The sequence below is a fragment of the Curvibacter sp. EU05-FHT14A10 genome, from assembly GCF_058791075.1.
This window is the reverse complement of sequence record NZ_JBYTDE010000005.1, coordinates 226,516-339,444: the sequence shown is the minus strand read 5'-3', so window position 1 is coordinate 339,444 and position 112,929 is coordinate 226,516. Positions and strand designations below refer to the sequence as shown.

Sequence of the window (112,929 nt, the reverse complement as noted above, 5' to 3'; positions counted from 1 at the left end):
GTCTCCGCCCTGGCGGTCGCAGTGCCCGCGTGCAGGCGGCCGTGCACCAGGCCGTGCGCGATCTGATCGCCGAGCAAGGGCGATCGGCCCTGACCGTGCCCCTGATCGCAGCGCGCGCCGGCGTCACCCCCTCCACCCTCTATCGCCGCTGGGGCGAGCTGGGTGACTTGCTGGCGGATGTCGCGCTGGACCGTTGGCGCGCCGAGACCGAGCCCGCCGAAACCGGCAGCCTGTTGGGTGACCTGCTGGCCTGGGCCGAGCAGTACCTCGAAGAGATGAGTTCCGAGCCCGGTCGGGTCATGATGAGGGACGTACTGGCAGGCCCCTCGCGCGCGACCCCGGTCTCTTCCACCCCCTCCAGTCAATGCGCGGCTTACCTGCAAAGCCAGCTCGACTTGATTCTTCAGCGCTGGCCATCACCAGGCCAGGTGCTGCCCACCGCGCAAGCCCTGATGGACGGCGTGGTGGCGCCCATCATCTTTCGGGTCTTGTTCGGCCCCGAGCCACCCACCGCTGCGCAGTTGAGGGCCTGGGTGCAGGCCTGCCTGGACCACGCCCAGCGATGAGCACGGCGTCATCCGTCGTTGCCTCCGGGCTGGTCCGGCAGCAGCAGGGGGGGCTGCCCCTGGCCCAGGCACTACCATTGCGCCCATTCACCACGAACCGCCCGTGCACCATGCGTCTCCATGTCGATGAGGAAATCACCTTTCGCAAGCTCGAGGTGCTGTTGGCCTTCATGGAGACCGGCAACCTCACGCGTGCGGCCGAGTTGCTGGACGTCAGCACGGTCAGTGTGCACCGCGCGCTGCATTCGCTGGAGGAGGGGCTGCGCTGCAGCCTGTTCCGGCTGGAGGGCCGCAACCTGCACCCCACCGAGGCGGCCTACGCCCTGGCCGAGGTGGCGCGCGATGTGCTGCGGCGCATGAGCGAGGGCATCAACACCACCCGCAACGTGGCCGGCTACTCGGCCAGCCGCATCCGCATCGGCTCGCTTTACTCGCTCACCGTCAAGACCGTGCCCGAGGTGATCATCGCGCTCAAGGTGCGCAAGGCCGAGCTGATGGCGGAACTGGTGCTGGGCTCCAATGACGACCTGCTGCAGAAGCTGCGCGACGGCGCCATCGATGCCGCCTTGATGGCCCTGCCTCAGGCCGCGCCCGATATCGAGTCCGAGCCCTTGTTTGAAGATGACATCTATTTCGCAGCGCCGGTGGGTTCACGCTACGAATCCCTTGCCGAGGTGGACCTGAGCCAGTGTGCCGACGAACGCTTTGTCAGCCTGGGAGAGGGCTTTGCCACCTACAACGGCTTTCTGCAGTCGTTCAGCGTCGCTGGCTTCACGCCCCATGTGGTGATGCAGACCGGCGACATCTTCTCGCTCATGAACCTGGTCTGCGGCGGCCTGGGGTGCACGCTGCTGCCCGGCCGGGTGCGCGATGTGTTTCCTGACAAGGTGCGCTTCATTCCGCTGCAGCCCCGGTACCTGATGCGCCAGACCATCGCGCTCAACTTCCTGCGCACGCGTGAGCGCGACCCCAACCTGCTCGCCCTCTTGGCCGTCTGTCGCGGGGCCAAGGCCGCCCTGCGCTGAGCGCGCCGGCCCAGGCACCTCATCGCCCCATATCGCCCCTGAGCGGCCTCCCTGTGCCAGGGGCTGCGCCGTTCGTCATAACCGTTGCACGCCGTGAAAACGTTCGTGGCCGAGGTTAATTGATCCCACACGTCTGCCTTCCTACGATGCCAGTCCAGGGGATCACCCCGGCACATCACAACAACGGAGACAGACATGATCATTTTCGGAACCGCCTTGTTGGCGGCCTGCCACCTGCTCGGCATTTTCATCGGTGACCTGCTCGGGCAACTGCTCGGGGTCAAGACCAATGTCGGCGGGGTAGGCATCGCCATGCTGCTGCTGATGGCGGCCCGGCTTTACATGCTCAAGCACAACAAGCTGCCCAAGCTGACCGAACTGGGCGTGGAGTACTGGGGTGCCATGTACATCCCGGTGGTGGTGGCCATGGCGGCGCAGCAGGACATGGTCTCGGCCTTGCGCGGAGGCCCCGTGGCGGTGTTGTCGGCGATCGCGGCGGTGGCCGTGTGCGCGGTGGTGATCGCCCTGATCAACCGGGCCGAGGTGCTTGACCCGGAGGCGCCCGATGCGGCGCAGCTGCACAACCCGCTTGTGGCCGTCCAGGAGTGACACCATGCTCGACATTCTCGAAAAAGCCGCGCTTCACAATGGCCTGGTCACCGCCTTTGCGGTGGTGGGCCTGATCGTTCTGCTGGCCGGGCAGATCTCCAAACACCTGACTTTCGGCCGCGTGCACGGCTCGGCCATCGCCATCGTCATCGGCCTGGGCCTGGCCTACTGGGGCGGCACCCAGACCGGTGGGCACAAGGGGCTGGCCGACCTGTCCTTGTTCGGCGGCATCGGCCTCATGGGCGGCGCCATGCTGCGCGACTTCGCCATCGTGGCCACGGCCTTTGAAGTCCAGCCGCTGGAGGCGCGCAAGGCCGGCCTGATCGGGGTCGTGGCCCTGCTGCTGGGTACCGTGCTGCCCTTCATCGTGGGGGCCGCCATTGCCTGGGGCTTCGGTTACTCGGATGCCGTGAGCATGACCACCATCGGTGCGGGTGCCGTCACCTACATCGTGGGGCCGGTCACCGGGGCCGCCATCGGCGCCAGTCCCGATGTGATGGCCCTCAGCATTGCCACCGGCCTGGTGAAGGCCATCCTCGTGATGGTCGGCACGCCCATGGCGGCGCGCTTTCTGCGCCTCAAGACACCGCGATCCGCCATGGTCTTCGGTGGCCTGGCCGGCACGGTCAGCGGCGTGTCCGCCGGGCTGGCCGCCACCGACCGCAAGCTGGTGCCCTATGGCGCACTGGTGGCCACCTTTCACACCGGCCTGGGCTGTCTGCTCGGCCCCTCGCTGCTGTTTTTTGCCACCAAAGCCCTCGTGGGCTGAGCCCTTGCCATGGAACACAAACACTGGAACACCCAACAAAGCAACCGTCGGTTGCGGCAGACCCGAGCGGCCGAGGCGCTGGGCCCGCAACTGCAGGGCAAGACCGTGGCGGCCCCCGCCATCGGCACCCTGCTGCATGCGGTCATCGAACCCGGTGACCGGGTCTGCCTGGAAGGCAACAACCAGAAGCAGGCCGACTTTCTGGCCCGGGCGCTGACCCAGCTCGACCCGGCCCGGGTGCACGACCTGCACATGGTGCAATCGGTGCTGGCCTTGCCCGAGCACCTGGACCTGTTCGAGAACGGCATCGCTTCGCGGCTCGATTTCTCCTTTTCGGGGCAGCAGGCCGGGCGACTGGCCAAGATGGTGTCGGCGGGCCAGTTGCGCATCGGGGCCATCCACACCTACCTGGAGCTGTTTGCGCGCTACTTTGTCGACCTCACGCCACGGGTCTCGCTGGTCTGCGCCCAGTCGGCCGATGCCCAGGGCAACCTCTACACCGGCCCCAACACCGAAGACACGCCCGCCATCGTCGAAGCCACCGCCTTTCGCCGTGGCATCGTCATCGCCCAGGTCAATGAGCTGGTGGACGCCGTGCCCCGGGTGGACATCCCGGGCGACTGGGTCGACTACGTGGTGCTGGCGCCCAAGCCCAATTTCATCGAGCCCCTGTTCACCCGCGACCCGGCTCAGATCAGCGAGATCCAGGTGCTGATGGCCATGATGGCCATCAAGGGCCTGTACGCCGAGTACGGCGTGCAGCGCCTCAACCACGGCATCGGTTTTGACACCGCGGCGATTGAGCTGCTGCTGCCCACCTATGGCGAGTCGTTGGGCCTCAAGGGCAAGATCTGCAGCCACTGGGCGCTCAACCCCCACCCGGCCCTGATCCCGGCCATCGAAGCCGGCTGGGTCCAGAGCGTGCACTCGTTTGGTTCCGAACTGGGCATGGAAGACTACATCCGCGCCCGCTCCGATGTCTTCTTCACCGGGCCGGATGGCAGCATGCGCAGCAACCGGGCCTTCAGCCAGGCGGCCGGCCACTATGCCTGCGACATGTTCATCGGCAGCACGCTGCAGATCGACCTCAACGGCCACAGCTCCACCGCCACCCTGGGCCGCATCTCGGGCTTTGGCGGCGCCCCCAACATGGGCGCCGATGCGCGGGGCCGACGCCATGTGTCGCCGGCCTGGCTCAAGGCGGGTGCCCAGGCCCGGCAGGGGCGGGGCGGCGTGGCCGCCATGCCGCGCGGCCAGAAGCTGGTGGTGCAGATTGTCGAAACCTTTCGCGAACACATGCAGCCGGCCTTTGTGGATCGGCTCGACGCCTGGCAGCTGGCCGAGCAGGCCGGCATGGAGATCCCGCCCGTGATGATCTATGGCGACGACGTGACCCACATCCTCACCGAAGAGGGCATTGCCAACCTGCTGCTGTGCCGCAGCGACGAGGAGCGCGAGCAGGCCATCCGCGGCGTGGCGGGCTACACCCCCATCGGCCTGGGGCGGGACCGCCGCATGGTCGAGAACCTGCGCGACCGCGGCGTGATCCGGCGCGCCCAGGACCTGGGCATCGACCAGCGCGATGCCACGCGCAACCTGCTGGCGGCGCGCTCCATGCGCGACCTGGTGCGGGCCTCGGGCGGCCTCTACCAGCCACCCAAGCGCTTCCGCAACTGGTAATGCGAATCCCACTGCCAACAAGGTCAACACCATGAGCATTCCCCACGGGCTTGAAGCCCTCCATTTTTCGTTCACCGGCACGCAGCCCGCGGGCCGCTTTGCGCCCGTGCTGGTCGGCGTGGTCGGCTCGGGCAACCTCGAAGTGCTGATCGAGCCCCTGGCTGACGGCGACGGCGCGGCCCCTGGCGCTGCCGGCGAATGCCGCCTCGAGGTCAGCACCTCGGCTCGCGGCTTCGCCCCGATCTGGCGTGCCGTGGCCGAAGACTTCCATGCCCGCCACCCCCTGGGCGGCGTGCGCATTTCCATCAACGACATGGGGGCCACGCCTGCCGTGGTCAACCTGCGGCTGGACCAGGCCGTGGCCCAGATGCGGAGCGCCCAGCCATGAGCCTTGCCAACCCCCTGCAGGCGAGCTTCGCCGAATCCACCGCCCGCGAGCGCGTGCTGCAATTGCTGGATGCGGGCAGCTTCACCGAGATCCTCGGCCCCTCGGCCCGCGTCATGAGCCCCCACCTGGGTCAGTTGGGCGTGCCCTCGTCGTTTGACGATGGCGTGATCGTGGGCGAAGGCCGGCTGGGCGGCCAGCCCGTGCTGGTGGCCGCCCAGGAGGGCGAGTTCATGGGCGGCGGCGTGGGCGAGGTGCATGGCGCCAAGCTCGTGGGCCTGTTCCAGCGCGCGCTGCGCCAGCGACCCGCTGCCGTGCTGGTGCTGGCCGAGTCGGGCGGGGTGCGCCTGCACGAAGCCAATGCCGGCCTGATTGCCGTGTCCGAAGTCATGCGTGCCCTGCTGGCCACGCGCTCAGCCGGCATCCCCACGCTGATGTTGATCGGGGGCGCCAATGGTTGCTTTGGCGGCATGGGCCTGGTGGCCCGCTGCGCCGACCACGTGCTGATGAGCGATGCCGCCCGCCTGTCCATGTCAGGCCCCGAGGTCATCGAGTCGTCGCATGGCGTGGAAGAGTTCGACGCCAAGGACCGGGCCGGGGTGTGGCGCACCACCGGCGGCAAGCACCGCTACCTGACCGGCGATTGCGATGAGCTGGTGGACGACAACATCGGTGCCTTCCGCGAAGCTGCGCTGCACCGGCTGGGCCAGTCCCGCCCCGTGACGCTGGAGGCGCTGGAACAAGAACACGCCTTGCTGGCCGCCCGCCTGGCCGAGCACGGCGACTGCGCCGATGCGGTGGACATCTGGCGCCGCCTGGGCATCGCCGATGCGCCATCGGTGGTCAACCTCGATGCGGCCGAGCTGCGCGCCCTCAAACACCTTGCCCAAGAAGGAGCCCAGCCATGATCTGGACCGATCTGCTTCAAAGCCTGTTCGGTGCGCAGCACCAGGTGCGCCGCGAAGGCGAGCTGTTGCGCGGCACGGCCGAGCTCGACGGCCATACCCTGGCCGTGGTCGGTACCACCGACCATGCCGCCATCGGCGTCGAGCTGGCCCTGGCCCAGGCCCGTGCGGTGCTCGACACCGTGCGCGACCACCCTGGCCGCCCCATCCTGTTGCTGGTCGACACCCAGGGCCAGCGCCTGCGCCGGCGTGACGAGTTGCTGGGCATCAACCGCTACATGGCCCATCTGGGCCTGTGCATCGAGCTGGCCCGCCAGCGCGGCCACCGCGTGATCGGGCTGGTGTACGACCAGGCGCTGTCGGGCGGCTTCATCACCTCGGGCCTGATCGCCGACGCCTGCTATGCCCTGCCCGAGGCCGAGATCCGCGTCATGCGGCTGCCGGCCATGGCGCGGGTGACCAAGATCGACGAGTCGCGCCTGGCGGCGCTGGCCGAGTCCAATCCCGTGTTTGCCCCAGGGGTCGAAAACTACGTGGCCATGGGCGGCGTGCAGGCCTTGTGGCGCGGTGATCTGGCGGCGCAGCTGCGCGCTGCGCTGGTCCAGGCCCCGACCACGGATGAGCGCGCCCGCGATGGGGCGCAGCGCGGCGGCCGGCGGCTGGCCGCCGAGGTCGCCCGCCGCGTGGCGCAGGCCTGACCCCACGCAGGAGTCGGTCATGCTGCAAATCGAACGCAACAGCCTGGTCTGGCCCACGCCCGAGGGCTGGTCCACACTGCAGGCCCAGGCCTGCCCCGACCCGGTCGCCCAGGCGGTCGTCCAACACTGGCATGCGCAGCGCCTGCCCCTGGTGGTGGGGCGGCAGACCGGCCCGCTGTCCCAGGACGGGGTCACCCTGGGCCTGCCGGCGCCCGCCGAATGGGAGCGGCGCCGGCTCACCTTCACCTTGCCGGTCCGTCAACTGGCCTACAGCGGCCGGTTTCCGAGCCTGTCGGAGGCCACCTTGCGGCAACGCTGGCGACGCCGGGCGCAGGCCCTGGATCAGGCGCTGGGCCGCTGCCTGGATCACGCGGCGGGCGCGGTGCAGGTCTATGGCTCCTTTGGCTGGCAGAGCCTCACGGGCCTGCGCTACCTGCGCGAATCGTCCGACCTCGACCTGCGCCTGGCGGTGCCCGATCTCTCGGCCGCCGAGGCGGTGGTCCGCCTGCTGGCCACGGAGCGCCTGCCCTGCCGCATCGATGGCGAGCTGGTGTTTCCCAGCGGCTGGGCAGTGGCCTGGCGTGAGCTGGGCCAGTTGCTCGATGGCCAGGTACCCCAGGTGCTGGCCAAGCGGCTCGATGGCATTGCGTTGATCGGGCTCGACCCACTGCAGCTGCGGGCCGAGGCCCTGCCGGCCTGACGCCATGTCCTTGCTCGATTCTTCAAACCCATCGCTGGACGCTGCCGCCGCCCGGCTGGCCCGCGAGGCCGTGCGCGCCCTTTACGCCGAACTGGTGCTTGAGCCCAAGCCCGGCCTGGTCTCGCTGCGCGACAACGGCAGCCACCATGACATGGATGCCAGTCATTTTGTGCGCAGCCTGTTTGCTTTGCGCCACTACTTTGCCCACATGGTGCGCGCCGGCGCCCGCCACGCGGCCTTCGATGAACTGCAAGCCCTGGGCCTGCAGGCCGAGGCCCGCATGCTGCGCGCCACCGGCGGCGTCAACACCCACCGTGGGGCGGTGTTCTGCCTGGGCCTGCTGTGTGCCAGTGCGGGCTGGCGCGTGGCCCGGGGCCTGCCCCTCAGCAGCGAAGGCCTGCGAAGCACCCTGCGCCAGGCTTGGGGCACAGCCTTGCGTGAGCGCGCGGCCCAGGCGCGCCAGCGCCCCCCGGCCTCAAATGGCCAGCGTGCCGCCCGCGAGCACGGCCTGCGCAGCGCGGGCGACGAGGCCGCGCTGGGCTTTCCGGTGTTGTTCGAGCACAGCCTGCCGGCGCTGCGCCAGGCGTTGAACCTGGGCTGGCCAGATCGCCGGGCCCGGGTGCAGGCCTTGTTCACCACCCTGGCGGTGCTGGACGACACCAACCTGGTCCACCGCGGCGGCCTCGAGGGCTTGCACTTTGCGCGCCAGCAGGCCCGTCGCTTTCTGGCGCAAGGGGGGGCGCAGGGGGCCGACTGGACTGAGCGGGCGCGGGCCCTCCATGCCGAGTTCGTGGCGCGCCGCCTCTCGCCCGGCGGCGCCGCCGACCTGTTGGGCGCCGCCTGCTGGCTGCAGGCCGTGACCACCTCCTGCCCGGTGCCCGCGCCAGTGCCCCGGGCCGTGCTGGCGGGCCTGGCGGGCTTGGTATGAGCTACGCCGTGCTGTTCCCCGGTCAGGGCAGCCAGCACCCCGACATGCTGCCCTGGCTGGAGGCTGAGCCCGCTGCCGTCGAGCCCTTGCGGGCCCTGGCGCAGCACCTGGGCCCCGATTGGCGCGCCCGGCTGGGCCAGCCCGAAGAACTGTCGCGCAACCGCTTTGCGCAGGTGCTGGTCACCGGGGTGTCGCTGGCCGCCTGGTCGGCCGTGGCCACTCACCTGGCCGAGGGGCCGGCCATCGTGGCCGGCTACAGCGTGGGTGAGCTGGCGGCCGTGGCCTGTGCCGGGGCTTTCGATCCGCGCACCGCGATCGACCTGGCTGCTCAGCGGGCCCAGGCCATGGATGCTGCTGCCGGTAGCGTGTCGGGTGGGCTGTTGTCGGTGTCGGGCCTGCACCAGGACCGCATCGCCCTGCAGCTGGCGGGGCAGGGCCTGGAGGTGGCCATCCGCATCGCGCCGGACCACCTCATCCTGGCGGGCGAGACGGCGCGGCTGCAGCAGGCCGAGGGGCTGCTGACGGCGGCGGGCGGGCACTGCAAGCCGCTGCCCATCCGCATCGCCTCGCATTCGTCGGCCATGCGGGCCGCTGCCGGGGCTTTTGCCCAGACCCTGGGCGGCACCGCCTGGCAAGCCCTGCGCTGCCCGGTCGCGGCCAATGCCACGGGCACGGCCTTGCGCCGGGTCGAGCAGATGCGGCCCGCCTTGAGCCAGCAGATCGACCACCCGGTGCTGTGGTCCGCCTGCCTGGAAGCCATCGCCGAGCGCCGGGTCGAGCGCGTGATCGAGATCGGCCCCGGCCGGGCCTTGAGCGCCATGTGGTCGCGCCAGCACCCCGACGTACCCGTGCGGGCGCTGGAGGATTTCCGCTCGCCGCAAAGCGCTGCCGCGTGGTTGGGTGCCTGACGCCGCTGCTGGCACGGCGGCCCGCCCCAGCGTGTCATACTGCCGGCGCCGCGGCCTTGTGCCCTGGCGGCCCCTGGTTTTCTCTTCATTGCGCCGTCTTTGTTCATGTCGACCCCTACCCGGCCTTCGCACCCCCCTGGCTTCATGGTGCTGCACGGCAACCGCCTGGAAGACCTGCGCGATCTGCTGGTGCAGTTTCTGCGCACCCAGCCGCTGGCGCCGCTGGCGCCCGAGGTGCTGCTGGTGCAGAGCGCCGGCATGAAGCACTGGCTGGAGGTGTCGCTGGCCGACGACGCGGCCCTGGGCATTTTTGCCGCCACCCGCATGGAGCTGCCCAGCGGCTTTCTTTGGCAGGTTTACCGCCAGGTGCTGGGCGCCGACCAGGTGCCCACCCACATGCCCTTCGACAAGTCCAGCCTGGTGTGGCGCCTGATGCGCCTGCTGCCGGCGCTGATCGAGCAGCGCCCGGTGTACCAGCCGCTGCAGCGTTACCTCAGCGAGGCCCCGGACGGGCGCAAGCTTTACCAACTGGCCCTGCAACTGGCCGATGTGCTGGACGGCTACCAGAGCTACCGTGCCGACTGGCTGGCCGCCTGGGCCCAGGGCCGCGACGTGCTGACCCAGCCGCAGGGCCCCGATCTGCCGCTGGACCCGGCCCAGGCCTGGCAGCCGGCGCTGTGGCGCGACCTGCGCCGCGACGTGGGCGAAGCGCTGGCCGAGGCCTCGCGCGCGGCGGTGCACGCGTGTTTCATGGCGCGCCTGCAGCAACTGAGCCGCGGCGGCGAGCGCCCGGCCGGCCTGCCCGAGCGCATCGTGGTGTTCGGCATCTCGTCGCTGCCGCACCAGGCGGTCGAAGCCCTGGCCGCGCTGGGCCAACTGAGCCAGGTGCTGATGCTGGTGCACAACCCCAGCCAGTATTACTGGGGCGATCTGGTCGAGGGCCATGCCCAGCTGCGCCAGCAACTGCGGCGGCGCCAGCGCGTCAAGCCGGCCCAACTGGAGGCGGCCCAGGCCGCCCGTCCGGGGCACCCGCTGCTGGCCTCGTGGGGCAAGCAGGGGCGCGACTACCTGCACATGCTCGACGAGTTCGACAACGTCGAGGGCTATCGCCACCGCCTGGTGCGCGTCGAGGCCTTTGTCGATCCGCTCGACGACCTGGCCCAGCCCACCCAGCTGGCCCAGCTGCAGTCGGGCATGTTGAACTTGCAGACCCCGATCGAGCCCTGGGCGCTGCGGCCAGACGACCACTCGATCACCCTGGTCACCTGCCATTCGGCACAGCGCGAGGTCGAGGTCCTGCACGACCAGTTGCTGGCCTGGTTCGAGGCCGACCCGGCCTTGCGCCCGCGCGACGTGATGGTCATGGTGCCCGACATCGCCGTGTTCGCGCCCCACATCCAGGCCGTGTTCGGCCGCTTTGCGCCCGGCCAGCCGCGCCACATCCCGTACTCGGTGGCCGACCGCTCGCCGCGCCAGTCGCCCATCGTGCAGGCGTTGCAGGCGCTGCTGTCACTGCCGCAGTCGCGCGTCACCCTGTCGGACTGGCTGGGCCTGTTCGAGGTGCGGGCCTTGCGCCAGCGCTTTGGCCTGGGCGAGGTCGAGGTGGACGAACTGCACACCTGGCTGCAGCAGGCCGGTGTGCGCTGGGGCCTGGACGAGCCGCATCGCCGCCGCTTTGGCCTGCCGCCCGGGGTGGCGGGCGCCGGGCACAACACCTGGGCCTTTGGCCTGCGCCGGCTTCTGCTGGGCTATGCGCTGGGCGAGGGCCGCGGTGACAGCGGGCAGGTGTGGGCCGAGACCCTGGCCCAGCCCGCGCTCAGCGGGCTGGACGCGGCGGTGGCCGATGCCTTGCTCGATGGGGTGGACGCCATCACCGAGACCCTGGAGGCCCTGGCGCATGAGCGGCCCGCCGCCGAATGGGGGCAGGTGTTCCGCGGCGTGGTCGAGCGTTTCTTCGAGGCTGCTGACGAGGCCGAATCCCGCCAGATCGACGCCCTGCTGGCCCCGCTGGAGGCCTGGCTGGAGGCCTGCGACCAGGCCGGCCTGGACAGCCCGCTGTCGCTGGAGGTGGCGCGCGAGCATTGGTTGTCGCAATTGCAGGAGGGGGGCCTGCAGCAGCGCTTTCTGGGCGGTGGGGTGCAGTTCGGCACCCTGATGCCCATGCGCTCGATCCCTTTCCGGGTGGTGTGCCTGCTGGGCATGAACGATGGCGACTACCCGCGCCAGACGGCGCCGCGCGACTTCGACCTGATGGCCAGCAGTTGGCGCGCCGGGGATCGCTCGCGGCGTGAAGACGACCGCTACCTGTTCCTGGAAGCCTTGCTGTCGGCCCGCGACCGCCTCTACCTGAGCTGGCAGGGCCACCGCGCCACCGACAACGCCGAGCGACCGCCTTCGGTGCTGGTGGCGCAGTTGATCGAGCACCTGCACAGCGGCTGGCAGCCCGCGCGCGAGCCCCGGCAGCAGCCCTTGCAGCCGTTTTCCGAGGCGTACTTCCGGGCCGGCTCGGGCTTTCGCACCTATGACAGTGACTGGGCCCAGGCCCACCAGGTGAATGCGGGCGTGCCGGTGGCCGAGCACGCGTTGCCGCCTGAAGCCTGCGTTGTGCCCTTGCCTGACCCCTTGAGCCTGCACGCGCTGCGCCAGTTGCTGCGTCAGCCGGTCGAGGTGTTTTTCAAGGCCCGCCTGGGCGTGGTACTGGCCGAACTCGACGAGGCCGGCGAAGACACCGAGCCCTTTGCCCTCGATGGCCTGGACAAATACCTGGCAGGCCAGTCGGTGCTGGAGGCCGTCGACCCCGAGCAGGCGCTGGCCGAGCTGCCCCTGCGCGGCCTGCTGCCCCTGGCCGCCTTCGGGCAGCGCGACCTGCTTGAATTGCACGGCCGCGTCGCCGTGGTGCAGGAGCGCCTGGCCCCCTGGGCCGAGCGCTACCCCCAGCCCGTGCCCGCGCAGGCCATCGACCTGCTGGTGGACGGCCTGCGGCTGCAGGACCAGCTCAGCGGCCTGTTCGGCCCCGATGACGCATCAGCGCCCGCCGAAGGCCTCTGGCCCGGCCCTTGTCTGCAGCGGGTGCAGCGCCCAGGCGCGGTGCTGCAAGGCAAAGGCAAGGAGCAGGGCGCCCGGGTCGAGGTGCTGGCGGCGGTCTGGGTCAACCACCTGGCCGGCTGCGCCCAGGGCCTCGCGCTCACCAGCGCCGTGCTGGGCCTGGACGGGCAGATCGTGCTGCGTCCGCTGGCGCCCGCGCAGGCGCTGGCCATCCTGAGCGGCCTGGTGCAGGTCTACCGGGCCGCCTGGGCCCGGCCCCTGCCGGTGGCCTGCCTCAGCGCCTGGGCCTATGACCAGGCCTTGCGCCGGGGCAAGGACGAGGCCCAGGCCCATGAGCTGGCCCGCGCCGCCTACGAAGGCGACTACCAGCGCGAGGGCGAAGCCGCACGCTCGCCCTACCTGCAACGCTGCTTCCAGGGCTATGCCGAGCTGCAGGCCGAACTGCCGCACTGGGCCGAGGCCTTGTACGGCGAACTGGCCCGGCACCTGCACCTGGGCCCGCTGGGAGACCCCGCATGAGCACGCCCATCGATCTGAACCCAGGCCCCGCGCTGCAGCGCCTGGACCCCTTGAGCATGCCGCTGCAAGGCCTGCAGGTGATCGAGGCCTCGGCCGGCACCGGCAAGACCTGGACCGTGGCCGCCCTGTACGTGCGCCTGGTGCTGGGCCACACCGAGGCCGGGCTGAGCGCCGAGCGGGCGCTGTTCCCGCCGCAAATCCTGGTGATGACCTTCACCGACGCCGCCACCGCCGAGCTGCGGGGCCGGGTGCGCGAGCGCCTGGCCCAGGCCGCGCGCTGCTTTGCCGACACCGAAGCCGGGCGGGCCCAGGCCGACGACTTTCTGCTCAGCCTGCGCGAGCAGGTGCCCGAGGCGGAGTGGCCGGCCTGTGCCGCCCGGCTCGACATCGCGGCCCAGTGGATGGACGACGCCGCCATCTTCACCATCCACGGTTGGAGCAGCCGCATGCTGCGCCAGCACGCCTTTGACAGCGCCAGCCTGTTCGAGCAGGAGCGGGTGGAAGACGGCGATGCCCTGCGGCTGGCGGCCGCACAAGACTATTGGCGGCGCTGGTGCTACCCGCTGGCGCTGGCGCAGATCGGTGCCATCACCCCGCTGGGGGGCACGCCCCAGGCCCTGCTGGAACGCCTGCAGCCGCTGTGGGCCCTGGCCGAACGCGCCCCCGGCGGGGCCCCCTATGCCGGCCCTGAGCCCGATGCCCTGGTGGCCCGTTGGGCCGAGTGGCAGGCCCGGCGCGAACCCCTGGAGGCCCGGGCCCGCGCGGGCTGGACGCCCGAGCTGGTGCAGGCAGTGGGCGATGCGGCGGCGGCCAAGCAGCTCAAGAATTACCGCCCCGACTGGCTGGCCGGCTGGCTGGCCCAGATGGCGGCCTGGGTGCAGGGCGAGGGTATCAAGCTCGAGGTGCTGGAGCGCTTTGCGCTGCCACGCCTGGTCGAAAAAGGCTGGGCCCAGGCCGAGGCGCACGCGGCCCTGGCCGACATCGAGGCCTTGTGCCTGCACTTGCAGGCCGAGCCCGACATCGGCCCCGACTGGCTGGCCCACGCGGCACGTGAGATCGGCGCCGCCTACCAGGCGGCCAAGGCCCGGCAGGCGCAGTTCGATTTCTCCGACCTGCTGCAGCGCCTTTACCACGCGCTGCAGGCCCCCGATGGCCGCCTGGCGGCCGCCATCCGGCAGCAGTTCCCGGTGGCCCTGGTGGACGAGTTCCAGGACACCGACCCCTGGCAGTACGGCGCGCTGGCCCGCATCTACCAGGGCCCCGAGGCCCAGGCCCTGGGCACCGGCCTGGTCATGATCGGCGACCCCAAGCAGGCCATCTACAGCTTCCGCGGCGCGGATCTGGCCACCTACCTGCAGGCCCGGGCCCAGGCCCAGGCCATCCACACCCTGTCGGGCAATTTCCGCTCCACCCGGGGCGTGGTGGCCGCGGTCAACCACATCTTCTCGCGCCTGGAAGCCCCTTTTGGCGCGGTGCCCTTCGACCGCGTGGAAGCCCGCAACCCCAAGGTGCAGCCGCTGCAGTGCGCCGGGCAGGCCCAGCCGGCCCTCACCGTGTGGTGGCAGTCGCGGGCCGAGCCGGCCACCAAGTCGGCCCTGTTGAACGACATGGCCGCCCTGTTTGCCAGCCAGATGGTGCGCCTGTTGCAGCAGGGCGTGGCCCAGCCGGGCGACATGGCGGTGCTGGTGCGCAATGGCCACGAGGCCCAGGCCATCCGCGCCGAGCTGGCGCGCCGCGGGGTGCGCAGCGTCTACCTGTCTGACCGCGACAGCGTCTATGCCACCCCCGAGGCCCACGAGCTGTGGCGCATCCTGCGCGCCGTGGCCCAGCCGCGCTCCGTCAGCGCGGTCAAGGCCGCCTTGCTGACCCGGCTGTGGGGCCTGTCCTGGCCCGCCCTGGAGGCCTTGCTGCGTGACGAAGACGCCTGGGATGCCTTGATCGACCAACTGCACGCCTGGCAGAAGGTGTGGCAGCAGCAGGGCGTGCTGCCGCTGCTGCACCGCTGCCTGCATGAGCTGCAGGTGCCGCGCCGCCTCATGGACCCCAGCTTGGCCGCGGCCTCACCTGAAGGCCCGCAGGGCGAGCGTCGCCTCACCAACCTGCTGCACCTGGGCGACCTGCTGCAGCAGGCCAGCCAGGGCCTGCAGGGCGAGGGCGCCCTGATCCGCCACCTGGAGGCCCAACTGCGCGATCCGCGTGCCAGCGGTGAGGCCGCCCAGACCCGGCTCGAAAGCGATGCCCATCTGGTGCAGGTGGTCACCCTGCACAAGTCCAAGGGCCTGCAGTACCCGCTGGTGTTCCTGCCTTTTGCGGCGGGCTTTCGCGAGGACAGCAGTGGCGACGAAACGGCCGATGCCCTGCGCCTGGCCGAGGACGTGCGTCTGCTCTATGTGGCCCTGACCCGTGCCGAGCAGGCCCTGTGGCTGGGGGTGACCCCGGTGAAGGGCGACCTGGACGGCAAGAGCCCGCGGCTGCGCAGTGCCCTGTCGCGCCTGTTGGGGCGCCAGGGCCCGGGTGACATGGACGCCGCCCTGCAGGCCTGGGCCCAGTGCCCCGACATTGCTGTGCAGCCGGCCCCGGCGCCCGACGATCAGGCCTACACCCCGGCGGCCGCCGAGCCTGCCCACCAGCCCGCCCTTCAGGCCCGTCGGGCCCTGCGCAGCGGCTGGTGGACGGCCAGCTTCAGTGCCCTGACCCGCGAGCTGATCCCCTTCGGCGCTGAGTCGGCGCTGCCCCCGTCGGAGCGAGAGACCCGCCTGGAAGACGCCCAGGCCGACAGCCTGCCGCTGCTCAGCCCCGAACTGGCGGCCACCGACACCGGGCAGGTCAGCCTGCCCGGTGCCTGGGATGAGTTTCCGGCCGGCAGCCGCTACGGCACTTTGCTGCATGACCTGCTGGAGTGGCAGGCCCAGCGCGGCTGGCCGATCGCCAGGTCTGCAGAAGAGGGGGACGATGGGGCTGAACTTGAGCGTGAGTGGGCAGCCCTGCTGGCCCGCCAGGCCCCGGCCCTCAAACTCGACGAGACCCAGGCCGCCGCGCTGGCGCCCTGGGTGCAGCAACTGGTCCGCGCCGAGCTGCATTGGCCCGGCAACGCCCAGCCCCTGGTGCTGGGGGCCCTGGCGCCAGCACAGTACTGGGCCGAAATGGCCTTCAGCCTGCCGGTGCGCTCGCTGTCGGCGCAGGCGCTTGATGCCCTGATCCGCCAGCGCGTGCTGCCGGGCCAGCCCCGGCCTGCCCTGCAGCCGCGCCAACTCGAGGGCATGCTCACCGGCTTCATGGACCTGGTGGTCGAACACCAGGGCCGCTACCACGTGCTCGACTACAAATCGAACCGCCTGCCTGACTACGCCCCGCACACCCTGGCCCAGGCGGTGCTCGCGCACCGCTATGACATGCAGTACAGCCTGTACCTGCTGGCGCTGCACCGCCTGCTCAAGTGGCGCCTGCCCGGCTACAGCCCGCAGCGCCACCTGGGCGGGGCGATCTACCTGTTTGCGCGGGGCATCGACCAGCCCGGTCAGGGCGTGTTCTTCGAGCGCCCGCCGCACGAACTCATCGAATCGCTGGACCAGGCCTTCGCGGCGCCCGCGCTCGGCCCCCGCCAGCCGGAGCTGCCTGCATGACGACCTCACCCCTCGCCAGCCTGGCCCAGGCCACCCCCTTGAACCGGCTGGATCTGGCCCTGGCCGCCTTCTTGCAGCAGGCCCAGCCCAGCGAAGACCCGCGCCATTCCTGGCTGGCCGCGTTGGTCAGCCACCAATACGGCCGCGGCCATGCCTGCCTGGACCTGGCCGCCTTGCAGCGCGAGCCTGGCCCCACCCTGGGCTGGGAGGCGCAGGCCCTGCAGGCGCTGCCCGCCGAGCTGACCGACTGGGTTGCGGCCGCCGACAGCCTGCCCTGGGTGCACGGCCCTTGCAGCCCCCTGGTGCGTGAGGGACAACGCCTGTACCTGCGGCGCAACTGGGAGGCCGAGCAGGCCATCCGCCAGAGCATCGAGGCGCGCCTGGCCCTGCCGCCCAAGGCCCCGGTTGGCCTGGCCCAGGCCTTGGCCCAGCTGTTCCCGCCCGATGCGGCGGTGCCCGGGCCCGATTGGCAGAAGGTGGCTTGCGCCCTGGCCGCGCGCCAGCGCCTGACCCTGGTCACCGGCGGGCCCGGCACCGGCAAGACCACCACCGTGGTGCGCCTGCTGGCCTTGCTGCAGTCGCATGCGCGGGCCCAGCATGGGCGGCCCTTGCGTGTGGCCCTGGCCGCGCCCACGGGCAAGGCGGCGGCGCGCCTGGGCGAGTCGATCGCCTCGGCCATCGCTTCGCTGCCCGAGGCGCTGCGCGCCGACATCCCGGCCCAGGCCGCCACATTGCACAAGCTGCTGCAGGTGCGTCCGGGCGGCGGCACGGCGGCGCCGGTGCCCGCGCTGGCGCTGGACCTGGTGGTGGTGGACGAGGCCTCGATGATCGACCTGGAGATGATGGCCCGCCTGCTGCGCGCCGTGCCCCTGCACGCCAGCGTGATCCTGTTGGGTGACAAGGACCAGTTGGCCTCGGTCGAGGCCGGCGCGGTGATGGGACAGCTGTGCCACGGCGCCCAGGCGGGCCGCTACAGCGCGGCCACCGTGGCCTGGCTGGCCGAGGTGGCGGGCGTGGACCTGGGGCCCTGGCAGGGCGATGGCGGCGTGCTGGCCCAGCAGACAGTGATGCTGCGCCACAGCCGCCGCTTTGCCGGCGACAGCCCCATCGGGCAGTGGGCGCGGGCCGTGAATGCGGGCGATGTCGTCAAGGTGCGTCAGCTCTGGCAGCAGGCCCCGGTGGCGGGGCGCAGCAGCGACTCGGTGCAGCGCCTGCAGCCGCGACCGGGGGGCGACCCGGCCTTGGCCCCGCTGTGGCGCCAGGGCTGGCAGCCCTGGCTGGACGCCCTGGCGCCCATCGGCCCGGGCGGCAGCAGCGATGCCCAGGCCTTGCAGGCGTTGGCGGCGCTGGCCCGCTTCCAGGTGCTGTGCGCGGTGCGCGAAGGGGCCTGGGGCGTGCAGGCGCTGAACCGGCGCATTGCGCTGGCGCTGGGCTTTCCACCCGAGGGCTGGTACCCGGGCCGCCCGGTGATGGCCACCCGCAACGATTACGCACTCAAGCTCATGAACGGCGACATCGGCCTGTGCCTGCCCCATGCCAAGGGTTTGCGGGTGGCTTTCCCCGACGGGGCAGGGGGGGTGCACTGGGTGCAGCCCTCGCGCCTGGACGCGGTGGAGAGCGTGTTCGCCATGACGGTGCACAAGTCGCAGGGCTCGGAGTTCGAGCATGTCTGCCTGGTGCTGCCCGAACAGCCCGTGGCCGTGCTGACACGCGAGCTGCTCTACACCGGCATCACCCGTGCCAAGACCCGGCTGACCCTGGCGGTGCCGGCCGTGCCGGTGCTGATGCGGGCGGTGGAGCGCCAGATCGTGCGCAGCGGCGGCTTGGCGATGTAGTGCTTTTCAAGCAGGGGGGGTGAAGCGCTGCAGCAGCTCAGCCAGCGGCATGGGCCGCGCCAGCAGGTAGCCCTGCACGTACTGGCCACCACAGGCACGCACCCGCTTGAGCTGGGTGGCGGTTTCCACGCCCTCCACGATCACCCTCAGGCCCAGGTGCCGGCCCAGGTCCAGGATGGTCCGCACGATGGCTTCGTCGCTGCCTTGGCCACTCGGTCCGTTCGGGGGCTCGCCCAGGCCGCGCACAAAGCTGCGGTCGACCTTCAGGGTGCTCAGCGGCAGTTGCTTGAGCAGCGACAGCGCCGAATGGCCTTGGCCGAAGTCGTCCAGGCTGATCTCGAAGCCGGCGGCGCGCAAGCGCTCCATCACGGCCGTGACCTGGGCTGGTTGCTCCATCACCAGGGTCTCGGTCAGCTCCAGCGAGAGCTGGGCGGGCGCCAGGCCATGGCGGCGCGTGAGGGCCAGCAGCTCTTCGGGCAGGGCATTGCGGTGGAACTCGGGCGAGGCCATGTTCACGTGCACGCGCAGGCCTTTCAGCCCGGCGGCCTCGAGGGTGGCCAGGTCGGCGCAGGCCTGGGCGGCCACCCATTGGCCGATCTGCACGATCAGGTGCGCCTCTTCGGCCAAAGGGATGAACACATCGGGCGGCACCAACTGCCCATCGGCGCGGCGCCAGCGCACCAGGGCTTCGATGCCGTGCAAGCGCCCGCTGTCCTGGTCGAAGATGGGCTGGTGGTGCAGAAAGAGCTCCTGCTGCTGCAGGGCCAGGTGCAGGTCCTGCGCCATCTTCAGGCGTTGCATGAGCGTGCTTTGCTGTTCGGCCAGGGCATGCGGGTTGGTCTGCGAGAAAAAGTCGCTGCCATCGCGCCCGTTTTGCTTGATGCGGTACATGGCCGCGTCGGCGCTGCGCAGCAGCTCGGGGGGCGTGCGCCCGTTCTCCGGGAACAAGCTGATGCCTACGCTGGCGCTCAGGCTCAGCTCCACGCCCTCGTGCAACATGGGGCGCCGGGCGGCCTGGCGCACCCGCTCTGCCGCCTCGGCAAAGGCCTGCAGGTCGGCGCCGGGCAGCAGCAGGGCAAATTCATCGCCGCCCAGGCGGCCGGCCGTGGCCCCAACCGGCGCCAGCGCCTGCAGGCGCTGCGCGAATTCGCGCAAGACGGTGTTGCCGGCATCGTGTCCGAAGGCGTCGTTGATGGGTTTGAAGCGGTCCAGGTCGATGAACATCAGGCCGAAATGCTGGCCCAGGGCCTCGGCCTGGCGGCAGGTGGCACCCAGCACCTCGTAGAAGTGGCGCCGATTGGCCAGCCCGGTCAGGCCATCGACCTGGGACAGGTGCAGTACCGTGGCCTGTTGCTCCAGCTTCTGGGCGGTCTGGGCGAGCAGGGCGCCGATGGTGCCCGAGAGCTGGGGCAATTGGGCATCGGGCTGGCGCGCCAGGCTGCTGTAGAACTCCAGCACCCCGGGGCGATGGTCTGACCCATCGCCACTTTGAAAGGTAACCGGAAAGATGTAGCCCGAACGCAGGTGGCTGGCGCGGGCACTGGCGCGCCGCACGAAGTCGGGGTTGGTGCCCATGTTCTCGATCCAGGTGGGCTCGCCGCTTTGCCACACCCGGCCGACCAGCCCTTCGCCCGGGCGCAGCCGCAGCCGCTGGCTGGCCTGGCTGAAGTCGCTCATGTCGTGCTCGCTGGGGTGCCAGAACTGGTGGCAGGCCAGCTGGGGCTGGCCGGCCGGGTCGGTCTCCAGGGCCCAGTAGGCGCCCCAGTCCCAGCCCAGGCTGTTGCACACCCCCTGGATCACGTTGAGGATGGCGCTGCCCAGCGAGTGCGAGCCGACCAGGAACTCGGTCAACTCAAAGCCCAGGCGCTCGCGCATCTGGGCATGTTTGAGTTCGGTCACGTCCTGCACGATGCCTTGCTGCAGGTTGGGCTGGGCGGGGTCGGGAGGCAGGGCCGTCATGCGCAGCCAGCGCAGGCCCTGGGTGCGGCTGATCACGCGCAGGTCCAGCACCCAGGGGCGGGCGGCACCCGCCACGAGGTGGGGCAGCAGGCGCACCAGATCGTCCACCACCACATGGGTCAGGCCGTCATCGAGTGGGCCCTCAAGACAGCCCTTGGCGTCGAGAAATTCGGCGGCCTGCGGCGACAGGCTCAGCCAGCCTTCCGCATGGGCCCATTGCCCGAAGCCCGCGGTGGCTTCCAGCGTCGCCGGGATTCGCACGAAGGCGCGCGCCGAGGGGCGAACCAGGGGGCGCGAGAGGGTGGGGGGCGGCATCACCGGGTGGGCAAGGCGGCCGCTCTTTTGGATCGGGTCTGACATGGGGATGGAACTGCTGCAGGGCAGGGCACAGCAGGATCCGTGCCGTGACGCAGTTCGACCGCCCCAGGTGTGGGCATCGGCGCGCCTTTGGGTGGTGCGTTTTGGGGCTGATTTGCCCTTGATTGGTGCAGATGAATTTTTTGGAACCAGATTGGTGCGCTGTGGCGCCGCGTCACGGCGGATTCATGCGGGCGTCATGACTGCGTCATGGCGCCGTCATCGCCTCCGGTCCCAATGGCGTCTTCATCCCATCAGGCCGTCCGGACGGCCGTTCAGGCCCACGCGCATGCCCACCGGATTCTCTTTGTTGATCGCGGCCCAGTTCAGCTCCGCCCTGGCCGACAACGCCTTGCTGATCGTCACCATGGCCCTGCTGCAGGAGCAGGGCGTGCCAGGCTGGTGGGCCCCCTTGCTGAAGTTTGCTTTCACGCTGTCGTATGTGGTGCTGGCGCCGGTGGCGGGCCCGCTGGCAGACGCCATGCCCAAGGGCCGCCTGATGGCCTGGATGAACGCCATCAAGGTGCTGGGGGTGTTGGGCCTGTTGGTGGGGGTTCACCCGGTGCTGGCCTATGCCGTGGTCGGCCTGGGGGCCGCAGGGTACGCCCCGGCCAAGTATGGGCTGGTGACCGAGATGGTGCCCGCACGACAGTTGGTGGTGGCCAACAGCTGGATCGAGATCTCCATCGTTTGCGCCGCGCTGCTGGGGGCGGTCACCGGGGGCTTTCTGGTGAGTGCCCTGGTCGCCACATCGGCGGTGGCCACGCAGGCCCGCGAGGCCTTGCTGGCGCTGGGCCTGCCGCTGGATTCGGCCCTGGCAGGTTCGCTGGGGCTGCTGCTTTGTGTGTATGGCCTGGCTGCCGCGCTGCAACTGGGCGTGCCCGACAGTGGCGCCCGCTATGCGCGGCGCGAGATTCACCCCCTGGCCTTGTTGCGCGACTTTGCCGCCAGCAACCGCCTGCTGTGGCGCGACGCCGAGGGCGGCCTGTCGCTGGGGGTGACGACGCTGTTCTGGGGCGTGGGCGCCACGCTGCAGTTTGCGGTGCTGCGCTGGGCCCAGGAGTCACTGCGCCTGCCGCTGGACCAGGCCGCCTACCTGCAGGCCATGGTGGCCGTGGGGGTGGTGCTGGGCGCCGGTGTGGCGGGCCACCGGGTGGCTTTGCACCAGGCGGTGCGGGTGCTGCCAGCCGGGGTGCTGCTGGGGCTGCTGATCGCGGCGGTCTCGCTGACGCAACGTTTTTCCGTAGCCCTGCCCCTGCTGGCGTTGGTGGGGCTGGTGGGGGGGGTGCTGGTGGTGCCCATGAACGCACTGCTGCAGCACCGCGGGCATCAGTTGCTGACGGCCGGGCGCTCGATTGCCGTGCAGGGCTACAACGAGAACCTCAGCATCCTGGTGATGCTGGCGGGCTATGCCGGCCTGCTGGCGCTGGAGTTGCCCGTGGTGCCCTTGATGGGGGTGTTCGGTCTGCTGATCGCGGCTTGCATGGCGGTGCTGTGGTGGCGCTGCCGACGCCGCCCTTTGGCGCAGCCTGCTGGCTGAAGCCGGGCCGGGCAAGTGTTTAGAGCGCCAGGCGCGGGGTCGCTGAGGCCGTGCCCGGCTGGGCCAGGGGCCGCCCCTCGGTCAAGGCGTGGTAGAGGCCTTCGATGCGGCTGATGATGCGTTCCCAACTGGCCTGGCAGGCGGCCTCGCGGGCCAGCAGCCCCATCTCGCGCAGGGCCGCCGGATCGGCGGCCAGCTGGGCGGCCAGGCGCACGAATTCGCTCATGTTGCCAAAAGGGGCCAGTGCGCCGTGGCGCCCGGTCTGCACCAGTTGGCTGGCGGCGGCGTAGTCGTAGGCCAGCACCGGCAGGCCGCTGGCCAGCGCTTCGAGGGTGACGTTGCCAAAGGTTTCGGTGACGCTGGGGAACACAAACAGGTCGCCGCTGGCGTAATGGGCGGCCAGGTCGTCGCCATGCCGCATGCCGGCGAACACGGCATCGGGGCAGCGGGCCTGCAGTTCCTTGCGCGAGGGGCCGTCGCCCACCAGCACCAGGCGGGCACGGGGCTGCACCCGGCGAAGGGCCTCGAAGGCCATGGTCAGGGTGCCCAGGTTCTTTTCAGGCGCCAGGCGCCCCACGTGCAGCACCACCAGATCGTCGGGTCCGACGCCCCAGCTCTGGCGCAGGGCTGGGCTGCGCCGTGCCGGGTCGAACAGGCGGGTGTCCACGCCGCGCGACACCACTTCGACGTTGCGAAAGCCATAGTCGGTCAGCTCCTGGCGCAGCCCCTCATCGGGGGTCATGGTGCAGGCCGTGAGGTTATGGAACTTGCGCAGGTAGGCCATGATGGGCTTGTGCAGCCAGCCCATGCCGTAGTGCTTGCTGTAGGCATGGAAGTTGGTGCGAAAGTCGGAGCACACCGGCAGCTTGAGCTGCACCGCCGCCTGCAGGGCCGACCAGCCCATGGGGCCCTCGGTGGCAATGTGCACCACGTCGGGCCGGCGGCGCGCCCACAGGCTGACCAGCGTCTTCTTGGAGGTCAGGCCCATGCGCAGGTGCGGGTAGCGCGGGATGGGCAGGCCGCGCATCAGCACCTCGTGAAACAGCACGTCGTCGCTGGCCTGTTCGCCCCGGGTCTCGGCCTTGGACTGGTTGGGGCGGATCAGCTGGATCTCGTGGTTGCGCTCGCGCAGCCCCTCGACCACGCAGGCCAGGGTACGGGCCACCCCATTGACTTCGGGCGGATAGGTTTCGGTGACGATCGACACCCGCAGCGAGCGCCGCAGGGCAGGGAATTCGTCCACCACGATGGGGTGTTCAGCCGGGGCGTTCATGCGCTGATGGTGGGCCCCGATTGCAACCGTTGTGTGACAGCCCTGGGCTGTGGAGGCGCGTCACCGGACTTTCATATTCGCTGGTCACCATCCGGTCACGCGCCCGTCTGCGGGCCGTCACAAGAACCCACCCACCGGCCCAACGGGCCTGCTCACACGTCAAAGGATCGAAGGTGAAAGATTTTCTGAGTGCCTTGAAAACACAGCGCTGGGACGACCACCGCTACTACCACCACAGCCGCATCAACCAGACCCTGCACCTGATCAGCGCGCTGAGTTTCCTGGTGGCCTATGCCTTGCTGTTCAGCGACCCCGCCCTGGCCGCCTTGCTGGCCTGGGGCGTTTCGATGGTGTCGCGTCAGTCGGGCCATTTCTTTTTCGAGCCGCGCGGCTATGACGAAGTGAACCAGGCCACGCACGAGCACAAGGAAGAGATCAAGGTGGGCTACAACCTGCGCCGCAAGGTGGTGCTGATGGCCTTGTGGGTGGCGGCCCCCCTGGTGCTGTGGCTGAGCCCTGGCCTGGGCGGGCTGATCGCGCCGGCCGATTCGTTTTCGGCCTTCTGGCATCAGGTGGGCTGGGCCTGGCTGGTGGTGGGGGTGGGTGGCCTGGTTTTCCGCACCGTGCACCTGTTTTTCCTGAAGGATGTGCAGACCGGCCTGGTGTGGATGACCAAGATCATCACCGACCCCTTCCATGACGTGTTCCTGTACCACAAGGCGCCCCTGTACCTGCTGCGCGGCGAGCTGCTGGACCCGATGGCCCACGCCCGCAAGCAGCACTGAGGCCGCCGCCTCAGTGTGATCTGCCGTTTTGCCTCAGCCGCGACGATGCGCCAGCATCTCCCTGAAGATGCTGCGCTTGATCGACTTGTTGGTCTGCGCGGCATCCTGCCACCACCAGCCGCCGGCCTCCATGGCCTGGCAGGCGGCGACAAAGCGGCGGCACACCTCTTCGAAATCGGCGTCGGTGTAGTTCAGGCTGAAGATCAGCCGCCCGGTGCCGACCCAGCTCAGGGCCAGCCCCTGTTCACGCAGGTAGAACTGCAGCATCCAGTTGTAGCGCGAGGGCCGGGTGTAGCTCACGGTCCAGACCGAAGACATGTTGGCCACCTGCACCGGGGCCCCGATGGCCTGCAGGCGTTGGTTGAGCTGCGTGGCGCGGCGGTTCTGGGTGGCGTCCAGGTCCACATACATGAGCTGGGCCTCCGGGGTTTCCAGGTAATCCAGGAAGGCCGCCATGGCGCCCATCACATAGGGGTGCGAGTTGAAGGTGCCGCGGGCAAAGCACAGGTCGGCCGGCCGGTCTTCGCGGTAGCGCTTCATCAGCTCGCGCTTGCCGCAGACCACCCCCACGGGCAGGCCACCGCCCAGGGTCTTGCCGTAGGTGACCATGTCGGCCTTGACGCCGAAGTACGCCTGGGCACCGCCCGGGGCCAGACGGAAGCCCAGGAACACCTCGTCAAAGATCAGCACGATGCCGCGCTCGGTACAGACCTCGCGCAGTTGTTTCAGCCATTCGGTGTAGGCCGCACGGTCGTACGCCGCGCTGCGCGAGCTGTCCACCAGCGAAGAGTCGCCCGGCGCGGCCTTGTTGGGGTGCAAGGCCTGCAGCGGGTTGACCAGCACGCAGGCAATGTCGCGCCGCTTGCGCAGCACCTGCAGGCTGTTCTCGTGCATGTCGCGCAGGGTGTAGGTCTCGCGCGGGGGCAGGGGGTTGCCGGGGCCCGGTTGAACATCTTCCCACCAGCCGTGGTAGGCGCCGCAAAAGCGCACCAGGTGGCGGCGCCCCGTGTGGTAGCGGGCCAGTCGCACAGCTTGCATCACGGCTTCGGTGCCCGACATGTGGAAGGACACCTGGTCCAGGCCCGAGAGGCGTTGCAGGCGGGCCACGTTCGAGGCGACCACGGGGTGCAGGCTGCCCAGCACCGGGCCCAGGGCCTGGGCCCGGCGACTGCCCTCGGCGATGCACTGCCGGTAGGCATCCACACCGAACACGTTCACGCCGTACGAGCCGGTCAGGTCGTAGTAGCTGTTGCCATCCAGGTCGGTCAGGGTCACGCCTTCGGAGGCCTCCATGAAGGCGCCCACCTGCACGTGCTGGCGCAGCAGCGGGCTGTACTGGAAGGGCACCCGGTAGGCACCGGTGAACTGCAGATCGGGCAAGCCGTCGCGGGCGCTGGCGGTGAGGGCCAGCGTGCGGGGGCAGCGCGCCACCAGCGTGTGGCCCAGCTGCTGCAAGGCCTGGCGCCGTTGCGCGGCCACCTCGGCCGGTGCGCCATCAGAGTTGAAAAAGCGCTCTTCGCCGTAGGCGTAGCCGGGCAGCCACGAGGCCACGCGTTTGGCCATGCGCGAATGGCCGGTGAGCGAGGGGTGCTTGGCCCGCGACAGTTCCAGTCGGCGGATCAGCCGGGGCAGGGTGGCGGCGAAGGCCGCACCGCCCAATGCCCAGAAAGCCAGTGTTTCGTCCATTTGAAGAGGTCCGGATTTTTCCAATCGCGAAAGCGCGATGCCTCATCTGTAACTTGACTGATTGACACCTTGATGAAACTGAAAGCCTTGAGAGACCGCCTGCTGCAGCAGGAGGATTTGAATTTCCTGCTCACCAACCGGGTGCCGCGCATTGCGTTGACACGCTTCATGGGCTGGTTCAGCCAGATCCGTCAGCCGGTGGTGCGCGATGCCTCGATCGCGGTGTGGCGCCTGTTCACCGAGTTGGATCTGAGCGAGGCGCGCAAGCAGCGCTTTGACAGCCTGCACGACTGCTTCACCCGCGAACTCAAGTCGGGCGCCCGGCCTTTTGACCCGGACCCCGAGGTGTTGGCCAGCCCTTGTGACGGCATCGTGGGGGCCTGCGGTGAGGTGGCGGGGCTGCAGGTGTGGCAGGCCAAGGGCTTTCCGTACCGGCTGGAGGATTTGTTCGGCGACCCCGCGCGCGCGGAGGTCTTTCGCGATGGTTGCTACGTGACTTTGCGCCTGACCTCGGCCATGTACCACCGCTTTCATGCCCCTCATGATGCCCGCCTGCAGCATGTGACCCACCTGACGGGCGATACCTGGAACGTGAACCCGATCGCACTCCAACGGGTGGAGCGCCTGTTCTGCCGCAATGAGCGCGCCGCCCTGCATTTGCGGCTGGAGCGCGGCGGCCACCCGCTGGCCCTGGTGCCGGTGGCGGCCATCCTGGTGGCCAGCCTGCGCCTGCACGCGCTCGATCTGCTCCTGCATGGCCGCTACCCCGGCCCGCATGAGCTGCCCTGCGATGTGGCGGTGGGCAAGGGGCAGGAGCTGGGCTGGTTCCAGCATGGCTCGACCATCATCGTGTTCGCCCCCAAGGGCTTTCGCCTGGTCGACGGGGTGGCCACGGGCCTGCGGGTGCGGGCCGGACAGCCCTTGATGCAGCTGCCTGAAAGTCTGCTGCCTGCTGCGGCTCAGGGGGTGGGCAGCACGTCGTAGACCACCCAGGCAAACGCCATCGGGTGCGGGAAACGCCAGCCTGAGCGGGCGGCCGTCACCCACAGGGGGCGGATGGGGCGACCGGTCTTTTCCAGCCATTCCTGGACTTCGACCTCGCAATTGCTGGCCTCGTAGACCTGGGCCTTTTTGAGAGGGCCGCGCGGGCAGATCATCAGGCCGCCCTGGTGCTCCCAGCCTGGGTGGGGGGCCAGGGTGGTGGGCCACTCATCGGGCATGCCGGGCAGGGCGCGCACCTGATCGGACACAAAGAAGGCCACCATGGCGTTCTCGGCCCATTCGCCCCCGGTCCAGCCCAGGGGCAGGTCGGGGTGGCGCTGCTGCCAGCCTTGCATCATGACTTCGGCTGCGATCTCGTTGGCTTCGTAATAGCTGCGCTTGCCCTGGCGGGCCTGGGACACGGCCAGCACCACGCCGACCAGCACCACACCGATCAGCACCGGCCAGGCCGAACCCTGCAGGGCCTGCAGGCTGCGCGTAGTGGGGGTATTGGGGGGGCTGTTGTCCAGGGCCTGACCTGAGGTGGGGCCAGCGGTGGCCTGCTCCAGGTTGCGCAGCCACAGCAGCGGGAAGGCATAGATGATGGGGATGGCCCAGGGGCTGGAGAGCTCGGCCATGCCGGCCATACCGGCCAGCAGGGTCACGGCACCGGGCAGGGCGGCCAGCCAGAAGACGGTGTCCTGCCAGTGCAGGGGCAGCCAGCTGCGCCAGGCCAGGCGCGGGATCAGGCCCAGCAGGCTGCGCCAGCGCCCGGGGCCCGACGGGCTGGCCTGCCAGGCAAACACCAGCACACAGGGCACCCAGGCCAGCAGCACGAACAGCAGCGGGGTGAAGGCGAAATGCAGCAGGAAGTGCCACTCCACGTGGCCGCCACCCTGGTCGGCGGCGTAGCGCAGGGTGGGGTAGTCGTGGTGCCAGAGCCACCAGGCATGGGGCAGCAGGAACACCGCCAGGCTGAGCAGGGCCACGTAGGGCCGCGGGCTGCTGAACCAGCGGCGCATGTCGCGCCGCAGCAGGGCGGTGACGAACAGCGAGAACAGGAACACGCCGCTGTAGTACTTGCTGAGCATGCACACCGCACCCAGAAAACCCAGCCACACCGAGGCGGTCAGGCCCGGGCGGCCACTTTGGCGCAGGCTGGCCAGCCAGGCCACGGCGGTCCAGGGCCAGACCGACAGCAGAATGGCATTGGCGTTGAACTTGGCCGCCAGCGTGGTGTAGGGCAGAGTCCACATCAGCAGCAGCACGGCGCTGGGTGCGAAGCGGCGCAAGCCCAGCAGGCGCGCCAACTGCGCCACCCCCCACAGGCCGATGGCCACGTTCACATAGGACAGAAGCTTGTACGACAGCGCGCTGCGCGGCATGGCCGCAAACCAGAGTTCAACTGCCCAGACAAAGAAAGGCGGGTGCTTGAACGTGCCCCATTCGAAGGTTTGCCCCCAGGCAAAGTTCTCCAGCATGTCGTTGTAGGGGTCCAGGTTCGGGTAGGCGAACCAATGCACCAGGGCCCACACCAGGCAATAGGCGACGATGAGCAGCCGCGTGCTGTGCTGGCCGTTGGGCTGGGCTGAAAGTGGGGCGGCTGGCACGGCTGGAAAACAGGTTGGATGGGGCGGTCTGGGGGGCTGGCACCGTCGGCTGCGGCAGGCCGGGTCAGAGGGCGCGTTGGGCTCGGGGCCAGCCGGAGCTGGCCCGCGGCTCTGGCCAGGTCGGCAACAGCCGGCAGCTGCGCCAAAGCGGCCGGAATTGTCTCACGGTTGGCTTGCCGCGGGATACGTAGGGTTACGAATGAAGGGCGGCCCCGGATTGGGCTGTTGTGGTGCTCAGGGTCTTCACAGCGGCTGGGCGCTGTGGGGGCTGTGCCCCAAAACCGATGCCGCGCAGGCGCGCGGCGGGTTGATAGCCCGGCTGCCGCCCGCAGGGCGGCAGCTTTATGGCTTCGGCCCGGCGCTTCGCGCCTTCACGTCGGCAGAGCCGACATGAGCCTTCGCCGCAAGGCTGCAGATTCGCCTGTGGCGAATGCTGGCCTTACAGGCCAGCCGCTGCACGCAAAGTGCCTTGTGGCTTCGGCCCGGCGCTTCGCGCCTTCACGTCAGCAGAGCTGACATGAGCCTGCGCCGCAAGGCTGCAGATTCGCCTGCGGCGAATGCTGGCCTTACAGGCCAGCCGCTGCACGCAGCGCTGCAGCCTTGTCGGTTCGCTCCCAGGTGAACTCGGGTTCTTCTCGGCCGAAGTGGCCGTAGGCGGCGGTTTTTTCGTAGATGGGGCGCAGCAGGTCGAGCATCTGGATGATGCCCTTGGGGCGCAGGTCGAAGTGCTCTTGCACCAGGCGGGCGATCTGGTCGTCGGGGATGACGCCGGTGCCTTCGGTGTACACGGTCACGTTCATGGGGCGGGCCACGCCGATGGCGTAGGCGACCTGGATCTGGCACTGGCGGGCCAGGCCGGCGGCGACGATGTTCTTGGCCACATAGCGGGCGGCGTAGGCAGCCGAGCGGTCGACCTTGGTCGGGTCCTTGCCCGAGAAGGCGCCACCGCCGTGCGGGCAGGCGCCGCCGTAGGTGTCGACGATGATCTTGCGGCCAGTCAGGCCGCAGTCACCTTGCGGGCCGCCAATCACAAAGCGGCCAGTGGGGTTGATCAGGTACTTGGTGTCCTGCAGCCATTCCTTGGGCAGCACGGGCTTGATGATTTCTTCGATGATGGCTTCGGTGAAGCTGGCCTTCATCTTCTTGGCGGTTTCGCTCTGGTCGGGGCTGTGCTGGGTCGACAGCACCACGGTGTCGATGCTGTGCGGCTTGCCGTCCACGTAGCGCATCGTGACCTGGCTCTTGGCGTCGGGGCGCAGGAAAGGCAGGCGGCCGTCCTTGCGAAGTTGGGCCTGGCGCTCGACCAGGCGGTGGGCGTAGTAGATCGGCGCGGGCATCAGCTCGGGCGTTTCATCGCAGGCGTAGCCGAACATCAGGCCCTGATCGCCGGCACCGGTGTTCAGGTGGTCGTCGCTGGCCTGGTCCACGCCCTGGGCGATGTCGTTGCTCTGCTTGTCGTAGGCCACCAGCACGGCGCAGCCTTTGTAGTCGATGCCGTACTCGGTGTTGTCGTAGCCGATGCGCTTGATGGTGTCGCGGGCCACCTGGATGTAGTCGACGTGCGCGTTGGTGGTGATTTCGCCCGCCAGCACGACCAGACCGGTGTTGGTCAGGGTTTCGGCCGCCACGCGGCTGCGCGGGTCTTGCTTGAAGATGGCATCGAGGATCGCGTCGGAGATCTGGTCAGCCACCTTGTCGGGGTGGCCTTCAGAGACGGACTCGGAAGTAAAAAGAAAATCGTTCGCCATTTGAATAAACTCCACGTTTCAAGTTCTGGGGGCGTTGCCTCGGACTCGGGAGCTTTGGCGAACGCTTTAGCAGTTGTGTTTAACGTCGCCCTGCAAGTTGCTCATTTAACTCAGCGACCCGTTTATTCTACCCACCTCATGCTCTCGTTGTTCAGGGTCTTTGCCCTGTTTCCCCTGGGGTTGCTCCAGGTCATGGGTTGGCTGCTGGGTTGGCTGGCCTTCCTGGCCTCGCCGTCCTACCGCCGCCGTTTTCTGGCCAACGCCGACCTGGCGGGCGTGAGCCTGCGCGATCTGATCGCTGCTGTGGGCCATGGTGGGCGCATGGTGGCCGAGCTGCCGCGGCTCTGGCTGGGGCGGCCTCTGCCTTCGGTGTGGGCGGACCACGGCTGCATCGAGCGGGCGCTGGCTGCGGGGCGCGGGGTGGTGTTCCTCACCCCTCACATGGGTTGCTTCGAGTTGTCGCCCCAGGCCCTGGCACGCGACTATGCCGGGCGCTTTGGGCCGATGACCATCCTGTACCGCCCCGCCCGCCAGGCCTGGCTGGCACGCACCATGGCCTCGGTGCGCGAGCGTCCGGGCCTGCAGGCCGTGCCGACGACCCTGGCCGGGGTGCGCCAGTTGATCAAGGCGCTGCGCCAGGGGCGTGCGGTGGGGCTGCTGCCCGACCAGGTGCCACCCGAGGGCATGGGGGTGTGGGCACCGTTTTTCGGTCAACCGGCCTACACGATGACGCTGGCCGTGCGCCTGGTTCAGCAGACCGGGGCCACCGTGCTGCTGGCCTGGAGCGAGCGCCTGTCGTGGGGGCGGGGGGTGCGCATCCATGTGCGTGAGATGACGTCGCCCCTGGCCGAGGACATGACTCAGGCCGTCACCCAGATCAACGCCGAGATGGAGCAGATGATCCGGGCTTGCCCGGCCCAGTACCTTTGGGGTTATGCGCGCTACAAGCAGCCGCGCGGAGAGTTTTGAGCATGTGGAGTCGGTTCGGAATTGCGTTCATGCGGCTGATGGCCTACCTGCCCCTGTCCTGGGTGCGTGGCCTGGGGGTGGGTTTGGGCTGGGTGCTTTATGTGCTGGCCGTGCCGCGGCGCCATGTGGTGGCGGTGAACCTCAAATTGTGTTTCCCGGACGCGTCGGTGCCCCAGCGCAAGGCCTGGACGCGGCGGGCTTTCATCCACTTTGCCCAGTCCTGGCTGGACCGGGGCTGGCTTTGGCATGCCCCGCGAGAGGTGCTGGCGCGCCGCATCCGCTTGGTGGGCCCTTGGCAGGAGTTCGAGGGCGATACGCCGACGATCATTTTTTCGCCCCACTTCTTTGGTCTGGAGGCCGGTGGCATGGCGCTGTCCATGAACGTGGACCGGGTGTTCACCTCGATCTTCACGCCCCAGCCCAGCCCGGCGGTGGACGCCTGGATGAAGGCTGGGCGTTCGCGCTTTGGCGAGGTGACCATGCTGAGCCGCTTTGACGGCGTCAAGCCCATCATCAACACGCTGCGCAAGGGGGGCGCCCTGTACCTGCTGCCCGACATGAATTTCGGCCCCGAGGAGTCGATCTTCGTGCCCTTCTACGGGCACCTGGCGGCCACGGTGCCCAGCCTGTCGCGCTTTGCCCGGCTGGGGCGGGCCAAGGTGGTGCCGGTGGTGTCACGCATCACCGCCACGGGCTATGAGGTGGAGGTGATGCCGGCCTGGCAGAACTTTCCGACCGACGATGTCGAGGCCGACACGGCTCTGATGAACCAGCGCCTGCAGGGCTGGATCGACACCATGCCCGACCAGTATTACTGGGTTCACAAGCGCTTCAAGACCCGCCCGCCGGGTGAGCCCCCGGTCTACCGCTGAACCGCCTGGCCCAGAAAATCCTGGATCTGCTGCATGACCCAGATCGGGTCTTCGTGCACGATCCAGTGACTGGCGCTGTCATGCCGGCACACCTGCAGCCGAGGCACCCACTGCTCCAGGCCATCGAGCAGGCCGGGCAGCAGGGCATGGTCGCCCAGACCCCACAGCACCTGGGTGGGGCAATTCACCTGCAGCATGCTGTCGGGCAGGTCCAGCGTGGCCGCCCCGAGGTGTGTGGCGTCACCGGGGCGCAGCGGCGAGGCCCGGTAATAGTTGCAGCCCCCGCGCAGGCTGGTGCGCCACACCGCACGGTACTGATTTTTGACGCTTTCACTCAACCAAGCGGGCTCTCCCTGGCCGCCGAAGCGCTGGAAGAAGCCCCACAGGCGCGCGAAGTCGTCCTCGGCCAGGTACGTCTCGGCGTCCGGTTGGATCAGAAAGTTCATGTAGGCGCTGGCTGCCAGCTGGGCCGGGTTGTGGCGAAGCTCGCGCACAAACGCGCCGGGATGGGGCGAGTTGATGATCACCAGGCGCTGCATCAGCTCAGGGTGCTGGTTGGCCAGGCTCCAGGCCACGGCGCCGCCCCAGTCGTGGGCAACCAGGGCGCCGAGCGGCGCCTGCGGGGATTCCAGGGCGATCAGCGCCTTCAGGTCCTGCACCAGCAGCCGGGCCTTGTAGGCCTCGATCTCGGGTGGACGGCTGGACTGTTCGTAGCCACGCAGGTTGGGGGCCACGCAGCGCCAGCCTCCGTTTTCGGGGCGTGAGAAATGCAGCAGCAGCGGGTCCCAGACAAAAGCGGCTTCGGGGAAACCGTGCAGGAACAGCAGCACGGGTGCCCCGGCTGGGCCGGCGGCCCGGCAGCTCAGGGTGATGCCGTGCGGCAGGGCATGTTCAAAAGTGTCGATCATGGGCAAGGGCTCCTGGGGCAGTGAGGGCCCCCAGACCTGGCCCGGCGCTCAGTCGACTTCGGGCTCGGCGGGCGCGGTCTCGGCAGGGGGTGTGGCATCCGGAAGGTCGGCGGCTGCCACGGGTGGATGGGTCCACTGCCACAGCAGGTGCGCGGTGTCTTCGATGCCGATGCGCTTCAGCGCAGAGAAGAGTTTCACATCGCCGCCGCCAGCGTTCAGTCGCGCAATCGACAGCGCCTTGGCGCCCTCGGCGCGGGTCAGCTTGTCGGCCTTGGTCAGCAGCACCAGAAATTTGAGGCCTTCTTCGACGCGCGGGCGGATGACTTCAAGCAGGGTTTCGTCCAGCTCGGTCAGGCCCAGGCGCGGGTCGCACATCATCACGATGCCGGCGAGGTTCTCACGGCTGACCAGGTAATTGGCCATCACACGCTGCCAGCGGATCTTGTCGTCCTTGGGCACCGCGGCGTAGCCGTAGCCCGGCAAGTCGGCCAGCACGGCATCGGTTTCACCCTGGCGGCCCAGCGAGAACAGGTTGATGTGCTGGGTGCGTCCGGGCTTCTTGGAGGCGAAGGCCAGTTGCTTTTGCTGCGTCAAGGTGTTGATGCAGGTGGACTTGCCCGCATTGGAGCGGCCCACGAAAGCGATTTCAGGCACCTGCAGGGGGGGCAGGTGGTGCAGTTGGGCAGCGGTGGTCAGAAAGCGAGCCGTGTGCATCCAGCCCAGGGCCGCCTTGGCCTCGGTGGAGGGGGGCGGCGCAGGGCGACGGACGGCGCTGGCCGGGGCGGATGTGGAGCGGTTTGTCATCAATGTGGAAGTATTCCTGAAGCCTCATTGTAGAATCGAGTGGTTTTGCGCCCCTAACATCATTGAGCCACGATATGAAGTTGATCGCTACCTTGCTCAGCGCCGCCGTGCTGGCCGCCTCCGCTTTTTCGGCCTTTGCTGCTGAAGAAAAACCCGCTGCGGCGGCCAAGCCTGACCTGGTCAAAGGCGAGGCGAGCTTCGCCACCTGCGCCGCCTGCCACGGAGCTGACGGCAATTCGGGCACCCCGGCCTACCCCAAGCTGGCACAGCAGCACCCTGACTACCTGGTCAAGCAGCTGCGTGAATTCAAGTCGGGTCAGCGTGCCAACGCCGTCATGAGCGGCATGGCCGCCGCGCTCAGCGAAGACGACATGAAGAACATCGCCGCCTGGGTTGCCAAGAACAAGGCCAAGCCGGGCTTCGCCAAGGAAAAAGACCTGGTCACCCTGGGTGAGCGCATCTACCGCGGTGGCATTGCCGATCGTCAGATCGCTGCCTGCGCAGGCTGCCACAGCCCGAACGGTGCCGGCATCCCGGCCCAGTACCCGCGACTGGCAGGCCAGCAGGCCGAGTACACCGCGGCCCAGTTGACCGCCTTCCGCGACGGTGTGCGCAAGAACAGCATGCAGATGACGGGTGTGGCTGCCAAGCTCAACGACCGTGAAATCAAGGCCGTGGCCGACTACATTGCTGGCCTGCACTGATCTTCGGCCTGAAGTTCTTTGAACTTCAGGCCATTTTCTCTCCCTCAGCAGGGCGGGCCTCATCTGCGGCCCGCCCTTTTTGTTTGTATCAGGCCCTGGCGACACCATGTCTCTTCCCCTTGCTGAACCCGGCCCGCAGGCACAGCCCCAGCGCGGCAGCCCCGAGCGCCTCAAGGTGCTGGTGGACCTGCTGTCGTCGATGCGCTTTGCCATCTCGCTGCTGACCGTCATCTGCATCGCGTCGGTGATTGGCACCGTGTTGCAACAGAACCAGCCGGCGGTCAACTATGTGAACCAGTTCGGCCCCTTCTGGGCCCAATTGTTTGGGGAACTGCACCTTTATTCGGTTTACAGCGCCTGGTGGTTTTTGTTGATCCTGGGCTTCCTGGTGGTCAGCACCTCGCTGTGCATTGCCCGCAACACGCCCAAGATCCTGGTCGACCTGAAGACTTTCAAGGAAAACATCCGCGAACAGAGCCTGCGCGCCTTCGGGCAGCATGCCGAGGCTGACTTCTCCGAAGCCCCCGAGGGGGTGGCCCGGCGCCTGGGCGAGGGCTTGGTGCAGGGCGGCTGGAAAGTTCGGCTTCAGCAACGTGACACCGCTGCCGGCCCGGGTACGGGCTGGATGGTGGCGGCCAAGGCGGGGGCCGCCAACAAGCTGGGTTACATCGCCGCCCATTCGGCCATCGTGCTGATCTGCCTGGGCGGTTTGCTGGACGGCGACCTGATGGTGCGTGCACAGATGTGGTTCAACGGCAAGGTGCCTTACGCTGGTGCCGGCTTGATTGCCGATGTGCCGGCCCGCCACCGGCTGAGCGAGAACAACCCCACCTTCCGCGGCAACCTGATGGTGGCCGAGGGCACGCAGTCGAGCACGGCCATCCTCAATCAGTCCGACGGTGTGTTGCTGCAGGAGTTGCCGTTTGCGGTGGAGCTCAAGAAGTTCGTTGTCGAGCACTACTCCACCGGCATGCCCAAGCTGTTTGCCAGCGAGATCGTGATCCACGACAAGGCCACCGGCGCGCTGACCGAAGCGCGGGTGGAGGTGAACCACCCCGTCAACTACCACGGTGTCGAGATCTACCAGTCCAGCTTTGACGATGGCGGCTCCAAGGTGCGTTTGCAAGCCTTGCCGCTCGATTCGGATGGTGCCCGTTTCGAGGTCGACGGGGTGATTGGTGGCAGCACCGGTCTGACCCGCAGCCACACCGGAGAAAAGTTCAACCTGGAGTTCAGTGCGCTGCGTGTGATCAACGTGGAAAATTTCGCCGGCCAGGGCGGACCCTCGGGGTCGGGCGTGGATGTGCGCAAGGTCGATCTGCGCGACTCGGTCGAGGCCCGTCTGGGGGCGGCCAACAAGGTGATGACCAAGAAGGAGTTGCGCAACGTGGGCCCCAGCATCACCTACAAGCTGCGCGATGCGGCCGGCCAGGCCCGAGAGTTCCACAACTACATGCTGCCGGTGGACATGGAGGACGGCGGGGCGCCGGTGATGTTGCTGGGCATGCGTGAAACACCGGCCGAACCGTTCCGCTACCTGCGGGTGCCTGTGGACGATCAGGGCGGCATGGACAGTTTTCTGCGCCTTCGCAAGGCCCTTGGCCAGCCCAAGCTGCGCGAACAGGCTGTGGCCCGCTACGTGGCCTTGGCCATTGATTCCAGCAAACCGGAGTTGGCGCGCCAGTTGCAGGCCTCGGCCGGCCGGGCGCTGGACCTGTTCGCCGGCAATCCGGCGGCGGCCAAAGGCTCGGATCGCCCCACCGGTGGATTGCAGGCGGTGGCCGATTTCATCGAGGCCAATGTGCCTGAGGCCGAGCGCCCGCGTGCGGGCGAGGTGCTGATCCGGATCCTGAACGGGGTGCTGTTCCAACTGGAGCAACTGAGCCGCGAGCAGGCCGGGCTGAAGCCCTGGCCCAATGAAGCCAAGACCCAGGCCTTCATGACTCAGGCCGTGTTGTCGCTCAGCGATGTGCAGGCCTATCCGGTGCCGCTGACCTTTGTGCTGAAGGACTTCACCCAGGTGCAGGCCAGCGTGTTCCAGGTGGCGCGTGCCCCTGGCAAGACGGTGGTCTATCTGGGGTGTGCCTTGCTGATCCTGGGTGTCTTTGCCATGCTGTACGTGCGCGAACGCCGTGTCTGGATCTGGGTCCGCCCCGAGTCCACCGGCACCCGAGCCACGATGGCCCTGTCCAGCAATCGCAAGACTATGGATGGCGACCGCGAATTCGAGCACCTGAAAATCAAGCTGCTGAGCCTGGCGCCCGCGTCCCCCGACGCGGCCGACGGCCCTGTGGCCCCGAACTGAACACCGGAGTCGACCCCATGAACACCGCGACCCGTCCGACGACGAGCATCACCCTCAGCGAAGGGTTTTTTTCACGCCGGTCCTGGCTGGATTGGCTGTTTGCCGCCTTGGTGCTGGCCGCCGGGGGCGCCACCCTGTCCCTGTATGGGCAGGCCATGGACGTCTATGAAACCGGCATCCTGATCGCCGCCGTGCCGGCTGCGATCTGGCTGGGCTGGTTCTGGCGCCCGCTGGCGGTTTTGATGGTGGGCGTGGCAGGCCTCAGCCTGCTGGCCATCTCGTCCTACCACGCTTCGGGTGAGGCGCCCACGCTGGCGCGGGCGGACACGGTGTTCTGGCTCAAGTATTTCCTGTCCAGCCAGTCGGCCATCCTGTGGATGAGCATGCTGGTGTTCATGAGCACCATCTTCTATTGGCTGGGGCTGATCGGTGGCCAGCACGGGGCCACCATGGAGCTGACGGGCTCGCGCCTGGCCTGGGCCTCGGTGGTGATGGCCCTGACGGGCACCATGGTGCGCTGGTTTGAGAGCTACCTGCTGGGGGCCGACATCGGGCACATCCCGGTCAGCAACCTGTACGAGGTGTTCGTGCTGTTTTGCTGGATCACCACGGTGTTCTACCTCTATTTCGAGGCGCAGTACAAGACCCGTGCCCTGGGCGCTTTCGTGATGCTGGTGGTGAGCGCGGCCGTGGGTTTTCTGCTGTGGTACACGGTGGTGCGCGAGGCGCACGAGATCCAACCCCTGGTGCCGGCCCTGAAAAGCTGGTGGATGAAGCTCCATGTACCGGCCAACTTCATTGGCTATGGCACGTTTGCGCTCTCGGCCATGGTGGCTTTCGCCTACCTGATCAAGCAGCAGGCGGGCGAAAAGCGCTGGTACAAGCTCACCCCGCTGTGGTTGCTGGGGATCGTGCTGTGCTTCGAGCCCATGGTGTTCCGTCGCAGCACCAACGAGGCTGGGGGCAGCTATTGGGTGGTGTACTTTGCGATCTCGGCCCTGGTGGTGGCGGGCATATTGCTGGCCCGCGAGCGAATTGCGCGCCGCCTGCCGCCGCTGGAAGTGCTGGATGACGTGATGTACAAGGCGATTGCCGTGGGTTTCGCGTTCTTCACCATCGCCACCGTGCTGGGGGCCTTGTGGGCGGCCGAAGCCTGGGGCGGGTACTGGAGCTGGGACCCCAAGGAGACCTGGGCCTTGATCGTCTGGCTGAACTATGCGGCCTGGCTGCACATGCGGCTCATGAAGGGGCTGCGCGGCACGCTGTCCGCCTGGTGGGCCTTGGGCGGGCTGGTGGTGACCACCTTCGCCTTCCTGGGTGTCAACATGTTCCTCAGTGGCCTACACAGTTACGGGACATTGTGAACTTTCGGTGAATTTCGCGAATCCTTGAAAGAATGCGGGTCGTACTCCGACCAACGCATAACTTCAAGGAGCTTCCATGCTGATCCAGACGCGCGACGACGGTTTCCAACACCCGGTCGCCAGCGAAATCACCCCCGCTTCCGTGTATGCCGGTCGCCGCCAGTGGCTGCGGCAGTTGGCCCTGGCCGGGGCCGGCACGGCGTTGGGCAGTTGGGCCGCCCGTGACGCCTTGGCCCAGGCGGCACCCTATGCCCGTCCGGGCAAGCTGCCGGCGCTGGCGGCCGGCAAGTCGGCTGTGGCAGGTGCCCTGACGATGGACAAGGTGACCGATTACAAGGACGCCAGCGGCTACAACAACTACTACGAGTTCGGCACCGACAAGGCCGACCCGGCGCGCAACGCGCACACCCTGGTGACTTCGCCCTGGCGGGTCGAGATCGACGGTCTGGTGAAGAAGCCCGGGCCGATCAACCTGGAAGACCTGATCAAGCTCAGCGCCCAGGAAGAGCGCATCTACCGCCTGCGCTGCGTGGAAGGCTGGTCGATGGTGATTCCGTGGGTGGGCTATTCGCTGGCCGAGTTGATTCGCCGCGTGGAGCCCCTGAGCAGTGCCAAGTACGTGGAATTCCACACCTTGGCCGACCCCAAGACCATGCCGTTCGTGGGCTCGCGCATCCTCGACTGGCCCTATGTCGAGGGCTTGCGCATGGACGAGGCCATGCACCCGCTGACCCTGCTGTCGTTCGGCATGTATGGTGAGGTGCTGCCCAAGCAGAACGGAGCCCCGGTGCGCCTGGTGGTGCCCTGGAAATATGGCTTCAAAAGCGCCAAGAGTCTGGTGCGCATCCGCTTCACCGACAAGGAGCCGGGCACCGCCTGGAACAAGGCGGCGGCCAACGAGTACGGCTTTTATTCCAATGTGAATCCCGAGGTGGATCACCCGCGCTGGAGTCAGGCCACCGAGCGCCGCATCGGCGAGGACGGCTTGTTCGCCAAAAAGCGCAAAACCCTGAAGTTCAATGGCTACGAGGCCCAGGTGGCATCCCTGTATGCCGGCATGGACCTGAAGAAGTTCTACTGAGCGCCAGCCCCCCAATGCGTTCTGCTTCTTCTGCTTCTTCGCCTTCCATTGGCCGCACGGCCGGGCCAGTCGGTGTGCGATCACGCCTGTCGGCGGCCTTGCTCTCACCCTGGGCCAAGCCCGTGGCCTGGGTGTTGCTGTTGCTTCCCCTGGCCTGGCTGGTGGGGCTGACGGTCACCGAGGGCCTGGGGGCCAATCCGGCTGAGGCCCTGATCCGTGCCACGGGTGACTGGACCCTTCGCCTGTTGTGCGGGGTGTTGGCGGTGACACCCCTGCGGGTGATCGGGCGGCTGCCGGCCTTGGCCCGTTTTAGGCGTTTGCTGGGCCTGTTCGCCTTTTCTTATGCCTTGGTGCACCTGGCTTGCTACAGCCTGTTCGACATGGGGCTGGAGTGGGGTGACATCGGGCGAGACATCCTCAAGCGACCCTTCATTCTGGTGGGTTTCACGGCTTGCGTGCTGATGTTGCCCCTGGCTTTGAGTTCGTTCAATGCAGCCATCAAGGCGATGGGGGGGCGGCGTTGGCAGGCGCTGCACCGAGCGGTGTACGCCGTGGTGCTGCTGGGCCTGCTGCATTTCTTCTGGATGCGGGCCGGCAAGCACAACTTTGCCGAGGTGGCGGTCTACGCGGCGGTGATCTCGGTACTGCTGGGCTGGCGCCTGCAGCAGGCCTGGCGCAAGAGGCGCAGAGGCGCTGGCGAGTCCCGCGCCTGATCAATGGCCACCGACCGCGCGCAGGGCCGGCTGGGCGCCCCGCAGCGGGTCGATCTGCAGCGTGGGCAACTGGTAGGCGCGGTCGTCAAACAGGTCGATGCCGCACATCAGGTTTTCCAGCCAGTCAAAGAACTGGTTGATGGCCACCTGGCCCACGATGGGGGCGCCATGCTGGGGCACCAGCATGCTGATGTCGAGTTGGCGCGCCATGCGAACCCACAGTCGCAGGATCTTGTTGGAGACCATGTAGCGGCGGTGAAACCCCTCCATCAGCGGGATGTGGTCCGTCAGGTCGGTGACGAACTTCTGGGCCTGCTGGCCGGTGGTCAGTGACACGCCCAGATCGCCAGTGAACAGGATGCGGCTGACCGGATCGTAGAACTGGAAATTGCCCTCGGAATGCATGAAGTGCGCGGGCAGCAGCCACATCTCATGACGCCCGATGCGCAGCTTGCCGCCGCCATCGGGCACGCCGATCACGCGGTCTTCGGTCTTGCCGACCTTGGCAAAGTGGGGGGCGAAACGCTCCCAGATGCGTGAGATCACCAGCTTGGCGCGGGTGGAGGTCATCCAGCGGTCCAGCGAGGCGATGATGTCAGGGTCGGCGTGCGAGGCCAGCAGGTAGCTGAGCTTGCTGGGCGGAAAATGCTTGGACATGCCCAGGAACAGCTCATTGAAGGCGAGGTTGCCACCCGGGTCGATGATGGCGCCCGTGCCGTCGTCCACGATCAGGAACTGGTTCGCCTGCACCGCCTGGCCGCCTTCCTCGATGAGGTCGGTGAACATCAGGCAGGCGTGATCAGCGTCGCGGTAAAGTTCCAAAGGCATGCTTACTCCCTGCGGCCATCGACACGGCCGGAGCCTGCACTGTACGGAAATGGCATTTCTGTGACTTGATGCACATCAATGCCGTTGATCCGCACCAATCAGCCGTTGGGGAGCAGGTTTTCCAGGGCAAACGTGTCTGCTGCGGTCTCGCGGCGGCGGATCAGATGGGCCTGCTGGCCGTCCACCAGCACTTCGGCCAGGCGGCCGCGGCTGTTGTAGTTGCTCGACATGCTCATGCAGTAAGCCCCGGTTGACAGCACGGCCAGCAGGTCGCCCTGGTCGACTGCCAATGCGCGGTCCCGGCCCAGCCAGTCGCCGCTTTCGCACACCGGGCCGACCACGTCGTAGGGGGTGGTGGGGCGGCTGCTGTCGGCCTGCACTGGCACGATGGCGTGGTAGGCCTCATACATGGCCGGACGGGGCAGATCGTTCATGGCTGCGTCAACGATGCAGAAGTTCTTCTGCTCGCCGGGCTTCAGGTAGAGCACTTCGGTCAGGCACAGGCCGGCATTGCCCACCAGCGATCGGCCGGGCTCGATCATCAGCTGGCGCTGGCCAAAGCCACGTGCATCGAGCTTGGCCAGCAACTGCGCCCACAAGGCGTCGGCTTCGGGGGGCGTGTCACCGTTGTAGTTGATGCCCAGGCCGCCACCGAAGTCGATGTGGTGGATGGGGATGCCAGCCTGTTCGATCGCTTCGACCAGATCGAGCACGCGGTCCATGGCATCCAGATAGGGGTCGACCTGGGTGATTTGCGAGCCTATGTGGCAGTCGATGCCGACCACCTTCAGGCCGGGCAGGCTGGCAGCACGCTGGTAGGTGGCCAGGGCCCCGTCGTGTGCCACGCCGAACTTGTTGCCCTTCAGGCCGGTGGAGATGTAGGGGTGGGTCTTGGCATCGACGTTGGGGTTGACGCGGATGCTGACCGGGGCCGTGGTACCGAGTTCGAGTGCCACCGCATTCAGCACCTCGAGTTCGGCTTCGCTTTCGACGTTGAAGCAGCCGATGCCGGCCTGCAGGGCCTGGCGCATCTCGGCGCGGGTTTTGCCGACGCCCGAGAAGATCACTTTCGACACATCGGCGCCGGCGGCCTGCACGCGGGCCAGTTCGCCGCCCGAGACGATGTCGAAGCCGCACCCGGCCTGGGCGAAGACCTGCAGGATGGCCAGTGAAGAGTTGGCCTTCATGGCGTAGCAGATCTGGGCCTTGCGGCCGGCAAAACCGCGCTGGTAGGCGGCCAGTGCGGCCAGCATGGAGGCCTTGGAGTAGACGAACAGCGGGGTGCCGAAGCGTTGAGCGAGCTCGGGGCTGGCCACGCCTTCGATGGTCAGGACCTGGTCGCGATAAGAGATATGGGGCTGGCCGGGCAACGGGGCTTGGGTCATGGTGTGGTGGTGGTAGGCGTGAGGGGGGTGGCCGGAGGGGCGTCGTCGGACGGCTTGCGATCCGTCTGGGACCGCAACGAGTCGGGGGTCAGCACCTGAGGCAAGGTGGCACGCTGGGCTGCGGCCGGGTCTTGCGGCAGGTACAGCGGCCCGCGTTGGCCGCAGCCGAACAAGGCACCCGCAGCGACAAGGGCAATCAGCCTGACTAGAATTTGGATTCGACTCAACATCAGCGAATTGTAATGACCGACCTTGAATTCATGGACCGTGCCGAAACCCTGCTCAAGGCGGTGGAACTGCGCTGTGACGCCCTCAATGACGACACCGATGCCGATATCGACGCCCAGCGCAGCGGCGGCATGATCACCCTGGCCTTCCCCAACCGGAGCCAGATCGTGATCAACCTGCAAAAGCCCTTGCACGAGGTGTGGCTGGCCACGCGCAGCGGGGGCTATCACTACCGTTGGCTGGATGGACAGTGGCGCGACACCAAGGGCGCGAGCTCATTCTTTGAGCAACTGACCCAGGACGCCACCGTCCAGTCGGGCCTGAGCCTGCTGTTTGCTGCGCCCTGACGTCGCTCGGGAACCGCCCGGAACGCCCGGAAAAGGGCGGTTCCAGCACCGCTGAAGAGGGCCTCAGTTCCGGAAAAGATCCAGGATGCGCGAGCGCTCGTCTGCGGGGGCGGGCGCATGGGCTCCGCTGGTGGCCGCTGTAGGGGGGGCCACCCCGGCGCTGCCGCCCTTGTCGTCCAGTCCCAGGGTGCTCACGCTGTTGCCGCGGGCAAATTCCTCAAAATACCATTCACCGCCGACATTGACCACGCCCTCCGGGGCACTGGGCTCGGACACCGGCACGCCCTTGAGTGCGCGCTCCATGAAGGTGATCCACACGGGCAGACTCAGGCCCCCCCCGGTTTCGCGGTCACCCAGCTTGCGCGGGGTGTCATAGCCAATCCAGGTCACGGCCGCCAGCGTGGGTTGAAACCCCGCAAACCAGGCGTCCATGGAGTCGTTGGTGGTGCCGGTCTTGCCATAAATATCAGGCCGCTTGAGCGCGGCCTGGGCCTTGGCGGCCGTGCCTGAGCGGGCCACTTCCTGCAGCAGGCTGTCCATCATGAAGGCATTGCGCGGCGAGATGGCGCGGGGGTTTTCGTCCAGAGCGGGGGCCTTGCTCTGGACCAGCAGCTTGCCTTTCTGGTCGGTGATGTGATCGATCACCCAGGGGTTGAGCCGGTAGCCGCCATTGGCGAACACCGAGTAAGCCATCACCATCTGCATGGGTGTGACCGAGCCTGCGCCGAGCGCCATGGTCAGGTAGGGGGGGTGCTTTTCGGCCTCGAAGCCGAAGTGGGTGATCCAGTCCTGGGCGTAGCGCGCGCCGATCGATTGCAGCACCCGGATCGAAATCATGTTCTTGGACTTGGCCAGGCCGCGACGCAAGGTCATGGGGCCTTCGAAGGTGCCGTCGTAATTCTTCGGCTCCCAAGGTTGCCCACCGGTGGTGCCGGCATCAAAGAACAGGGGCGCATCGTTGACCACGGTGGCCGGGCCGAAGCCTTTTTCGAGTGCGGCCGAGTAGATGAAGGGCTTGAAGCTGGAGCCGGGCTGGCGCCAGGCCTGGGTCACGTGGTTGAACTTGTTCTTGTCGAAGTCGAAGCCGCCGACCAGGGCCTTGATGGCTCCGCTGCGGGGGTCCACCGCGACAAAAGCGCCCTCCACCTCGGGCAACTGGGTGATCTCCCAGCTGTCTTTGGGGGTTTTCACGACGCGGATCACCGCGCCGCGACGCAGTCGGATGTTGGGCGGCGCCTTGTCGGAAAGGCCGGATTGGGCTGGTTTCAGGCCGTCGCCGGTGATCTCGACGCTGTCGCCATTGGGGCGCACGGCGATGATCTTCTTGGGGCCGGCTTCCAGCACCACCGCGGCCATCACGTCGCCGTTGTCGGGGTGGTCGGAGAAGGCGTCATCGATGGCCTCGTCCTGCTCCCTGGGGTTGGTGGGCAAGTTGATGAAACGCTCGGGGCCTCGGTACACCTGGCGGCGTTCGTAGTCCATGATGCCCTTGCGCAGCGCGCGGTAGGCCGTGTCCTGGTCTGCGGCATTGATCGAGGTGTAGACGTTCAGGCCCCGGGTGTAGGCCTCGGATCCGTATTGGGTGAGCACCAGCTGGCGCACCGTTTCGGCCACGTATTCGGCATGGATGCGTGAGCTGTCGGGGCCGAATTTGATGCGCAAGGACTCGTTGCGGGCCTCATCGGCCTGGGCCTTGGTGATGAAGCCGTTTTCCTCCATGCGATCAATGATGTATTGCTGGCGGATGCGGGCCCGCTTGGGGTTGCTGATCGGGTTGTAGGCCGAAGGGGCCTTGGGCAGTCCGGCCAGCATGGCGGCCTCGGCCACTGAAATGTCCTTCAGGGGCTTGCCGAAATAGGTGTCGGCCGCTGCCGAGAAGCCGTAGGCACGGTTGCCCAGAAAGATCTGGTTCATGTAGATCTCGAGGATCTGGTCCTTGCTCAGCATGTGCTCAAGCTTGAAGGTCAGCAGAATCTCGTAGATCTTGCGGGTGAAGGTCTTCTCGGAGGACAGGTAGACGTTGCGCGCCACCTGCATCGTGATGGTCGAGGCCCCCTGGCTTTTGACGCGCCCCAGGTTGGCCAGTCCGGCTCGGAACATGCCGATGTAGTCGACGCCACCGTGCTGGTAGAAACGGGCGTCTTCAACCGCCAGCACGGCGTCTTTCATGACCTTGGGGATGTCCTTGATAGGCGTCAGGTTGCGGCGTTCCTCGCCAAACTCTCCGAGCAGCGCGCCGTCAGCCGAGTAGACCCGCAAGGGGAGCTTGGGCTGGTAGTCGGACAGGTCAGTGATGTCGGGCAGGTTGGGGTAGGCCACTGCCAGTGCCACGGCTACCAGCATCAGCACGCTCAGCAAACCGGCCAGGGCCAGCCCGGCCAGCCACAGCAGCGCCCGCACCGCCCAGTGAGTTCTCCCTGGCGAGCTGGTGCGAGGGGACTCCTGAGGGGTCTTGGGGGTGGAGCGTGCCATGGTCGAATGCAAAGTGAATTGCGAATTATAGAAATTGGGCATCCGCAGGAGGGCTTGCCTTGACTTGCCACCTCGGCGAGTTCCGTAACTTATTGCAAAATAGTCACAAATCGTCTGCTTTTGACAACGAGAGGTGAACGCTGCCGGGTGGAATTCCTTGGTCTGACAACACCCTTGCTGATAGCATTCAAGCAAAGTGTGAAGTAGAAGCGTCCGTCCGGGCGTGTTACGGGGGACCATCTTGATCTCTTTAGGATCATTGTTTGGCCGGCAGGTGGCGCCCCTGCTCGGCATTGATATCAGTTCGTCCAGCGTCAAGCTGGTCGAGCTGGGTCGCGAAAAGTCCGGAGGGTATGTTCTCGAGCGCTGCATGATGGAGCCGCTGGAGAAAGGCTGGATCATCGACGGCAACATCGAGAAGTTCGATGAAGTGGCTGATGCCGTCAAACGCCTGGTCAAGCGTTGCGGCAGTCGCACCAAGAATGTGGCCATGGCGCTGCCCGCTTCGGCCGTCATCACCAAGCGCATTGTTCTTCCAGGCGGCCTTTCGGATCAGGAGCTGGAAGTCCAGGTCGAATCCGAAGCCAATCAATACATCCCCTTCTCGCTTGAGGAGGTCAGCCTCGATTTCTGTGTCATCGGCCCCAGCCTCAGCTCGCAGGGCGACGTGGACGTCTTGATTGCGGCTTCGCGCAAGGAAAAGGTGCAGGATCGCCAGGGTTTGGCCGAGGCCGCTGGACTCAAGCCGATGGTGCTGGATGTCGAGTCTTTTGCCTCCCGCCTTGCTGCAGGGCGCTTGATCGAGCAGTTGCCCGGGCAGGGCGCCGGGCTCATGGTGGCCCTGTTCGAGGTGGGCTCGATGACCACCAGCCTGCAGGTGCTCAAGGATGGCGAGGTTCTCTACGAGCGTGATCAGGCTTTTGGCGGTGCCCAGTTGACTCAGTTGATCGTGCGCCAATATGGCTTTTCCCCTGAGGAGGCGGAATCGAAGAAGCGCTCTGGTGAGTTGCCTGACGATTACGCCTCTTCGGTGCTGCGGCCATTTGTCGAGAGCGTGGCACAGGAAATCGGTCGGGCGCTTCAGTTCTTCTTCACCAGCACACCGTTCAACCGCGTGGATCACATCATGCTGGCCGGCGGTTCCGCGGCCCTGCCGGGCCTGGCTGAGGCGGTCACGCAACAGACCTCGTTTGCCTGCAGTGTGGTGAATCCTTTCGAAGGCATGCAGGTTCAGGACTCGGTGCGGATGAAAAAGATGGCTCGTGAGGCGCCCGCCTACCTCACCGCGTGTGGCTTGGCCATGCGGAGGTTCCTGACATGATCCTGATCAACCTGCTACCCCATCGCGAAGAGGCTCGCCTCAAGCGCAAAGAGGCCTTCAAAGTGGCCGTGGTGGGGTCCATGATGCTCGGGGCCCTGGTTGTGGCTTTGGTGTACCTGGTGTACCAGTCCAGCCTGACCGACCAGCGCGAGCGCAACGAGACCCTGAAGGCCGAGATCAAGTCCCTTGAAGTGCAGATCAAGGAGATCTCGAACATCGAGGCCGAGATTGCTGCACTGAAGGCGCGTCAGAAAGCGGTGGAAGACCTGCAGTCCGATCGCAATGCGCAGACCTACCTCATGAATGAGTTGGTCAAACAATTGCCTGACGGGGTGTATGTGACCAGCATGCGGCAAGAGGGGCAGACCATTCTGATTCAAGGGGTGGCCCAGTCCAATCAGCGCGTGTCTGAAGTGCTGAAGAATTTTTCTTCGGGCTCGCCATGGTTTGCCCGCCCTGAATTGCTTGAAATTCAGGCTGGTACCGTGAACCTGAGCGCTCGGGATCAACGTCGGGTGGCCAATTTCGGCATGAGATTCCAATTGCTGCGCGCCTCGGAAGTCGAGAAGGCTGCTGAAGCAGCTGCGAAGAAGTGAGTCTCACGATGGCGATCAACACCAAATTCTCAATTGACTTGCCGGCTCTGTTCGAGCAGGCCAAATCCCAGTTTTCCGATCTCGATCCCAAAGACCCCTCGGCCTGGCCGGCGTTTCCGCGCTATCTGACCTTTGTGTGCGCCGCTGCTGCGGTGGTCATCGTGGCCTGGTTCGCCTGGCTCACCGATTTCCAGGCTGAGCTGGAACAGGAAGTGCTGACCGAAGAGAAGCTCAAGACGGATTTCAGTGCCAAGCTGACCAAGGCGGTGAATTTGGACGCACTGAAAAAGCAGCGCGAGCAGGTTCTGCAATATGTGAATCAATTGGAAAAGCAATTGCCAGGCAAGGCGGAAATGTCGGCCTTGCTGTCGGACATCAATCAGGCTGGTTTGGGGCGCAGTCTGCAGTTCGAACTGTTTCGCCCCGGTCAGATGGCGGTGAAAGAGTATTACGCCGAGTTGCCGATCTCGATCCGTGTCACCGGCAAATACCACGACATCGGGTTTTTCGCTTCCGATGTGGCCCATCTGTCCCGCATCGTGACCCTGAACAATCTGACACTGAGCCCGGGCAAGGATGGGGCGCTGGTGATGGATGCCACGGCCCGGACCTTCCGATACCTTGATCCCGATGAAGTGGCGAGCCAGCGCCAAGCCAAGGGGGGCAAATGAACAGGTCACTGCAATCCCTCTGGCCTTTGCTTGTGGTGGCCACGGCGACCTTGGCGGCGTGCAGCTCCAACGAGTCTGAGATCAGCACCTGGATGGCTGAGCAAAGGGCCCAGAGTCGGCCCAGGGTGGTGCCGATTTCCGAGCCGAAGAAGTTCATTCCCCAGGAATACCAGGGGGCAGATGCCATGGACCCCTTCAATGTCCAGAAACTCACCCAGGCGTTGAAGCGTGAGTCCGCTTCGCCGGGCAATATGGCCATCATTGCGCCGGAAATGGCCAGGCGCAAAGAGGCGCTGGAAATGATGCCGCTGGATTCGATGGCCATGGTGGGCAGCATGCAAAAAGGGGGTGTTCCCGTGGCGCTGCTGCGCATCGACAACCTCTTGTACCAGGTCAAGGTCGGCAATTATCTGGGGCAGAATTTTGGCCGAATCATGAAAATCACCGAGACCGAAGTCCAATTGCGCGAGGTGGTCCAGGACTCCTCGGGTGATTGGATCGAGCGACCGGCCTCTCTGCAATTGCAGGAGCGGGGAAAATGAAAATGAATCACTTTATAAAGTTGGCGCTGCGGCTGATTTTCTCGCTGGGCCTGATGGTTTCGGTCAGCGGTCTGAGGGCCCAGGAGACGCAGACACTGAAAGCCATCTCGGTCTCGTCCCATTCTGGTGCCGAAGTGGTCCGCTTCGATTTCTCTGAAGCCGTGAATTTCCGGCTGAACGGGTTTGGCATCCAGTCGCCGGCCCGCGTCGCACTCGACCTGCCCGTGGTCGGGAGTGCATTGCAGAAAAACGTGGTCGAGTTCACGCAGGGCAACGTCAAGTCCGTCAATGTGATCCAGGCCTCTGATCGCACCCGCATGGTCCTGAATCTGAAGCGCTACCAGGCCTACAGCACCCAGGTGGTGGGCAAGTCGGTTTTGGTGACCTTCGAGCCGGTGGTGGCCAGTGCCAACACCGGCACCACGGTCTCGTCGTCCTTTGCCGAGTCGCACAACGACGATGTGTTGCCACTCAAGGACATTGACTTCCGCCGTGGCAACGACAGCGCCGGTCGCGTGGTCGTCAGTCTGCCGAACAACCAGACGGGTGTGGACCTCAAGGTGCAAGGCCAGAGCCTGGTGGTCGAGTTCCAGAAGTCCTCGCTGCCGGAAGGCCTGCGTCGGCGCATTGACGTGTCAGACTTCGGTACGCCAGTCCAGTTGATCACCTCCACCCAGGTGGGTGACCGTGTGCGAGTGCTGATCGAGCCCAAGGGTGACTGGGAGCATTCGGCCTATCAGAGCGACGATCAGTTCGTGGTCGAGGTGCGTCTCAAGAAGGTCGACACCAGCAAGCTGCTGCAGGGGCCGACCTATTCGGGCGAGAAGCTGTCTCTGAACTTCCAGAGCATCGATGTCCGGTCGCTGCTGCAGGTGATTGCGGACTTCACCAACTTCAACATCGTCACTTCCGACACCGTCTCGGGCAACCTCACCCTGCGTCTCAAGGATGTGCCCTGGGACCAAGCCTTGCAGATCATCATGGACTCCAAGGGACTGGGCATGCGCAAGGCTGGCAACGTGCTGTGGATCGCCCCGCGCGATGAGCTGGATGCCCGCACCAAGAAAGACCTGGAGGCCTTGCAGGCCATCGAACGGCTGGAGCCGCTTCGCACACAGTCGTTCCAGCTCAACTACGCCCGAGCCACCGACATGGTCTTGCAATTGCGAGGTGCGGCTGTCGGGGTGGGGGTAGGAAGCGGCGCTGTGGGGGGGGTGACTCGTTTCCTGTCCGAGCGCGGCAGTGTGATTGCCGAGCCTCGTACCAACCAACTGTTTGTGACCGACACCGCCAAGAAGCTCAATGAGGTGCAGGAGTTGCTGACCAAGCTCGACATCCCGGTGCGGCAGGTCCTGATTGAGGCACGCATCGTCGAGGCGTCGGATACCTTCGGTCGCTCCCTGGGCGTGCGCCTGGGCGGCAGTGACTTGCGCGGCGTGCGCGGTGGCGATGCGGGGTATTCGATCGGCAACGGCAATCGGGTGGCCGTCGGGGGGTCCTATGACGCGGTGTCGTCCACCACCACGGAAAGTTCAAACGTCATGACCACGACCAACACCAGTTTTGTGAACTTGCCGGCCACCGGGCAGGGCGGGTACACGGCCTCTTCGTTTGCCTTGTCGATCTTCAACTCGGCCGCCAACCGCTTCCTGAACCTGGAAATCTCGGCCCTGGAGGCGGACGGCAAGGGCAAGGTGGTGTCCAGCCCGCGCGTCATCACGGCGGACCAGACCAAGGCGCTGATCGAGCAAGGTACGGAATTCCCCTATCAACAGGCCACGTCCAGCGGTGCCACTTCGGTGGCCTTCCGCAAGGCCAACCTGAAGCTCGAAGTGACCCCTCAGATCACGCCCGAAGGCAACATCATTCTCGAGCTGGACATCAACAAGGACAGCAAGGGCGAAACGACGGCTCAGGGTATTGCCATCAACACCAAGCACATCAAGACCCAGGTGCTGGTCGAGAATGGCGGCACCGTGGTCATTGGTGGGATTTTTGAACTGACGGAGTCAGACAGTGAGGCCAAGGTGCCCGTCCTCGGGGACATCCCGGTGATGGGCAATCTTTTCAAGACCAAGACCAAGTCGGTCAACAAGCAGGAAATGCTGGTGTTCATCACCCCGAAGATGGTGTCGGATCGTGCGACCAACCGTTGATTCGGGGATGGAGGTATGTTTGTGAAATATTTGAAATTTCTTTTTGTGCTGCTGATGGCCTCCTTGCTGGCGGCATGCGGTGGTGGCGGTGGCAGCTCGGGCACAGCCAGCAGCGGATCCTCGGGTTCGACGACCACGGCGACCCTGGTGGTCACGCTCACCGATTCGTCGGGGGCCGCACTGGCCACACCGCACACACTCAAGGCCGGGCTGTTCTACCTGGCTCAGGCCAAGGCACTCGACGCTTCGGGCAACCCGATTGCCAATCAGGTGATCACCTTCACCACTGACAGCACCCTGGTGACCCTGGCTGCGGCCACCGCGCTGACCGATTCGACTGGTGTGGCCAGTGTGAAGATGACGCCCCTGTCTGTTGCTGGGGCAGGGTCGGTCGGGGCCTCGATGTCCTACACCGCGTCAGGTGCCACCACAGCGACCACGATCACCGGTACGGCCGCCTCCTACCAGGTCACGCCTTCGGCGGCGACGGGGACGCCGACGCTGTCTCTGGCGTTGACGGACTCTTCCGGTGTGGCGCTGTCCACGCCGCGCACGTTCTTGACCGGTTCCAGCTACAAGGCCAAGGTAACGGTGCTGGATGCAACCAGTGCGCCCATCACCAATCTGGTGGTCACGTTTACCACGGACAACACGCTTGCCACGATCTCGCCGTCCAGCGCGCTGACCGATGCCAATGGCGTGGCGACCGTGCAGATCGTGCCGCTGACCCTCACCGGGGCGGGTAGTGTTCAGGCCGCTGCATCTGTGAACGGCACCTCCTACTCCTCGTCTGCGGTGTCCTATCAAGTCACCTCTGCCAGCGTGGCGGCTTCGCTGTCGTTCGTGTCGGCAACACCCACATCGATCGTGGTCAGCAATGCGAGCACGGGCACCAAATTGTCGACCGTGGTCTTCAAGCTGGCGAACGGCCAGGGTGTTGGCGTGTCAGGGCAATCGGTCAATTTGAGCCTGAACGCTCAATCGATCAGTGCTGGCGTGGCCTTTGTCGTCAATGGGACGAGCAGCACCGGCGTGCAGACCTTGGTCACGGATCAGAATGGCCTGGTTTCCATCAACGTCGCCTCTGGCACTTTGCCGACGCCTGTGTTGGTCACGGCGACCGCTGCCTCCAACAGCAGCCTCACGGCCACATCGGTGGGGCTGGCTGTGACCAATGGTCGGCCAACCCAGCTGCGTTCCTCCATTGCTGCGTCTCCTCTCAGCGTCGAGGCATCGCCGGGGGGGACGTCGATCATCCAGGGTGTTCAGGCCACCCTCACGGTGCTGTTGTCTGATCGCATGGGCAACCCTATCCCGGCGGGTACGGTTGTGAACTTGATTGCTTCGCATGGACAAATCTCGGGTACCTGCACGGTGGCAATCGTCAACAGTGCTTCTCAATGCACTGCGGTCTGGACATCGGCTGCTGCGCGCCCGAGCAATGGGTGGTTCACCGTGTTGGCCTATCTGGATGGTGAAGAAGATTTTGTGGACGCCAATGGCAACAACCAATACGACAGCGGGGAGCTGTTCTATGACGAAGGTCAGGCCTACCTGCCCAAAGACGCCAAGGCCTCGGCCTACAGCGCTGCGACAGATCAACCCATTGCAGGAGGCACCATTGGTACGGTGGCCTGTGCCGTGACCAATTCCACCGTCATTCCGTACATGATTCCCAACACCTGCGACAACGCCTGGACCAGTTCCATCCGGGTCCGCCTTGGGGTGACCATGAACTGGTCCGATTCTTATGCAACCCTGACGTCGTCCAATGCCTCCACATCGGGTATCACGATCCAGGTTGCAGACGACCTGGGCAATGCCATGCCCAGCAATAGCACCCTATCCGGCACCATGTCCTGCCCTTCGACGGTGACCACGACACCGAAAGTCACCCTGTCTAGAAGCAAGACTCCTGATTCGATTTACCCGGTCACCGTGGCGGTAACTTTTTCTGATTCCGCCACCTCTTGCACCTTGTCGTTCACGGTGACCACGCCCGCTGGGTCGGTCACAACCGGGACCTACAAGTTCTGACGAACACCGCAAGCCACTAAACTCAGCGCATCCAACCGCCTGGCAACCTCGGTTGCCAGGCGTTTTCATTTTTGCGGCTTGCGCTGATGCGGGCCATGGCCAACTTCGAAACTCATGCTTTGTGTCCTGATCGGCATGCCGGGCTCCGGCAAATCAACTGTCGGGCGCCAACTGGCGCGGCGGCTGGGGGTGTCCTTTTTCGACACGGATCATTTGCTGGAGGCTCGGCTGGGTTGTTCGATCCGCGAATACTTTGAAGCCCAGGGCGAGGCGGCCTTTCGTGAGCGCGAGCAGCAGGCGCTGGCTGAATGCATTGCGCATGAACATGGCGTGGTGTCCACCGGTGGCGGCATCGTGCTGCGCCCGGCCAATCGCGAGTTGCTGCGCGCCGCCCCTTGTGTGATCTACCTGCGGGCCAGCCCGGAAGACATCTACCGCCGCCTGCGCCACGACACCACCCGGCCGCTGCTGCAGGTGGCTGATCCCTTGCGCAAGCTCAAGGAGTTGTATGCCGAGCGCGACCCGCTTTACCGCGAAGCCGCCGGCTTTGTGGTCGAGACCGGCCGACCCAGCGTGGCGGCCCTGGTCAACATGATTTCGATGCAGCTCGACCTCGCGACCCCCGGGGTTTCGGCCTCAGCGCCTAAACTCTGAGGGTCGGCGGCGCTGGACCCAGCGCCTGCGCGGGCGCTGAAGCTGCAGCTTGCAGGCTGGACGCGCCTTCCCCAACGCTTGATTGTTGCTTTCTCACCGATTATTTCTGGATGGATTCCGATGACGTCTCAGCCCGCACCTGCCGCCCGCATTTCGATTGAACTGGGCGATCGCAGCTACGACATCCTGATCGGCTCCGGCTTGCTGGGCCAGTCCGCTGCCTATGAAGGCTTGCCGGCCAGCAGCGCGGCACTGATTGTCACCAACACCACCGTGGCACCGCTGTACCTGGCCCCCTTGAAGCAGGCCCTGGCGGGGCGCCATGCCCATCTGCACGAGGTGGTGTTGCCCGATGGCGAGGCCTTCAAGACCTGGGAAACCCTGAACCTGATCTTCGACGCCCTGCTGGGCCACGGCTGTGACCGCAAAACCGTGGTCTATGCCTTGGGCGGCGGCGTGGTGGGCGACATGACCGGCTTTGCTGCTGCCGCCTACATGCGCGGTGTGCCCTTTGTTCAGGTGCCGACCACCTTGCTTGCGCAGGTCGATTCATCGGTGGGTGGCAAGACCGCCATCAACCACCCGCAGGGCAAGAACATGATCGGGGCGTTCTACCAGCCGCAGCGGGTGATTTGCGACCTTGGCACCCTGGCCACCCTGCCCGAGCGGGAGCTCAGCGCCGGTCTGGCTGAGATCATCAAATACGGCCCGATTGCCGACACCGCGTTCCTGGACTGGATCGAAACCCACATGCCAGGCCTGCGCCGCCGCGAGGTCGATTTGCTGGCCCATGCCGTGCGTCGCAGCTGTGAGATCAAGGCCCATGTCGTGGGCGTCGACGAGCGCGAGTCGGGCCTGCGCGCCATCCTCAACTTCGGTCACACCTTTGGCCATGCCATCGAGGCCGGTCTGGGCTATGGTGAATGGCTGCATGGCGAGGCCGTGGGCTGCGGCATGGTCATGGCTGCGCGGCTGTCGCAGCGCCTGGGCCTGGTGGATGAGGCCTGGGTGGCCCGCCTGACCGCCCTGATTGCCGCGGCCGGTCTGCCGGTGGTGGCCCCGGTGCTCGATGCCGCCGACAACGCCGGCCGTTACCTGTCCCTGATGCGCGTCGACAAGAAGGCCGAAGCCGGCGAGATCAAGTTCGTGCTGATCGACGGCCCTGGGCGGGCCACGGTGCGCGGCGCGCCCGACACGCTGGTGCGTGAGGTGATTGACGCCAGTTGCGTGGTGGCCTGAGCCATGTCGGCGCTGCCCCTGAGCCTGCCAGCGCCTGGGGAGCAGGCCCTGGCACCGTTTGCCTGCCACCCCAGCCAGAGCCGGGGGCGCCTGTACCCCGAGGTGCCGGCCCCCACGCGCTCCGAGTTTCAGCGCGACCGCGACCGCATCGTCCACTCCACGGCGTTTCGCCGCCTGGTCTACAAGACCCAGGTGTTTCTGAATCATGAAGGCGACCTGTTTCGCACCCGCATGACGCACTCGCTGGAGGTGGCACAGTTGGGCCGCTCGGTGGCGCGTTCGCTGGGCCTGAACGAAGACCTGGTGGAGGCCATTGCCCTGGCCCATGACCTGGGGCACACCCCCTTTGGCCACGCCGGCCAGGATGCGCTGGACGAGTGTGTGCGCGCCCACGGGCAGCCGGACGCCGATGCAGGCTTTGAGCACAACCTGCAGAGCCTGCGCGTGGTGGATGAGCTGGAGGAGCGGTACCCACGCTACAACGGCCTGAACCTGAGCTTTGAAACCCGTGAGGGCATTCTCAAGCATTGTTCTGCCGCCCATGCGCGCAAGCTCGAACAACGCGAACCCGGTGGGGTGGGGCGGCGCTTTCTGGAGCGAACCCAGCCCAGTCTGGAGGCGCAGTTGTGCAATCTCGCCGATGAAATCGCTTACAACGCCCACGACATCGACGACGGCGTGCGCTCGGGCCTGATCACGCTGGATCAATTGCAGGCGGTGCCCTTGTTTGAGCGCTTTCGGCTGCAAACGTTGGACGAGTTTCCGGCCCTGGCTGAACCGGGGGCGGGCCGGCGCCTGCTCTATGAGTCGATCCGACGCATGTTGAGCCAGCAGGTGTATGACGTGATTGACGCCACCCGCGCGGCCTTGGCCCAAAGCGGACCAAGCAGTGTTGACGAGGTCCGGCACCTCCCACCCTTGTTGGGCTTCACGCCCGGCATGCGGGCCGAATCCACCCAGCTCAAACAGTTTCTGTTCAAGAACCTGTACCGCCATCCCAATGTGATGGAGACCACGGGCCGCGCCCGCCAGGTGGTCCATGAACTTTTCGATCTCTACCTGGCCCGCCCGGCTGAGATGCGCGAACGCTTTGCCCGCCGCCCTGATGTGCCGCGGGCCGTGGCGGATTTCATTGCCGGCATGACCGACCGATTTGCCCTGCGCGAGCACGAACGGCTGACCGGCCAGCGCCTGCTTTCATGAAAGCGCCCTGGCCTCGCTTGCCCGGGCCTGCGGGGGTGGTCATCTTGGCTGGGGTGGCGGCGGCCCTGCACGTCGCCAAGTTGGCCCCTGCATTGCCGACGCTGCGTGAATCGCTCAGCCTTTCCCTGGCCCAGGCGGGCTGGTTGCTGTCCACCGTCCAGGGGGCGGGCATGCTGCTGGGGGCCGTGATGGGCGTTCTGGCTGACGGCTGGGGTTTGCGGCGCTGCATGCTCACCGGCCTGTGGCTGCTCACGCTGGCCAGCGCTGGAGGGCCGGCGGGCTCGGGCTTTGAGGCCTTGCTGGCCTTGCGCGCCCTGGAGGGTCTGGGTTTTCTGATGGCGACCATGCCGGCTGCTGCCTTGGTGCGGCGGCTGGTGCTGCCATCACGCATGCCGCTGATGCTGGGGGTGTGGGGGACTTACATGCCCCTGGCCACCAGCGTGGCCCTGCTGCTGGGGCCGGCGCTGATCCCCGCCTGGGGCTGGGCATCCTGGTGGTGGCTCGCCGCCGCCTGCACCGGTGCGATGGCCTTGTGGGTGGCGGCGGTGGTCCCGCCAGACCCGGCGGGGGGCGCCGGTCTGCAAGGGGCGGCGCTGGCCGCGCGCCTTCGCCGCACCTGGACGGGCACCGGCCCCTGGCTGGTGGCGGGGGCTTTCGCGGTGTATTCGGGCCAATGGCTGGCAGTGATCGGTTTTCTGCCTTCCATCGTGCAGCAGGCCGGGTGGTCGCTGGCGGCGGTGGCCTGGGTCACAGCAGGTCTGGCGGCGGTCAACATGCTCGGTAACCTGGCGTCAGGGCCCTTGCAGGCCCGGGGCGTAGCGCCGTCGCGTCTGCTCAGCGGTGGTTACGCGGTGATGGGGTTGGGCGCCTGGCTGGCGTTTCAGGATGTCTGGCCTGTGGGGCTGCCGGTGCGCATGGGGGCCGTGCTGTTCTTTTCCATGGTGGGTGGCCTCATTCCCGGCACCTTGTTTGCGCAAGCGGTGCGCCATGCACCCGATGAAGACACGATCTCTACCACCGTGGGCTGGATGCAGCAATGCTCTTCGCTGGGGCAGTTCCTTTCGCCGCCGCTGGTGGGGCTGTTGGCCGCCCGGGTGGGCGGCTGGCAATGGACCTGGGTGATCACCGGGCTGTGTTCCTTGGCGGGCATCGCACTCGCCCACGGGCTGAGCCGTCTGCAGCCACGGCGCTGAACTCGGGTTTGCCACCTGCGGGCGGGCGGGCCCCCTAAAATGGGCGGCTCTGCCCCATCACGGTGAACCGGTGAGTTTCCTCGATCAGCTCAAATCCCAGGCCCATGCCCTGCAAAGCCAGCGCAGCACCCAGCAGCAGGACCTGGCCGGCCGCATTGCGCAGACCGAGCAGGCCTGCGAGACCGTCTGGCGCTATTTCAACGAATTGGCGCGGCAACTCAATGTGATCGTGCCGCCGGGCCCCACGCTGTCGCTGGACAACCGCCAGGCCTGGCCTGAGATGTGTCTGGTGGATTTTCGCTCTGATGCGCGCAAGAAGTTCTGGATGAACCGCGAGGTCTATGACCACGTGGCCCTGGGCTGGGTCATCAACCCGCGCGAGGGCAAGCCCCTGGCCACCTCGGTCAGCGTCAACTTTCCGCCGGATCTGGAGCGCGTCACGAGTCGACTGTCGGTGGGGCAGGTGCGGCACGAGCGTCATGAGGTGCGCCATCCCGAGAAGAGCAGCCTGTTGGCGCTTCGTTTTGACTACCAGACCCAGGCCTTTGGCAGCGTGCGCGCCACGGCCGATCACGAGGCGGGCGAGATCCATTTCCGCGCCGCCAACCTGCGCGGCTTCGAGGTGGCGCAGGTGCGCCACCCGGTGCAGCGCATCAACAGTGTCCTCCTGGACGAACTGGCCCGCCTCATCGTCGGCCAGGCTGGAGCCTTTTTATGAATTCCCTTGAAACCCGCCATGACCAGGTGGTGGCGGACACCCGGCGCTGGCTGGAGCAGGCCGTCATCGGCCTGAACCTGTGCCCTTTTGCCAAGTCGGTGCACGTGAAAAACCAGGTGCACTACGTGGTCGACTTCAATGCCGATGTGGAGGCCTTGCTGGCCACGTTGGCCACGGAGTTGCAGGCTTTGGCCGAGTCTGATCCCGAGCAGCGCGACACCACCTTGCTGGTCATGCCCGATGCACTGGCCGATTTTTTGGATTTCAATGATTTCTGCGCCCAGGCCGACGACGTGCTGGCGTCACTGGAACTGGATGGCATCTTGCAGGTGGCCAGCTTCCATCCACAATTCCAGTTTGCGGGCACCCAGGTCGATGACATCAGCAACTGCACCAATCGCGGCCCTTACCCCACGCTGCACCTGCTGCGTGAATCCAGCATTGATCGGGCGGTGGCTGTTTTCCCCGAGGCAGAGATGATTTACGAACGCAACATTGAAACCCTGGAAAAACTCGGCCATGACGGCTGGGCCGCCCTGAATGTGGGCGCGAGCCCGAACACCCCATGACCCAGAAAACCGCAAGCGCTCACACCTCCCGCCCGAAAAAGGGCGGCAAACAAGCGGTGGACGCCGATGCCGCGTTGGCGGCCGAACTCAAGCCAGGGCAGTCAATCGAGCTGCTCAAGGAGCTGCACATCCTCACCCGCGAGGGGCGCCTCAACCAGGATTCGCGCCGCAAGCTCAAGCAGGTCTACCACCTGTTCCAATTCATCGAGAAGCTGCTCCAGGAGTTGCCGCCATCCGAGCAGGGCCCTTCGCTGGCCGACCACGGTGCCGGAAAGTCCTACCTGGGCTTCATCATCTACGACCTGTACTTCAAGGCGCTGGGGCGAGGGCACATCTATGGTGTGGAAACCCGTGCCGAGTTGGTGCAGCGTTCGCAGGCCCTGGCGCAGCGCCTGGGTTTTGATCGCATGGCTTTCGTCAATACCACGGTGGCCGAGGCCACCACCGACCAGCGCCTGCCTGAGCAGATCGATGTGGTCACGGCCCTGCATGCCTGCGACACGGCCACCGACGACGCCATTGCCTTCGGCTTGCAAAAGAAGGCCCGTTTCATGGTCCTGGTGCCCTGTTGCCAGGCCGAGGTGGCCAGCTGCCTGCGCGAGAGCAAGGCCTTGACGCTGTCGCGCACCCCGCTGGCTGAACTGTGGCGCCATCCCCTGCACACCCGAGAAATGGGCAGCCAGATCACCAATGTGTTGCGCTGCCTGTACCTGGAAGCCTGTGGCTACCAAGTCACGGTCACCGAACTGGTGGGCTGGGAGCACAGCATGAAGAACGAGCTGATCCTGGCCCGCTACACCGGCCAGAAGAAGCGCAGCGCCGCCGAGCGCCTGCAGGCCTTGCTGGCCGAGTTCGGCCTGCAGTCCTTGCAAGACAGCCGCTACCCCTTGCCGGCCTGAGGGTCGCAAGCGTCCCTCCATGGCCCGTCTGCCTCGCCTGTCCATCCCGGGCCTGCCCCACCACGTGCTGCTGCGCGGCAACAACGGACAGGCGGTGTTTGTCGACGATGTGGATCGGCGGGAGTGGCTGGAGGCCCTCAGCGCCTATGCCGCCGAGTGTGGGGTGGCTTTGCATGCCTGGGTGCTGTTGCCGCAGAGCGTTCAGTTGCTGCTCACCCCGACCACGGCCGACAGCCTGTCGCGCTTCATGCAGGCGGTGGGGCGCAAATACACCCGCCAGTTCAACCTGCGCCACGGCCGCAGCGGCACCCTTTGGGAGGGGCGCTACCGGTCCACCGTGCTGCAGCCCGAGCGCTACCTGATCCCCTGCATGGTGGGCATGGACACCATGCCGGTGCGCGAAGGGCTGGTGGCCGAGCCCCAGGCCTACGAATGGTCCAGCCACCCGCACCACATTGGGCGGCAGTCCGATCGCCGCCTGGTGGCCCACCCGGTTTACTGGCAATTGGGCAACACGCCCTTCGCGCGAGAAGCGGCCTACGCCGCCAAGGTCGCCGAGGGGGTGTCTGCGGCCGATCTGCAGGCCTTGGGGCAGGCCACCCAGCATGGTTGGGTGCTGGGCGATGCGGCCTTTGTGCAGAAGCTGCAAGCCCAGATGGAAAGGCGCCTCACGCGGGTGCCTGCAGGGCGCCCACCCGGCTCACGCAAAGCGGTGCCCAACGAGGCCATTTGATCTGTCCCTAATTTATTCTGCAGAAACTGTCTGATTTTTAAATTGGTATCTGACCCCAATTTAATTTTCTTGGCATTTTTATTGCACTGCACTATCCTTCGCTTCCCCGCGAAATATCGTGTAACCCGGGTCGCGCCGGCGCTGCCTTTGCAGGCAGACCAGCGACTGGCCCCACAGATCAGGACATGCCATGACGAAGGCTGCAGAGATTCAGCATCTCCAACAACACGGTCTCTATTCGGCGACCAACGAGCATGACGCTTGTGGCGTCGGTTTCGTGGCCCACATCAAAGGCGTCAAGAGCCACGCCATCGTTCAGCAAGGTCTGAAGATCCTCGAGAACCTCGACCACCGCGGCGCCGTGGGGGCCGACAAGCTGATGGGCGACGGCGCCGGCATCCTGATCCAGCTGCCCGACGCGCTGTACCGCGAAGAAATGGCCAAGCAGGGCGTGGCCCTGCCCCCGCCCGGCGAGTACGGCGTGGGCATGATCTTCCTGCCCAAGGAGCACGCTTCCCGCCTGGCCTGCGAGCAGGAGATGGAGCGCGCCATCAAGGCCGAAGGCCAGGTGCTGCTGGGCTGGCGCGATGTGCCGGTGAACCGCGACATGCCGATGTCGCCCGCCGTGCGTGAAAAAGAGCCGGTGCTGCGCCAAGTCTTCATCGGCCGTGGCAACGACGTGATCGTGCAGGACGCCCTGGAGCGCAAGCTGTACGTGATCCGCAAGACCGCCAGTGCCAACATCCAGGCGCTGGGCCTGAAGCACAGCAAGGAATACTACGTTCCCAGCATGTCCAGCCGCACCGTGGTCTACAAGGGCCTGCTGCTGGCCGACCAGGTGGGTACCTACTACATGGATCTGCAGGACGAGCGTTGCGTCTCGGCCCTGGGCCTGGTGCACCAGCGCTTCTCGACCAACACCTTCCCTGAATGGCCGCTGGCCCACCCGTACCGCTATGTGGCGCACAACGGTGAAATCAACACCGTCAAGGGCAACTACAACTGGATGAAGGCCCGCGAAGGCGTGATGTCCTCGCCGGTGCTGGGGGCTGACCTGCAAAAGCTGTACCCGATCAGCTTTGCCAGCCAGTCCGACACCGCCACCTTCGACAACTGCCTGGAACTGCTGACCATGTCGGGTTACCCGATCAGCCAGGCCGTGATGATGATGATCCCCGAGCCCTGGGAGCAACACACCACCATGGACGAGCGCCGCAAGGCCTTCTATGAGTACCACGCAGCCATGCTCGAGCCCTGGGACGGCCCGGCCTCGATCGTGTTCACCGATGGCCGCCAGATCGGCGCCACCCTGGACCGCAACGGCCTGCGCCCTTCGCGCTACTGCATCACCGACGACGATTTCGTGATCATGGGTTCCGAATCGGGCGTCCTGCCCGTGCCTGAGAACAAGATCGTGCGCAAGTGGCGTCTGCAACCCGGCAAGATGTTCCTGATCGATCTGGAGCAAGGCCGCATGATCGACGACGAAGAGCTCAAGGCCGGTCTGGCCAACAGCAAGCCCTACAAGCAGTGGATCGAGAACCTGCGCATCCGCCTCGACGACGTGGCGGCACCGGTGGCTGGCGAGTCGGCTACCCAGGGCTCTGTCGAATCGACCGAGCCGCAGGCGGCCGGCGTTGAATCCTTCAGCGCCGATCTGCTGGACCGCCAACAGGCCTTCGGCACCACCCAGGAAGACATCAAGTTCCTGATGAGCCCGATGGCCACCAACGGTGAAGAGGGCATCGGCTCGATGGGCAACGACAGCCCGCTGGCCGTGCTGTCGAGCAAGAACAAGCCGCTGTACAACTACTTCAAGCAGTTGTTTGCCCAGGTGACCAACCCGCCGATCGACCCGATTCGCGAAGCCATCGTGATGTCGCTGGTGTCCTTCATCGGCCCCAAGCCCAACCTGCTGGACATCAACCAGGTCAACCCGCCGATGCGCCTTGAGGTGAGCCAGCCGGTGCTCGACTTCGCCGACATGGCCAAGCTGCGCAGCATCGAAAAGACCACCCAGGGCAAATTCCGCAGCTACACCCTCGACATCACCTACCCCGTGGTGTGGGGCCGTGAAGGCGTGGAAGCCAAGCTGGCCTCGCTGTGTGCCGAAGCCGTGGACGCCATCAAGAGCGGCCACAACATTCTGATCATCAGCGACCGCGCCATCAGCGCCACCCAGGTGGCGATCCCCGCGCTGCTGGCCCTCTCGGCCATCCATCAGCACCTGGTGCGCGAGGGCCTGCGCACCACCGCCGGCCTGGTGGTCGAAACCGGCACCGCCCGCGAGGTGCATCACTTTGCCGTGCTGGCAGGCTACGGCGCTGAAGCCGTGCACCCCTACCTCGCCATGGAAACCCTGCAGGTCATCCACAAGGACCTGCCGGGCGACCTGTCGGCCGACAAGGCGATCTACAACTACATCAAGGCGATCGGCAAGGGCCTGTCCAAGATCATGTCCAAGATGGGCGTGAGCACGTACATGAGCTACTGCGGTGCCCAGCTGTTCGAGGCCATCGGCCTGAACACCGAGACCGTCAACAAGTACTTCACCGGCACCGCCAGCCGTGTCGAGGGCATCGGCGTGTTTGAAATCGCCGAAGAAGCCATCCGCATGCACAAGGCGGCCTTCGGTGACGACCCGGTGCTGGCCACCATGCTGGATGCGGGCGGCGAGTACGCCTGGCGCGCCCGCGGCGAAGAGCACATGTGGACGCCTGACGCGATTGCCAAGCTGCAGCACAGCACCCGCGCCAACAACTGGAACACCTACAAGGAATACGCCCAGCTCGTCAACGACCAGTCGCGTCGTCACATGACCCTGCGCGGCCTGTTCGAGTTCAAGGTCGATCCAAGCAAGGCCATTCCGCTGGAAGAGGTCGAGTCGGCCAAGGAAATCGTCAAGCGTTTCGCCACCGGCGCGATGTCGCTGGGTTCGATCTCCACCGAAGCCCACGCGACCCTTGCCGTGGCCATGAACCGCATTGGCGGCAAGAGCAACACCGGTGAAGGCGGTGAGGATCCGGCCCGTTACCGCCAGGAACTCAAGGGCATCCCGATTGCCCAGGGTGCCACGCTCAAGAGCGTGATCGGCGAATCGCAGGTCGAGGTCGATCTGCCGCTGCAGCCGGGCGACTCGCTGCGCTCCAAGATCAAGCAAGTGGCCTCGGGCCGCTTCGGTGTCACCGCCGAATACCTGTCGTCGGCCGACCAGATCCAGATCAAGATGGCCCAGGGTGCCAAGCCCGGTGAAGGCGGCCAGCTGCCTGGTGGCAAGGTGTCCGAGTACATCGGCAAACTGCGTTACTCGGTGCCCGGTGTGGGCCTGATTTCGCCCCCGCCGCACCACGACATTTACTCGATCGAAGATCTGGCCCAGCTGATCCACGATCTGAAGAACGTGGCACCGCACTCCAGCATCAGCGTCAAGCTGGTGTCTGAAGTGGGTGTGGGCACCATCGCGGCAGGTGTGGCCAAGTGCAAGAGCGATCACGTGGTGATCGCCGGTCATGACGGCGGCACTGGTGCCTCCCCCTGGTCCTCGATCAAGCACGCCGGCGGCCCGTGGGAAATCGGCCTGGCCGAAACCCAGCAGACCCTGGTGCTGAACCGCCTGCGCAGCCGCATCCGTGTGCAGGCCGACGGCCAGATGAAGACGGGCCGCGACGTGGCCATCGGCGCACTGCTGGGCGCTGATGAGTTCGGCTTCGCCACCGCCCCGCTGGTGGTCGAAGGCTGCATCATGATGCGCAAGTGCCATCTGAACACCTGCCCGGTGGGCGTGGCCACGCAAGACCCGGTGCTGCGCGCCAAGTTCTCGGGCAAGCCCGAGCACGTGGTGAACTACTTCTTCTTCATCGCCGAAGAAGTGCGCCAGATCATGGCCCAACTGGGCATCCGCAAGTTCGACGACATGATCGGCCGCGTGGACCTGCTCGACATGAAGAAGGGCGTTGAGCACTGGAAGGCCCAGGGCCTGGATTTCAGCCGCCTGTTCGCCATGCCCCAGGTGGGCCCGGAAGTGTCGCGCTTCCACATCGAAAACCAGGACCACGGCCTCGACAAGGCCCTCGACAATGTGCTGATCGCCAAGTCGCGCGCAGCCATCGACAAGGGTGAGAAGGTCCAATTCATCGAAGTGGCCCGCAACGTGAACCGCTCGGTCGGCGCCATGCTGTCGGGTGCCCTGACCAAGGTGCACCCGGAAGGCCTGCCGGACGACACGATTCGCATCCAGCTCGAAGGCACGGGTGGTCAGTCGTTCGGTGCCTTCCTGGCCCGCGGCATCACCATGTATTTGATCGGTGACGCCAACGACTACACCGGCAAGGGCTTGTCGGGCGGCCGCGTGGTGGTGCGTCCGAGCATCGACTTCCGCGGTGAATCGTCGCGCAACATCATCGTCGGCAACACCGTCATGTACGGTGCGACCAGCGGTGAGGCTTTCTTCAGCGGCGTGGGCGGCGAGCGTTTCGCCGTGCGTCTGTCGGGTGCCACGGCCGTGGTCGAAGGCACGGGTGACCACGGTTGCGAGTACATGACCGGTGGCACCGTGGCCGTGCTGGGCAAGACGGGCCGCAACTTTGCTGCCGGCATGAGCGGTGGCATTGCCTACGTCTATGACGACGACGGCAGCTTTGCCAGCCGTTGCAACACCGCCATGGTGACCCTCGAGAAGGTGCTGCCGGCGGCCGAGCAAGAGGCCAGCATCGACCGTGCCGTCTGGCACCGCGAGCAGACCGACGAAGCCCAGCTCAAAAAGCTGCTGGAAGACCACCACCGTTGGACCGGCAGCAAGCGCGCCCGCGAACTGCTGGACAGCTGGGCTGAGGCGCGCGCCAAGTTCGTGAAGGTGTTCCCGACCGAATACAAGCGTGCCCTGGGCGAAATCAACGCCAAGAAACAGGCGGTTGCCACCACGGCCAAGGCCAAGGCATCGGCCAAAGAAGCCGCCGCAGCCAAGTAATCCGACCGACCACACGAATCAAGGACTCAGACATCATGGGAAAAGTCACTGGCTTCATGGAATTTGAGCGCATCGAAGAGGGCTACAAGCCCGTTGCCGAGCGCCTGAAGCATTACAAGGAATTCGTCGTCGGCCTGGACGAGTCGCAAGCCAAGGTGCAGGGTGCACGCTGCATGGATTGCGGCACACCGTTCTGCAACAACGGCTGTCCGGTCAACAACATCATTCCGGACTTCAACGACCTCGTGTACCGCGGCGATTGGCAGAACGCCATCGAAGTGCTGCACAGCACCAACAACTTCCCTGAGTTCACGGGCCGCATCTGCCCGGCGCCTTGCGAAGCTGCTTGCACGCTGAATGTGAACGACGACGCCGTGGGCATCAAGTCGATCGAGCACGCGATCATCGACCGCGCCTGGGCCGAGGGATGGGTGCAGCCCCGTCCGGCCAAGCACAAGACGGGCAAGAAAGTGGCTGTCGTGGGCTCTGGCCCCGCCGGCATGGCCGCCGCCCAGCAACTGGCACGCGCCGGCCACGATGTGACCCTGTTCGAAAAGAACGACCGCATCGGCGGCTTGCTGCGCTATGGCATTCCTGACTTCAAGATGGAAAAGTCGCACATCGACCGCCGCGCCAAGCAACTGGAGGCCGAAGGCGTGACCCTCCGCACCAGCGTGCTGGTGGGCAAGATGCCCGAAGGTTCCAAGGTGACCAACTGGGCCAAGGAAACCATCAGCCCCGAGCAGCTCAAGAAGGATTTTGATGCTGTGCTGCTGACCGGCGGCTCTGAGCAGTCTCGCGATCTGCCCGTGCCGGGTCGTGACCTGGACGGCATCCATTTCGCGATGGAATTCCTGCCCCAGCAGAACAAGGTCAATGCGGGCGACAAACTCAAGGGCCAACTGCGCGCCGAGGGCAAGCATGTCATCGTGATCGGTGGCGGTGACACCGGCAGCGACTGCGTGGGCACCAGCAACCGCCACGGCGCGGCCAGCGTGACCCAGTTCGAGGTCATGCCCCAGCCGCCCGAAGTGGAAAACCGTCCGCTGACCTGGCCTTACTGGCCGCTGAAGCTGCGCACCAGCTCCAGCCACGACGAAGGCTGCACCCGTGAGTTCGCCATCTCCACCAAGGAGTTCATCGGTGACAAGGGCAAGGTCACCGGCCTGAAGACGGTGCATGTCGAGTTCAAGGACGGCAAGCTGGTCGAGATTCCGGGCACCGAGAAAGAGTACAAGGCTGATCTGGTCCTGCTCGCCATGGGCTTCGTGAACCCGGTGGCCACCATCCTGGACGGTTTCGGTGTCGACAAGGACGCCCGTGGCAACGCCAAGGCCAGCACCGAGTTCACCGGCGGTTACGCCACCAACGTGGCCAAGGTTTTCGCTGCAGGCGACATTCGCCGCGGCCAGTCGCTGGTGGTCTGGGCCATCCGCGAAGGGCGCCAGGCCGCTCGCGCCGTGGATGAGTTCTTGATGGGCTTCAGCGACCTGCCACGCTGATCGTCAGCCTGACCAGCCTCATTCACAAGAGGTGAATCAACAACGCTCCCCTGGTGGGAGCGTTGTTGTATCTGAGGGTCAATCCGGGCTTGACCAAGTGTTCACCCGGATCCTTTATGATTCAGAACCGCCGGGCCCCGTCCGGCGTTTTTGCTTCATGTCCTCAACACCTACCCCTTCTTTAGTCGAATTGCGCGACCTGACCTTCGGGTATGGGGAGCGTGTCATTCTGGACGGCGTTTCGCTGACCATTCCACGTGGCAAAGTCACGGCCTTGATGGGCGCCTCAGGCGGCGGCAAGACCACCGTGCTGCGCCTGATCGGTGGCCAGGTTCGGCCCCAGGCCGGCGAGGTGAGCTTTGATGGCCAGAACGTGGCGCAGCTCGATCTGGCGGGGCTGTACAAGGTGCGTCGCCGCATGGGCATGTTGTTCCAGTTCGGGGCGCTGTTCACCGACTCCAGCGTGTTCGACAACGTGGCCTTCCCCCTGCGTGAACACACCGACATGCCTGAAGCCCTGATTCGCGACATCGTGCTGATGAAGCTCAATGCCGTGGGCTTGCGCGGCGCCCGTGATCTGATGCCGAGCGAAGTCTCGGGCGGCATGGCTCGGCGCGTCGCCCTGGCGCGCGCCATCGTGCTTGACCCGGAGTTGGTCATGTATGACGAGCCTTTTGCAGGACTGGACCCGATCTCGCTGGGCACGGCCGCGCGCCTGATCCGCGAGCTCAACGACGCCATGGGCCTGACCAGCATCATTGTTTCGCACGATCTTGACGAGACCTTCCACATTGCCGACAAGGTCATCGTGCTGGCCAATGGCCGCATCGTGGCCCAGGGCACACCTGATGAGGTGCGACACAGCGACGATCCGCTGGTGCACCAGTTCGTCAATGCCCTGCCTGAGGGGCCGGTGCGTTTCCACTACCCGGGCCCCAGCGTGGCCGATGACTTTGGCCCAGGCCAGGGGGGCAGGGCATGAGCTGGTTCAACCCTTCCGATGTCGGGCTGGCCACGCGCCGGCAACTGGCTGCGATCGGCCACGGCGCCCGTCTGTTTGCCCGCCTGGTAATGGACTTTGGCGCCTGCATGCGTCGTTTCAGTCTGGTGCGCGATCAGATTCATTTCCTGGGCAACTATTCCCTGGCCATCATTGCGGTGTCCGGCCTGTTCATCGGCTTTGTGCTGGGTCTGCAGGGCTTCAACATCTTGCAGCGCTACGGGTCGTCCGAAGCCCTGGGTCAGTTGGTCACGCTGTCTCTGGTGCGCGAACTGGGGCCCGTGGTCACGGCCTTGCTGTTTGCCGGGCGCGCCGGCACCTCGCTCACGGCAGAGATCGGCCTGATGAAGGCCGGCGAGCAACTCAGTGCCATGGAAATGATGGCAGTCGATCCGGTGCGCCGCATTCTGGCGCCGCGTTTCTGGGCGGGCGTCATCACCTTGCCCTTGCTCACCGCAGTGTTCAGTGCTGTGGGCGTGATCGGTGGCTGGGTGATTGCAGTGCCTCTGATCGGGGTCGATTCGGGCTCGTTCTGGAGTCAGATGCAGGGCGGGGTCGATGTGTGGTCCGATGTGGGCAATGGCGTGATCAAGAGCGTGGTGTTTGGTTTCACCGTGACCTTCACGGCCCTGCTGCAGGGCTTTGAGGCCATGCCCACGCCCGAAGGGGTGTCGCGTGCCACTACCCGTACCGTGGTCGTGGCATCGCTGGCCGTGTTGGGCCTGGACTTCATCCTGACCGCACTGATGTTCAGTGTTTGAGATTCAACCGGGTTGGCTGTCTGGCCGACCCTCGACGTAGCAAAGGAGAGTGTTGTGCAACGCTCCAAAAATGATATCTGGGTAGGTCTGTTCGTTCTGCTGGGTCTGGGTGCGGTGGTGTTTCTGGCACTGCAGTCGGCCAATCTGCTGAGCCTGAATTTCCAGTCCACCTACAGGGTCACTGCGAAGTTCGACAATATTGGCGGGCTCAAGCCTAAAGCTGCTGTCAAGAGCGCAGGGGTGGTGGTCGGTCGCGTGGAGTCGATTGTTTTCGACGACAAGTCCTTCCAGGCCCAGGTGGCCTTGGCCCTGGAAAATCGCTATGCCTTCCCCAAGGACAGCTCGTTGAAGATTTTGACGGCTGGCCTGTTGGGCGAGCAGTACATCGGAATCGAGGCGGGTGCTGACGAGAAGAACCTGGCACCGGGCGACAAGATCGGAACGACGCAATCGGCCGTGGTCCTGGAGAACCTGATCAGCCAGTTCCTGTACAGCAAGGCTGCAGACGGCCCTTCAACGCCGGCCAACGGAGCTAAAAAGTAAAAATGAGTGACGATCCTAAAAATATGAATTTGAACCGCGCTGGAGGATGGCTGCGCATGGCCATGGCTGCGGTGGTCTTGGCCGTGCTGGCTGGCTGTGCCACTGGCCCGGGCAAAAACCCGCGCGACCCGCTGGAGCCCTTCAACCGTGACATGTCGCGCCTCAACGATGCCGTAGACAGCGCGGTGTTCAAGCCGGTGGCCACCGCCTACCGGGAGGTCACCCCTTCGCTGGTGCGCACGGGGGTGAACAACTTCTTCTCCAACCTCGGTGAAGTCTGGTCCTTCGTCAACAACGTGTTGCAGCTCGATTTGAAGGGTTCGGCCGACACGGCTTTGCGCTTTGGCTTCAACACGATCTTTGGGCTGGGGGGCACGCTGGACATCGCCAGCGAGATGCAGATCGAACAGCACAAGCAGGATTTCGGGCAAACCCTGGCGCGCTATGGCGTGCCCACCGGGCCGTACATCGTGCTGCCCATCCTGGGCCCGTCCACCTTGCGCGACACCGTGGCCCTGCCGATCATCTGGAAGGGTGACGTCGTGACGCACATCGACCACGTGCCCACTCGCAACTCGCTTTACGCCCTGCGCGTGGTGTCGATCCGCTCCAATCTGCTGGGGGCCAGCCGTGTGCTCGACGAGGCGGCCCTGGACAAATACTCCTTCACCCGTGACGTCTACCTGCAACTGCGCGACAACGAACGCCTGCATGGCCGGGGCCGTCCCGATGAGGATGATGGCGCGCTGCCACCCGAACCGCTTCCGTGAGGTTGACCGGGTGCGCGGACCGTTTGTCGTCCGCCGCCGGGTCTGAACCGTTATCACTCCGTGGCTGATGCCGCTTTGAAAGGATTTCTATGCAACGACGTACTCTTGGCGCATGGCTGGTGGCCGCGGCCGGTGCCCTGTCCCTGGCACTTCCTCTGACCGCCCTGGCTGCCGACGAAGCTCCGGATGCGCTGATCAAGCAGCTGTCCACTGACGTGCTCGACACCATCAAGACCGACAAGGCCATTCAAGGCGGCGACACGGCCAAGCTGGTGGCGCTGGTCGACACCAAGATCATGCCGAATGTGAACTTCCCGCGCATGACGGCTGCTGCGGTGGGCCCAGCCTGGCGCCAGGCCTCGGCCGAGCAGAAGGCCCGTCTGCAGGAAGAGTTCAAGACCTTGCTGGTGCGCACCTATTCGGGCGCGCTGGCGCAGGTGTCTGACCAGTCCATTTCCATCAAGCCCCTGCGTGCGGCAGCTGACGATACCGATGTCGTGGTGCGCAGCGAGGTGCGTGGCAAGGGGGACCCGATCCAGCTCGATTACCGCCTCGAGAAGACCCCTGGCGTGGGCGCTGGCTGGAAGATCTACAACCTCAATGTGATGGGGGTGTGGCTGGTTGAGACCTACCGCAGTCAGTTTGCCCAGGAAATCAATGCCAAGGGCATCGACGGCCTGATCGCCACCCTGACTGAGCGCAACAAGGCCAACAACGCCAAGAAGGGCTGATGGTGCTGGTCCTGCCTGCCGAATTGACTCACGCCCAGGCCGGGGCTTGCCTGGGCATGCTGGTGCAAACCCTGCGGCGGCATGCCGAACCGCAGGTGGTGGCTGATGCCTCGGCCACCACCGTGTTTGATTCTTCAGCCTTGGCGGTGCTGCTGGGTTGCCGGCGCGAGGCGCTGGCCCTGGGCAAGACCTTTGCGGTGCAGGGGCTGCACCCTCGGCTGGCCACGCTGGCCCAGCTTTACGGCGTCGGCGAACTGCTGCCGGCCGCCTGAATTCAGCATGGCATGACCCTGCGTCTTGTCGGGGCCGCAGGTCTCAGGAAACAGCGTTGCGAGCCCTGGGCTTAAAATCCCAAGTCTCCATGCCTGCAGTCTCATTCCAATCGGTCTCCAAGACCTTCTCCACCCCCCGCGGGCCTTTCCAGGCCTTGAACGATGTCAGCTTCGACATCGAAGAAGGGGAATTCTTCGGCCTGCTCGGCCCCAACGGCGCGGGCAAGACCACCTTGATCAGCATTCTTGCGGGGCTGGCTCGTGCCAGCTCGGGGCGAGTGCTGGTGCAGGGGGCAGATGTTCAGGTCGACTACGCTGAAGCCCGGCGTCGCCTGGGCATCGTGCCCCAGGAACTGGTGTTCGATCCGTTCTTCTCGGTGCGTGAGTCACTGAAAATCCAATCAGGCTATTTCGGGGTGAAGAACAACGATGCCTGGATCGATGAGCTGCTGGAGAGTCTGGGCCTGGCCGACAAGGCCAAGTCGAACATGCGCCAGCTATCGGGTGGCATGAAACGCCGTGTGCTGGTGGCCCAGGCCCTGGTGCATCGGCCCCCCATCATCGTGCTCGATGAGCCCACTGCCGGCGTCGACGTGGAATTGCGTCAGACCCTGTGGCAGTTCATTGCCCGCCTCAACAAGCAGGGCCACACCGTTTTGCTGACCACCCACTACCTCGACGAAGCCGAAGCCCTGTGCGGGCGCTTGGCCATGCTCAAGCAAGGCCGGGTGGTGGCCCTGGAGCGCACCTCCGAGCTGCTGAGCCGGGCCTCGGGCAATGTGCTGCGTTTCAAGGTGGATGGCGAATTGCCGGCCTCTTTGCAGGCGCAGGCCCGGGTCACCGGGCGCATCGTCCAGTTGGCGGTGCACGATGCCGCTGACATCGAGCGCAGCCTGGCCCTGGTGCGAGAGTCGGGTCTGGTGGTCGAGGATATCGAGGTGCGCAAGGCCGACCTGGAGGATGTCTTCATCAGCGTCATGGCGGGCAGCCGCCAGACCGCGCAGGAGGTGGCAGCATGAACGGCTGGCAAACCCTGCTCTACAAAGAAGTGCTGCGCTTCTGGAAGGTCAGCTTCCAGACGGTGGCCGCGCCGGTGCTCACGGCCGTGCTGTACCTGATGGTTTTCGGCCATGTCCTTGATGAGCGCGTCCAGGTGCATGAGGGGGTGTCGTACACCGCCTTTCTGATCCCGGGGCTGGTGATGATGAGCGTGCTGCAGAACGCTTTTGCCAACAGCTCTTCCTCGCTGATCCAGAGCAAGATCATGGGCAATCTGGTGTTTTTGCTGCTGACCCCGCTGTCGCACCGTGCCTGGTTTGTGGCCTATGTCGGCTCCTCGATGGTGCGCGGCCTGGTGGTGGGCCTGGGGGTTTTGATCGTCACCGCGGTGTTTGCCTTGCCGGGTTTCGTGGCGCCGCTTTGGATCGTCGTGTTTGCGGCGCTGGGCGCCTCGATGCTCGGCGCGCTGGGTCTGATCGCAGGACTGTGGGCCGAGAAGTTCGATCAGATGGCCGCATTCCAGAACTTCGTGATCATGCCCATGACCTTTCTGTCAGGCGTGTTCTATTCGATCCATTCGCTGCCTCCATTCTGGCAGCAGGTCAGCCATCTGAACCCGTTTTTCTACATGATCGACGGCTTCCGTTACGGATTCTTCGGGGTCAGTGATGTGTCGCCCTGGCTCAGTCTGGCCCTCGTCGGCAGTGCCTGGCTGGTCATCTGTGGCATTGCACTGCACCTGCTGCGCACTGGTTACAAGATTCGCAGCTGAGCCGCATCCTGACGGCCCACGCCCACGGGTTGTCCGGGGCGTTGTCTCCAACCCATTTGCCTCCCACCATGACTTCTGACGATCTTCAAACAATCATTGCCGCCGGCCTGAATTGCGACCACCTCGTGGTCGAGGGCGACGGTCGCCATTGGTACGCCACCATCGTGTCGGCCGAATTCGAAGGCAAGCGCGCAATCCAGCGCCATCAGCGGGTCTATGCCACGCTCGGTGAGAAAATACGCACCGACGAGGTCCACGCCTTGTCCATGAAGACCTTCACGCCCGCGGAGTGGGCTGCCCAGCCGCGCTGAGCGCCTGGACACCACCGTCGGTGCTCTGGAGCCAAGCTCACGCCCTCTGACCCTTTCAACCCCTGATGGACAAACTCCTCATCCGCGGCGGCCGTTCCCTGAATGGTGAAGCCCTTGTATCCGGTGCCAAGAACGCGGCCTTGCCCGAACTGTGCGCCGCCTTGCTGACCGAGGAGCCTGTCACCCTGGACAACGTGCCCCGCCTGCAGGACGTGGCGACCATGCTCAAGCTCATGCGCCACATGGGCGTGCTGGCCGAGCAGAGCGAGCAGGGCACGGTGCGTCTGGACGCCTCCGCGCTCACCCAGCCTGAGGCACCTTACGAACTGGTCAAGACCATGCGGGCCTCGGTGCTCGCGCTGGGCCCTTTGCTGGCCCGCTTCGGTCGTGCCCGGGTGTCCTTGCCTGGCGGGTGTGCGATCGGGTCGCGTCCGGTGGATCAGCACATCAAGGGCCTGCAGGCCATGGGGGCCGACATCCAGGTCGAGCATGGCTACATGGTGGCCCGCCTGCCCGCAGGTCAGACCCGGTTGAAGGGCGCCCGCATCACCACCGACATGGTGACCGTCACCGGCACTGAGAATTTCCTCATGGCCGCCACCTTGGCCGAGGGCGAGACGGTGCTTGAAAACGCCGCCCAGGAGCCCGAGATCCAGGACCTGGCCGAGATGCTGATCGCCATGGGTGCCCGCATCGAAGGCCAGGGCAGCAGCCGCATCAGCATTCAGGGCGTTCCGCGTCTGCACGGTGCGCGTCACGCGGTGGTGGCCGACCGCATTGAGGCCGGTACCTTTTTGTGTGCCGTGGCGGCCACGGGCGGCGATGTGTTCCTGCGCCATGGCCGTGCCGAGCACCTTGACGCGGTGATCGAGAAGCTGATCCAGGCGGGTGCCTCGGTCACGGCCCATGAGGGCGGCATCCGCGTCCAGGCCCCAGGGCCTGCGGCCAGCTACTGCAAGGCCCAGAGCTTTCGCACCACCGAGTACCCGGGCTTCCCGACCGACATGCAGGCGCAGTTCATGGCGCTGAACTGCGTCTCGGGCGGTGTGTCGCGGGTGACCGAGACGATTTTTGAGAACCGCTTCATGCACGTGGACGAACTGGTCCGACTGGGCGCCCACATCCAGACCGATGGCAAGGTGGCGATCATCGAGGGCGTACCGCGCCTGTCGGGGGCCCAGGTCATGGCCACGGATCTGCGTGCTTCGGCCAGCCTGGTGATTGCCGGTCTGGTGGCCGAGGGCGAGACCGTGGTGGACCGCATCTACCACCTCGACCGTGGCTACGATCGCATGGAAGAAAAACTGCGCGGCCTGGGTGCCGACATCGAACGAATCCGCTGACCCCGGGGAAAGACCAGACACATGATTACGCTCGCCCTCTCCAAAGGCCGCATCTTTGACGAAACGCTGCCGCTGCTTGCAGCCGCCGGCATCGAGGTCACCGAAGACCCTGAAAAATCCCGCAAGCTGATCCTGCCCACCAACCAGCCCGATGTTCGCGTGGTGCTGGTGCGTGCCACCGATGTGCCCACCTACGTCGAGTACGGCGGCGCCGACCTCGGCGTGACCGGCAAGGACACCCTCATCGAGCACGGCGGCCAGGGCCTGTACCAGCCGCTGGACCTGCGCATCGCGCGCTGCCGCATGAGTGTGGCCGTGCGGGCCGATTTCGATTACGCGGGCGTCGTCAAGCAGGGCTCGCGCCTGCGTGTGGCCACCAAGTACACCTCGATTGCCCGTGACTTCTTTGCCACCAAGGGCGTTCACGTCGATCTGATCAAGCTCTATGGCAGCATGGAACTGGCGCCGCTCACGGGCCTGGCTGACGCCATCGTCGATCTGGTGTCCACCGGCAGCACCCTGAAGGCCAACCACCTGGTGGAGGTGGAGCGCATCATGGACATCAGCTCGCGTCTGGTGGTCAACCAGGCGGCACTCAAGCTCAAGCAAGCCCCCATCCGCCGCATCATCGACGCCTTTGCCGGTGCCGTGAAAGCCGACTGATCCTTTGAAGAAGAACCCCTCGCCCCGGAGCCCCTCGCCATGACCCTGCAAGCCGCCCCCCTTCGCCTGTCGACCGAATCGGCCTCTTTCGAGGCTGACTTCAAGGCCCGCTTGCACTGGTCTGCCGACACCGATGCGGCCATCGAACAGCGCGTGGCCGACATCCTGGCCGACGTGCAGCAGCGTGGTGACGCCGCCGTGATCGAGTACACCCAGCGTTTCGACGGCCTGAGCGTGACCGACATGGCGGCCCTGGAGTTGACCCAGGCTGAACTGAAGGCCGCTTTTGATGGCCTGCCCGAAGTCCAGCGCCAGGCGCTGGAGCAGGCGGCCCGTCGTGTGCGCAGCTACCACGAGGCGCAGAAAAAGGCCTCAGGCGAAAGCTGGAGCTACCGTGATGAAGAAGGCACTCTGCTGGGCCAGAAGGTCACTCCGCTGGACCGTGTGGGCATCTATGTGCCCGGTGGCAAGGCGGCCTACCCCTCCAGCGTGCTGATGAACGCCATCCCGGCCCATGTGGCTGGCGTGGGCGAGATCATCATGGTGGTGCCCACGCCCAAGGGCGAAAAGAACCCGCTGGTGCTGGCAGCCGCCTATGTGGCAGGCGTCACCCGGGCTTTCACCCTCGGGGGAGCCCAGGCCGTGGCTGCGCTGGCGTATGGCACGGCCACGGTGCCGAAGGTCGACAAGATCACGGGCCCGGGCAATGCCTATGTGGCCAGTGCCAAGAAGCGGGTGTTCGGCACCGTGGGCATCGACATGATCGCCGGCCCCAGTGAAATCCTGGTGCTGGCCGATGGCAGCACGCCCGCCGACTGGGTGGCCATGGACCTGTTCAGCCAGGCCGAACACGACGAATTGGCCCAAAGCATCCTGTTGTGCCCCGATGCGGCCTACATCGAGGCCGTCCAGCGCGAGATCGATCGCCTGCTGCCCACCATGCCACGCGCGGCGATCATCGCCAAGTCGCTGAGCGATCGCGGTGCACTGATCCACACCCGCAGCATGGAAGAGGCCTGTGCCATCAGCAACCGAATCGCGCCCGAGCACCTGGAAGTGTCCAGCCGAGAACCGCACCGTTGGGAGCCCATGCTCAAGCACGCCGGTGCCATCTTCCTGGGGGCCTACACCAGTGAGTCGCTGGGCGACTATTGCGCCGGGCCAAACCATGTGCTGCCGACCAGTGGCACGGCCCGCTTCAGCTCACCCCTGGGCGTGTACGACTTCCAGAAGCGCAGCAGCCTGATCGAAGTGAGTGAAGCCGGTGCCCAGACCCTGGGCCTGATCGCGGCCGAACTGGCCTACGGCGAAGGGCTGCAGGCCCACGCCCAGGCTGCTGAGATGCGGCTCAAAACGCCCCGCGCCTGACCCCATGACCTCAAATACCCCCCACCTCGTTCGCGCTCTGGCCAACATCCGTCAGGATGTGCAGTCCATGCACGCCTATGCAGTGCAGGACGCACGCGGCCAGCTCAAGCTGGATGCCATGGAGAACCCGTTCAGCCTGCCCGAACCACTGCAGGCCGCGCTGGGGCAGCGGCTGGGCAGCCTGGCCGTCAATCGCTACCCGGGTGATCGCGTCAATGATCTGAAGGCGGCCTTGGGCCGCCACGCCGGCCTGCCCGAGGGCCATGCCCTGATGTTGGGCAATGGCTCGGATGAGCTGATCTCTTTGCTGGCCCTGGCCTGCGACGTGCCCGGCGCGACCATCCTGGCGCCCCTGCCCGGCTTTGTGATGTACGCCATGAGCGCCCAGTTGCAGGGATTGCGTTTTGTCGGTGTGCCGCTGACGGCCGATTTCGAACTCGACGAGGCCGCCATGCTGGCGGCCATTGCGGAGCACCGGCCGGCCATCACCTACCTGGCCTACCCCAACAACCCCACGGCCAACCTCTGGGACGTCGAAACCATGCGCCGGCTGATCGCGGCGGTGGGCGCGCAGGGCGGTCTGGTGGTCATGGACGAGGCCTACCAACCCTTTGCCAGCCACAGCTGGCTCAGTGAGATCACGGCGCACCCTGAGGCCAATGACCATGTGCTGTTGATGCGCACCCTGAGCAAGTTTGGCCTGGCCGGTATCCGTTTGGGCTACATGATGGGGCGGGCCGAGCTGATCGCTGAAATCGACAAAGTGCGCCCGCCCTACAACATCAGCGTGCTCAACTGCGAGTGCGCGCTGTTCGCTCTTGAACATGCCGAGGTCTTTGCCGAGCAGGCCGCCACACTGCGCCGCGAGCGCGGCCTGTTGCTGTCGGCCTTGCGCGCATGGCCCGGGGTCAAGGCTTGGGACAGCGATGCCAACATGATCCTGGTGCGCGTGCCCGATGCGCTCAAGACCTTCGAAGGCATGCGCTCCCTCGGCGTGCTGATCAAGAACGTTTCTAAAATGCATCCTTTGCTGGCCAACTGCCTGCGCCTGACGGTCGGCTCTGCCGACGACAACGCACGCATGCTGGCGGCTTTCCAGGCCTCTCTATGACCTCCTCCGCACTTGTCCCTGCCGCTTCTTGCGAGCGCACCGCCGAAGTCACCCGCAACACCGCCGAGACGCGCATCCGTGCGCGCGTCAACCTGGACGGGTCGGGTCTGTCCAAGCTCAACACCGGCATCGGCTTTTTTGATCACATGCTCGACCAGATCGCCCGACACGGCCTGATCGACCTTGACATCGATTGTGGTGGCGATCTGCACATCGACGGCCACCACACCGTGGAGGATGTGGGCATCACCCTGGGCCAGGCCTTCGCCCGTGCGGTGGGTGATAAAAAAGGCATTCGCCGCTACGGCCATGCCTACGTCCCCCTGGACGAAGCCTTGTCGCGGGTGGTGGTTGATTTTTCGGGGCGGCCTGGCCTGCACATGGACGTGAAGTTCACCAGTGGCATGATCGGTGCTTTCGATACGCAACTGGCATTTGAGTTTTTCCAGGGTTTTGTCAACCATGCTGGCGTGACCCTGCACATTGATAATCTCAAGGGTGTCAATGCCCATCATCAGTGTGAAACGATCTTCAAGGCGTTTGCCCGGGCTGTGCGGTCGGCACTCGAGCTGGATCCCCGCTCGGCTGGCGTGATCCCGTCCACCAAGGGTTCGCTCTGATGTGATGACCCGGTTGCGGCACTGAAATGCTGCCACCCTCTCCTTGTCAAAGAAATTGAGTCATGAATCCAGTCGCTAATACCGTGGCCGTGGTCGACTACGGCATGGGCAATCTGCGCTCGGTGTCACAGGCCGTCCAGGCTGCAGCCGACCGCTCGGGTGTGAAGGTGATCATCACCTCGCGCCCCGAAGAGGTGCGTGCCGCCACCCGCGTGGTGCTGCCTGGTCAGGGGGCCATGCCCGACTGCATGCGCGAACTGCGCGAATCGGGCCTGCTCGAGTCTGTGCTGGAGGCCGCTGCCACCAAGCCGATGTTCGGCGTGTGTGTGGGCATGCAGATGCTGCTGGACCACAGCGCCGAGGGGGACACGCCTGGCCTGGGACTGATCCACGGTGAGGTGGTCAAATTCGACCTCGCCGGTCGTTTGCAGCCTGATGGCAGTCGCTTCAAGGTCCCGCAGATGGGCTGGAATCAGGTCGCCCAGACCCAGCCGCACGTTTTGTGGGCCGACGTGCCTGACAACAGTTATTTCTATTTCGTGCACAGTTTCTATGCGCGTCCGTCCGACGGGCGCCACAGTGTGGGCGAAGCGGACTACGGCGGGCGCTTTACCGCAGCCATTGCCCGCGATAATATTTTTGCGACCCAGTTCCACCCCGAAAAGAGTGCAAGCCACGGCCTGACGCTCTACCACAACTTCCTTCACTGGAATCCCTGACTTTTCCGCTGCACCCTACGCTGCTCACAGCACCATGCAACTCATTCCCGCGATCGATCTCAAAGACGGCCACTGCGTGCGCCTCAAGCAAGGTGACATGGACCAGGCCACCACCTTTGGTGAAGACCCTGCTGCCATGGCCCTGAACTGGGTCAACCAGGGCGCCCGCCGCCTCCACCTGGTCGACCTCAATGGCGCCTTTGCCGGCAAGCCCCAGAACTATTCGGCCATCAAGTCCATCCTCAAGGCGGTGGGCGATGACATTCCGGTTCAATTGGGGGGGGGCATCCGCGATCTGGACACCATCGAGAAGTACATCGACGGCGGTCTCCGTTACGTGATCATCGGCACGGCAGCCGTCAAGAATCCGGGCTTTCTGAAAGATGCCTGCACCGCATTTGGCGGTCACATCATCGTGGGGCTGGACGCCAAGGATGGCAAAGTGGCCACCGATGGCTGGAGCAAGCTCACGGGTCATGAAGTGGTTGATCTGGCCAAGAAATTCGAAGATTGGGGTGTGGAATCCATCATCTACACCGACATCGGGCGTGACGGCATGCTCTCGGGCATCAACATCGACGCGACCGTCAAGCTGGCCCAGGCCCTGACCATTCCCGTCATTGCCTCGGGCGGCCTGTCGAACATGGCTGACATTGAACAGTTGTGTGCCGTCGAGGGCGAAGGCGTTGAAGGTGTGATCTGTGGTCGTGCGATTTATTCGGGCGATCTCGACTTTGCGGCTGCCCAGGCTCGCGCCGACGAACTGAACGGGCGCAACTGATGCTGGCCAAGCGCATCATCCCCTGTCTGGACGTGACCGGTGGTCGGGTCGTCAAAGGTGTCAATTTCGTCGAGCTGCGTGATGCGGGCGATCCGGTTGAAATCGCGGCCCGCTACAACGAGCAGGGCGCCGACGAACTGACCTTTCTGGACATCACCGCCACCAGTGATGGGCGCGACCTGATTCTTCACATCATCGAGGCAGTGGCCTCCCAGGTGTTCATTCCACTGACCGTCGGCGGTGGGGTGCGCACGGTCGAGGATGTGCGTCGCCTGCTCAACGCGGGTGCCGACAAGACCAGCTTCAACTCGGCCGCCATCGCCAACCCGCAAGTCATCAGTGACGCCTCGGCACGCTATGGCGCGCAGTGCATCGTGGTGGCCATCGATGCCAAGCGCCGTCATGGCGAAGACCTGCTGGCGCGCGGCGAAGGTTGGGATGTCTACAGCCATGGCGGGCGCAAGAACACCGGTCTGGATGCGGTGGCATGGGCCAGCGAGATGGCTCGCCGCGGTGCCGGCGAAATCCTGCTGACCAGCATGGACCGCGACGGTACCAAGGCGGGCTTTGATCTGGCCCTCACCCGTGCCGTGGCCGATGCGGTCAGCGTACCCGTCATCGCCTCAGGTGGTGTGGGCAATCTCGACCACCTGGCTGACGGTGTGCAGCAGGGCGGGGCCGATGCGGTGCTCGCGGCCAGCATCTTCCACTACGGTGAGTTCACGGTGGCCCAGGCCAAGGCGCGCATGGCAGAACGTGGCATTCCGGTGCGTCTCTGAGGTCGTCCACGGCCTCTGACGCCTGCCCACCGCCCGCAACCCGGGGGTGGGCTTTTCCAAATCATCGACAATGGACCCCATGAACTGGTTAGATGAAGTCAAGTGGGATGCCCAGGGCCTGGTGCCCGTGATCGCCCAGGAGCAAGGCAGCAACGATGTGCTCATGTTCGCCTGGATGAACCGCGAAGCCCTGCAAAAGACGGCAGAGCTGGGTCGAGCGGTTTACTACAGCCGTTCACGCCAGCGCCTTTGGTTCAAGGGTGAAGAGTCTGGCCATGTGCAGACGGTGCACGACATCCGGCTGGATTGCGACAACGATGTGGTGCTTCTGAAGGTCACGCAGCAAGGTCATGAGCCCGGCATTGCATGCCACACCGGGCGTCACAGCTGTTTCTTCCAGCAATACGATGCCGCCAAGGCCGGCTGGACGGCGGTCGATCCTGTCCTGAAAGACCCTGAATCCATTTACAAGTGACGTGCGTACCCATGAGTTCCAATGATTCCCTGGCCCGCCTGGCCGCCGTGATCGAGAGCCGCAAGCCTGAGCAGGGCGGCGATCCGGACAAAAGCTATGTCGCTCGTCTGCTGCACAAAGGGCCCGACGCTTTCCTCAAGAAAATCGGTGAAGAGGCGACCGAGACCGTGATGGCTGCCAAGGACGCGGACCACGGTGGCGATCGCAGCAAGATCGTCTATGAGGTGGCCGACCTGTGGTTTCACTCGATGATCGCGCTGGCGCACTATGGGCTGTCTCCGCTGGATGTGATTGCCGAACTGGAGCGCCGTGAAGGCACCAGCGGCATCGAGGAGAAGGCCTTGCGCAAGGTGCAGTCCCGTGAGGCCGATCAGGCCTGACGCTGGATGGTCGGACGTGCCCCTGGTCCGCCCTGACAATGAATGTGTTTCCGCTCTCGGCCCAGTCTGGCCGGAGGGCTGATTTTTGGGGCGCTTGCCACGCCGTCTGGTGTCAAACCAGGCGCAGGTGACGCCCAGCAACCCATGGAGTGCTCGGATGTCGGTGGATGCCAATTGCATTTTCTGCAAGATCGTTGCGGGTCAGATCCCGTCGCGCAAGGTTTTCGAGGATGAAGACCTGTTTGCTTTTCATGACATCGCGCCTTGGGCGCCTGTCCATTTTCTGATCATTCCGAAGCTGCACATCCCGTCGATGGCCCATGTGGGCGCGGAACATGCTTCTCTGCTTGGCAAGATCATGACGCTGGCGCCCAAACTGGCCATGGAGCAGGGATGCAACCCTTATCCGCAGGGCGGTTTCCGCATCGTGACCAACACGGGTGCCGAGGGGGGCCAGGAGGTGCATCATCTCCACGTCCATGTCATGGGTGGTCCGCGGCCTTGGCTGCGGGGGTGATACTTGAGCCCCTGCGCCCAGGGGTTCGCCATCGGCGTCTAAAATCCAGTCAATTCTTCAGGAGAAATCCATGGGTTCGTTTTCTATTTGGCACTGGTTGATCGTGCTGTTGATCGTGGTGATGGTGTTCGGCACCAAGAAGCTCAAGAACATCGGCTCTGACCTGGGGGGCGCCGTGAAAGGCTTCAAGGACGGCATGAAAGAGGGGGGCACCTCCGAGGCGACCCCGCCCGCAGCGGCTGCTCCGGCCGCCCAAGTGGCCCAAGGTGTCGCAGAAAAGACAACGATCGACGTTGAAGCCAAGACCAAGTCCTGAGTTTCAAGTGCTTGCCCGGGGCTGATCCCGGACTTTCCGGCGGGTTGTGATGCAGCCCCAGCCGGCCTTGGGCGCTAGCGCTTTTTAATGGACAGATCCCTTCATGATTGACCTTGGCATTTCCAAAATGGCGCTGATCGGCGCGGTGGCTTTGATCGTCATCGGCCCTGAGAAGCTCCCGCGCGTGGCGCGCACCGTGGGCACCCTGCTAGGCAAGGCCCAGCGTTACGTGAATGACGTCAAGGCCGAGGTCAATCGTTCGATGGAGCTCGACGAGCTTCGCAAGATGAAGGACACCGTCGAGAGTGCTGCGCGCGATGTGGAGAATTCGATCCACACCAGCACCCGAGAGTTCGAGGAAAGCTGGCGTGAAACCACCGATGCCGCCCTGGAAAGTTCAGTGGAGCCGGCAGCCCCGGTGTACCGGCATCCCGGCAAGAACTGGCGCGTCAAGCGGGGCGCCACGCCGCAGTGGTACAAGGCGCGCAGCGGCGTGCGTACCAAGGCCTTGTCTGGGGCGGCCCGGGTGGCCCGGTATCGGCCGCGCAAGTTCAATTGAGCCCGTGCCGGCAAGCACGACCGGTACATTCAATCTTCTGCTCGGCCCGAGTCCCGGTCCGGGGGTCTTCCTCCCTATCACCATCCACCATGTCCGAATCCCCCCAACAAGATGACGAGCTGGCTGGCACCGAGCAGCCTTTTGTGCAGCACCTGATGGAGCTGCGCGATCGCCTGGTGCGCGCGTTGATCGCTGTCGGCGTGGTTGCGCTGGCCTTGGCCTTCTACCCAGGGGCCGGCGAGCTGTATGACCTGCTGGCGGCACCGTTGGTGGCTTACCTGCCCAAGGGCGCTACCCTGATCGCTACCAATGTGGTGTCGCCGTTTGTGGTGCCGATCAAGATCCTGTTCATGGCAGCCTTTCTGATCGCCTTGCCATACGTCCTCTACCAGGTCTGGGCCTTTGTGGCGCCCGGCCTTTATTCGCATGAGAAGAAGCTGGTGTTGCCCCTGGTCATCTCCAGCACCTTGCTGTTCCTGGTGGGGGTGGCTTTTTGCTACTTCTTCGTGTTTGGCAAGGTGTTTTCCTTCATCCAGAGCTTTGCACCCAAATCGATCACGGCAGCGCCTGACATCGAGGAGTACCTGAGTTTTGTGCTGGGCATGTTCCTGGCCTTTGGTCTGGCCTTCGAGGTGCCCGTGGCGGTGATTCTGCTGGTGCGAATGGGCGTGGTCAGCACATCGCAATTGCGCCAGTACCGCGGTTACTTCTGGGTGGCTGCGGCGGTTGGCACGGCCTTGGTGACGCCCCCGGATGCTGGCTCGATGCTCATGCTGCTCGCGGTGGTGGGTGGGTTGTACGAGGTCGGGATTCTGGCGGCTCAGGCTTTCGTCAAGGCCACCAAAGCCCCGGTTGCCGAGGACGAAGCGGCGGCCTCTGAAGGGACGTGATGTGCAGGCAGCTCGACAGAGCTGAATCCAGTCAAAGAAAAGGGGGCCGGTATCGGCCCCCTTTTCTTTGGGTCTATTGACGGCCGCCTGTTGTTCAGCGCCGGGCCGCGGGGTGGGCTTTGGGGCGCACGCCCGGAACCACCTCGGCTTGCAGTGTTTTGCCTTGGCGCAGCAGGCTGAAAGGGGTTGATTGTCCGGGCGGCAGCCCCGAGACACGTGACAACAGTTCGGGCACGCTGCGCACGGCCTGGCCCCCCACCTGCGTGATCACATCGCCGGGCCGGATGCCCGCCTGGGCCGCGGGGCCGTTTTGCAGCACGCCGGTGATGATCACGCCCGGGACGGGCTGGATGCCGAAGGTCTCGGCCAATTCCGCGGACAGCTCATTCGGCTCGACCCCAATCCAGCCTCGTGTGACCCGTCCGTCCTTGATGATGCTGTCGAGCACCTGGCGCGCGGTGGACACCGGGATGGCAAAACCGATGCCCATGCTGCCGCCTGAGCGTGAATAGATGGCGGTGTTGATGCCCAGCAGATTGCCGTACACGTCGACGAGCGCGCCACCCGAATTGCCTGGGTTGATGGCCGCGTCGGTCTGGATGAAGTTCTCGAAGGTGTTGATGCCCAGCTGATTGCGTCCTAGCGCACTCACGATGCCGCCGGTCACGGTTTGCCCGACGCCGAAGGGGTTGCCGATGGCCAATACCTGGTCTCCGACCTGCAGCGAGTCCGAATTGCCCAGCACAATCGTCGGCAACCTGTCGACGTCGATCTTCAGAACCGCCAGATCGGTGTCGGGATCGGTGCCGATGACCCGAGCCTGGGTGGTGCGGCTGTCGTTGAGGGTGACCTCGATCTCATCGGCTGATTCGACCACATGGTTGTTGGTGAGGATGTAGCCTGAGGTGCTGACGATCACGCCGCTGCCCAGCCCACTCTGTTGCTGGGTTGCGCCCTGGTCGCCGAAAAAGAACTGATACCAGGGATCACTGCTGCGAGGCTGGCGGCTGATCTTGCTGGTGTTGATGCTGACCACCGCTGGCGAAGCCTTGCGGGCGGCGCCACTGAGGCTGCCCGGAGCGGTGCTGCCGGCCGGGGAGGGCGGTGCCTCCAGCAACGCGACACCCATGGTGCCCACACGCAGAGGGCCGCGGTTCAGCCATTGGGGTTGGAGCGTGGCGACCACGAAATAGGCGGCCAGAACCACGGTGACGGTTTGAGAAAAGAGCTGCCAGATGCGCTTCATGAATGGGGTCTGGTGGGCGTCGACCGGGCCCCCCAGATGGGGCTGGAGCGGGCGGAATCCGGGCTGGCGGGTGAAGTTGGACTGCTATTGTCACTCAAGCCATGGGTCGCAGGATGGGGCGCAAATCAGAGCCTGCTCACGATCTTGCACGGGCCGCGTTGGCGCGCAATCGGGCGGGGCGCCACAAATCCGAGTTCGGACCCGATGTCGCTCCAACCCTTCGGGCAGTGGTCTTTTCAGGCGGTTTGCGGCGTTGCGGCGCACAGTCGATAGCCGGGCGATCGACGGTGCGCCACGCCTTGCATTCCATCCTGAAAGACCGCTGCGCGACCCGTGGGAGATCGTGAACAGGCTCTGAGACAATTCGGTGCATGAGTACTGACCGACACACCTTGCTGCAGACCTGCGATGCCTTGCTGCAGCCCGAGCGCTTCAAGGACTATGGTCCCAATGGCCTGCAAGTGGAGGGGCGTCAAGAGGTGCGGCGGCTGGTGTCCGGCGTCACGGCCAGCCTGGCCCTGATTGAAGCCGCCATTGCTGCCGGAGCTGACGCCATTCTGGTGCACCACGGTCTGTTCTGGCGTGGGCAGGACGGGCGCGTCACCGGCTGGATGAAGCAACGCCTGCAGAGGTTGTTGGCCCACGACATCAACCTGCTGGCCTATCACCTGCCACTGGATGCGCATCCGGAATGGGGTAACAACGCCCAACTGGGGCGGGTGCTGGGCTTGGAGGGCGGGGCTCCCTGTTTTGGTGAGCAGAACCTGGGTTGGATGGCGCGGCTGGGTGCCCTGGAAGGCGCGGCCCTGGCGCAGCGGGTAGAAACCGCACTGGGGCGACCCGTGACCTGGGTGCCGGGGGATGGTCGCCCGGTGAGGCGGGTGGCCTGGTGCACCGGCGGGGCCCAAAGCTATTTTGAAGCGGCCATTGCGGCCGGGGCGGATGCTTTCATCACCGGAGAGATCTCCGAGCCGCAGGCCCATTACGCCCGCGAGTCCGGGGTGGCGTACCTCGCCGCTGGACACCATGCCACCGAACGCTATGGAGCCCCCGCGCTGGCGGGTGAGGTGGCCCGCCAACTGGGTGTTCCACATCACTTCATCGACATTGACAACCCCGCCTGAAAGGCACCCGCACATGTCTGATTCACCCCCCGCAGTGGCCAGCGTTTCTGCCCATGGGCCCTGGTTGGCCTTGACCCAGGGCGACCCGGCCGGCATCGGGCCCGAGACCATCGTCAAAGCGTTTGAGCTTGAGCCGTCGCTCATGATGGGCGTTCTGGTCGTGGGGCAGCCGGAAGTGCTGCGTCGGGCCGCTCAGGTGGTGCGGCAGGCTCGTGGCGGTGGGCAGGCAACGGTGCCGGTCGTGGTGCTTTCCGAGCCGGCCGATCTGGCGCAGTGCCCACCGGGCTGCCTGCCGGTGATCGATCCTGGGACCCCCATGCCGAACGGCCTGCCTGAATGGGGGCGGGTCAGTGATCAGGCAGGCCGCCAGGCGGCTGAAGCTGTCCTTTGGGCGGCCCGGGCGGCTTTGCGTGGGGCGGTGGCCGCCATGGTGACGGCGCCGTTGCACAAAGAGGCGCTGCACGCGGCGGGCGTGTCGTTTCCGGGGCACACCGAACTTTTGCAGGCTGAAGCGGCGGCCCATGCTGGGGTGGGACTGGAGGCAATGCCGGTTCGCATGATGCTGGCCAATCAGGAACTGCGAACCGTGCTGGTGAGCATCCATGTCTCGCTGCGCCAGGCCATCGATGCGGTGACCTACGACAACGTGCTGGACACCCTGCGCATCACCCAGGGATCATTGCGGCGCGTGTTGGGCAGGGCGCCCCGCATCGCGGTGGCAGGCCTGAACCCGCATGCGGGAGAGGGTGGAATGTTTGGGCGCGAGGAGCTGGACATCATCGAGCCCGCCGTGCAGGCCGCTCGTGCACAGGGGATGCAGGTTGTGGGGCCGGTGGCCCCCGACACGGTGTACATGCGAGCCCGGCGTGGCGAGTTCGATGTGGTGGTGGCGATGTACCACGATCAGGGTCTGATACCGGTCAAATACCTGGGGGTGGAAGAGGGGGTCAACGTGACCTTGGGCCTGCCTCTGGTGCGCACCAGTCCTGATCATGGAACCGCATTCGACATCGCCGGCACAGGGCAGGCCGACCCGTCCAGCTTGATCGAGGCGCTGCGCATGGCCCGGCGCCTGATCCACGCCTGAGCGAGGTCGCGCCGCAAGGTGTCAGGCGACCTGGGCGGCCTGGTTGTCCGGGGCTTCGTGGGGGGGCTTACTTGCGCAGGCTGTCGCGAATTTCGCGCAGCAAGACAATATCTTCAGCAGGGGCGGCCGGCGCGGCTTCGACCGGCGTTTCGGTCGGTGTTTCACGCTTCAGGCGGTTGATTTGTTTGACCATCATGAAAATGATGAAAGCCAGGATCAGGAAATTCACCGCCACGGTGATGAAATGCCCATACGCAAAAACAGGCACACCGGCTTTCTTGAGGCCTTCCAGCGTGTCGGACGTGCCTGCTGGAATTTGACCCAAGGCAATATAGAGATTTGAAAAATCGAGCTTGCCAAACACCAGTCCGACCACCGGCATGATCAGATCAGCCACCACCGAGTCGACGATCTTCCCGAAGGCGCCGCCGATGATCACGCCGACAGCCAGGTCAATCACATTGCCTTTGATGGCGAATTCTTTGAATTCCTTGACGATGCTCATGGAAAGTTTCCTTTGTTTGCTTTGTATGAATTTTTTTGCCGCGGGCGGCTGAGTATCAATTCTGCACAGTCTTTACGATATGCAGGGGGTAATCCAAGGGTTTGCCCTGATTTCTCGGTATTTATGCACATTCTCCGGGACGATACACGTGGCAAAAGCGCGTTGAATTTACGAGAGGCCCTCCGGTACAATCCGCGGTTGACCCAAATAAGCGATGTTCATCGAGGAACAACCCCATGAGTGACACCCCAGTCGACACCCAGCGGATCGACTCCAGCAAGAGGACGTGGCTGATCGCCTCAACCTGTGCTGGTGCCGTGGGCGGCGTTGCAACCGCCGTTCCCTTCGTGAGTACTTTGTCTCCTTCTGAAAAGGCCAAGGCGGCGGGTGCCGCTGTCGAGGTGGATATTTCCAACCTCAAGCCTGGCGAGAAGATGACGGCCGAGTGGCGGGGCAAACCCGTGTGGATCGTGAAGCGCACACCAGAGATGGTGGCTGAGCTTTCCAAGCTCGACGGCCAACTGGCAGACCCGAAGTCTGAGCGCCATCCCGACGAATTCACGCCCGAGTACGCGCGCAACACGACCCGCTCGATCAAGCCGGAAGTGCTGGTGGTGGTGGGCATCTGCACCCACCTCGGCTGCTCGCCGTCTGACAAGTTCACCCCGGGTCCGCAGCCCTCGCTGCCCGACAACTGGGAGGGGGGGTTCCTCTGCCCTTGCCACGGTTCGACCTTTGACCTGGCCGGGCGTGTGTTCAAGAACAAGCCGGCACCGGACAACCTGCCGGTGCCTCCTCACATGTACCTGTCCGATACGCGCCTGCTGATCGGCGAAGACAAGAAGGCTTGAGGGAACACATCATGGCTGAATACAAGGAAATCTCCCCCAACGCCTCGGCAGGCGAAAAGCTGCTGAACTGGGTGGACAACCGCTTCCCGGCGTCCAAGCTGTACAAAGAGCACCTCTCCGAGTACTACGCACCCAAGAACTTCAACTTCTGGTACTTCTTTGGCTCACTGGCCATGCTGGTGCTGGTGATTCAGATCGTGACCGGTATCTTCCTGGTCATGCACTACAAGCCGGATGCCACGCTGGCATTTGCCTCGGTCGAGTACATCATGCGTGATGTGCCCTGGGGGTGGCTGGTGCGTTACATGCACTCCACCGGTGCTTCGGCATTCTTTATCGTGGTCTACCTCCACATGTTCCGGGGTCTGCTGTACGGCTCGTACCGCAAGCCGCGGGAACTGGTCTGGATCTTCGGTTGCGCCATTTTCCTGTGTCTGATGGCCGAGGCCTTCATGGGCTACCTGCTGCCCTGGGGGCAGATGTCGTACTGGGGCGCTCAGGTGATCGTGAACCTGTTCTCTGCCATCCCCTTTGTCGGCCCTGATCTGGCTTTGCTGATCCGCGGCGACTATGTGGTGTCCGATGCGACCTTGAACCGTTTCTTCAGCTTCCACGTGATTGCGGTTCCGCTGGTGCTGCTGGGTCTGGTGGCCGCTCACATCATTGCCCTGCATGAAGTGGGCTCGAACAACCCGGATGGCGTCGAAATCAAGGGCCCCAAGGCGCCCCGCGATGCCAACGGTCACCCTCTGGACGGCATTCCTTTCCATCCGTACTACACCGTTCACGACATCCTGGGCGTGAGTGTGTTCCTGATGGTGTTCACGGCAGTGATCTTCTTCGCCCCTGAAGCGGGTGGGTACTTCCTGGAATACAACAACTTCATCCCGGCCGATCCGTTCAAGACGCCGAACCACATCGCCCCGGTCTGGTACTTCACGCCGTTCTACTCGATGCTGCGTGCCATCACGGGCGAGATGATGTATGCGTTGATCGCTTGCGTGGCCGCTGGCGCCTTCTTCGGTGCCGTCAAATCCAAACTGCCGGCCTTCCTGAAGGCGGGTGTCGTGGGCGCAGCGGTGGTGGTCATCGCCCTGATGTTGTCCATCGACGCCAAGTTCTGGGGTGTGGTGGTCATGGGTGGCGCAGTGATCATCCTGTTCTTCCTGCCTTGGCTGGATCAAAGCCCGGTGAAATCCATCCGCTATCGCCCGAGCTGGCATAAATACCTTTATGCCGTCTTCGTGGTGGTGTTCGTGGTGCTGGCCTACCTTGGTGTGCAGCCGCCGTCTCCGATTGGCGAGCGTGTGTCCCAAGTGGGTACCTTGTTCTACTTTGGCTTCTTCCTGTTGATGCCGTGGTGGAGTCAGATCGGTGAAACCAAGCCGGTTCCTGATCGTGTGACTTTTGCTGCCCATTGATTTGCTGGAGAGAAAAACAATGAAAAAGCTTGCAAACCTGGGCTTCGCCCGTCACCTGATCGTTGGTTTGGCCATGGCTGTCGGTCTGGTTGCTGGCGTCCAAGCCAACGAAGGTGGTGTGGCTTGGGACAAGGCACCCAACAAGACCAATGATCTGGCTGCCCTGCAAAACGGCGCCAAGATCTTCGTCAACTACTGCCTCAACTGCCATTCGGCTGCTTTCATGCGCTTCAACCGCCTGAGGGACATCGGCCTGACCGAGCAGCAGATCAAGGACAACCTTCTGTTCACGACCGAAAAGGTCGGTGACACCATGAAGGCTGCGATCGATCCCAAGCAGGCCAAGGATTGGTTTGGTGCCAACCCGCCCGATCTGACCGTGATCGCCCGATCGCGTGCGGGTCATGGTGGCACGGGTGCCGACTACCTCTACACCTACATGCGCACTTTCTACCGCGACGAGACCAAGGCCACCGGCTGGAACAACCTGGTCTTCCCGAGCGTGGGCATGCCGCACGTGCTCTGGGAACTGCAAGGCGCGCGCCGTCCGGTATATGAAGAATCCGAGGAGCATGGCCACAAGGTTGAGGTGTTCAAGGGCTGGGAGCAGCTGACTCCGGGTACCATGACGCCCCTGCAATATGATCAGGCCGTAGGGGATCTCGTGGCCTACCTGCAGTGGATGGGCGAGCCAGCGCAAAATACACGTGTCCGGGTGGGCGTGGGTGTTCTGATCTTCCTGGCTTTCTTCACGTTGATCGCCTGGCGTCTGAACGCTGCTTACTGGAAAGACGTCAAGTAATTCCGTCACCTGCCTGATCGACTCGGTCGATCAGGCCCGCAGAGTGGGTCCGCCTTGGGCGCCCCACTCTTTTTGATTTTGAGGAGCCGTTACCATGATGGTGTTGTACTCGGGGACCACGTGTCCCTTTTCCCACCGCTGCCGCTTTGTCTTGTTTGAAAAAGGCATGGACTTCGAGATTCGCGACGTGGATCTCTACAACAAGCCAGAAGACATCAATGTGATGAATCCCTACGGTCAGGTGCCTATCCTGGTCGAACGGGATCTGATTCTGTATGAATCGAACATCATCAACGAGTACATCGATGAGCGCTTTCCTCATCCTCAGCTGATGCCCGGCGATCCGGTGGATCGTGCCCGTGTCCGCCTGTTCCTGCTGAACTTCGAGAAGGAATTGTTTGTGCACGTGAGCGCTCTCGAGTCGCGTCTGACCAAGGGCAATGAAAAGGCCCTGGAAAAAGCACGCGCCCACATCCGCGACCGCCTCACCCAGCTTGCTCCGGTGTTCCTGAAGAACAAGTACATGCTGGGCGAGAATTTCTCCATGCTGGATGTGGCGATTGCCCCGCTGCTGTGGCGTCTGGATTACTACGGCATCGAACTGAGCAAGAACGCCGCGCCTCTGCTCAAGTACGCCGAGCGCATCTTCTCGCGTCCGGCCTACATCGAAGCGCTCACGCCGTCCGAAAAGGTCATGCGCAAGTAAGCCCTCTGTTTGCGAAAGAATGCCATGAATGCCCAGGAGTCTCCATCGACCCGTCCTTATCTGATCCGCGCTTTGTACGAGTGGTGCACTGACAACGGGTTCACGCCCTACGTGGCGGTTGCTGTGGATGAGTCGGTTCAGGTGCCGCGTGAGTTCGTCAAGGAGGGTGAGATCGTTCTCAACGTCAGCTATGACGCCACGAGCGGCCTCAACATCGGCAACGATTTCCTCGCATTCAAGGCGCGTTTCGGCGGCGTGCCACGCGAAATCCTGGTGCCGATCGAGCGTGTGATGGCCATCTACGCCCGTGAAAACGGTCAAGGGATGGCTTTTCCGATCGCGGATACTCCGTCCGAACCGAAGGCCGATGCCAAGCCTGTTCTGTCCGAAACCTCATCTGATGAGCGTGTCGTGCAGTTGGTGTCGGTGGACGAGGCCGCTGCGCCCTCTGCGGAGACACCGCCCGAGCCTCCCAAGCCTGCTTCGCCCGCGGGTGCGAGGCCGGCGTTGAAGCGAATTAAGTAGGCATTTTCATTTCTCCCCGGGGTTCTGGCAGTTAAAATCCTGCCCGTACCCTCTGGGGTCAGCCGGTTTAGCTCAGTTGGTAGAGCACCCGCCTTGTAAGCGGTAGGTCGTCAGTTCGAATCCGACAACCGGCACCATCTTCTCTTTTGTCACCCCCTCCATTCAACGGTTCGCTGTTTGAACCTTGAGTCGGATTGCGGTAACCTCCCACCCCCGACTTCTCAAATGCGCCTGCAAGGCCGGCAACAGTTGTTTCAGCTTGGCTGCAGCCGAGTTTGATTCAACCAGCAGGCACCAGGTCGGTCCGTCAATGGGCCCGGCCTTGATGGCCGATCTGAGCAAGGGAGGGATCAGGGGTTCGATGGCCTTCAGGCGCAACGACGAATCCCGCACCAATTCTGACAATCTGGCCAGGGTGGGCGATTCCATCGACGCCTGGGCGAGCGTCACAGCTTGATGTCGACGGTTCATGTGGGGACCCGGTTTTCTGGAGAGGTACTGAATTGCAACTGATTATCACGGATGCCTGGTTGGCCAAGAGCAGGGCCTTGCACTTGAGTGGCTGGCATTTGCTGCTGGCAACCCTGCTGGCTTCGTTGGGGCTGATGCTGTTTGCCGCCGGGCTTTACCACTGGGTTTTTCTCAAAGGGGCGCGTGAAGGTTGGCCTGTCATCGGCTCGGTGGTCAAACTGATTGTGAAGGACGAGAACGAGCAGCGTGATCGCTACTTGCGCGAGAACCTGGATGTCATGGCCCGAAGGGTCGGTGAAATGCAGGCCAGGATGATGCAACTCGAATCTCTTGGGGAGCGCGTGTCGGGTCTTGCGGGGGTGAGTGCCGATCTGAAGTCGACGCCGGGGCGAGGTGGGGCCTTGGTCGCCGCCCGCCCCATGACTTTTGAAGAATTGCAAAGCACACTGGATGAGCTTGAGCGCGTGGCAGACCAGCGTGTCGATCTGATGACGGTGATTGAATCCCGCTTGTTCGACCAGAAGATCCGCAAGATGATGGTTCCCACCCAGACCCCCGTTCCGGGACGCCCGCTGGGTTCTGGTTTCGGGTGGCGCATTGATCCCATCACGGGCAGCTCCGCGCTGCACACCGGGCAGGACTACCAGGCGGATGTCGGCACGCCGATTCTGGCCGCCGCGGGGGGTGTGGTGGTCACGCAGGCCTACCATCCCGAATATGGACAGATGATCGAGATCGATCATGGCAATGATCTTGTCACCCGATATGCGCACGCTTCACGGGTGTTTGTGCACAAGGGCGATCTGATCAAGCGTGGCCAGCGCATTGCCGAAGTGGGCACCACGGGGCGCTCCACCGGTCCCCACCTGCACTTCGAGTTGTTGGTGCAGGGCGTCCCGCAGGATCCGAACCGCTTTTTGCGCGCCGGATCGAGTGCCTCCACCACGCTGGCAGACCGGCGTGGCGCTGTCACGGCGCAGTAGGGGCCAAAAGGTAGAATCTCTATCTTGTGCCGGTATCCTGGCTTGGCGCGTTGTTGCACGCACGCTTGCAATCCAGGAAGTCGGCTCCACCTGAATTCAGCATTGTTTTAGGGATTTTGGTCGCTCTGTCATGGCGCATAGCAGGCAGAGCGGTCTTGTTTTCATGGCCACTAATTTCCTCACCAAAATTTTCGGCAGCCGCAACGATCGGCTTCTGCGTCAGTACCGCAAGACGGTGGATCGCATCAACGCGATGGAGCCTGAGTACGAAAAATTGTCGGACGAGGCGCTGCGGGCCAAGACTGACGAATTCCGTGAGCGGGTCAGCAAGGGGGAAAGTCTCGACGCGATCCTGCCTGAGGCCTTTGCGGTGGTTCGTGAAGGCTCCAAGCGGGTCATGCGCATGCGCCACTTCGATGTGCAGTTGTTGGGCGGCATGGGCTTGCACAACGGCAAGATCGCTGAAATGCGCACCGGGGAAGGCAAGACGCTGACGGCGACCTTGGCGGTCTATCTGAATGCGTTGTCCGGCAAGGGCGTGCATGTGGTTACGGTCAACGACTACCTGGCGGGGCGAGACGCGGCCAACATGGGGCGTCTGTACAACTTCCTGGGCATGACCGTCGGCGTCAACCTGCCGCAGATGCCGCGGGCTGAAAAGCAGGCGGCCTACGGGGCAGACATCACCTACGGGACCAACAACGAATATGGCTTTGACTACCTGCGCGACAACATGGTCTACGAGACCACGGATCGCGTGCAGCGTGGCCTCAACTACGCCATCGTGGACGAGGTGGACTCGATCCTGATCGACGAGGCGCGTACGCCTTTGATCATCAGTGGTCAGGCCGATGACCACACGGCCCAGTACATCGCGATCAACCGCGTGGTGCCTTTGCTGGTTCGCCAGGAGGGTGAGGCCGATCCTCGCACGGGCGAGGGTGTGACCAAGCCTGGTGACTTCACCGTCGACGAGAAGACCCATCAGGTGGTGCTCACCGAGCAGGGCCATGAGAACGCCGAGCGCATTCTCTACAGCGCCGGCTTGCTGCCCGAGGGGGCCTCGCTTTACGACCCGGCCAACATCTCGCTGATGCACCACCTGTATGCAGCGCTGCGGGCCAACCACCTTTATCACCGTGACCAGCACTATGTGGTGCAGGACGGCGAGATCGTGATCGTTGACGAGTTCACTGGCCGCCTGATGTCGGGTCGCCGCTGGAGCGATGGCTTGCACCAGGCTGTTGAAGCCAAGGAAGGCGTGGCCATTCAGGCCGAGAACCAGACCCTGGCCTCGATCACCTTCCAGAACTATTTCCGCCTGTACAGCAAGCTGTCCGGCATGACGGGCACGGCGGACACCGAGGCCTATGAGTTCCAGGAGATCTATGGTCTTGAGACCATGGTCATCCCGCCGAACAAGCCCAGTCGTCGTGACGACCAACTCGACCGCGTCTACAAGACCACCAAGGAAAAGTACGACGCCGCCGTCAAGGACATTCGCGATTGCTATGAGCGTGGGCAGCCCGTGCTGGTCGGCACCACCTCGATCGAGAACTCCGAGCTGATCTCTCAGTTGCTGGATCGCGAAAAGTTGCCGCATCAGGTGCTCAACGCCAAGCAGCACGCCCGTGAGGCTGACATCGTGGCCCAGGCAGGTCGCTCGAAGATGATCACCATTGCCACCAACATGGCAGGCCGCGGGACCGACATCGTGCTCGGTGGCAACATCGAAAAGGCCCTGGCCGAGGCTGAGGCTGATGAATCGCTGGACGTGGCACAGCGCGAACAGAAGGTCGCCCAGCTGCGCGAGGCATGGCAGCGTGACCATGAAGTTGTCAAACAGCAGGGTGGCTTGCGCATCATCGCTACCGAGCGCCATGAGTCCCGCCGCATTGACAACCAGTTGCGCGGCCGTTCGGGCCGCCAGGGTGATCCGGGCTCCTCGCGCTTCTACCTGAGCCTGGACGACCAATTGATGCGCATCTTTGCGGGCGATCGTGTCAAGGCGATCATGGATCGTCTGAAGATGCCCGAAGGTGAGGCCATCGAAGCCGGCATCGTCACGCGCAGCATCGAGTCGGCCCAGCGCAAGGTGGAGGCCCGCAACTTCGACATCCGCAAGCAATTGCTGGAATACGACGATGTCTCCAATGACCAGCGCAAGGTGATCTACCAGCAGCGCAACGACATTTTGGATGCGGGCAGCCTGGAGGCCCAGATTGCCAGCTTGCGCGAGGGCTGCTTTGACGATCTGGTCCGCGCCTATGTGCCGGCCGAGTCGGTTGAAGAGCAATGGAACCTGCCGGGTTTGCAGCGGGTGCTGAAGGATGAGTGGCAGATCGAAGTCGATCTGCAGGCGCTGGTCGAAAAATCCAGTGCCATCATGGACCATGACATCCTCGAGGCCGTGCAAAAAGCGGCCGGCGAGGTCTTCCAGGCCAAGGTGGATGTGGTGGGCGGCGAGAGTTTCACCCAGTTCGAGCGCGTTGTCCTGCTCCAGACCATTGACAGCCACTGGCGCGAACACCTCAGCTCGCTGGACCACCTGCGCCAAGGCATCCACCTGCGCGGCTATGCCCAGAAGCAACCCAAGCAGGAATACAAGCGCGAGGCCTTTGAACTGTTCGGCCAGATGCTGGATTCAGTCAAGAACGAAGTCACTCGCCTGTTGATGACAGTTCGTCTGCAATCTGACGATCAAGTCGGTGAAGCCGCCCAAGCGCTGGAGGCCCGTGCCGAGCACATCTCCAACGTGACCTACACGGCACCCACCGAGACCGGCGAGGTCGAGACGGTGGCCGATCAGTCGGGCGCACCCTTGCCCGCCGATGCGCTGTTGCGCGTGGGGCGCAACGATCCTTGCCCCTGCGGTAGTGGCAAGAAATTCAAGCTGTGTCACGGCAAGTTGGCCTGAGCCCTGCACACTCCTGACACGGGCTGCGGCCCGTGTTGTTCATTCGGGCCTCGCTGGCGCATGGCAATCCACCGCTGGCAAGGGCTCTTGTTTTGAAAGTCGACCATGCCTGTTCATCTTTCTGCTCCGCTTCCCCATGAGATTTTTCCGGTTCCCGGCGTGCGCATCGGCGTGGCCGAGGCCGGGGTACGCAAGGCCAACCGCAAGGACCTGACCGTCTTCTTGCTGGATGAAGGCACCAGCGTGGCCGGTGTGTTCACCCAGAACCGCTTTTGCGCTGCGCCTGTGCAGATCAGCCGCGAGCATCTGAGCCGTGGTGCCGGTGTGCGCGCCATGGTGATCAATACTGGCAATGCCAATGCCGGCACGGGTGAGGATGGTCTGGTGCGTGCTCGCGCCACCTGCATCGCCCTGGCCCGCCAACTGACTCTTTCGCCCGATCAGATCCTGCCGTTTTCGACAGGCGTGATCATGGAGCCCCTGCCGGTGGATCGCATTGAAGCCGGCCTGCCAGCCGCCTTGGCCGATGCCCGCGAAGACCATTGGGGCCGTGCCGCCGAAGGCATCATGACCACCGACACCGTGCCCAAGGCGTTCAGCCGGCGCATCACCCTGTCCGGCGTGCCGGTGACGATTTCCGGTATCAGCAAGGGCGCGGGCATGATCCGCCCCAACATGGCCACCATGCTGGGCTTTCTGGCCACCGATGCGGCGCTGGATCCGGCCTTGCTGCAGGGGTTGGTGCGTGACCTGGCCGAAGGCTCGTTCAACCGGGTGACCATCGATGGCGACACCTCCACCAATGACTCCTTTGTGTTGATGGCCACCCACAAGGCGGGCAATCCGCTCATCCAGTCGCTGGATTCGGGTGATGGGGCCTTGCTCAAGGCCGCCTTGCTGGAGGTGGCGCAAAAGTTGGCGCAGGCCATCGTGCGTGATGGCGAAGGTGCCACCAAATTCATCACTGTGCGTGTTGAAGGTGGCAAGACGGCGGAAGAGTGCCGCCTGGTGGCTTATGCCATCGCCCACTCGCCCTTGGTCAAAACCGCTTTCTACGCCAGTGACCCCAACCTGGGCCGCATCCTGGCGGCGGTGGGCTATGCAGGCATTGCCGACCTCGATCAGACCGGCATCGACCTGTATCTGGACGATGTGCATGTGGCCGTCCAAGGTGGGCGCAACCCGGCTTACCGTGAGGAAGACGGCCAACGCGTCATGAAGCAAAGCGAAATCACCGTGCGTGTGGTGCTGGGCCGTGGTGCCGCAGCGGACACCGTCTGGACCTGTGATCTGAGCCACGATTACGTGAGCATCAACGCTGACTACCGGTCCTGAGCCTCAGGCGCGAAGCCCATGAACGAAAAATTTGAACACCTGATGCTACGCGCCGAGCAGTTGATCGCGCGCATCGAATCCGTGTTGCCTCAGCCCCTGTCGGCACCGGCTGACTGGAACGCATCGATTGCCTGGCGTTACCGTCGGCGTGGTTCCGGGCATGGCGTGCTGGAGCCTGTGCGTCACGTGGCGGTGATGAAGCTCGAAGACCTGAAGGAGATCGAGCCGCAGAAGGAGAAGATCCAGCGCAATACCCAGCAGTTCGTGCGCGGCCTGCCGGCCAACAACGTGCTGCTGACAGGGGCCCGGGGTACCGGCAAGTCCTCGTTGATCAAGGCCTGCTTGAACGAATACGCCCCCGAGGGCTTGCGTCTGATTGAGGTTGACAAGGCGGATTTGACGGATTTGCCCGACATCGTGGACGTGGTCTCTGCCCGCCCCGAGAAGTTCCTCATCTTTTGCGATGACTTGAGCTTTGAAGAGGGTGAGGCCGGCTACAAGGCGCTCAAGTCGATCCTGGATGGCTCGGTGGCGGCGGCGACGCCCAATGTGCTGATCTATGCCACCAGCAACCGGCGTCATCTGTTGCCCGAGTACATGACGGAAAACCTCACCTACACGCACACCGAAGACGGCGAAGTGCACCCGGGTGAAGTGGTCGAGGAGAAAATCTCGCTGTCGGAGCGCTTTGGGCTGTGGGTCAGCTTCTACCCTTTCTCGCAGGATGAATACCTCACCATCGTGGGGCAGTGGCTGAGCTCTTTCGGGGTCTCGGAGGGGGCGCGTGAGGCCGCCCGCCCGGAGGCCCTGGTATGGGCTCTGGAGCGTGGATCTCGCAGCGGCCGGGTGGCCTATCAGTTTGCGCGTGATTTTGCAGGGCGTGCCCATGGCTGAGCGCCAACACACAGAAGTGGCTGTCGGGATTCTCATCCGAGCTGACGGCGCGCTGCTGTTGAGTTCCCGCCCTGAGGGCAAGCCCTATGCGGGGTATTGGGAGTTTCCGGGGGGCAAGCTCGAAGCCGGTGAAACGGTGGAGCAGGCCTTGCGCCGCGAACTGGAAGAGGAATTGGGCGTGGTGATTGGTGCTGCACAGGCCTGGAAAGTCACGGAGCACGATTATCCCCATGCCCTGGTCCGCTTGCATTGGTGCAAGGTGCAGGAGTGGCAGGGTGACTTTGAAATGCGCGAGGGCCAAAGCATGGCGTGGCAACAGTTTCCCTTGACCGTGGCGCCGGTTCTGCCGGGCGCTTTTCCGGTGCTGGATTGGCTGGCCGCCGAGCGAGGTCATGTGGGGCCTGTGGTCACGGCCGCCCGGTCTGAATGACGCGGCTGCGCCGCCCAATTCACTGCAGGCGAGGATCGCCGTAAGGCGCGTCGTCTGGTGGCGCCTCGGTGGGCATGCGAAAGGTTTCGCTGGCCCAGGCGCCAAAGTCGAGGTTCTTGCAACGTTCACTGCAGAATGGCCGGTAGCCATTGCTGGGGTGGTAGAGGCTGGGGCCTCCACAGGCGGGGCACCGCACGGTGCGAGCGCCTTGAGGTTGAGGGGCGAAGTTGTCGGTGCTCATGGGATTCGACGGAGGGGGCAGGCGTCTGCCGCACTCGGGCAGGTCACGCGCACAAGGCCAGTTCGAAGTTGGCGTCTTCGCTGCAGGCATGCAGACGTCCATCTGCCTCCTGACGCATCAACCTGACGGACACCAGCAGGCGGTTGCCGCTGATTTCAGGAATCAATCCCCAAGCCGGGTTCAGGCGCAGGCGCATCAACTGGAAGGTACGCCCTTGGGGCAATGTCTGCTGGAACTGCCCGCGCTCGGCCACCACCTTTTGGGGCGTGCCTGAGTCGCGCAGCATCTTCAGCAGCAGAAAAATGGACTCGGCCAGCGGCCCGAGGGTCCCCGCCCAGCCCTGGAGGTCGTCGCGTCGTTGGGCTGGATCCGCATGCTGCCAAGCGTAGTAGGCTGGCAGATCAAAGCCACAGGTGCCACCCGGAATGCCGATGCGGCTGCGGATGCTCATCAGCCATTCGTTTTCGGTCAACGATTGGCCGGCCTTGCCGGGCTGCCCATTGAGGGCCGCAAAGTCGGCATCGATCTGGGCGATCACCCCATCGAGAATCTGCTCAGAGATGGAGGGGTTGCCCCGGTAACCGTTGAGCGCGGATTTTTGTTTTTCGAGGTCTTTGAGCACGTCCGACTTGAGGTCGGCTCGTGCCGCAACGTCCATGATTTCGAAGATCGTGGCCAGGGCGAAATGGTGGTCCAGTGCGGCATCGCGCAAGACCAGTTCACCCAGGCGCCGGAAGAGTTGCTCCAGGCGCAGGTAGGTGCGAATGCGTTCGTTGAAGGGGTATTCGTAGAGGATCACTGCTCGTTCCGTTGCGCGCATCATAGCCCGAAGTAATGGGCCAAATCGGCCACCTGCTGGCCCAGGGCCTCCAGGGTGCAACCCTCATTGAAAATCACGGCATCTGCGCAGGCCAGGCGTTGTTCACGGCTGGCTTGCGCGGCCATGATCGCCTGCACGGCCTCGCGACCGAGGCCGCTGCGCTGCTGGACCCGGCTGATCTGGGTCTCGGGCAGGCAGTCGACCACCACCACCCCGTCGAGTTCTGCGGGCCAGCGTTTGGATTCGACAAGCAAGGGGATGTCGTACACCACCAAAGGGGCGCCAGCCGCTTCATGCGCGATCGCCTCGGCCTGCAGGTTCTTGCCGACCAGTGGGTGGATGATGGCTTCGAGCCGGGCGCGTGCATCGGGCTGGCTGAAAACCAGCGCGCGCATGGCATCGCGGTCCAGAGCTCCGTCCGAGGCGAGTACGCCTGCACCAAAGCGGGCCTCGATCTCTGGCATGGCCTCTCCCCCGGCCTGCGTCAGTTGACGGGCCACGGCGTCGGCATCAATCAGTCCCGCGCCATGCTCGGACAGCAGCTTGGCCACGGTGCTTTTGCCCGAACCTATCCCTCCGGTCAACCCGAGGTGCCTGACCTGACGGAGCGCCGATGCCATCGTGCTCAACCGCCGATCCAACCGAGCAGCAGGCTTTGCAGGCGGTCCGGCCCCCAGATCATGGCTGCAAAGCCAGCACCCGCCAGAAAAGGTCCGAACGGAATGTAGCCCCCCTCGCGCAGGCCGCTGGAGAATTTCATGGCGATGCCAATCACGGCCCCGATCACCGATGAGATCAGGATGATGGGCAGCAGCGCTGGCCAGCCAAACCAGGCGCCCAGGGCTGCGTAGAGTTTGAAATCCCCGTAGCCCATGCCTTCCTTGCCGGTCAGGAGCTTGAAACCCCAATAGATCAGCCACAACGACAGATAGCCCGCAACCGCACCCCACAGCGCGGTGCGCAGATCCACCTGGGTCCAACCCGCTGCGGCTGCGATCAGGCCCGCCCACAACAAGGGAAGGGTCAGGTCATCGGGGAGCAGCGTGGTGTCCCAGTCAATCAGCGCCAGCGTCAGCAATGTGGCGGCAAAACCGCACCAGGCCAGGGTGCTGAAAGTGAAGCCCCAGCGCAGAGCGCACAAGGCAAACAGGCCGGCTGTGGTCAGTTCAACCAGTGGGTAGCGCGGGCTGATGGCCGCTTTGCAGGCCTTGCAGCGGCCTCGCAAGACGACATAGCTCAGAACGGGGATGTTCTCGTACCAGTTCAGGGTGTGCCCGCAGGACTGGCAGCGCGACCGCGGGGCCATCAGATTGAAGGTGGCCGCCGGTGTTGCCGGTGTTTGCCCCAGGTGCTCCGCGCAATCGCGGTCCCACTGGGCTTCCATCATCTTGGGCAGTCGGTAGATGACGACATTCAAAAAGCTGCCGAACAGCAAGCCCACCAGCCCCGCCAAGGCGGGGTCCCAGTCACCAAACCAAGTCATCAAACCACCTGCCCCAATTTGAAGATAGGCAGGTACATCGATACAACGATGCCGCCGATGATGGTGCCGAGCACGACGATGATGATGGGCTCCATCAGGCTGGAAAGCCCTGCCACCATGTCGTCCACTTCGGCCTCATAGAAGTCGGCTGCCTTGCCCAGCATGTGGTCAATCGAGCCGGATTCTTCGCCGATGGCGCACATCTGCAGCACCATCGACGGGAACACATTGGCATTGGTCATGGCCGCCGTCAGGCTGGTACCCGTCGAGACCTCCTGCTGAATGCGCTCGGTGGCGATGGCATAGACCGAGTTGCCCGAGGCGCCACCCACCGAGTCCAGTGCCTCGACCAGCGGCACACCCGCGGCGAACATGGTCGACAGGGTGCGGGTCCAGCGCGCAATGCAGGATTTGTTGATCAGGGCGCCAAAGATGGGAATGCGCAACATCAGACGGTCCATGGCCATCTGCATCTTTTCATTGCGCTTCCAGGATTGCATGAAGAAGTAACCGCCTCCTCCCATCAGGCCAAAGATCAGCCACCACCATTGAACGAAAAACTCGCTCATGGCAATCACAAAAAGGGTGGGGGCTGGCAGGTCGGCGCCAAACGATGAGAACACCTGTTTGAAGGCTGGAATCACGAAGATCATGATCACCACGATCACGACAAAGGCGACGATGATCACTGAGATCGGGTACATCAAGGCCGATTTGATCTTCGACTTGATCGCCTCGGTCTTTTCCATGTAGATCGCCAGTCGATCCAGCAGCGATTCCAGGATACCGGCCGCCTCACCGGCTTCGATCAGATTGCAGTACAAGTCATCGAAGTACATCGGGTACTTGCGAAATGCTCCGCTCAGCGAGGTACCGGTCTCCACATCGGATCGGACATCATTGAGCAATTTGGTGACGCTGGGATTGGCATTGCCACGGCCCACGATGTCAAAGGTCTGCAGCAGTGGAACGCCGGCCTTCATCATCGTGGCCAGTTGGCGCGTGAACAGGGCGATGTCCTTGGGCTTGATTCTCTTGCCCGAGCGCATCTTGCGCTTCTTGATTTTGGTCGGAAACACGCCCTGGCGACGCAGCGACGCCTGTACCTGGTTTTCGCCGGCTGCACGCAATTCACCGCGCACGGGTTTGCCGTTGCGGTCCTTGCCCTCCCACTCGAAGACAAACTCTTTGATGTCTTTTTTTGTGCTTGCCATTGGCTTGTTGATTCTGGTTATTCGTTTGTCACGGCCAGTACTTCCTCCAGCGAGGTCAAGCCCATTTTCACTTTGTACAGTCCGGATTCACGCAGGCTGCGCACACCTTCCCGGCGGGATTGCTCGGCAATTTCCAGTGCGCTCCCATCGCGCAGGATGATGCGCTGGATTTCCTCTGAAATCGGCATGACCTGGTAGATGCCGACCCGGCCCTTGTAGCCGTTGTTGCAGGCCGAGCAGCCCACGGGGCGGTAGGTCACCCAGCTGCCGTCCAGCTCATCCTCCCGAAAGCCCGATTCAAGCAGGGTTTCGCGCGGGATGTCGGCCGGCGCCTTGCAGTTGGGGCAGAGGCGACGGGCCAGACGCTGGGCGGTGATGAGGATGACACTGGAGGCAATGTTGAAGGGCGCAATGCCCATATTGCGCATCCGGGTCAGCGTGGTGGGGGCATCGTTCGTGTGCAGGGTCGACAACACCAAGTGGCCCGTCTGGGCTGCCTTGATGGAAATATCGGCCGTCTCCAGATCGCGGATTTCACCCACCATGATGATGTCCGGATCCTGCCGCAGGAAGGATTTCAGGGCGGCCGCAAAAGTCAGGCCCGCTTTTTCGTTCACGTTGACCTGGTTGACCCCCGGCAGGTTGATTTCCGATGGGTCTTCGGCGGTGGCAATGTTCACGCCGGGCTTGTTGAGCATGTTCAAGCAGGTGTACAGCGACACCGTCTTGCCTGAGCCTGTCGGGCCGGTGACCAGGATCATGCCGTAAGGACGGCCAATCGCGTGGATCAGGCGCTCCTTCTCTTCGGGTTCGTAGCCCAGTGCCTCGATGCCCAGCTTGGCGCTGCTGGGGTCAAGAATACGGATCACGATCTTCTCGCCAAACAGCGTCGGCAAGGTGCTGACCCGGAAGTCGATCACACGATCGGCTCCGATCTTCAGCTTCATGCGTCCGTCCTGAGGAACCCGCTTTTCGGAAATGTCCAGGCGAGAAATCACCTTGATCCGCGAGGCCAGTTTGTCTTTGATGGCGATCGGAGGCGTGGAAATTTCCCGCAACTCGCCGTCGATCCGAAATCGAACCCGGTAATAGTGCTCGTATGGCTCGAAATGCAAGTCTGACGCGCGCATGTTGAAGGCGTCCAGCAGCATCTTGTGCAAGAACTTGACGACGGGGGCGTCTTCAACCTCGGCACTGTTGGTTTCGGCCACATCTTCGGTGATGAGGGGCTCATCCTCGAACTGGAAATCGCCACCGCCGATGATGGTGTCCATGGCCTCGGCCGCCGAAACGGTTGTGGCCTCGACCATTTTGGACAGCTTGTCGTACTCGGCAATGATCCAGTCAACGCCCATCTGGGTCGAGAACTTGATCTTTTCGACCACCTCCTGGTCAGAGGGATCCGCTGTCGCGATGATCAGTCGATTGCTGCGCTTGCTGAGTACGAGGATCCGATAGGCCTGACAGATCTTGGGGTCCAGCAGGTCTTTGGGCAGCCGTTGAGGATCGATGGCGTCAAGATCCAGCAACGGTGCGCTGAACGCCTGTGACATCGTGTGGGCTAGGTCGGCCGCCGAGACAGCCCCCGAGCCCATCAGCTCGACAATGAAACTGGTGCGTTGAGCCAGCGCCTTCTGGTAGATGTCCTCGGCCGCCTTTTGGGCCAATTTGCCCGCTGTGATCAGTGCCCGCCCTAATCCGGGCAGTGCAACGGACGATGATTTATTGGCTGGTTCGACAGCGGCCATGAGGCGGGTGAGGGATGCTCAGAATGAAAAAATGCATCCTATCATCGCTCAGGAGCAACTGTCTGTAAATGAAACGTGGCGTGAGGGAGTGGTGGCGGAAAGTTGCCACAAATGTGCAAAACGTTTGATCATGGTCGGGGTGAGAGGATTCGAACCTCCGGCCTCTACGTCCCGAACGTAGCGCTCTACCAGGCTAAGCTACACCCCGACTGTCAAACGGTGCTTCAAATGTGTTGAAGCGCAGTTAACTCAATGTTTCTTCAGGCTTGTCGTCATCTTTCAATTTCGACGCTGAAGTAATTGAGCCGCTAATTGTAGCAAACCTTCGGTGTAAGAATTGGAAGGAAGGGCGCTCAATGCAGAAATTGCACGTTGAGCCTCGGCTGCGGCGGCCTGTTGGGTGGCTTCCAGTGCGCCGGTGCTGCGCACGATCTCGATGATTTGCGGCAGCTTTTCGGTCTCGCCTTGTTCGATGGCGTGGCGGATGGTGGCGGCCTGTTCGGGCGTGCCGCGCTGCATGCCGATGATCAGGGGCAGCGTGGCTTTGCCTTCGCGAAGGTCGTCGCCAATGTTCTTGCCCATTTCGGCGGTGTTGCCGGCGTAGTCCAGCACGTCGTCGATGACCTGGAAGGCGGTACCCAGGGCTTGGCCGTATGTTGCGCAAGCCTCTTCGACAGGGCTTGGTGCTTTGATCAGAATGGCGGCCAGGCGTGCACTGGCTTCGAACAGCTTGGCAGTCTTGGAGCGGATGACGCGCAGATAGCCCGCCTCATCCAGCGAGGCGTCGTGCATGTTCATCAACTGAAGCACTTCGCCTTCGGCAATCACGTTGGTGGCGTCTGCCAGAACTTCCATCACCCGCATGTCGTTGGCATCCACCATCATCTGGAAGGCGCGTGAGTAAAGAAAGTCGCCGACCAGGACGCTGGCAGGGTTGCCGAAGGCTTCGTTGGCGGTGGCGCGGCCTCGGCGCAGGGTGGATTCGTCCACCACATCGTCGTGCAGCAGGGTGGCGGTGTGGATGAATTCAACCACTGCCGCCAGGTTGTGGTGCTGAGTCCCTTTGTAGCCCAGTGCGCCTGCCACCAGCAGAAGCAGGGCCGGGCGCAGGCGTTTGCCTCCGGCGGCGATGATGTACTGAGAAATTTGCCCGACCAATGGGACGCTTGAATTGAGGCGGTCAGCGATGACCTTGTCGACTTCGCTCATGTCGCGGGCGATCAGATCAAGGGCTTGGGAGGCGGATGCGGTGGGGGCGGTCAAGGTGGCGGGCTCTTTCAGGTTGCGAAATTATAGGAAAGGCGTGCCACGCACCTGGCCTGCACTTGAGCGTGCAGAGGGCCCCGCTTGTCAGGGGCTGACTTTCTTGTTATAGTTTCGGGCTCTGCGGAATTCTCCGGCGGAGCTTCAATTCAAAGAGGTTTACATGTACGCGGTCATAAAAACCGGCGGCAAGCAATATCGCGTTGCTGCTGGCGAAAAAATCAAAGTAGAACAGATTGCTGCGGACGTAGGCCAGGAAATCGTGATTGACCAAGTTCTGGCTGTCGGCAACGGCGCTGAACTCAAGGTTGGCACGCCCCTGGTGTCCGGCGCAACCGTCACGGCAACTGTCGTGGCGCACGGCAAGCACGACAAGGTTCGCATCTTCAAGATGCGTCGTCGTAAGCACTATCAAAAGCGTCAAGGTCACCGTCAGCAGTTCACCGAACTGCAAATCGGCGCGATTGCAGGCTAAGGAGAACGGGTCATGGCACAGAAAAAAGGCGGCGGCTCTACGCGAAACGGGCGCGATTCCAAGCCCAAGATGCTCGGTGTGAAGGCCTTCGGTGGCGAACTGATCAGCGCTGGCTCGATCATCGTTCGTCAACGTGGTACCCGCTTCCACGCTGGCTCCAATGTCGGCATCGGCAAGGATCACACTCTGTTTGCTCTGGTCGAAGGCCATGTGTCCTTCGCCACCAAGGGCGCGCTGAACAAGCACACGGTCAACGTGACGCCCGCAGCCTGAGTCTGACGGCGCGGTCACTCAGCGACCTGTCGAAGCCCCGCTTGGTCGGGGCTTTTTTCGTTGGGTCCCCATTTTTCTAGACTGGACATGACATGAAATTTGTTGATGAAGCCTATATAGACATTGCTGCAGGCGATGGCGGGAACGGTTGCGTCTCGTTTCGTCATGAAAAGTACAAGGAGTTCGGTGGTCCCAATGGCGGGGATGGGGGGCGTGGTGGCCACGTCTATGCGGTCGCAGATCCCAACCTCAATACCTTGGTTGACTTTCGTTATTCCCGCAGGCATGAAGCCCGGCGTGGCGAGCACGGCATGGGCTCGGACATGTTTGGTGCGGCAGGTGATGACATCACGTTGAAGATGCCGGTGGGCACCATCATTTCCGATGCTGAGACGGGCGAGGTGCTTTACGAGTTGTTGGCTCCGGGGGAGACCATCACGATTGCCAAGGGTGGCGATGGCGGCTTTGGCAATCTGCGTTTCAAGAGTGCGATCAACCGGGCGCCACGCCAAAAGACGCCAGGTTGGCCGGGTGAGAAGAAAAGCCTGAAACTTGAGCTCAAGGTGCTTGCCGATGTGGGCCTGCTCGGCATGCCCAATGCGGGCAAATCGACCTTGATCGCTGCGATCTCGAATGCCCGCCCCAAGATCGCTGACTATCCTTTCACCACGCTGCACCCCAATCTGGGGGTGGTGCGCGTCGGTCCCGAGCAGAGCTTCGTGGTCGCCGACATCCCCGGCTTGATCGAGGGGGCTTCCGAGGGCGCCGGGTTGGGCCATTTGTTCTTGCGTCATCTGCAGCGCACGCGGCTTTTGCTGCACGTGGTGGACTTGGCGCCGTTTGATGAAGCCGTCGATCCTGTTGCTCAAGCCAAAGCCATCGTGGGCGAGCTGAAGAAGTACGATCAGGCGCTTTACGAGAAGCCGCGTTGGCTGGTTTTGAACAAGCTGGACATGGTTCCAGAGGAGAAGCGGGCGGCCTTGGTCAAGGATTTTGTCAAGCGCTACAAATACAAGGGCCCGGTGTTCGAGATCTCGGCGTTGACGCGTGAGGGTTGCGAGGCCTTGATCAAGGCAATCTACCAGCATGTGAAGGCGCAGCAGGTGGCCGAGCAGGCGCCTGTCGAGGTGGATCCGCGCTTCGCCGAACCCTCTGATTCCTGAATGTTCCTGTGCCCTGGGGCTGGCATGGCTGGCCGATGCTGAAATGACTGCTAAAAATGAATCACGGGTGCTGGCGGATGCCCGCCGCATCGTCGTCAAGGTGGGCTCCAGCCTGGTGACCAATGAGGGTCGTGGCCTGGATGAGGCGGCCATCAGTGAGTGGTGTCGTCAGTTGGCTCAACTGGTCCTGTCTGGGCGCGAGGTGGTGATGGTGTCCAGCGGTGCCATTGCCGAAGGCATGAAGCGCCTGGGGTGGGCTGTTCGACCCAAGGAAGTGCATGAGTTGCAGGCTGCCGCAGCCGTGGGGCAGATGGGCCTGGCGCAGATGTACGAGACCAAGTTGCGTGAAAACGGCCTGGGCAGTGCCCAGGTCTTGCTGACCCATGCGGATCTGGCTGATCGCGAGCGGTACCTGAACGCTCGTTCCACCTTGTTGACCTTGCTGCGTCACCGCGTGGTTCCTGTGATCAACGAGAACGACACGGTGGTCAACGACGAAATCAAGTTTGGTGACAACGACACCTTGGGGGCGCTGGTGGCCAACCTGGTGGAGGCGGATGCCCTGGTGATCCTGACGGATCAAAAAGGCTTGTACACGGCGGATCCGCGGCGTGACCCTGCTGCGCAATTTGTCCATGAGGCGCGCGCTGGCGATTTGTCCCTCGAGGCCATGGCGGGGGGCGCTGGCTCCAGCATCGGCAAGGGCGGCATGATCACCAAGATCCTGGCGGCCAAGCGTGCAGCCGGTTCAGGGGCTTCGACTGTGATCGCCTGGGGGCGTGAGCCCGACGCGCTGGTTCGCCTCACCCAGGGGGAGTCCATCGGGACCCTGTTGGTGGCTCAGACGGCCAAGAACCAGGCCCGCAAGCAGTGGATGGCTGACCATCTGCAGATGCGTGGCGCGGTGGTGGTGGATGATGGTGCTGTGGCTAAGTTGCGTGATGAGGGCAAGAGCCTCTTGCCCATTGGCATGACGGCCGTCGAGGGGGAGTTCTCTCGAGGGGATGTGATTGCGATCAAGGACACATCGGGGACCGAAGTGGCTCGAGGTCTGTCGAACTATGCCAGTGCAGAGGCTCGCCTGATGTGTCGCAAAGCGTCTGCTGAGTTCGAGCGCTTGCTGGGTTATGTCGCCGAGCCGGAAATGGTGCACCGGGACAACCTGGTGCTTCACCGTTGATCTGGATTCGATGGCCCCAGAAAAAATCCGACCTGATCAGGGTCGGATGGTTGGGCATCAGTGCTTGTTGATCGGATCAAGGTGCAGGCCCGAATGACTGGGGTGCATCGGCCTGGGTTCTGGTTCAAAGCTGGCCCCAGGGGGCAGTTCGTAACTGCCCGAAGGTGGCAGTCGAGACATGTGGTTGTCCGAGCCGCCCTCGTTGTCCCGGGTGCGCATGCCACCCCTCAGAAAACGGTTGCGTGGTTCCGGCCGTGGCAAGTAGCGGGCCAGTTCGGTCAGAGCCATCTCATAGACACCACGCTTGAACTCCACCACCACGTCAAGTGGCACCCAGTAGTCGTTCCAGCGCCAAGCGTCAAATTCCGGGTGGTTGGTGGCCCTGAGGTTCAGGTCCCAATCATGTCCCAGCAGTTGCAGCAGGTACCAGATCTGCTTCTGGCCTTTGTAATGGCCTCTAGCGTCTCGCCGAATGTACCGGTCTGGCACCTCATAGCGCAACCATTCCCGCGTTCGGGCCACAATTCGCACATGCTCCGGATGGAGCCCCACCTCTTCATGCAATTCCCGAAACATGGCTTGCTCAGGGCTTTCGCCACGATCAATGCCGCCTTGTGGAAACTGCCAGCTGTGAGTCCGGATGCGCTTGCCCCAGAACACCTGGTTTTTATGGTTGAGCAGGATGATGCCGACGTTCGGCCTAAAGCCGTCCCGGTCAAGCATAATCAAACCCCAAATTTTTAAACTGAGTCCATTATGCACGGCACCGCACGTGTCACAAGAGGACTTCTCTTGAACTTTCCGCATTCCTCCAGATGAAAGCCTCCCAATTCTTCATTTCCACCCTCAAGGAAGCGCCTGCCGATGCGGAGGTTGTCAGCCACAAACTGATGACCCGCGCCGGCATGATCAAGAAGCTGGGGGCCGGTGTGTACAACTACATGCCCATCGGCTTGCGTGTCATCCGAAAGGTCGAGGCGATCGTGCGCGAAGAGATGAACCGGGCCGGCGCCGTGGAGGTGACCATGCCGGTGGTTCAGCCCGCCGAGCTTTGGCAGGAGACGGGCCGCTTTGAAAAAATGGGCCCCGAACTGCTGCGCATCAAAGACCGTCATGACCGCGACTTCGTGATCCAGCCCACTTCCGAAGAAGTGGTTACCGACATTGCTCGCCAGGAATTGCGCAGTTACAAGCAACTGCCCAAGAACTTCTATCAGATCCAGACCAAGTTCCGTGACGAGCGCCGCCCACGCTTCGGCCTGATGCGCGGTCGCGAGTTCATCATGAAGGATGCCTACAGTTTTGACCGTGACCAAGCGGCGGCCAAGGCCAGCTACCAGATCATGGCCCAGGCCTATCGGCGGATCTTCGATCGTTTCGGGCTCACCTACCGTGCCGTGGCGGCCGACAGTGGTGCCATCGGGGGTGACCTGAGTGAAGAGTTTCAGGTGATTGCCGCAACGGGCGAAGACGCCATCGTCTACTGCCCGGACAGCGACTACGCCGCCAACATCGAAAAGGCCGAGGCCCTGTCTCCGGCTGGCCCACGCCCCGCCGCCGCTGCCGCCCTCGCCAAGACGGCCACCCCAGGCAAGAGCACCTGTGCCGACGTGGCCGAGCTGTTGAACGTTCCTTTGGCAACCACCGTCAAATCGCTGGTGCTCGCCACCGACACACTGAACGAACACGGCGAGATCACGCGCAGTCAGATCTGGCTGCTGCTGTTGCGCGGCGACCATGACATGAACGAAGTCAAGGTCGGCAAGCTGCCCGGCATGGAAGGCGGCTTCCGTTTTGCCACCGTGCCTGAGATCGAAGATCACTTCGGCTGCAAGCCCGGCTACCTGGGCCCGTTGAACCTCCAGAAGCCTGTCAAGGTGGTGGCTGACCGTGAGGTCGCGGTGATGGCCGACTGGATTTGCGGTGCCAACGAGATCGACTTCCACATCACCGGCGTGAACTGGGGGCGCGACCTGCCCGAGCCCGAATTGGTGGCTGACCTGCGCAATGTGGTGGCAGGCGATGCCTCACCCGATGGCAAGGGCGTGCTGGCCATCGAGCGTGGCATCGAGGTGGGCCATGTCTTCTACCTGGGCACCAAGTACTCGAAGGCCATGAATGCCACCTTCCTGGGCGAAGACGGCAAGCCTGCGTTCTTCGAAATGGGTTGCTATGGCATTGGCGTGACCCGCCTGCCTGCGGCGGCCATCGAGCAGAACCACGACGAGCGCGGCATCATCTGGCCCGATGCGATTGCGCCGTTCACGGTGGTGATCTGCCCGATCGGCATGGACCGCAGTGCCGAGGTCAAGGCTGCCGCCGAGCAGTTGCACACCGACCTGCTGGCATTGGGGGTGGATGTGCTGCTGGACGATCGTGGCGAACGCCCTGGAGCCATGTTTGCCGACTGGGAGCTGATCGGCGTGCCGCACCGCGTGGTGCTGTCGGACCGGGGCCTGAAGGAAGGTCAGGTCGAGTATCAACACCGCCGCGACACGGCGGCCACCAAGATCGCTGCCGCGGATGTGCTGGCTCACTTGAAGGAGCGACTGGCTCTTTGAGCGCCGCGCTGGGTTGAGGATGATGGCATGTTGATTTCAAGGCGAAAAAGCCTGGCCGCTTTGGCCGCCGGGCCTTCTCTGTTCTTGTGGTCTGAATCGGCGCGCGCCGGAGCCCAGGCGGAAGAACCCCTGATTGACTCCGTGCGCACCGCCTTGAGTTCGGCGGTGGCCCAGCAGGCCCCCCCCGTGCCTGAGTTCGTCGATACCGATGGGCGCCTGGTCTACCTGCGCTGGTTGGCGGCCATGAGCGACCGGCTCTGGCGGCGCAAGCCTGAGTGGCTGGTGCGCAAGGAGTTCTTGCAGACGGTCTGGTATGAAAGCCGCCGGGCTGGCCTGGACACCTCGCTGGTGCTGGGCCTGATCGAGGTGGAAAGTAATTTCCGCAAATTCGCGGTGTCCCCCGTGGGCGCTCGCGGCTACATGCAGGTGATGCCTTTCTGGACCCGGGTGATCGGCGATGGAGACCCGGGCAAGCTGTTCCACCTGCAGACCAACCTGCGCTTTGGCTGCGTGATCCTGCGCCATTATCTTGACCGAGAGCAGGGTGATCTTTACTTGGCCCTGGGGCGTTACAACGGCAGCCGCGGCAAGCCGCAATACCCGGGCGCCGTGTTCGGGGCCCAGCGCCACTGGGTGTTCGCAGACCCCGTCAAATCGCCGGCCCAGGCCTGAGGCCCGCCACTTCGGGCACTTCGGGCCGACATCACGTGGGTCTGTCTGAGGGCAGGCGGGTCACCATCACCTGGTCGATCCGGTAGCTGTCCACGTCCATCACTTCAAAGCGGAAGCCCTCCCAGATCACGGCATCGGTGCGCTTTGGAATGCGTCGCAGCATCTCCATCAGAAAGCCGGCCAGCGTGTCGTACTGGTCGGCATGGGGCAGGGCGTCCAGTTCAAGCACCCTCTGCACATCGGCGATCGGCGTCATGCCGTCGATCAGCCACGAGTTCTCATCGCGCTGCACGATCAGGTCTTCATCCTGCTGATCCACCAGATCCCCCATCACGGTGCTCATCAGGTCATTGAGCGTCACCAGTCCCATCACCACGCTGTACTCGTTCACGATCACCGCAAAGTCTTCGTGAGCTTCCCTGAACAGGGCCAGGACTTCACCCACACTGAGTCGATCGGGCACCACCAGGATCTTGCGCAACAGCCCCTCACTGCTCAGGTCGAGCGGAAGGCCGTTGAGCACACGCTGGAACAGGTCCTTGGCATCGACATAGCCCAGCACCTGTTCCAAGCCGTCCCGACAGACCGGGTAACTTGAATAGGGCGCTGCCAGGATGCGGGCCCGTATCACGGGTTCCGGGTCATCCACCCGGAACCAGGCCATGCGCTCTCGTGGCGTCATGGTGCTGGTCACGCTGCGGCTGTCGAGCTCGAACACATTGGTGATCAACTGATGTTCACGCTCAGCCAGCAGGCCCGATCGGGCACTCGCCTCGGTCATGGCCAGAATGTCGGCCGGAGTGATGCGCTCGTCTCTCGCTGCAGGCAGGCCCAGCAGGGAGAACAGCCGATCGGTGAGATGGCTGAGCAACCAGACCAGGGGCTTGAACAGGGTCATCAGGCCTTGCATCGTGCCGACCAGTCGAACCGCCACCCGCTCGGGCTCGCTCATGCCCAGGCGCTTGGGCAGCAGATCGGCAAAGACGATGAACAGCCCGATGACGACGATGAAGGACAGCACGGCGCCGACCTTCGAGGCGGTTTCACCGGGCAGCCAAAGTGCCATCAGCTCGCTGAAGAAGGGGCTCAAGGCCCCTTCGCCGACGGCACCCCCCACGATGGCGATCGCGTTCAATCCGATCTGGACCAACGTGAAGTAAGGGCCGGGTTCGTCCTGCAGGCGCAGCACCTGCTCAGCGCGCAGGTCACCGGCATCAGCCATCTGCCGCAGCCGCAGGCGACGCGAGGCCGCCAGCGAGATTTCGGCGATCGAGAAATACGCGCTGGCTGCAATCAAGGCCAGGATGAGCAGCAGACTTTGGCTCAGGTTCATGTCACGGGCTTTGCGGCAGTCGGTGACCGCCGTGCCCCCAGTTTAGCGGCCAGATGCCGTTGGGTCGCCCCACTCACTGGACAAAGCCCATGCGGCGACGTTGCGGGCCACCGCGTGGCAAGTCATCCACCTGCAGCTCGTCACGCCCATCGAGCCGTGCATTGCCAAAGCCCGTCATCAAGGCACGTCGCATGTCGCGTGGGGCCATTTCGGCCAACACATCAAGGACCGACGTCGGGGCCTCTTCCGCAAAGTGGCGGCCCCAATCGTGGCTGCCGCGGATCGACAGGTACAGCCGGCGGGCGATTTCCCGGGCCTGCTCCGGCGTCGGCGGCTCGATCTCAAAAACATTCATGCGGTTGAGAATGGGCTCGGGAATGGCGCGCGCATCGTTCGCTGTGGTGATCCAGACG

Annotated in this window: 106 protein-coding genes and 2 tRNA genes (2 of these 108 cut by a window edge); 83 read left to right on the top strand and 25 right to left on the bottom strand. The window is 64.5% G+C overall.

The features are described from left to right. The 14 genes from AC3WUT_RS12255 to recD all read left to right on the top strand — a co-directional run. Positions 1-566 carry the 3' portion of a TetR/AcrR family transcriptional regulator gene (locus AC3WUT_RS12255; RefSeq protein ID WP_492347343.1) on the top strand. It extends 16 nt beyond the left edge of the window, so the window shows 566 of its 582 coding nt (coding positions 17-582); the start codon falls outside the window, past its left edge; its stop codon occupies positions 564-566. Positions 567-676: 110 nt separating this feature from the next. After that, the gene (locus tag AC3WUT_RS12250; protein WP_492347342.1) at positions 677-1,591 is read left to right on the top strand and encodes a LysR family transcriptional regulator; all 915 of its coding nucleotides are present in this window, start codon (positions 677-679) and stop codon (positions 1,589-1,591) included. A 195-nt stretch (positions 1,592-1,786) separates the two neighbouring features. Then, the gene (gene madL / locus AC3WUT_RS12245; RefSeq protein ID WP_492347341.1) at positions 1,787-2,200 is read left to right on the top strand and encodes a malonate transporter subunit MadL; all 414 of its coding nucleotides are present in this window, start codon (positions 1,787-1,789) and stop codon (positions 2,198-2,200) included. 4 nt (positions 2,201-2,204) lie between these two features. Then, a complete protein-coding gene (madM, locus tag AC3WUT_RS12240; RefSeq protein WP_492347340.1) occupies positions 2,205-2,969 on the top strand; it encodes a malonate transporter subunit MadM in 765 nt (254 codons plus the stop codon). Positions 2,970-2,978: 9 nt separating this feature from the next. After that, complete coding sequence (gene mdcA / locus AC3WUT_RS12235) at positions 2,979-4,649, top strand: malonate decarboxylase subunit alpha (RefSeq protein ID WP_492347339.1); 1,671 nt, start codon at positions 2,979-2,981, stop codon at positions 4,647-4,649. A gap of 31 nt (positions 4,650-4,680) precedes the next feature. Then, a complete protein-coding gene (gene mdcC / locus AC3WUT_RS12230) occupies positions 4,681-5,037 on the top strand; it encodes a malonate decarboxylase acyl carrier protein (RefSeq protein ID WP_492347338.1) in 357 nt (118 codons plus the stop codon). After that, on the top strand, positions 5,034-5,942 hold the full coding sequence (locus tag AC3WUT_RS12225; protein WP_492347337.1) for a biotin-independent malonate decarboxylase subunit beta: 909 nt from the start codon (positions 5,034-5,036) through the stop codon (positions 5,940-5,942). Before mdcC ends, AC3WUT_RS12225 begins: the two co-directional genes overlap by 4 nt. Further along, on the top strand, positions 5,939-6,637 hold the full coding sequence (gene mdcE, locus AC3WUT_RS12220; protein WP_492347336.1) for a biotin-independent malonate decarboxylase subunit gamma: 699 nt from the start codon (positions 5,939-5,941) through the stop codon (positions 6,635-6,637). Before AC3WUT_RS12225 ends, mdcE begins: the two co-directional genes overlap by 4 nt. Before the next feature lie 19 nt (positions 6,638-6,656). After that, complete coding sequence (mdcG, locus tag AC3WUT_RS12215; RefSeq protein ID WP_492347335.1) at positions 6,657-7,337, top strand: malonate decarboxylase holo-[acyl-carrier-protein] synthase; 681 nt, start codon at positions 6,657-6,659, stop codon at positions 7,335-7,337. A gap of 4 nt (positions 7,338-7,341) precedes the next feature. Continuing rightward, positions 7,342-8,265 (top strand): triphosphoribosyl-dephospho-CoA synthase MdcB, encoded by a 924-nt coding sequence (gene mdcB / locus AC3WUT_RS12210; protein ID WP_492347334.1) that lies wholly within the window; start codon positions 7,342-7,344, stop codon positions 8,263-8,265. Then, the gene (locus AC3WUT_RS12205) at positions 8,262-9,173 is read left to right on the top strand and encodes an ACP S-malonyltransferase (RefSeq protein WP_492347333.1); all 912 of its coding nucleotides are present in this window, start codon (positions 8,262-8,264) and stop codon (positions 9,171-9,173) included. The genes mdcB and AC3WUT_RS12205 overlap by 4 nt, the downstream gene beginning before the upstream one ends. A gap of 105 nt (positions 9,174-9,278) precedes the next feature. After that, on the top strand, positions 9,279-12,737 hold the full coding sequence (recC, locus tag AC3WUT_RS12200) for an exodeoxyribonuclease V subunit gamma (protein WP_492347332.1): 3,459 nt from the start codon (positions 9,279-9,281) through the stop codon (positions 12,735-12,737). Then, positions 12,734-16,360, top strand: coding sequence for an exodeoxyribonuclease V subunit beta (gene recB, locus AC3WUT_RS12195; protein WP_492347331.1), 3,627 nt, complete (start codon positions 12,734-12,736; stop codon positions 16,358-16,360). The genes recC and recB overlap by 4 nt, the downstream gene beginning before the upstream one ends. Next, a complete protein-coding gene (gene recD, locus AC3WUT_RS12190) occupies positions 16,357-18,195 on the top strand; it encodes an exodeoxyribonuclease V subunit alpha (RefSeq protein ID WP_492347330.1) in 1,839 nt (612 codons plus the stop codon). The genes recB and recD overlap by 4 nt, the downstream gene beginning before the upstream one ends. 6 nt (positions 18,196-18,201) lie before the next feature. Here recD and AC3WUT_RS12185 read toward each other — a convergent pair whose 3' ends face one another. Beyond that, complete coding sequence (locus AC3WUT_RS12185) at positions 18,202-20,514, bottom strand: putative bifunctional diguanylate cyclase/phosphodiesterase (protein ID WP_492347329.1); 2,313 nt, start codon at positions 20,512-20,514, stop codon at positions 18,202-18,204. Between the two features lie 286 nt (positions 20,515-20,800). On the opposite strand from AC3WUT_RS12185, the gene lplT reads away from it, so the two are divergent. Further along, the gene (gene lplT, locus AC3WUT_RS12180; RefSeq protein ID WP_492347328.1) at positions 20,801-22,051 is read left to right on the top strand and encodes a lysophospholipid transporter LplT; all 1,251 of its coding nucleotides are present in this window, start codon (positions 20,801-20,803) and stop codon (positions 22,049-22,051) included. A gap of 19 nt (positions 22,052-22,070) precedes the next feature. On the opposite strand, the gene AC3WUT_RS12175 is transcribed toward lplT, so the two are convergent. Continuing rightward, positions 22,071-23,324, bottom strand: a complete 1,254-nt coding sequence (locus AC3WUT_RS12175) for a glycosyltransferase family 4 protein (RefSeq protein WP_492347327.1) — start codon at positions 23,322-23,324, stop codon at positions 22,071-22,073. Between the two features lie 173 nt (positions 23,325-23,497). Here AC3WUT_RS12175 and AC3WUT_RS12170 point away from each other — a divergent pair, with 173 nt between their 5' ends. Further along, on the top strand, positions 23,498-24,109 hold the full coding sequence (locus AC3WUT_RS12170) for a hypothetical protein (RefSeq protein ID WP_492347326.1): 612 nt from the start codon (positions 23,498-23,500) through the stop codon (positions 24,107-24,109). Positions 24,110-24,142: 33 nt separating this feature from the next. Here AC3WUT_RS12170 and AC3WUT_RS12165 read toward each other — a convergent pair whose 3' ends face one another. Beyond that, positions 24,143-25,795 (bottom strand): aminotransferase class III-fold pyridoxal phosphate-dependent enzyme, encoded by a 1,653-nt coding sequence (locus AC3WUT_RS12165; RefSeq protein ID WP_492347325.1) that lies wholly within the window; start codon positions 25,793-25,795, stop codon positions 24,143-24,145. Positions 25,796-25,867: 72 nt separating this feature from the next. Here AC3WUT_RS12165 and asd point away from each other — a divergent pair, with 72 nt between their 5' ends. Next, positions 25,868-26,779 (top strand): archaetidylserine decarboxylase, encoded by a 912-nt coding sequence (gene asd, locus AC3WUT_RS12160; protein ID WP_492347324.1) that lies wholly within the window; start codon positions 25,868-25,870, stop codon positions 26,777-26,779. Here asd and AC3WUT_RS12155 read toward each other — a convergent pair. After that, positions 26,755-28,386 (bottom strand): glycosyltransferase family 39 protein, encoded by a 1,632-nt coding sequence (locus AC3WUT_RS12155; protein WP_492347323.1) that lies wholly within the window; start codon positions 28,384-28,386, stop codon positions 26,755-26,757. The two genes, asd and AC3WUT_RS12155, sit on opposite strands and share 25 nt — an antisense overlap. 566 nt (positions 28,387-28,952) lie before the next feature. Next, on the bottom strand, positions 28,953-30,134 hold the full coding sequence (gene metK, locus AC3WUT_RS12150; RefSeq protein WP_019576176.1) for a methionine adenosyltransferase: 1,182 nt from the start codon (positions 30,132-30,134) through the stop codon (positions 28,953-28,955). A gap of 138 nt (positions 30,135-30,272) precedes the next feature. Here metK and AC3WUT_RS12145 point away from each other — a divergent pair, with 138 nt between their 5' ends. Continuing rightward, positions 30,273-31,103, top strand: coding sequence for a lysophospholipid acyltransferase family protein (locus AC3WUT_RS12145; RefSeq protein WP_492347322.1), 831 nt, complete (start codon positions 30,273-30,275; stop codon positions 31,101-31,103). A 2-nt stretch (positions 31,104-31,105) separates the two neighbouring features. Further along, positions 31,106-31,975 carry an LpxL/LpxP family acyltransferase gene (locus AC3WUT_RS12140; protein ID WP_492347321.1) on the top strand — a complete coding sequence of 290 codons (870 nt, stop codon included), beginning with the start codon at positions 31,106-31,108 and terminating at the stop codon, positions 31,973-31,975. Here the strand turns inward: AC3WUT_RS12140 and AC3WUT_RS12135 are convergent. Then, on the bottom strand, positions 31,966-32,883 hold the full coding sequence (locus AC3WUT_RS12135) for an alpha/beta fold hydrolase (RefSeq protein ID WP_492347320.1): 918 nt from the start codon (positions 32,881-32,883) through the stop codon (positions 31,966-31,968). The genes AC3WUT_RS12140 and AC3WUT_RS12135 overlap by 10 nt on opposite strands. Before the next feature lie 48 nt (positions 32,884-32,931). After that, the gene (gene yihA / locus AC3WUT_RS12130) at positions 32,932-33,687 is read right to left on the bottom strand and encodes a ribosome biogenesis GTP-binding protein YihA/YsxC (RefSeq protein ID WP_492347319.1); all 756 of its coding nucleotides are present in this window, start codon (positions 33,685-33,687) and stop codon (positions 32,932-32,934) included. A 74-nt stretch (positions 33,688-33,761) separates the two neighbouring features. Between yihA and AC3WUT_RS12125 the strand changes: the two genes are divergently transcribed. The 5 genes from AC3WUT_RS12125 (at position 33,762) to msrQ (ending at position 39,854) form a co-directional block, all read left to right on the top strand. Then, positions 33,762-34,391, top strand: a complete 630-nt coding sequence (locus AC3WUT_RS12125) for a c-type cytochrome (protein ID WP_492347318.1) — start codon at positions 33,762-33,764, stop codon at positions 34,389-34,391. 106 nt (positions 34,392-34,497) lie between these two features. Beyond that, on the top strand, positions 34,498-36,696 hold the full coding sequence (locus AC3WUT_RS12120) for a cytochrome c biogenesis protein ResB (protein WP_492347317.1): 2,199 nt from the start codon (positions 34,498-34,500) through the stop codon (positions 36,694-36,696). A 17-nt stretch (positions 36,697-36,713) separates the two neighbouring features. Continuing rightward, complete coding sequence (ccsB, locus tag AC3WUT_RS12115; protein ID WP_492347316.1) at positions 36,714-38,060, top strand: c-type cytochrome biogenesis protein CcsB; 1,347 nt, start codon at positions 36,714-36,716, stop codon at positions 38,058-38,060. A gap of 76 nt (positions 38,061-38,136) precedes the next feature. Next, positions 38,137-39,141, top strand: a complete 1,005-nt coding sequence (gene msrP, locus AC3WUT_RS12110) for a protein-methionine-sulfoxide reductase catalytic subunit MsrP (protein ID WP_492347315.1) — start codon at positions 38,137-38,139, stop codon at positions 39,139-39,141. A gap of 86 nt (positions 39,142-39,227) precedes the next feature. After that, on the top strand, positions 39,228-39,854 hold the full coding sequence (gene msrQ, locus AC3WUT_RS12105) for a protein-methionine-sulfoxide reductase heme-binding subunit MsrQ (protein WP_492347446.1): 627 nt from the start codon (positions 39,228-39,230) through the stop codon (positions 39,852-39,854). Here the strand turns inward: msrQ and AC3WUT_RS12100 are convergent, their stop codons facing one another. The 3 genes from AC3WUT_RS12100 to lptM form a co-directional block, all read right to left on the bottom strand. After that, positions 39,855-40,682, bottom strand: a complete 828-nt coding sequence (locus AC3WUT_RS12100; protein WP_027478407.1) for an oxygen-binding di-iron domain-containing protein — start codon at positions 40,680-40,682, stop codon at positions 39,855-39,857. It lies immediately after the preceding gene. A gap of 98 nt (positions 40,683-40,780) precedes the next feature. Continuing rightward, positions 40,781-42,067: a diaminopimelate decarboxylase gene (gene lysA, locus AC3WUT_RS12095; RefSeq protein ID WP_492347314.1), complete on the bottom strand. Its 1,287-nt coding sequence runs from the start codon at positions 42,065-42,067 to the stop codon at positions 40,781-40,783. Beyond that, positions 42,064-42,297: an LPS translocon maturation chaperone LptM gene (lptM, locus tag AC3WUT_RS12090; RefSeq protein WP_492347313.1), complete on the bottom strand. Its 234-nt coding sequence runs from the start codon at positions 42,295-42,297 to the stop codon at positions 42,064-42,066. The genes lysA and lptM overlap by 4 nt, the downstream gene beginning before the upstream one ends. A 12-nt stretch (positions 42,298-42,309) precedes the next feature. Between lptM and cyaY the strand changes: the two genes are divergently transcribed. Next, positions 42,310-42,642: an iron donor protein CyaY gene (gene cyaY / locus AC3WUT_RS12085; RefSeq protein ID WP_492347312.1), complete on the top strand. Its 333-nt coding sequence runs from the start codon at positions 42,310-42,312 to the stop codon at positions 42,640-42,642. Between the two features lie 63 nt (positions 42,643-42,705). On the opposite strand, the gene AC3WUT_RS12080 is transcribed toward cyaY, so the two are convergent. Continuing rightward, on the bottom strand, positions 42,706-45,114 hold the full coding sequence (locus AC3WUT_RS12080) for a penicillin-binding protein 1A (RefSeq protein ID WP_492347311.1): 2,409 nt from the start codon (positions 45,112-45,114) through the stop codon (positions 42,706-42,708). Between the two features lie 241 nt (positions 45,115-45,355). Here AC3WUT_RS12080 and AC3WUT_RS12075 point away from each other — a divergent pair, with 241 nt between their 5' ends. The 39 genes from AC3WUT_RS12075 (at position 45,356) to tatC (ending at position 82,793) form a co-directional block, all read left to right on the top strand. Continuing rightward, complete coding sequence (locus AC3WUT_RS12075) at positions 45,356-46,435, top strand: pilus assembly protein PilM (RefSeq protein ID WP_492347310.1); 1,080 nt, start codon at positions 45,356-45,358, stop codon at positions 46,433-46,435. Continuing rightward, on the top strand, positions 46,432-47,031 hold the full coding sequence (locus AC3WUT_RS12070; protein ID WP_492347309.1) for a PilN domain-containing protein: 600 nt from the start codon (positions 46,432-46,434) through the stop codon (positions 47,029-47,031). The genes AC3WUT_RS12075 and AC3WUT_RS12070 overlap by 4 nt, the downstream gene beginning before the upstream one ends. Before the next feature lie 8 nt (positions 47,032-47,039). After that, on the top strand, positions 47,040-47,702 hold the full coding sequence (locus AC3WUT_RS12065; protein WP_492347308.1) for a type IV pilus inner membrane component PilO: 663 nt from the start codon (positions 47,040-47,042) through the stop codon (positions 47,700-47,702). Continuing rightward, positions 47,699-48,244, top strand: a complete 546-nt coding sequence (locus AC3WUT_RS12060) for a pilus assembly protein PilP (protein WP_492347307.1) — start codon at positions 47,699-47,701, stop codon at positions 48,242-48,244. Before AC3WUT_RS12065 ends, AC3WUT_RS12060 begins: the two co-directional genes overlap by 4 nt. Then, positions 48,241-50,400 (top strand): type IV pilus secretin PilQ, encoded by a 2,160-nt coding sequence (locus AC3WUT_RS12055; RefSeq protein WP_492347306.1) that lies wholly within the window; start codon positions 48,241-48,243, stop codon positions 50,398-50,400. Before AC3WUT_RS12060 ends, AC3WUT_RS12055 begins: the two co-directional genes overlap by 4 nt. A gap of 21 nt (positions 50,401-50,421) precedes the next feature. Continuing rightward, the gene (locus tag AC3WUT_RS12050) at positions 50,422-52,437 is read left to right on the top strand and encodes an Ig-like domain-containing protein (protein ID WP_492347305.1); all 2,016 of its coding nucleotides are present in this window, start codon (positions 50,422-50,424) and stop codon (positions 52,435-52,437) included. A gap of 114 nt (positions 52,438-52,551) precedes the next feature. Beyond that, on the top strand, positions 52,552-53,091 hold the full coding sequence (locus AC3WUT_RS12045; protein ID WP_492347304.1) for a shikimate kinase: 540 nt from the start codon (positions 52,552-52,554) through the stop codon (positions 53,089-53,091). Positions 53,092-53,211: 120 nt separating this feature from the next. After that, a complete protein-coding gene (gene aroB / locus AC3WUT_RS12040; RefSeq protein WP_492347303.1) occupies positions 53,212-54,330 on the top strand; it encodes a 3-dehydroquinate synthase in 1,119 nt (372 codons plus the stop codon). Positions 54,331-54,333: 3 nt separating this feature from the next. After that, a complete protein-coding gene (locus AC3WUT_RS12035; RefSeq protein WP_492347302.1) occupies positions 54,334-55,533 on the top strand; it encodes a deoxyguanosinetriphosphate triphosphohydrolase in 1,200 nt (399 codons plus the stop codon). After that, a complete protein-coding gene (locus AC3WUT_RS12030; RefSeq protein WP_492347301.1) occupies positions 55,530-56,726 on the top strand; it encodes an MFS transporter in 1,197 nt (398 codons plus the stop codon). The genes AC3WUT_RS12035 and AC3WUT_RS12030 overlap by 4 nt, the downstream gene beginning before the upstream one ends. A 70-nt stretch (positions 56,727-56,796) precedes the next feature. Continuing rightward, positions 56,797-57,444, top strand: a complete 648-nt coding sequence (locus AC3WUT_RS12025) for a hypothetical protein (protein WP_492347300.1) — start codon at positions 56,797-56,799, stop codon at positions 57,442-57,444. Next, the gene (locus AC3WUT_RS12020; protein ID WP_492347299.1) at positions 57,441-58,013 is read left to right on the top strand and encodes a DUF1415 domain-containing protein; all 573 of its coding nucleotides are present in this window, start codon (positions 57,441-57,443) and stop codon (positions 58,011-58,013) included. Before AC3WUT_RS12025 ends, AC3WUT_RS12020 begins: the two co-directional genes overlap by 4 nt. Further along, positions 58,010-58,912 carry a class I SAM-dependent methyltransferase gene (locus AC3WUT_RS12015; protein WP_492347298.1) on the top strand — a complete coding sequence of 301 codons (903 nt, stop codon included), beginning with the start codon at positions 58,010-58,012 and terminating at the stop codon, positions 58,910-58,912. The genes AC3WUT_RS12020 and AC3WUT_RS12015 overlap by 4 nt, the downstream gene beginning before the upstream one ends. Positions 58,913-58,931: 19 nt before the next feature. Continuing rightward, on the top strand, positions 58,932-59,645 hold the full coding sequence (locus AC3WUT_RS12010; protein ID WP_492347297.1) for a transposase: 714 nt from the start codon (positions 58,932-58,934) through the stop codon (positions 59,643-59,645). Positions 59,646-59,835: 190 nt separating this feature from the next. Then, entirely contained in the window at positions 59,836-64,611 is a 4,776-nt protein-coding gene (locus AC3WUT_RS12005; RefSeq protein ID WP_492347296.1) for a glutamate synthase-related protein, read from the top strand. A 35-nt stretch (positions 64,612-64,646) separates the two neighbouring features. Beyond that, positions 64,647-66,113, top strand: a complete 1,467-nt coding sequence (locus AC3WUT_RS12000; RefSeq protein ID WP_492347295.1) for a glutamate synthase subunit beta — start codon at positions 64,647-64,649, stop codon at positions 66,111-66,113. 157 nt (positions 66,114-66,270) lie between these two features. Next, positions 66,271-67,095, top strand: coding sequence for an ABC transporter ATP-binding protein (locus AC3WUT_RS11995; protein WP_492347294.1), 825 nt, complete (start codon positions 66,271-66,273; stop codon positions 67,093-67,095). After that, positions 67,092-67,874, top strand: a complete 783-nt coding sequence (mlaE, locus tag AC3WUT_RS11990; RefSeq protein WP_492347293.1) for a lipid asymmetry maintenance ABC transporter permease subunit MlaE — start codon at positions 67,092-67,094, stop codon at positions 67,872-67,874. Before AC3WUT_RS11995 ends, mlaE begins: the two co-directional genes overlap by 4 nt. Positions 67,875-67,928: 54 nt before the next feature. Next, positions 67,929-68,417 carry an outer membrane lipid asymmetry maintenance protein MlaD gene (gene mlaD, locus AC3WUT_RS11985; protein ID WP_492347445.1) on the top strand — a complete coding sequence of 163 codons (489 nt, stop codon included), beginning with the start codon at positions 67,929-67,931 and terminating at the stop codon, positions 68,415-68,417. A 23-nt stretch (positions 68,418-68,440) separates the two neighbouring features. Then, entirely contained in the window at positions 68,441-69,187 is a 747-nt protein-coding gene (locus tag AC3WUT_RS11980) for an MlaA family lipoprotein (protein WP_492347292.1), read from the top strand. 89 nt (positions 69,188-69,276) lie between these two features. Continuing rightward, the gene (locus tag AC3WUT_RS11975) at positions 69,277-69,918 is read left to right on the top strand and encodes an MlaC/ttg2D family ABC transporter substrate-binding protein (RefSeq protein ID WP_492347291.1); all 642 of its coding nucleotides are present in this window, start codon (positions 69,277-69,279) and stop codon (positions 69,916-69,918) included. A 2-nt stretch (positions 69,919-69,920) separates the two neighbouring features. Next, positions 69,921-70,190: an STAS domain-containing protein gene (locus AC3WUT_RS11970; RefSeq protein ID WP_492347444.1), complete on the top strand. Its 270-nt coding sequence runs from the start codon at positions 69,921-69,923 to the stop codon at positions 70,188-70,190. An 89-nt stretch (positions 70,191-70,279) separates the two neighbouring features. Next, positions 70,280-71,209: an ABC transporter ATP-binding protein gene (locus tag AC3WUT_RS11965; RefSeq protein ID WP_492347290.1), complete on the top strand. Its 930-nt coding sequence runs from the start codon at positions 70,280-70,282 to the stop codon at positions 71,207-71,209. Further along, on the top strand, positions 71,206-71,961 hold the full coding sequence (locus AC3WUT_RS11960; protein ID WP_492347289.1) for an ABC transporter permease: 756 nt from the start codon (positions 71,206-71,208) through the stop codon (positions 71,959-71,961). The genes AC3WUT_RS11965 and AC3WUT_RS11960 overlap by 4 nt, the downstream gene beginning before the upstream one ends. A 68-nt stretch (positions 71,962-72,029) precedes the next feature. After that, on the top strand, positions 72,030-72,272 hold the full coding sequence (locus tag AC3WUT_RS11955; protein ID WP_492347288.1) for a BolA family protein: 243 nt from the start codon (positions 72,030-72,032) through the stop codon (positions 72,270-72,272). Positions 72,273-72,337: 65 nt separating this feature from the next. Beyond that, positions 72,338-73,615 (top strand): UDP-N-acetylglucosamine 1-carboxyvinyltransferase, encoded by a 1,278-nt coding sequence (murA, locus tag AC3WUT_RS11950; protein ID WP_492347287.1) that lies wholly within the window; start codon positions 72,338-72,340, stop codon positions 73,613-73,615. 21 nt (positions 73,616-73,636) lie between these two features. Further along, a complete protein-coding gene (gene hisG / locus AC3WUT_RS11945) occupies positions 73,637-74,278 on the top strand; it encodes an ATP phosphoribosyltransferase (RefSeq protein WP_019576135.1) in 642 nt (213 codons plus the stop codon). Between the two features lie 39 nt (positions 74,279-74,317). Further along, entirely contained in the window at positions 74,318-75,646 is a 1,329-nt protein-coding gene (gene hisD / locus AC3WUT_RS11940) for a histidinol dehydrogenase (RefSeq protein WP_492347286.1), read from the top strand. 4 nt (positions 75,647-75,650) lie between these two features. Beyond that, positions 75,651-76,757, top strand: a complete 1,107-nt coding sequence (gene hisC / locus AC3WUT_RS11935) for a histidinol-phosphate transaminase (protein ID WP_492347285.1) — start codon at positions 75,651-75,653, stop codon at positions 76,755-76,757. After that, positions 76,754-77,377: an imidazoleglycerol-phosphate dehydratase HisB gene (gene hisB / locus AC3WUT_RS11930; RefSeq protein WP_019576132.1), complete on the top strand. Its 624-nt coding sequence runs from the start codon at positions 76,754-76,756 to the stop codon at positions 77,375-77,377. The genes hisC and hisB overlap by 4 nt, the downstream gene beginning before the upstream one ends. A 62-nt stretch (positions 77,378-77,439) precedes the next feature. Further along, the gene (gene hisH / locus AC3WUT_RS11925) at positions 77,440-78,096 is read left to right on the top strand and encodes an imidazole glycerol phosphate synthase subunit HisH (protein WP_492347284.1); all 657 of its coding nucleotides are present in this window, start codon (positions 77,440-77,442) and stop codon (positions 78,094-78,096) included. 34 nt (positions 78,097-78,130) lie between these two features. Beyond that, complete coding sequence (hisA, locus tag AC3WUT_RS11920; RefSeq protein ID WP_492347283.1) at positions 78,131-78,877, top strand: 1-(5-phosphoribosyl)-5-[(5-phosphoribosylamino)methylideneamino]imidazole-4-carboxamide isomerase; 747 nt, start codon at positions 78,131-78,133, stop codon at positions 78,875-78,877. Then, on the top strand, positions 78,877-79,656 hold the full coding sequence (hisF, locus tag AC3WUT_RS11915; RefSeq protein ID WP_492347282.1) for an imidazole glycerol phosphate synthase subunit HisF: 780 nt from the start codon (positions 78,877-78,879) through the stop codon (positions 79,654-79,656). The genes hisA and hisF overlap by 1 nt, the downstream gene beginning before the upstream one ends. Before the next feature lie 70 nt (positions 79,657-79,726). Continuing rightward, a complete protein-coding gene (gene hisI, locus AC3WUT_RS11910) occupies positions 79,727-80,131 on the top strand; it encodes a phosphoribosyl-AMP cyclohydrolase (protein ID WP_492347281.1) in 405 nt (134 codons plus the stop codon). Between the two features lie 11 nt (positions 80,132-80,142). Next, positions 80,143-80,511, top strand: a complete 369-nt coding sequence (locus AC3WUT_RS11905) for a phosphoribosyl-ATP diphosphatase (RefSeq protein ID WP_492347280.1) — start codon at positions 80,143-80,145, stop codon at positions 80,509-80,511. 157 nt (positions 80,512-80,668) lie between these two features. Continuing rightward, positions 80,669-81,028 carry a histidine triad nucleotide-binding protein gene (locus AC3WUT_RS11900; RefSeq protein WP_492347279.1) on the top strand — a complete coding sequence of 120 codons (360 nt, stop codon included), beginning with the start codon at positions 80,669-80,671 and terminating at the stop codon, positions 81,026-81,028. A 70-nt stretch (positions 81,029-81,098) separates the two neighbouring features. Beyond that, on the top strand, positions 81,099-81,344 hold the full coding sequence (gene tatA / locus AC3WUT_RS11895; RefSeq protein WP_492347278.1) for a Sec-independent protein translocase subunit TatA: 246 nt from the start codon (positions 81,099-81,101) through the stop codon (positions 81,342-81,344). Positions 81,345-81,447: 103 nt separating this feature from the next. Then, positions 81,448-81,903: a Sec-independent protein translocase protein TatB gene (tatB, locus tag AC3WUT_RS11890; RefSeq protein ID WP_492347277.1), complete on the top strand. Its 456-nt coding sequence runs from the start codon at positions 81,448-81,450 to the stop codon at positions 81,901-81,903. A gap of 89 nt (positions 81,904-81,992) precedes the next feature. After that, positions 81,993-82,793 (top strand): twin-arginine translocase subunit TatC, encoded by an 801-nt coding sequence (gene tatC, locus AC3WUT_RS11885; protein ID WP_492347276.1) that lies wholly within the window; start codon positions 81,993-81,995, stop codon positions 82,791-82,793. A gap of 94 nt (positions 82,794-82,887) precedes the next feature. Here the strand turns inward: tatC and AC3WUT_RS11880 are convergent, their stop codons facing one another. Then, entirely contained in the window at positions 82,888-84,039 is a 1,152-nt protein-coding gene (locus AC3WUT_RS11880; protein ID WP_492347275.1) for a trypsin-like peptidase domain-containing protein, read from the bottom strand. A gap of 371 nt (positions 84,040-84,410) precedes the next feature. On the opposite strand from AC3WUT_RS11880, the gene AC3WUT_RS11875 reads away from it, so the two are divergent. Both AC3WUT_RS11875 and pdxA read left to right on the top strand, forming a co-directional pair. Further along, on the top strand, positions 84,411-85,163 hold the full coding sequence (locus AC3WUT_RS11875) for a Nif3-like dinuclear metal center hexameric protein (RefSeq protein WP_492347274.1): 753 nt from the start codon (positions 84,411-84,413) through the stop codon (positions 85,161-85,163). Positions 85,164-85,176: 13 nt separating this feature from the next. After that, a complete protein-coding gene (pdxA, locus tag AC3WUT_RS11870; RefSeq protein ID WP_492347273.1) occupies positions 85,177-86,250 on the top strand; it encodes a 4-hydroxythreonine-4-phosphate dehydrogenase PdxA in 1,074 nt (357 codons plus the stop codon). 67 nt (positions 86,251-86,317) lie between these two features. Here the strand turns inward: pdxA and mscL are convergent, their stop codons facing one another. Continuing rightward, a complete protein-coding gene (mscL, locus tag AC3WUT_RS11865; RefSeq protein ID WP_492347272.1) occupies positions 86,318-86,755 on the bottom strand; it encodes a large conductance mechanosensitive channel protein MscL in 438 nt (145 codons plus the stop codon). Between the two features lie 236 nt (positions 86,756-86,991). On the opposite strand from mscL, the gene petA reads away from it, so the two are divergent. The 6 genes from petA to AC3WUT_RS11835 all read left to right on the top strand — a co-directional run bounded on the left by petA (position 86,992) and on the right by AC3WUT_RS11835 (position 91,197). Next, the gene (gene petA / locus AC3WUT_RS11860) at positions 86,992-87,606 is read left to right on the top strand and encodes a ubiquinol-cytochrome c reductase iron-sulfur subunit (RefSeq protein WP_492347271.1); all 615 of its coding nucleotides are present in this window, start codon (positions 86,992-86,994) and stop codon (positions 87,604-87,606) included. Between the two features lie 11 nt (positions 87,607-87,617). Then, positions 87,618-89,027, top strand: coding sequence for a cytochrome b (locus AC3WUT_RS11855; RefSeq protein WP_492347270.1), 1,410 nt, complete (start codon positions 87,618-87,620; stop codon positions 89,025-89,027). A 19-nt stretch (positions 89,028-89,046) separates the two neighbouring features. After that, a complete protein-coding gene (locus tag AC3WUT_RS11850) occupies positions 89,047-89,829 on the top strand; it encodes a cytochrome c1 (protein ID WP_492347269.1) in 783 nt (260 codons plus the stop codon). 94 nt (positions 89,830-89,923) lie between these two features. Further along, positions 89,924-90,535 (top strand): glutathione S-transferase N-terminal domain-containing protein, encoded by a 612-nt coding sequence (locus AC3WUT_RS11845; RefSeq protein WP_019576115.1) that lies wholly within the window; start codon positions 89,924-89,926, stop codon positions 90,533-90,535. A 24-nt stretch (positions 90,536-90,559) separates the two neighbouring features. Beyond that, positions 90,560-91,060 (top strand): ClpXP protease specificity-enhancing factor, encoded by a 501-nt coding sequence (locus AC3WUT_RS11840; RefSeq protein ID WP_492347268.1) that lies wholly within the window; start codon positions 90,560-90,562, stop codon positions 91,058-91,060. A gap of 61 nt (positions 91,061-91,121) precedes the next feature. Continuing rightward, a tRNA-Thr gene (locus AC3WUT_RS11835) sits at positions 91,122-91,197 on the top strand. Positions 91,198-91,222: 25 nt separating this feature from the next. Here AC3WUT_RS11835 and AC3WUT_RS11830 read toward each other — a convergent pair. Then, positions 91,223-91,531 carry a hypothetical protein gene (locus tag AC3WUT_RS11830; RefSeq protein ID WP_492347267.1) on the bottom strand — a complete coding sequence of 103 codons (309 nt, stop codon included), beginning with the start codon at positions 91,529-91,531 and terminating at the stop codon, positions 91,223-91,225. A 32-nt stretch (positions 91,532-91,563) separates the two neighbouring features. On the opposite strand from AC3WUT_RS11830, the gene AC3WUT_RS11825 reads away from it, so the two are divergent. From AC3WUT_RS11825 to AC3WUT_RS11805, 5 genes are all read left to right on the top strand, one after another. Next, complete coding sequence (locus tag AC3WUT_RS11825; protein ID WP_492347266.1) at positions 91,564-92,514, top strand: M23 family metallopeptidase; 951 nt, start codon at positions 91,564-91,566, stop codon at positions 92,512-92,514. A gap of 163 nt (positions 92,515-92,677) precedes the next feature. Then, entirely contained in the window at positions 92,678-95,431 is a 2,754-nt protein-coding gene (gene secA, locus AC3WUT_RS11820) for a preprotein translocase subunit SecA (RefSeq protein WP_492347265.1), read from the top strand. Between the two features lie 105 nt (positions 95,432-95,536). Then, complete coding sequence (argJ, locus tag AC3WUT_RS11815; RefSeq protein ID WP_492347264.1) at positions 95,537-96,766, top strand: bifunctional glutamate N-acetyltransferase/amino-acid acetyltransferase ArgJ; 1,230 nt, start codon at positions 95,537-95,539, stop codon at positions 96,764-96,766. 18 nt (positions 96,767-96,784) lie between these two features. Next, on the top strand, positions 96,785-97,660 hold the full coding sequence (locus tag AC3WUT_RS11810) for an ATP-binding protein (protein ID WP_492347263.1): 876 nt from the start codon (positions 96,785-96,787) through the stop codon (positions 97,658-97,660). After that, positions 97,653-98,090 (top strand): NUDIX domain-containing protein, encoded by a 438-nt coding sequence (locus AC3WUT_RS11805; RefSeq protein ID WP_492347262.1) that lies wholly within the window; start codon positions 97,653-97,655, stop codon positions 98,088-98,090. Before AC3WUT_RS11810 ends, AC3WUT_RS11805 begins: the two co-directional genes overlap by 8 nt. A gap of 19 nt (positions 98,091-98,109) precedes the next feature. On the opposite strand, the gene AC3WUT_RS11800 is transcribed toward AC3WUT_RS11805, so the two are convergent. The 8 genes from AC3WUT_RS11800 to AC3WUT_RS11765 all read right to left on the bottom strand — a co-directional run bounded on the left by AC3WUT_RS11800 (position 98,110) and on the right by AC3WUT_RS11765 (position 104,805). Continuing rightward, positions 98,110-98,331 (bottom strand): DNA gyrase inhibitor YacG, encoded by a 222-nt coding sequence (locus AC3WUT_RS11800; protein ID WP_492347261.1) that lies wholly within the window; start codon positions 98,329-98,331, stop codon positions 98,110-98,112. A 43-nt stretch (positions 98,332-98,374) separates the two neighbouring features. Beyond that, a complete protein-coding gene (zapD, locus tag AC3WUT_RS11795) occupies positions 98,375-99,130 on the bottom strand; it encodes a cell division protein ZapD (RefSeq protein WP_492347260.1) in 756 nt (251 codons plus the stop codon). Positions 99,131-99,150: 20 nt separating this feature from the next. Then, positions 99,151-99,771, bottom strand: coding sequence for a dephospho-CoA kinase (gene coaE, locus AC3WUT_RS11790; protein ID WP_492347259.1), 621 nt, complete (start codon positions 99,769-99,771; stop codon positions 99,151-99,153). Positions 99,772-99,776: 5 nt separating this feature from the next. Beyond that, complete coding sequence (locus tag AC3WUT_RS11785; protein ID WP_492347258.1) at positions 99,777-100,634, bottom strand: prepilin peptidase; 858 nt, start codon at positions 100,632-100,634, stop codon at positions 99,777-99,779. Then, the gene (locus AC3WUT_RS11780) at positions 100,634-101,848 is read right to left on the bottom strand and encodes a type II secretion system F family protein (protein WP_492347257.1); all 1,215 of its coding nucleotides are present in this window, start codon (positions 101,846-101,848) and stop codon (positions 100,634-100,636) included. Before AC3WUT_RS11780 ends, AC3WUT_RS11785 begins: the two co-directional genes overlap by 1 nt. Positions 101,849-101,865: 17 nt before the next feature. Continuing rightward, positions 101,866-103,596: a type IV-A pilus assembly ATPase PilB gene (gene pilB / locus AC3WUT_RS11775; RefSeq protein WP_492347256.1), complete on the bottom strand. Its 1,731-nt coding sequence runs from the start codon at positions 103,594-103,596 to the stop codon at positions 101,866-101,868. A gap of 131 nt (positions 103,597-103,727) precedes the next feature. After that, positions 103,728-103,804 (bottom strand) — tRNA-Pro (locus tag AC3WUT_RS11770). Positions 103,805-103,875: 71 nt separating this feature from the next. Next, positions 103,876-104,805 (bottom strand): polyprenyl synthetase family protein, encoded by a 930-nt coding sequence (locus AC3WUT_RS11765; RefSeq protein WP_492347443.1) that lies wholly within the window; start codon positions 104,803-104,805, stop codon positions 103,876-103,878. A gap of 217 nt (positions 104,806-105,022) precedes the next feature. On the opposite strand from AC3WUT_RS11765, the gene rplU reads away from it, so the two are divergent. From rplU to proB, 4 genes are all read left to right on the top strand, one after another. Beyond that, positions 105,023-105,334 carry a 50S ribosomal protein L21 gene (rplU, locus tag AC3WUT_RS11760; RefSeq protein WP_084461703.1) on the top strand — a complete coding sequence of 104 codons (312 nt, stop codon included), beginning with the start codon at positions 105,023-105,025 and terminating at the stop codon, positions 105,332-105,334. A gap of 12 nt (positions 105,335-105,346) precedes the next feature. Further along, positions 105,347-105,607, top strand: coding sequence for a 50S ribosomal protein L27 (gene rpmA, locus AC3WUT_RS11755; protein ID WP_019576099.1), 261 nt, complete (start codon positions 105,347-105,349; stop codon positions 105,605-105,607). A gap of 92 nt (positions 105,608-105,699) precedes the next feature. Next, positions 105,700-106,770: an Obg family GTPase CgtA gene (gene cgtA / locus AC3WUT_RS11750; protein WP_492347255.1), complete on the top strand. Its 1,071-nt coding sequence runs from the start codon at positions 105,700-105,702 to the stop codon at positions 106,768-106,770. Positions 106,771-106,813: 43 nt separating this feature from the next. Continuing rightward, the gene (gene proB, locus AC3WUT_RS11745; RefSeq protein WP_492347254.1) at positions 106,814-107,950 is read left to right on the top strand and encodes a glutamate 5-kinase; all 1,137 of its coding nucleotides are present in this window, start codon (positions 106,814-106,816) and stop codon (positions 107,948-107,950) included. Between the two features lie 57 nt (positions 107,951-108,007). On the opposite strand, the gene AC3WUT_RS11740 is transcribed toward proB, so the two are convergent. Next, positions 108,008-108,673: an RNA pyrophosphohydrolase gene (locus tag AC3WUT_RS11740; protein ID WP_492347442.1), complete on the bottom strand. Its 666-nt coding sequence runs from the start codon at positions 108,671-108,673 to the stop codon at positions 108,008-108,010. 92 nt (positions 108,674-108,765) lie between these two features. On the opposite strand from AC3WUT_RS11740, the gene AC3WUT_RS11735 reads away from it, so the two are divergent. Further along, complete coding sequence (locus AC3WUT_RS11735) at positions 108,766-110,511, top strand: proline--tRNA ligase (RefSeq protein WP_492347253.1); 1,746 nt, start codon at positions 108,766-108,768, stop codon at positions 110,509-110,511. 27 nt (positions 110,512-110,538) lie between these two features. Continuing rightward, a complete protein-coding gene (locus AC3WUT_RS11730; RefSeq protein WP_492347252.1) occupies positions 110,539-111,183 on the top strand; it encodes a lytic transglycosylase domain-containing protein in 645 nt (214 codons plus the stop codon). Between the two features lie 31 nt (positions 111,184-111,214). Here AC3WUT_RS11730 and paeA read toward each other — a convergent pair whose 3' ends face one another. Both paeA and AC3WUT_RS11720 read right to left on the bottom strand, forming a co-directional pair. Further along, positions 111,215-112,516 (bottom strand): polyamine export protein PaeA, encoded by a 1,302-nt coding sequence (gene paeA, locus AC3WUT_RS11725; protein WP_492347251.1) that lies wholly within the window; start codon positions 112,514-112,516, stop codon positions 111,215-111,217. 73 nt (positions 112,517-112,589) lie between these two features. Then, a protein-coding gene (locus tag AC3WUT_RS11720) for an AAA family ATPase (protein ID WP_492347250.1) crosses the window boundary here: on the bottom strand, positions 112,590-112,929 show its 3' end. 656 nt of this gene lie beyond the right edge of the window; the window shows 340 of its 996 coding nt (coding positions 657-996); its start codon lies off the right edge, out of view; the stop codon is at positions 112,590-112,592.

Coding starts and splice junctions, on each gene's coding strand:
- AC3WUT_RS12045 (WP_492347304.1), top strand. CDS start 52,552: ATGCTTTGTGTCCTGATCGGCATGCCGGGCTCCGGCAAATCAACTGTC.
- AC3WUT_RS12015 (WP_492347298.1), top strand. CDS start 58,010: ATGACCCAGAAAACCGCAAGCGCTCACACCTCCCGCCCGAAAAAGGGC.
- AC3WUT_RS12185 (WP_492347329.1), bottom strand. CDS start 20,514: ATGTCAGACCCGATCCAAAAGAGCGGCCGCCTTGCCCACCCGGTGATG.
- AC3WUT_RS11735 (WP_492347253.1), top strand. CDS start 108,766: ATGAAAGCCTCCCAATTCTTCATTTCCACCCTCAAGGAAGCGCCTGCC.
- secA (WP_492347265.1), top strand. CDS start 92,678: ATGGCCACTAATTTCCTCACCAAAATTTTCGGCAGCCGCAACGATCGG.
- AC3WUT_RS12205 (WP_492347333.1), top strand. CDS start 8,262: ATGAGCTACGCCGTGCTGTTCCCCGGTCAGGGCAGCCAGCACCCCGAC.
- argJ (WP_492347264.1), top strand. CDS start 95,537: ATGCCTGTTCATCTTTCTGCTCCGCTTCCCCATGAGATTTTTCCGGTT.
- lplT (WP_492347328.1), top strand. CDS start 20,801: ATGCCCACCGGATTCTCTTTGTTGATCGCGGCCCAGTTCAGCTCCGCC.
- ccsB (WP_492347316.1), top strand. CDS start 36,714: ATGAACACCGCGACCCGTCCGACGACGAGCATCACCCTCAGCGAAGGG.
- proB (WP_492347254.1), top strand. CDS start 106,814: ATGACTGCTAAAAATGAATCACGGGTGCTGGCGGATGCCCGCCGCATC.
- AC3WUT_RS11875 (WP_492347274.1), top strand. CDS start 84,411: ATGAGTACTGACCGACACACCTTGCTGCAGACCTGCGATGCCTTGCTG.
- AC3WUT_RS12140 (WP_492347321.1), top strand. CDS start 31,106: ATGTGGAGTCGGTTCGGAATTGCGTTCATGCGGCTGATGGCCTACCTG.
- AC3WUT_RS11955 (WP_492347288.1), top strand. CDS start 72,030: ATGACTTCTGACGATCTTCAAACAATCATTGCCGCCGGCCTGAATTGC.
- AC3WUT_RS12125 (WP_492347318.1), top strand. CDS start 33,762: ATGAAGTTGATCGCTACCTTGCTCAGCGCCGCCGTGCTGGCCGCCTCC.
- mlaE (WP_492347293.1), top strand. CDS start 67,092: ATGAGCTGGTTCAACCCTTCCGATGTCGGGCTGGCCACGCGCCGGCAA.
- AC3WUT_RS12100 (WP_027478407.1), bottom strand. CDS start 40,682: ATGCCTTTGGAACTTTACCGCGACGCTGATCACGCCTGCCTGATGTTC.
- AC3WUT_RS11780 (WP_492347257.1), bottom strand. CDS start 101,848: ATGGCAAGCACAAAAAAAGACATCAAAGAGTTTGTCTTCGAGTGGGAG.
- AC3WUT_RS12070 (WP_492347309.1), top strand. CDS start 46,432: ATGATCCTGATCAACCTGCTACCCCATCGCGAAGAGGCTCGCCTCAAG.
- AC3WUT_RS11905 (WP_492347280.1), top strand. CDS start 80,143: ATGAGTTCCAATGATTCCCTGGCCCGCCTGGCCGCCGTGATCGAGAGC.
- hisC (WP_492347285.1), top strand. CDS start 75,651: ATGACCTCAAATACCCCCCACCTCGTTCGCGCTCTGGCCAACATCCGT.
- hisA (WP_492347283.1), top strand. CDS start 78,131: ATGCAACTCATTCCCGCGATCGATCTCAAAGACGGCCACTGCGTGCGC.
- AC3WUT_RS12055 (WP_492347306.1), top strand. CDS start 48,241: ATGAAAATGAATCACTTTATAAAGTTGGCGCTGCGGCTGATTTTCTCG.
- AC3WUT_RS12030 (WP_492347301.1), top strand. CDS start 55,530: ATGAAAGCGCCCTGGCCTCGCTTGCCCGGGCCTGCGGGGGTGGTCATC.
- rpmA (WP_019576099.1), top strand. CDS start 105,347: ATGGCACAGAAAAAAGGCGGCGGCTCTACGCGAAACGGGCGCGATTCC.
- AC3WUT_RS11740 (WP_492347442.1), bottom strand. CDS start 108,673: ATGCTTGACCGGGACGGCTTTAGGCCGAACGTCGGCATCATCCTGCTC.
- tatC (WP_492347276.1), top strand. CDS start 81,993: ATGTCCGAATCCCCCCAACAAGATGACGAGCTGGCTGGCACCGAGCAG.
- hisG (WP_019576135.1), top strand. CDS start 73,637: ATGATTACGCTCGCCCTCTCCAAAGGCCGCATCTTTGACGAAACGCTG.
- tatA (WP_492347278.1), top strand. CDS start 81,099: ATGGGTTCGTTTTCTATTTGGCACTGGTTGATCGTGCTGTTGATCGTG.
- mdcA (WP_492347339.1), top strand. CDS start 2,979: ATGGAACACAAACACTGGAACACCCAACAAAGCAACCGTCGGTTGCGG.
- tatB (WP_492347277.1), top strand. CDS start 81,448: ATGATTGACCTTGGCATTTCCAAAATGGCGCTGATCGGCGCGGTGGCT.
- AC3WUT_RS12080 (WP_492347311.1), bottom strand. CDS start 45,114: ATGGCACGCTCCACCCCCAAGACCCCTCAGGAGTCCCCTCGCACCAGC.
- metK (WP_019576176.1), bottom strand. CDS start 30,134: ATGGCGAACGATTTTCTTTTTACTTCCGAGTCCGTCTCTGAAGGCCAC.
- AC3WUT_RS11980 (WP_492347292.1), top strand. CDS start 68,441: ATGAATTTGAACCGCGCTGGAGGATGGCTGCGCATGGCCATGGCTGCG.
- lysA (WP_492347314.1), bottom strand. CDS start 42,067: ATGACCCAAGCCCCGTTGCCCGGCCAGCCCCATATCTCTTATCGCGAC.
- hisF (WP_492347282.1), top strand. CDS start 78,877: ATGCTGGCCAAGCGCATCATCCCCTGTCTGGACGTGACCGGTGGTCGG.
- AC3WUT_RS11965 (WP_492347290.1), top strand. CDS start 70,280: ATGCCTGCAGTCTCATTCCAATCGGTCTCCAAGACCTTCTCCACCCCC.
- AC3WUT_RS11730 (WP_492347252.1), top strand. CDS start 110,539: ATGTTGATTTCAAGGCGAAAAAGCCTGGCCGCTTTGGCCGCCGGGCCT.
- AC3WUT_RS12225 (WP_492347337.1), top strand. CDS start 5,034: ATGAGCCTTGCCAACCCCCTGCAGGCGAGCTTCGCCGAATCCACCGCC.
- hisD (WP_492347286.1), top strand. CDS start 74,318: ATGACCCTGCAAGCCGCCCCCCTTCGCCTGTCGACCGAATCGGCCTCT.
- madM (WP_492347340.1), top strand. CDS start 2,205: ATGCTCGACATTCTCGAAAAAGCCGCGCTTCACAATGGCCTGGTCACC.
- AC3WUT_RS11830 (WP_492347267.1), bottom strand. CDS start 91,531: ATGAACCGTCGACATCAAGCTGTGACGCTCGCCCAGGCGTCGATGGAA.
- mdcE (WP_492347336.1), top strand. CDS start 5,939: ATGATCTGGACCGATCTGCTTCAAAGCCTGTTCGGTGCGCAGCACCAG.
- AC3WUT_RS12020 (WP_492347299.1), top strand. CDS start 57,441: ATGAATTCCCTTGAAACCCGCCATGACCAGGTGGTGGCGGACACCCGG.
- madL (WP_492347341.1), top strand. CDS start 1,787: ATGATCATTTTCGGAACCGCCTTGTTGGCGGCCTGCCACCTGCTCGGC.
- hisH (WP_492347284.1), top strand. CDS start 77,440: ATGAATCCAGTCGCTAATACCGTGGCCGTGGTCGACTACGGCATGGGC.
- murA (WP_492347287.1), top strand. CDS start 72,338: ATGGACAAACTCCTCATCCGCGGCGGCCGTTCCCTGAATGGTGAAGCC.
- cgtA (WP_492347255.1), top strand. CDS start 105,700: ATGAAATTTGTTGATGAAGCCTATATAGACATTGCTGCAGGCGATGGC.
- AC3WUT_RS12135 (WP_492347320.1), bottom strand. CDS start 32,883: ATGATCGACACTTTTGAACATGCCCTGCCGCACGGCATCACCCTGAGC.
- pdxA (WP_492347273.1), top strand. CDS start 85,177: ATGTCTGATTCACCCCCCGCAGTGGCCAGCGTTTCTGCCCATGGGCCC.
- AC3WUT_RS11805 (WP_492347262.1), top strand. CDS start 97,653: ATGGCTGAGCGCCAACACACAGAAGTGGCTGTCGGGATTCTCATCCGA.
- AC3WUT_RS12065 (WP_492347308.1), top strand. CDS start 47,040: ATGGCGATCAACACCAAATTCTCAATTGACTTGCCGGCTCTGTTCGAG.
- AC3WUT_RS12250 (WP_492347342.1), top strand. CDS start 677: ATGCGTCTCCATGTCGATGAGGAAATCACCTTTCGCAAGCTCGAGGTG.
- lptM (WP_492347313.1), bottom strand. CDS start 42,297: ATGTTGAGTCGAATCCAAATTCTAGTCAGGCTGATTGCCCTTGTCGCT.
- AC3WUT_RS12035 (WP_492347302.1), top strand. CDS start 54,334: ATGTCGGCGCTGCCCCTGAGCCTGCCAGCGCCTGGGGAGCAGGCCCTG.
- AC3WUT_RS12005 (WP_492347296.1), top strand. CDS start 59,836: ATGACGAAGGCTGCAGAGATTCAGCATCTCCAACAACACGGTCTCTAT.
- cyaY (WP_492347312.1), top strand. CDS start 42,310: ATGACCGACCTTGAATTCATGGACCGTGCCGAAACCCTGCTCAAGGCG.
- hisI (WP_492347281.1), top strand. CDS start 79,727: ATGGACCCCATGAACTGGTTAGATGAAGTCAAGTGGGATGCCCAGGGC.
- AC3WUT_RS11855 (WP_492347270.1), top strand. CDS start 87,618: ATGGCTGAATACAAGGAAATCTCCCCCAACGCCTCGGCAGGCGAAAAG.
- mdcB (WP_492347334.1), top strand. CDS start 7,342: ATGTCCTTGCTCGATTCTTCAAACCCATCGCTGGACGCTGCCGCCGCC.
- AC3WUT_RS11960 (WP_492347289.1), top strand. CDS start 71,206: ATGAACGGCTGGCAAACCCTGCTCTACAAAGAAGTGCTGCGCTTCTGG.
- recD (WP_492347330.1), top strand. CDS start 16,357: ATGACGACCTCACCCCTCGCCAGCCTGGCCCAGGCCACCCCCTTGAAC.
- coaE (WP_492347259.1), bottom strand. CDS start 99,771: ATGGCATCGGCGCTCCGTCAGGTCAGGCACCTCGGGTTGACCGGAGGG.
- AC3WUT_RS11810 (WP_492347263.1), top strand. CDS start 96,785: ATGAACGAAAAATTTGAACACCTGATGCTACGCGCCGAGCAGTTGATC.
- AC3WUT_RS11900 (WP_492347279.1), top strand. CDS start 80,669: ATGTCGGTGGATGCCAATTGCATTTTCTGCAAGATCGTTGCGGGTCAG.
- AC3WUT_RS12175 (WP_492347327.1), bottom strand. CDS start 23,324: ATGAACGCCCCGGCTGAACACCCCATCGTGGTGGACGAATTCCCTGCC.
- AC3WUT_RS12060 (WP_492347307.1), top strand. CDS start 47,699: ATGAACAGGTCACTGCAATCCCTCTGGCCTTTGCTTGTGGTGGCCACG.
- AC3WUT_RS11840 (WP_492347268.1), top strand. CDS start 90,560: ATGAATGCCCAGGAGTCTCCATCGACCCGTCCTTATCTGATCCGCGCT.
- AC3WUT_RS11765 (WP_492347443.1), bottom strand. CDS start 104,805: ATGAGCGAAGTCGACAAGGTCATCGCTGACCGCCTCAATTCAAGCGTC.
- recB (WP_492347331.1), top strand. CDS start 12,734: ATGAGCACGCCCATCGATCTGAACCCAGGCCCCGCGCTGCAGCGCCTG.
- AC3WUT_RS11850 (WP_492347269.1), top strand. CDS start 89,047: ATGAAAAAGCTTGCAAACCTGGGCTTCGCCCGTCACCTGATCGTTGGT.
- recC (WP_492347332.1), top strand. CDS start 9,279: ATGTCGACCCCTACCCGGCCTTCGCACCCCCCTGGCTTCATGGTGCTG.
- pilB (WP_492347256.1), bottom strand. CDS start 103,596: ATGGCCGCTGTCGAACCAGCCAATAAATCATCGTCCGTTGCACTGCCC.
- AC3WUT_RS11995 (WP_492347294.1), top strand. CDS start 66,271: ATGTCCTCAACACCTACCCCTTCTTTAGTCGAATTGCGCGACCTGACC.
- yihA (WP_492347319.1), bottom strand. CDS start 33,687: ATGACAAACCGCTCCACATCCGCCCCGGCCAGCGCCGTCCGTCGCCCT.
- AC3WUT_RS12000 (WP_492347295.1), top strand. CDS start 64,647: ATGGGAAAAGTCACTGGCTTCATGGAATTTGAGCGCATCGAAGAGGGC.
- AC3WUT_RS11785 (WP_492347258.1), bottom strand. CDS start 100,634: ATGACTTGGTTTGGTGACTGGGACCCCGCCTTGGCGGGGCTGGTGGGC.
- msrP (WP_492347315.1), top strand. CDS start 38,137: ATGCTGATCCAGACGCGCGACGACGGTTTCCAACACCCGGTCGCCAGC.
- AC3WUT_RS12120 (WP_492347317.1), top strand. CDS start 34,498: ATGTCTCTTCCCCTTGCTGAACCCGGCCCGCAGGCACAGCCCCAGCGC.
- AC3WUT_RS11975 (WP_492347291.1), top strand. CDS start 69,277: ATGCAACGACGTACTCTTGGCGCATGGCTGGTGGCCGCGGCCGGTGCC.
- AC3WUT_RS11880 (WP_492347275.1), bottom strand. CDS start 84,039: ATGAAGCGCATCTGGCAGCTCTTTTCTCAAACCGTCACCGTGGTTCTG.
- mscL (WP_492347272.1), bottom strand. CDS start 86,755: ATGAGCATCGTCAAGGAATTCAAAGAATTCGCCATCAAAGGCAATGTG.
- AC3WUT_RS12145 (WP_492347322.1), top strand. CDS start 30,273: ATGCTCTCGTTGTTCAGGGTCTTTGCCCTGTTTCCCCTGGGGTTGCTC.
- hisB (WP_019576132.1), top strand. CDS start 76,754: ATGACCTCCTCCGCACTTGTCCCTGCCGCTTCTTGCGAGCGCACCGCC.
- mdcG (WP_492347335.1), top strand. CDS start 6,657: ATGCTGCAAATCGAACGCAACAGCCTGGTCTGGCCCACGCCCGAGGGC.
- aroB (WP_492347303.1), top strand. CDS start 53,212: ATGACGTCTCAGCCCGCACCTGCCGCCCGCATTTCGATTGAACTGGGC.
- AC3WUT_RS12165 (WP_492347325.1), bottom strand. CDS start 25,795: ATGGACGAAACACTGGCTTTCTGGGCATTGGGCGGTGCGGCCTTCGCC.
- asd (WP_492347324.1), top strand. CDS start 25,868: ATGAAACTGAAAGCCTTGAGAGACCGCCTGCTGCAGCAGGAGGATTTG.
- AC3WUT_RS11800 (WP_492347261.1), bottom strand. CDS start 98,331: ATGAGCACCGACAACTTCGCCCCTCAACCTCAAGGCGCTCGCACCGTG.
- rplU (WP_084461703.1), top strand. CDS start 105,023: ATGTACGCGGTCATAAAAACCGGCGGCAAGCAATATCGCGTTGCTGCT.
- AC3WUT_RS12010 (WP_492347297.1), top strand. CDS start 58,932: ATGGCCCGTCTGCCTCGCCTGTCCATCCCGGGCCTGCCCCACCACGTG.
- mdcC (WP_492347338.1), top strand. CDS start 4,681: ATGAGCATTCCCCACGGGCTTGAAGCCCTCCATTTTTCGTTCACCGGC.
- AC3WUT_RS11845 (WP_019576115.1), top strand. CDS start 89,924: ATGATGGTGTTGTACTCGGGGACCACGTGTCCCTTTTCCCACCGCTGC.
- paeA (WP_492347251.1), bottom strand. CDS start 112,516: ATGAACCTGAGCCAAAGTCTGCTGCTCATCCTGGCCTTGATTGCAGCC.
- petA (WP_492347271.1), top strand. CDS start 86,992: ATGAGTGACACCCCAGTCGACACCCAGCGGATCGACTCCAGCAAGAGG.